Origin of the sequence: Marinobacter sp., from assembly GCF_048266785.1 — a bacterium.
Classification (GTDB): domain Bacteria; phylum Pseudomonadota; class Gammaproteobacteria; order Pseudomonadales; family Oleiphilaceae; genus Marinobacter.
In genome coordinates this window covers 57,672-149,744 of the sequence record NZ_JBLWYX010000010.1, presented here as the reverse complement: position 1 = coordinate 149,744, position 92,073 = coordinate 57,672, and the positions used below count along the sequence as shown (strand labels likewise).

Here is a 92,073-nt window from a genome sequence, read left to right as displayed (position 1 = left end):
ACATTCAATGACGGCATGCCACCTGTGGTCGCGGAAGAAAAACTTAAAATACTGTCCGGGATTAGTTGACCACTACAAGGTACCTCAACAGGCGGTGACTACAGCTTCAAACATTGTTGATATCGAGACTTATATAACGAACATCGAGGGCACCAATAACACAAAGTTCCTGACCGCGATCGACATTCCTGCAAGCGAAAGAGATACCGCGATGGCGGACCTGCGATTCATGGGAATCACAGCTGGTTCTATGTTTCCGGGGATCGAAGGAGTGTGTGAGGAAATGAGAGAGATGAACTTCTAAGAATAAAGATCTAATCAGGGAGAGCAAAGCCATGGAGAGTACAACTATAAACAGCCTACTAAATAAGGTATCGGTGGTGGAGTACTAAGCGGGCTAATCGTAGCGTGGCGGGCATGTTTGTTTAAGGACGGTCAAGATATCGATTAGATGGACTTTTGCGATAGCTGCAGGGAAGGGATAGATGGAAGAGTTGGAAGTGATTGGATTTATTGCGATGGGTGCATTCCTACTACTGGTGGTGGTACTGCACCTTAAGCGGCACACCGATCTGGGCGATCCCGAGAACATGACCACGATTTACCTGGACCAGCTTCCGGAAGTGTCGAATCTCATTCCGGAGGGGCATCATCTGGTGAAACTTTTCCGACAGAGTGGCAACCCGTATAAGGGCGATGCGGTATACACCTCAGCCGGGGAGGCACTAAAGAAGGTTATGTCTACGTTTCGGAGGGCAAAAATTGAGTTTGTCGTAATTACCAAAAATACCGAGACAGAGCTCTCCTTTCAGCGTGGCATTCATGGCCACGGCGGTAAGCAAGAAGGCAAGAAGGTTGGGCGCGCTGTTATCAAACGCGTGAACTGGAGTGGAGATAAGCAGCGGCCAGGAGCCACAAGGGAAGATGCGAAGTTATAAAAACAAATATGTGTGAGAAAGGAGCTTGAAGGCAATGCAAAAGGCAGGATTGCGGCGCGAGAATCGGGGGTTTAATGTCAGAAAATATTGAAGTACTTCACGAAAGCCGGCTGGCGAACATATACCAGGTGGTTGGAGAGGGGAAGACAGCCTCCACGCTTTTAACCTCTGTGGTATGGAATGACGGGGTAGCACGGAAGAGCTATTTTAAGCTCTTTTCTAAAAAGCTTCCGTTGGGTGTTCTCAACGAAATTACGGGATACCTGTTGGCCAAAGCCTGCAAACTGCCGCTTCCTTCGCACGCTGGTATTATTCAGGTCCCAGATGGTTTGCTGACAAACCAGGATGACTTCCTTCCAGTAGCCTTTGTAGTGAGTGAAGCGCCGGGGAAAACCCCCACGACCATTTTCCAGATTACGGACCCTATTACAGAGAAGCAGCTGGCTTCCGTAATGAAAATTCTGGAAGGGTGGCCTAAGCTCAATGATACTGTGGCGTTCGATGACTGGACGGCCAACACTGACCGTAACTTGCAGAATATTGTTGTTGATGGACCGGGGCGGTTATTTCTGATAGATCACTCCAATCTGCCTGTTAAACCTACTTGGGAGGCAGTGGATCTTCAGCCAGGGGAAGAATACCCCAATATTCTGTCGGTTATTTTGAACGTCGCTCAGAATGGCACTCTGCCGCAAAAGCGCGCGATAGCTGTGGCGGCGACAAACCACCCCGATGCCTATAATGGAGTTATAAATGAGCTTCGGAATTGGTGGGATTCGTTTCTTGCCAACGATCCGTCCAGGCGGAAAGCGCTGGAAGAATTTTTAAAGATTCGAGCCGATGAAGGTCACGATCGCATAAGCCAACATTTTTATTTGATGGCGGTATAACATGAACGGTTTAGAAGAACTTTTCGCAAAAGCAGCGCCAAAAGCTGGTATTCAGGGCAACTGGTTTACTGCGCGTTGGCAGCCGGATATGGCTACAGGAGAAGTGCTCAACATAGGCGTTGGCTTTGTGTCCTCGGAGGGCGAGCTCTCTCTGAGGTTATTAAATGAGTTCTCACGGTTGGAGTGCCTATTTGATAGCAGCAACGCTGCCTTTCATGCAGAGCTTGCCTGTCAGGTCGTTGATGAGTGCATGAGATCCAATCCGCAACGCAGGGGTAACATCCTTGCCGGGGTTACGATTGAAGAACGGGGCTTTGCGCAAGGGGCGGACAACGAAAGCATTGTAGACAGGCTCTACGCTGACGTTGTAACCCTTGGTCGCCCAAAAGCCACCAAGGGAAAGAAAAAACCGTTCGTTCCTGTCTCCAGAGATGTTGCTTACGATAAAGTAAAAAAGCGACTGAAACTGGCCTTGAAGATGGATTATGGGAAGCATGTCCCCGAAGACCCGTTCAAAGAAGTGAGCGACATATACGGCAACGAAAAACTATACCTGCCGTTTCAGCGTGACAACGGAGTCGCAACGCTCACCTCTGCGGCGTATGCCGATCCATGGCGTGTTAAGAGTCAGCTGTTCGAGGGTTTTCGAGCGGTAGAAACCGCCCTTAAAAACAAAATCAGTGAAAATGCAGCTCTATTCGTTGTGATGCCAGGGGAAGGTTTGACTAAAGAGACCTTTCAGTCTTTGGAGAAGGAATTCGAAGAGTTCTATGCTTTCGTTCAGCGCCATGAGATACAAATGGAGTCGCACGAAGACCTGGATGAGCTCGGGGTCTCTGTATCAGACTGGTGCCTCGGTAAAGCGGCTTGACTTAGGAGTCCAGTGTCTCCGCATTCAAACTGGTAACCAGTCCGCTATCACTCAAACTGTGACTGGCCCTGGTTACCACCCACTGCCGCTCATCGATCTGACGCTTGAAGCCCTCCGCCCGTAGCCGGAATTCCGGACCCACATCGGGCCGCCCGGTGGCGAGGGTAACGCTCAGTTCTGCCTCTCCACGGTTCGCCCTTGCCAGTTCCGCTTTGGCTGCAGCATTGGCCTCGCTCTGGTTTGGGTAGGTTCCGCGCAGTCGCTTTACACGCTCTTCGGTACCGGCCAGCACTTGCTCCTGTTGCCCCTCGTCCACGTTGTCCCAGAACGCCACTACACCGGTATATCCATCCCGGTCTGTTTCCCGGTAGGTGCCACTGTCACCGGACTGCGGCGTGATGGTTATCTCCGGCAGGGCATTGCCGTTGGCGGTGGTGGCGGTTCCTCGAGGAGTGAACAGCAGTCGACCTGCCTTCACCGTTGCGATCGCGCCGTGCCTCTCACCCAGGCGGGTGAGCAGGTTAAGGTCTGATTCGTCGGTTTGGTCCAGATGGACAATGGTTTCACCTGCCAGTTGGTTGCTGACTACCGGTTCCAATTCATTCTGTGCGGCAATAGTGCTGACGATATCGCCAATGGTTACCTGGTCCCAACTGCGGGTACGGCGGGTGGGCAGGCCGTTGCGCATGTTGGCGCTGCGGGCGGTGATGTTGAGGGTGTTGGGTGCCCAGCTGTAACTGGCTTCATCGACGATGAACAGGCCTTTCTCGATCAATGGGCGGCCCTTCCAGCCGATGGCCAGTTCCAGCTCGGCGCCTTTGGGCGGAATTTCCAGTGCCCTGTCGTGGTCAGTTAGGGAGATGGACATGGTGTCTGCCTCGTCGCCCGGGGTTTCCTCCAGGGTGAGATCGATCAGCCGGCCGTTCAGCTTTGGGGTGATGTTCTGGCCATTCACCACCAGGCGGTAGTCAGGTGCCCGATGCTGCATCAGGCGACTCCTTCATTGCGCCGTGGCTGGTAGAGGCCCAAGCCAATGGCGGCGTCCCGGCTGGTGGCGGCCTGGTCCCTGAATGCCTGGAAGTCGTCGTCATCCACGCGCACCAGGTTGATGCTGAAGTCGATCTTGCGGGGCACGCCATCGGAGAAGAAGGCGGTGCTGGTTTCTTCCACACCGGTGATGCTCCAGAAGCCATACACCCGCCCGGAGCCTTCAATCAGAGGCCAGGCCTTGCCTTCGTCGGCCATGATGCGCACGTCATCGAGCGTAACGCGGCCACCGGTCAGTTCCGGCAGCAGGGTACCGGTAAGGGTGATGGTGTCGTCCCCCGGGCCCACATACTGATAAGCCGGCCGTTGGCCGATGCGGCTCTGGCTCGGGTGGCGCCACTGGGTGCTGCGCTGCAGCTGCTGGTAGGGCAGGGACTTCACTTCGAACACGAACATACCAAGCGTCATCATCATGGCGGTTACTCCCGATCGTACAGGGCGCTGCGGGCCCGGGTGGCTTTGCGGCGGTCGCGTTCCTGCAGGATGCGCTCGATCTGCATGGCCAGCTCCTGTTCGCTTTGCCCTGGTGCGCCATAGACGTTGATTGTTACGCTCTCGCTGGCACCGGCCGTAGCCGGTGAGCTGGGCGCGATCGGTGGCCGGTTGTCGAACTGGACACCGGCAGCGGCGGGCAATGCACCGGCTCCAATGGCAATGCCAGCCCCTACGCTGCGTACTCGTTTGCCGAAGCCGCTGACCTGCTTAAGGGCCTCCGGCTCCTGCTTCTTGATGCCGCGCCGGTAGCCTTCAAGGGTGTCCTGGCCTGCACTCATAAATACGCGTGAGGGTGACTTGATACCCAGCACATCCTTGAACCAGCCGATGGTTTTCTGCCCGGCGTTCACGATGGTGTCCTTCACCTTTTTGAGACCGCCCAGCAGACCACCCACCAGGCCATCCATGATCATGGAGCCGAAGCCGGAGAACTTGGCAGGCAGGCTGCGGAAGAAGTCCATGATGGCGCCCCAGTTTTTGTAGATTAGGTACCCGGCACCGGCAATGGCCGCAATAATGAGGCCGATGGGGTTGGCTGTCAGTGCAACTCCGATGGCCTTGATGCCAGCGGCAACGGCAGGGAGGCCTCCGGCCAGGCCGACAATGGCGGTACCGGCGGTGAAAATGGCTTTCCCGAACGCCACTATGGTCAGGATCGGCTTCATGGCGAACACGAAGGCGAGAATCATGCCCAGGTTGTCGAAGCCGCCAACCAATCCAGCCAGGTTACTGGTGATAACGCCCAGCGTTTTTGCGGTTGAGGCGGCGCCCTTTGCTATGTCTCTCAGGATAGGAATCGCGTTCTTCAGTTTGGTACCGAAGGTGGAGGCGAAGGCGCTTACCTGGTCCCGGTTCTCTCGCATCCAGGAGGACAGATCGCCCATCATTTCGGTAATAGCGGGCATGAGCTCTGCGCCGATGGTGTTCTTCATGCCAGCCATGCCCAGCTGGGCATCGAGCAGGGCGTCTTTGAAGGTTTCCGCGTCTCGTGCAGCTCTCTCGCTGAGCACGTAACCAGTCTCTCGGGCATCTTTGCGCAGCGCTTGCAGGCCGGCACTGCCATCTCTCATCATGTTGACCATGGCCACGCCCTCGCGGCCAAACAGCTGGGCGGCGATCGCTACGCGCTGGGACTGGTTCTCCACGGAGGACAGCCGGTCTGCAACCACTTCCAGGCTCTTTTCCGGTGTCAGCTTGGACAGGTCCTCGGCTGAGAGGCCTAGTTCTTCATAGGCCTTGCGGGCCGCACCGGTGCCCTGGGTGGCTTCGCCCATCCGCTTCACGAACCGTTCCAGGCTGGAATCGAACTTCTGCGTGGATACCCCGGACCGCTCCGCGGCATATCGCAGTTCCTGGAACGGGCCCAGGGCGATGCCTATCTTGTCGCCGGTTTTGGCCACCTGGTCGCCCAGGGTGGCGGTTGAGTTGGCAATGCCGAAGATACCGGCGGCCGCACCGGCACCGACAAGGGCAGTGCGCCTGCCGAAGCGGCCCACTTCACTGGTCATGTTGCCGAACTTGCCGGAGACATCCGCTTTACCCAGCTGGGCCAGGTATTTCTTCTGGCGCTGTATGCGGGTGTTGGTGGCTGCCATCTGCTCAGCCAGTCGCTTCTCCTCTCCGGAAAGGTTGCGCACGTCCACGCCGGCATCGCTCAGGCGCTTGCGCATCTTGCCCAGCTCTTTCCGTTGGTCCTGGCCTTTCTGTGTGAACGATTCCACGTCCTTCCGGGCCCGGTTGTATTCGGCCCGGAGCTTTGCAGTGGGCTTGGCGGTGGTGCGTAACTCATGGCTCAGCCGGCGGGTGCGCTCCTGGGCTTCTGACAGGGCCTGGCTGTTTTTCTGCAGGGCGCCGTCCAGCCGCTTGAAGGAGGAGATATCCCGCTGGGATGACTGCAGCTTTTTGGTTTCCGACTGGGCCTGTTTCAGGGCCCTGGCGGTGCCGGTGGTGGTGGCGTTTACCTTTTTCAGGGGGCCGGTGATCTTATCTCGGGCGGCAAGAACAACCTTCAGGTCGAGGTTCTTGGACATCATTCCTCCGGCTGGCTTCGCGTACGGGCATGTTCCCGCCACTCCATGAGTTCGGAAAGGGGCATATCGGCCATGTCTGACGGCCGCCAGTGAAAGATGGCGGCGATGTCAGCCATGGCATCGTCAACGCGGCGTGGGATTACCCCTTCAGCCGCTTCGGCAGCAAAAAACCGGCGATCTCGGTACCGCAGGCGGCCAGATCGGCCGGGTCCATTTCTCGCACTTCCTGTTCGGTGAGGGCAGGGTTGCTGATGCGGGGCATTACCCGGGTGATGCTGTCCACGTCCATGTTGATCAGGTCAGCCAGGGAGAGGCCTCGCAGTTCGCCAGACATCGGCTTGCGCAGGGTCAGCTTGGCCACCTCTTCCTGGTTGCGCTTGATCGGGGTGTCCAGTTCGACAGTTGCGGTTACGGGCTTACTCATGGTTCAGAATTCCTTACAGGCCAATGTTGCGGCGGTGTTCGGCCAGGCGATCCTGACCGCGAATGCGCTCGACCATGCCGGGTACGTCAATCTCTACCACTTCCTCACCGCCGATGGTGAGCTTGTAGTAGCTGAGGGTGGTGGTCACAGACAGGGTGTTGTCACTGCCGGATTCCGCGTCGCCCATGGCAATCTCGCGGTGGCGGCCCCGAACAACCACTTCCACCGGGAGGGTTTCTCCGGTGTCGTCCCGCTGGTAGCTGCCAGAGAAGCGCAGCAGGTCGGCGTCCAGCTGGCTGGTACCGAAGTTGTCGAACAGGCCCGGGATGATGCCCGCCGGCGTCCACTGGAATTCCATTTTCTCCATGCCCATGTCGATATCGACCGGGGCATTCATGCCGCCGCCACGGAACTCTTCCATCTGGCGGACCATGGGCGGCAGGGTGAGGGAGGCGATCTGGCCCTGCCAGTTATCGCCGTTGCCGAACAGGTTGAAGTGCTTCAGCTTCTTGGGAAGTGCCATGGTTCAGCTCCTTATGCGTTCACGCGGGCGGCGAAGTCGGCCAGGTACTGGTCGGTGATCCGCTGACGGAACAGCAGGTTCTCCAGCGGCGGTACCGGGGTGTAGTCATAATCGATGTACAGCTTGCCGGCCTTGAGGGTGTCTTCGGTGTTGATGTTCGGATCCAGCCAGGCGTTGGCATCCACGATCAGCCCCAGCAGCTTGAGCTCCCGGAACTTGGCGTTAATGCCTTCCAGGATGTCCTTGGCCAGGGATGGGTGCAGTGGCTTATCCACGGCCCACATGTGCGCCTCGGCGATCGTGTCGGCGAGGATCTGGGCGGTACGGGTGTAGTTCTCGAACTGGAACAGCGGATCCGCGCTGCAGGTGCGGGAGCCCCAGAACCGGAAACCGTCACGCTGGATGAGCGTGGTGATTTCGTTGGCGTTCAGCAGGCCTGCATCGGTGTTCGGGTCCTGAAGGTCCCAGTGCACGTCCTTATCGATGCCGGTGACACCATTCACTGCCACGTTGGACAGTGTCTTGTGCCAGCCTACCTGCTGGTCAATCTTCGCCCGTAGGCCCAGGGCCCGGGAAACGGCGTAGGCGCGTTCGGTGGATGCGGTGTTCACGTTGAATGCGGTGAAGTCCGGCCAGATCAGCATCAGCTCACGGGCGCCAAAGCTGTCACGGTAGAGGATGGCTTCGGAAATGGTCTGGCACTCGTGCGCGTAGGCGTAGCAGAAGGCGCGTAGCTTCTGGCCAATAATGACCAGCTCTGCGGTGACGTTCTCGGTATCGAGGCCTGGTACACCAAGGATGCGGGGTTTCACACCAAGGTTCTGCTCAGCAACCAGCAGGGCCTGCAGGCCGGTTTTCTTGCCCTGAGCAGTGGTGGTGCCGATGATGTTGGCTTCGGTGTCCTGGGTGGTCTCGCCCTCAGCGACACGGACAACCACGATAACAGGGGAGGCCTGGTCGCCAATCCCATCCAGTGCGGCCGGCAGCGTGCCGGTGGTACCGGCGTTGCCGATCGCGTCACTTACGTTGGTGATCAACACTGGCTTGTTCAGCGGGAACGGTTCGTCCTCGCCACCAGCCAGGCGGGTGAAGTTCTCAGCGTTCACGATGCCTGTGCCGTCATTGCCGGCGGCGTTGTCTGCCACCACCAGGGCCGATGCCTCCGCGCTGCCGTTGACGGCCGCCACTACATCGTTCCCGGTGCTGGTGATATCGCCAAGGGCATCGGTCGCCAGGGAAACAGTGATGTCCTTGCCGCTGACGGTCACATCAAGCAGCGAATCGGCTGCGCCTGGATCTACATAACGAACACGAATCTGGTTGCCGTCGGTGCCAACGGAGGCCGCGGTGAAGTTCACATCGGCATTGTTTGCGATGGCGAGCACAACAGCTTCAGCAGCTACGCCAGGCAGGGCTTCGGGAGCTGTCGCAACCAGCCCAATGATGGCGGTTGAAACAGTGCGAATGGTACGGGTGCCTTCGTTAATCTCAAGCACCCGCACGCCGTGGTGGTATTGGTCGGGCATGACGCCTCCTGGTCTGTTTTTGCCGGGGTATAGGTGCCATGATGAACGCTCAAGCCTGAGAGGCTAGGCCTGAGATTTGTGAAGAACGAATGGACAAAAAGAGGTGTAGATCAGCTTATCGGAATGAGCATAGGGGAGAGTAAAAGGTCTCTTGGGGTTATTCTGTAGCTTCTGTCGAAACGAAGCAACGGGCAACCTGCCTCCCGGAATGCCCAGGCGATCAACTCGGAACAGAACCAGGAGTCCTGTTCCTGCCAGTTACGTCGGAACCCCCAGCCGAAGATGCCGGGCCAGTCGTAGGGCCGCCCGATCTGGCTGTTCAGAGCGTCTAAAACTTCCGCCGGCGCCGCCACCTGAAACCTAGCGAGGGCGCTGACCGGTTCCGGGTCTCGAACAGTCACACCGTAGCGCGCCGTAGCGCCCAGCAAACGCCCATCCCCCAGCACAAGGTCCACATGGCTGAAAGGCGACCAGGTGGCCCAGCGGATCACCCGGCTGCCGATGCCTTTTGTTGTGGAAAACTGCAGCGTGATCATGCCGGAGTCATTGACTGCAGCTGATCGATATAGGTTTGGGCGGTCGTCTCAATATCCCCAGCCGCTGCGGCATCCACGGCCGCCTTGCCAGCCAGACGGACCGCTCGAACCTGTGAGAGCACACCGCGCCAGTTTTGCCCGGTCGCGATGATGTCATCTGCTGCTTCAATGGCAGTAATGGAAGCAGCATCAGCCCAGCTCTGAACCTCGGGCGGCACACCTGAAGATGGGTAGCCCGCTGCCTTGAATTCCTGCGCTGCCGTCTCGGCCGCAAGATATTCTTGGTCGATCAGATCCCCCGGCGAGACGAACCGCTCGCGCGCCTTACCAGCGGCCTCATCAACCCGTGCTTTCGCGTTGGCCCGCTTGTCTTCCAGGACCTGCGCGGCGGTCTTGTGTGTCACTATACCCATTAGACTACCTCCTGGATGTACAGAGTACCCGGATCATAGCTGGCGGCGTCGATCCAATCCGATTCGCGCCAGTTTCCGCCCCTATGCTCAATCTTGTTGGTGTAGACCTCCGGCGCCTCATCGGCGGGAGAGAGTGTCACCGGCTTGCCTTCGACGATGTAGGTCACCTTGGTGACCGGCGGCATCTGCCCCAGCGTGACGTACAACTCCCCGTTGTCGCGGTAGGCATCGCGTAGCTGGATCGCCTGCGTCCCCTCGTTGGGCACGAACGCACCGCCCTCTTGGATGACCGACAGGTCGAAGCTGTCGCCGTTGGTCGTGATGATCTCGCCTGACAGGGCGTAGCCCGGGGCATCATTTACAGCAAGAAACTTAACTTTCATTAGAACCACCTCCCGTAGCCGATCGCATCTAGATTCGGTGTCGCGCCGCTAGAGCTGCCGGAGTAGCCCGCCAGTGTGCCGACAGTGTCGCCGATGCCGTTTCCGCCAAGTCCGCACCAAGAGTTAGAGCGTCCCGTGCGGGCTCCCTGAGCGACCCGGCCAAGGCCGCCAGTGAAAGCAGCAGGCCAAGTGAAGGCCACGCTATCTGAAGAATAAATACTGCCATAGGCGTAGACGATGCCGTCCGCCGACTTGACCTCGACGGCGCATATCTGCGTGCCGTCTGCGTACCGCGTCCACTGCCCATCGGTGTTCGACCCCGACTCGACCACCGGGTTATTGCCTACCGTGGGCATGGTCCCGAACTCATTGTCACCGTTGAAAACGTTGTCCCCTGAGAGGCTGACGTCGAAGGCGCGGCGCCACGTCGACGTGCCATCGCTGAACAGGGACACGCGCTCTGTCCCGTTCAGGGTGATGCTGGCCACGCTCGATATCGTGTCCGTTCCATCTGCGGCGACCGTTACCACGTTGGCGCTCGCATCGGTGCGGATGATGATGAAATGCAGCGCGCTATTCCCGCTCGCGGCCGGCAAGTTCAGCGTCACCGCCCCATTGGTGGCATCCACCAGCACCAGACCAGCCTCGGCCACGGTCAGCGCCTTCGGAGATTCCGCCGAAGTAACAACTGTTAAAGCAGCACCAAGTAGCCCAGAATCCCTCAGCGCTGCGGCAGTTAGTGCGTCGGCGGCGTTGTATTGTTTCACGCGATCTGCAGTCGCTAGACGAAGCATCCCTTTTGCAACCGTGGTACCGGAAGGGTGATTTCTGCTGGCTTCATGGGTAGTCATGAGATTGTCGGCATAACCACGAGTTGCCAGCACCACAGACGGATCCACCTTCAGCGTCACGGCCTCAGTGTCGGATACCTCCATCACGAAACGGATGGTCTGGGTTCGACTGGAGCCCTCTGCCAGAACAGGCTTGTAAGTCTCCGGGTAGTTGCCGTAACCGATCAGGTCGCCTTCGGTATCGAATACGCCGATCTCCCGAATAGTCCAACCGCCCACGTCTGGGGGAAGGACTTGTTCAACCACTACCCAGCTGGGATTCTGGGCGTCCACTTCGCTCAGGTTGATGGGTGCCCTGCGGACTTCGTTGACCAGGGCCGTGCGTGAGGTGTCCGGCACTGGCAGGGCGCCATTGCCATCGCCCACGGCCAGGTCGGTGATGTCGATGGTCTGCCCCAGGGCGATGGCGTTGGCCAGTTTGGCCTGACCAACGTCCGTGAGAATTGTGTAGAAGGATGGCATGCTTGCTCCTATTGAGGATAAACCGTTGCTGAGTCGTTGCTGTCGGTGGCCATGCCCACGTAAGTGGTACCGAAGGCTTCAATGGTGCCGGGCTGGTAGGGCCATACCGCGGTGACATCGCCGTCATAGACCGCTATGCCGGCGAAGAAGATGCCAGAACTTTCGCCTGCCAGATCCAGACCCGTTATGTGTCGGCTGACCGGCTTGGCGTCGTCCACCAAACGTTCCAGCTCCAGGTACATTTCTTCTGTGATGCCTTTGTCCAGAACGCCGATCTTCAGGGCGAAGGTGCCGGGCGTGCCCATGGGCTCGGTTTCCCACCATTCGGTTACTTCCAGAAGGTAACCAAGTGGTTCCACCACCCGACGCAAGGCGCTGATGGTTCCTTTCTTCTTGTGTACATAGAAGCTGGTCGCAATCACGTCGCGCTTGGCGGCTTCCGTCCAGGTCGGGTCCCAGCGGTCGACGCTGAAGGCCCAGGCCAGATACGGGAGCAAGGCGGCCGGGCAGGATTGCGGGTTCCAAAGCGTGCGCAGTGGCACCGGTACCCGCTGAATCTCGGCAAGAGCTTCAGCCGCTGCCCGTTCTAGTGGGGTGGCGTTGCTGGGCAGCAGTGGCGTGCGATCGTCACTCATCAGAGCCCCCGATCACTACGCTGGTGCTGGTGCAGTGTGCTGCCTCGGTGTCGCTGATCACCACGTCCGCAGCCGGCTGGGCTAGTTCCACTCGCTGGACGCCTTCAACGTGCAGGGCTGCGTAGATGGCTGACAGCCGTACATCGCGACCAATACGACGTTGGGAGCTGATGTACTCATCGAGAGAGGACTGGGCAGCCGCCAGGATGGGCTCCTGCTCTGGACCCGGGTAGACGTAAAGGGTGGCGTCCACCTGGTAGTTGACGATGGTGGCCGACTGGACGGTCAGGCGATCGCCCACTGGCCGAATATCCTCGGCGGACAGGGCAGCATCGACCTTGTCGATGATTTCCTGGCTGGCTGTGCCGTCGCCTTCGGTGGATAGCAGGGTGACCACCACTTCAGCCGGATTCGGGCTAATGGCGCGGGCGTCAGACACCCGCCCATCGGTGGACTGTGCGTGGTATTCGTAGGCCTTAGTTGGGCCGGCCACACTGAGACCTTCCCATGCTTGCTGGGATCTCAGGCGCAGGCTTTCGTTGCTTTCGTAGGTTGGCGGCACGGGCGGGATGGCGTCCGGGTCTCCCGGGTCAACCATCAGGCGTTCTGTGTCGAAATTGGCAACCAGGTTGTCGAGATCATCGTCGCTGGAGTAGGCCAGCATATTGGCCACCGCGGCTTCGTTTACCCGTTTCCGCCAGATCAGTTCGCGGTAGGCGCTCTCCTGCAGCAGGATGGTGAGCGGTTCCGATTCCAGCGCCAGGGTTTGCTCGACTTGCGCCCGGTCGCCTTCTGGTACCAGGGCCAGCAGCTTGTCTTTGCGCTGGCCAAGGATGGTCTCGAAATCGAGCTCCTCGATGACTTTTGGCTGCGGCAGTCTGGACAGATCAATAGAGCCGCTCACTGGGCACCCCCTAGCGGAATCTGGACTGTGTCGGATTCGCCGGTATCGACTCGGGAGAGGGAGATATCCAGGATGAATTCACCGTCTTTCCCGATGTTTCGGCGCACGCTGCCGACTTTCACCCTCGGCTCCCACTCCTGAATGGCGACGACGGCCGCGCTGTAAAGACGCAGGATGTTTGCCGGCTTCAGGGGCTGATCGATCAGAGCGGGGATCACAGAGCCGAAGTCCCGGCGCATAACACGGGAGCCCAGCGGGGTGCTGAGAATCGTCCCTATGCTCTGGCCGATGTGCTGAGATCCGGCAAGCCTGCGGCCGGTCGCTGCGTTCATGCCCATCATTCCACCTTGTATGTGCCTGCACTGGACCCGCTGGTGACTGGCACCTGGGCGTTGCTCTGAATTTCATCGACTACCGCGTTTGCCAGCGCTTCTGCCATTCGCTCCACCCAACTGTGTTCGCCGGTGGCAGTGGCGCCCATGGCCTCCATCTCGCTAACAATTCGTCCCTTCAGGGCGCTTTTGCTGAGTGCCATGGCTACTCTCCCGCCGTCACGGTGCTGGATCCGTCACCATGCTCATTGCCGGTGAAGTGGCAAATGTGAGCCGTGGTCACCACCGGGTTACCATCGTTCAAGTGGATCTTCTCGCCGTCTACCTTGCAGATACCGGCCACGGCGGTAGTTGCATTCCCGCCGACGTTCACGGTGGCGTCACCGGTGATGTTGATGTTCACTTTCCCGGGCAGGCTGGCGACCAGCTCTTTCTTGACGTGGTCGTAGGTGATGGTGGCGCCGTCCGGATACACCCGCTTGTGTTCGTCCGGGCTTGCTGACGGGGCGTTGCTGGTAAACAGGCCAACGATAATGACGGCCTGGGCCAGATCGCCGGCCGGAGAAATCAGCACCACCTGTTCACCCACGGTTGGTGGGTTCCATTCTTGAGTGGTGCCGGCCCGGAGAGTGATCCATTTCTGCCAGCCAGTGAGGTTATCGCCTGCCTGCACGCGCGCGCGGGCGGTCTCATGGTCCACTTCGGCGATGGTTCCAATGCGCACCAGGTTGTTGATCAGGCGAAATGCTTCAGCGAGTGTATTCATGGCACCAGTTTGTGCGCCGGGGTTCGCGTGCGGGAAGTGGTGGGGCTTGTGTCGCTGGCTCCGACAAAATCAGAGGTCGATATGATCCAGGATGCGGTCAGCGATCAGCTCAAGGTCTGAACGGCTGAAGCCCAGCAGCTCCCGTGCCGGGTAATCGTAAACGGGGCCGTTCTTGTCGACTTTTGCGCGCAGGCCGTAATGGTGGATGGCCGCGATTCGGCCAGCAAAACCGGTGAATGCCAGGCCGGCGCTGTCCGGGCTGGTCTGGAGTTTGAGGTATTTGGCGGTTCGCAACTTGGTGAACATCGCCTTTTTGCGGATGCCGCCTTTCTTACCCCGAAGCCTGCGCTTTCGCGGCTCCCACGGCTGGCCGTCCGGGTCCTCCTGCTGCTTTATTCGCTCCTGATTGGCTTTGCGCAGGTCCCGGGACACGGCTTTCATGAGTTTCCGCCGCTCTGCCGGCTCCAGTTTCCGAAGCAGTGGCTCTACCCAGCCGGCGAGGGCGTCCAGGTTATCAGTCGTCACCGTCTACGGGCTCCGTCAGTCCGTGAAGGTCCGCGATGATCTGCCACTGGGCATCGCTGTTCATCTCCAGCGGGGGCTCCGGCAGGACATGTTCAACATCAAGGCCCGCCTCGGTGGTTTTCACGATCACCCGTTCTGTGATGTTCACGGTGATGCTGATGTCGTAGCTGTTGTTATTCAGCAGCTCTGCTTCAAAACTGATCGTGTTCTGAGGATCCGATCCCGGTTCCCGCACCATAAGCCAAGACAGAATCGGAATGATGATCTCGTCGACATCCCCGGCGTAGTCGGTAACGATCAGCCGCACGGGCAGGGTGTAGTTGTGGGAGAGGTTGGTTCCCTGCCAGAACTCGATGTTGCCATCTTCAATGAACGTCAGGAGCTTATCCGGGTTCTTTTTCAGCGCTGGCACATTCGCCAGTATATGGTTTCGCAGATCGGCCAGCTTCCTCATGGCTTACCACCCGCCCGGCGGGCCTTGATGGCCCCGGCCACACTGTCGACACCTTTACCAACCTGGCGCAGTCCGGCATAGGCCCACGGCAGGGTGAGCAGGGCGCCCAGAATCATCACGTCTGGCTGATCGTTCACGAAGACATAAGCGAGGGCAGCGAAGAGCGATACCCAGCTTTGGCCAGGCCTGGTCCTGCGCACGAAGGAATCTTCAGCAACATCACCCGCCCGGATGGTTTCCTGCGTGGTGCGGTGCCTGGCCTGGGCATCTTCCAGTTTCAGCCGCTCCATTTCTTCAATATGCCGGCGGATGCTGTCTTCATTCCGGTAAGCCAGTTCCTTGAGTTTGACGAGGGCGTCCGGGTTGCCCTTCAGCTGCTGCATCGCTTTATCCGGATCATCGGTACCGGTCGCACCACTGACAAGCGATACGCCGGCGGCCACGGCTCCGGGCACGTTGCCTGTCAGCAGAGATCCGACCAGGGATGCTCCGGTACCGGCGTTTTCTTTAATCCAGCTGCCTACACTACTCCAGTCCATGCCGGTCTCCTTCAGTCGATTCGGTACTTTTTTCGGCTGGCCCACCATGCGGGGATGTCCATGTTCGGGCAGGTTTTGCGCGAATCCAGGTCACGATGGCCAACCACTTTGGCAGCCGGGTATTGCACCAGTTTCGCCTGAAGCCAGCCTTCCAGAATCCGCAGCTGGTCTTCATCCGGTGCCGTGTCGGTGATGATGCAGATGCCCAGGCTGTCGGAGTTGTCGCCTTCGCCGTTCTCGTCAAAGTCCCGGACGTGGGCGCCCTGCCAGTAGTCTGGCCGGCCCTGCTGGAGCTCGGCGGTACCGGTGATAACCGCGTTGTAGCCAATGCCGTCCCATCCGCGCTCCTGGTGCCAGCGGTGGATGTCTGCGGCGGTGTCGCCACGATCCTTTTGGCTGTCGCTGATATGGACGACCAGGTATTTGATCTCTCTCATTCTATTGGTGCTCCCAACATGGCAACGGCTGCGCTGAACAGTTCTTTGCGCATGGCAAAGGCAATGCCGCCAATTCCAAGAAGCACCCACACGGCGCCGGCAAAAAACCAGACCTTGCGGGCCAACCCGGTGACGTTCTTATCCAGCCCGCTTATTGCTCCTCGGGTGGCTTCGTCGCTTTTATCCATGCGCTGCTGGCTGTGCTCCAGGTAATCCTTCAGAGCCTGCTGGGTCTCCTTGTGGTTTTCCTTCTGGTCTTCAGCCAGGTTCTGGAGATCCTTGTGCAATCCGGCCACGGCACTTTCCAGCGCGTTCACTCGCGGGTGCAGGTCCTCCAGATGTCTGAGCCGTGCCGCCCAGTCGAGGGCGACCATCTCTTGCAGTTGCATAGATTCAGCCTTTTCTGGCGGCATGCCGTCTCCCTAATTCCACAACTGGACGGTCGCTTTGGTCGGTTGAGTGGTCACCTCTGGCACCTTGATCAGGGTTCCCGTTGGAATGATTGGCCCGATATCGGCCAGGCCCGGGTTGGCCTCGTAGACAGCCTCGGTAACCCCGGCTGTCTTTCCGTAGATCCGGTAACAGATGCGGTCTACGGTGTCGCCCTGTATCGCTCTGACTTCCCGCATCAGATCAACTCCACCGTGGTGCGGTGAACCCCTCGGATATCAGAAAGAGCCCAGGATGCGTCACGCCTAAGATCATCACTGGTCAGGTTCATGGCTTCGGCCTGTTCGTGGCCGGCGCCGGTGGCGTCGTAATCCCGGTACCGCTCGATCAGGCTGGCTTTGGCCAGGCACCAAACAGCTCTCAGGTAGAGGCGGACATTGGTTCCCATGGGTTGCCAATCGGCGTCCGGCACTTCTTCCAGTGTGTTGACCCCCTCATCCTTCTGGGCCTCCATGAACGCTGAAAGCGATCGGTTCACGTCGAACATGCCTGACTCGAGGGCATGCACAGCCCGCTCATCTGGGACGGTGCCATCCAGGCGCATGGCATCCCGGAAATCCTGCAATTGCAGATCAGGGAAGAAGGCCGCGTTGGGGATGGTTACTGGCTCGGTGGTACCACCGGCTGCGATCAGGCTCATGGTGCCTCCGGGTGAAGGCGGTGGACGGGGCCGTAGAGCTTCTGGCGTGGCCTTGGCTCAGGGCCCCGTGCCGCCTGGCGTCGGGGTGCCGACTCGGGTCCGGCTATTGGCCGGAATTCTTCAGTTCTTTTTCCAGGCGCTCGATGTCCTTTTTCACGCCGGCGCGATCGTTCAGTTCCAGGGAGCGCTGCAGTGACACCAGTGCGGTTTCCTTGTCACCAGCGTCACGCTCCAGATAACCCAGAGCTTTGAACAGCTTCGACTTCACCTGGTCGTGCATGTCGGCATCCGCGAAGTACTCCACCGTGCGGTGCAGTTGCTCCAGGATCTCTTCCTTGCCATCCGCTTCGGCGTCCAATTTCAGGGCGAAGTCGGCCACTTGCTCGGCCACCAGGTTGGCGGTTTTGCGCTGGTACCGGTCCGGGGTTTCCAGGCCGTGCTTCACTGCGTATTCGGCAATGTCGAGGCCGGTCTTCAGATCGCCCACGTCCAGGTACCAGACCATCAGGGTCATCAGCACGTCGTCCTGCTGGCCCAATCCTGCTTCCAGTACACCCTTCACGTAGCCTTCGTAGTTGGGCAGCATGTCGCGCTTGGCTTCGATCTTGCGCTCGATGCTCTGCAGATCGTGCAGGCGTCGGCTGTCCTCAATGATGGCCGCTTCATGCAGCTTGTACGCATCGCCAGTGGGGCGCGACGGCGTGGCGGCGGCGGCATCTTTCGCGGCTTTCTGGGCCTGAAACCGTTTGGCGGCCGGGCTCATGGTTCGGTTAACCGGTTTCTCTTCTGCGGAGGGAGTGGAGACAACTTTCTTTCTCCGATCTTCCTCTTTCCGCTGCCGGGCTTCGCGCTCCATGCGGGCTTTTTCCTGTGCTTCGGCCTGGGCCGCCTCGCGGGCGGCCCGGGTTTTTTCGAAACGCTTCTTGGCTGGACTGACCATTACGCCTCCCTTACACCAGTGTGATGTTCTCAACCACCGCGCCGGCACCGAAGTCTTCTACCACGTAGGCCTCGTTTGAGGATTCGTAGTTCTCGATGCGGTTGCGCTTCGGGTTGTCCATGATGTGACGGCGGCGGCCGCCGTTCTGGTAGTAGATGGACAGGTTGTCCAGCGTTGTGATCATCATGGTGCCGTCCGGAATGAACGGTACCTGGATGCCCTGCAGGCCGCCGATGCGCTTCTGGCTTACGATCGCATCCAGTGCCTGCTGTTCGGTCGGGGCGTTGTCCTGGTTGATGAGCGGGAAGTACTTGTCACTCATCAGAGTGCGGCCCAGCAGCACAACCAGGTCCGGGCTCTCGCGGAACCACGGATCCAGCATGCTGTGGACTACGTCGTACACCACGGCATCCAGATTCTTGTAGTCGCCTCCAGCGCCCACGGTTACCTCTCCGGATGCTCCAACGACTTCAGCCATGACGCGCTCGGGGGAGGTGGTGCGGTAATGCTGCAGCCAGCCGATGTTAACGTCCTGCAGAAGCGGGTTGGCAACGCGATCGGTTTCCGATGCCGCGCTGGTACCGTTAAAGCCGATCATGATCCGGTCCAGCCCCTGCTGACGCACGATGGCGTCGCGAAGCATGGCCTGGAATTGCGGGAATTTGGCCCAGGCGTCGATCTTGGCGTAGGGCACGGCGGTGTCGAATTCGGTCAGGAAGCACTCGTAACCGTTGGCGCCCATGTCGCTCAGGTCACGCGGGGTGCGATCCTTGGCGGACACATCGGTACGGCCGGCGATGGTGGATCCCACGCCCATGCCAATCTTCTCGCCTTTGATCTCGTCCACGCCGATCACGTTGATGCGGTTCAGGAAGTCGCTGGACTCCTGGATTCGTCTCTCCAGCCGCTGCTGGACGGAGGGTTCTACCGCGAAGGTTTCCGCCGCAGACTCCACACCGTTGAGCTTCGCGATCTGCTGACGAAGCTTATTGAACTGTACTCTGGATTCGTTGCGCATAGTCTGACTTCCTCAGCAGTCGGTAAGAATTGCGTCCTGACCACCAGTGGCCGGGGTGCGTGAGTGTTGGGAGCGGGGCGTGGTTTCCAGCTCCGTCTTCAGGTCGTTGAAGCTGTTTTCCAGTGCTTCATGGGCCTGTTTGAGCTGGGCGTACTCGTGCTGAACCTCGTCCATGGCGCTGCGCAGTTGCTGGCCATCGGAGACGAACAGCTCCAGTGTCTTTTCCAGATCGGCACGGAATTCGGCAAAGCGTCCGGCGTTAGCATCGCGGTGCTTGCTGAACAGTGCCTTGACCTTAATGAACAGGGTTTCGCCGTCAGGCTGTTCGCCGGATTCGCCGCCTGCTGCCTCGGTGAAGTCCAGCTCCGCTTCAATAGCGGCTGAGAACAGGTTCTCCGGGCGCTGCTTCCGGGCGTTCAGGGGGTTGGTGTCTGCCTGGCTGCTGAACTGCAGCATCTCGGTGCCCAGGGACGCGGGGGAGTCGGTCACGGCCAGCCCTACCAGGTAGGCTTCGCCGGTGTCGGCAAATTCCGGATCCACCTCGATGGAGGTGTAGATCTTCTGGCGGTCCTTGGTCATCTTGACCAGGTCCTGAGTTGGATCGATTTCCGCGTGCAGTTCCAGCTTGCCGTCGGCATTCTCTTCGGCTTTGACCGCCGTTACATCGCCGAAGGCCTTGAAGGGCCCATCCGCGAACATCCCGCGCATGTGCTCAAGCCAGACCCGGGCCCCGTATTTCTCCCGGTTGAAGTTTGCAGCCATCTGCTCGATCCATGCCCGGCTGATAGCCCGGCCATCGGTGGTGGCGCCTTCAGTTGCCACTCGGAACCATTTTTTCATCTTGCCACTCCCACGCTGTTGGGCGATGCTTGTCCAGTGATGTCATTCAGTGCCCCCAGATTCGTGGCAGAGGCACCTGAAGCCAACCTGCTGCAGTTGTCCCGCTATTTCGTACAAAACCCCGCCCGCTGAACCCACGCGCGCAGCCTTTACGCTGACGGCATGGATAAGACTGTTGAATCGGATTACCGCGAACACTTTGTGAAGGCCCGCACCCTCTACTGGATGGGATGGCGGCCGCAGCGCATTGCCGAAGAGCTGGGCATCAGCCCGCAGCTGTTTCACAACTGGAAGAAGCGGTTTGACTGGGATGAAGCAGGCCCTATCCAGCGGGTGGAGAGCTCACTGGAAGCCCGGATGGTCCAGCTGGTGTTCAAGGACGAGAAAGAAGGGAAGGACTTCAAGGAAATTGACCTGCTGGGCCGGCAGATTGAGCGGCTGGCACGGGTGCACAAATATCAGGACTCAGGCCGCGAATCGGATCTTAACCCGAACATTCAGGAGCGCAACCGGGCACCAAGGAAAGCCAAAAACGAAATAGGCGACGACGGCCTGGAAGAGCTCACCACGGCGTTTGAAGATTCGCTGTTCGACTACCAGCACAAGTGGAAGGTGGCCGGGCTTACCAACCGGATCCGCAATATCCTGAAGTCCCGGCAGATCGGTGCCACCTGGTACTTTGCCCGGGAAGCGATCGTGGACGCTTTCCACACCGGAAAGAACAAGATCTTCCTCAGTGCCTCCAAAGCCCAGGCCCATGTTTTCCGGCAGTACATCGTCCAGTTCGTGAAGGACACCACCGGCGTGGAGCTGCGCGGTGATCCCCTGGTGCTGCCAAACGGTGCAACGCTCTATTTCCTCGGCACCAACGTGCGGACCGCACAGAGTTACCATGGCGATCTGTACATGGATGAGTACTTCTGGATCCAGGGCTTCCAGCAATTCCGGAAGGTGGCATCCGGCATGGCCATGCACAAGAAGTGGAGCCAGACCTACTTTTCCACCCCATCCGCAATCACCCATGAGGCTTACCCGTTCTGGACCGGTGAGCAGTTCAACAAGCGCCGGGCCAAAGACAAGCGAGTAACCGTGGATACCTCACACGCAGCGCTTGCCAATGGCATGGCCTGCGCCGATGGCCAGTGGCGGCAGATTGTCACGGTTGAAGATGCCATGGCCGGCGGCTGCGACCTGTTCGACATCGACCAGCTGCAACTCGAGTACTCCGAAGATGAATACTCAAACCTGCTGATGTGCCAGTTCGTGGACGACACCCACGCGGTGTTCCCCCTGGCAAAACTTCAGCGCTGCATGGTGGACAGCTGGGTCGAGTGGCGGGAGCTGAAGCCCTACGCCGACCGGCCGCTGGGCGATATGGAAGTGTGGCTGGGTTATGACCCATCCGGAAGCGGTGAAGATGGGGATGGCGCCGGCCTGGTAGTGGTGCTCCCATCCAAATCAGCGAGCCAGCCGCACCGGGTGGTGGAGAAAATCCGCCTGCGCGGGCTCGACTATGAAAAGCAGGCCGAAGAGATCCGGAAACTGACCAGGCGTTACAACGTTTCATTCATCGGCATGGACACCACCGGCCTGGGTGAAGCAGTTGCCGAGCTGGTTGAGAAGTTTTTCCCTGCGGTGACCCGCTTCAATTATTCGCCAGACGTGAAGGCCCGGCTGGTAATCAAAACCCAGAACATCATCGACCGCGGCCGGCTCCAGTTCGACGCCGGATGGAGTGATATGGCCCAGAGCTTCATGGCGATCCGCCGGGCGATGACCGATTCACAACGACAGATGACTTACAAATCAGGGCGAAGCGAAGACACCGGCCACGCGGACCTGGCCTGGGCCGTGATGCACGCGCTGTCCAATGAACCACTCGAAGGCCCCACCGAACGCGGTGGCAGCATGATGGAGATTTACGGATGACCGAAGACACCCAAGCCTTCACCTTTGGTGAGCCCACGCCGGTGATGGACCGGTACGACATGCTTTATACCGGCTGCTGGATGGCAGGTCAGGACTACTATGAACCGCCGGTGGATATGGCTGCCCTGGCCAAATCCTACCGCGCCACCGCCCACCACGGCAGCGCCTTGCAGGTGAAGCGAAACATTCTGGTTAAAACCTTCCAGCCCACCCAATACCTGACCCGGCAAGACTTCGCTCGCATGGCCATGGATTACCTGGTGTTCGGCAACCTCTACGGTGAGCAGGTCAATAACCGTCTGGGAAGACTGATTCGGATCAAGCCGATCCTCGCCAAGTATTGCCGCCGCGGCGTTGAGGAAGACTCTTTCTGGTGGGTGCACGACTGGCTGAACCATACCGAGTTTGAAAAGGGCAGCGTGGTGCACCTGATGGAGCCGGATATTGACCAGGAGCTCTATGGCGTTCCGGATTACCTGGGCTCGCTGCAGTCCGCCTGGCTGAACGAATCAGCCACCCTGTTCCGGCGCAAGTACTACCAGAACGGCAGCCACGCCGGCTTCATCATGTACATGACCGATGCGGCTCAGAACCCGGAAGACATCGACAACCTGCGCAAGGCACTGCGGGAGAGTAAGGGGCCTGGCAACTTCAAGAACCTGTTCGTCTATGCCCCGAATGGAAAGAAGGATGGCATGCAGGTGATCCCGGTCAGCGAGGTGGCAGCCAAGGACGATTTCTGGAACATCAAGAACGCCACACGCGACGACCAGCTGGCAGGGCACCGGGTACCCCCTCAGCTGATGGGCATCATTCCCACCAACACATCCGGATTCGGTGATGCCGAGAAGGCAGCACGCGTGTTCGCAGCCAACGAACTGGAGCCGCTGCAGGAACGGCTGCTGGAGATGAACGACATCGTGGGCAAGGAAGTGATCAAGTTCAAACCCTACACATTGGGGGAGCTCTCCCCGAATAACTAACCGATTTCGACGACTGCGTCAGCGTTTGGCCACCTTCGGGTGGTCTTTTTTTGTGCCTGCTTCACACCCCCCAGCCAGGGGGCTCACACCCAAAGCTCGCGGTCACCCCTCCCCGCCTGCGGGCTCTTGGTACTGCGGATATTCAACGGCCAAGGATCGTCAACAGGTGCACGGCTGTAAGTCATTGATTGTTCGTTCCGGGAATCCTGAGAAGTGGAGGGGGCTTCGGAAAAGTGTAACAACGTAACAAGGCCTTAAAACGGCTCTTAGGTGACTGATATTTATATGAAAATCCTGTTACACCTAAAGTGCAACAAAACGTAACGGAAATGCTACATCGTTGATTTTATTAGGGTAGGGAGTTGCTATTTGTTACAGGTAGGAAGTGTAACAACGTTACGTTTTTAACTTCAAAAGTGTAACAAGTAATTTCTAATATATTCAGATAGATAGAATCAAATATTACACTTATTACGTTTGTTACACTTTTCCGAAGCCCCCAAGGATTCTGAGCCAGCCTGCCCAACGCGCACGCCCGCACACGCGTATATCCCTTCAAAAGATCCGCACTTTTATAAACAGAAAGACTCCAATCTTGGCTTCGTGACAATGAGGGGTCGTGATCGGGGAGAGCCTGGTAACGGACCCGGTGAGTGGCGTGACCACGTCGACAACGCTAACGCAAGTTATTGATTACTTGGGGAATGAATGTGCGCTTGTGAGCGGTAGGTTTCAGCTCAGAAAATCTGTAAGGTGCGGATAGGAAAGGGATTTAGTCGATCAGTGATGTGGCGCTGCAACTCCGCGTACGCCGGTTCGATTCCGACCCGCGCCTCCATTTTTATCCTTATATCCCAGCAACTTACACCTTTCTATTGTTCGTTCCTTTTTCAATTGGAACAACACTGGCACTGTTTTTCGTGAACCTCTGTGCGTTTTTTAGCGCCGTGTCGGCATGAAAACGGTCCTTTCTTGTGTCCGCTCTGCCACGTTCGACACTACCTCAGCGACTTGACACACGCCATATTTCGACTCAAGTTGAATAGTAAGTCGAAGTATTGCGAATAAATTCTCCGCATCTAAGCGACGCACAAACGCTCTTCTGATACAGGGCAGGCGCGATGGATCTCTACACCTACTACCGCTCCACTTCTTCCTATCGCTTACGCATTGCGCTGGAGTTGAAAGGGCTGGATTACCGTTCCATGCCGGTCAATCTGGTTGGTGGCGGTGGCGAGCACCTCAAGCCTGCATACCGGGCCATCAATCCACAAGGCCGGGTACCGGCTCTGCGGGTGGAAAACAATCAGGTACTGATTCAGTCCCCGGCGATCATCGAGTATCTGGAGGAGTGTTATCCGCAGGTGCCGCTGTTACCAAAGGACCTTCTGGAGCGTGCCAGGCAGCGTGGTGTGGCGGCGCTGATTGGGTGTGATATCCACCCATTGCACAACGTGTCGGTTCTGAATCGGTTGCGTCAGCTGCAACTCTCGGAGGCGGAGGTCGATAACTGGATCAGGCACTGGATCGGTCTCGGCTTCGATGCTGTCGAGACGCTCATTGGTGATCATGACTTTTGTTTTGGCGCGCCTGGGCTGGCGGATGTCTACCTGTTGCCGCAAGTCTATGCCGCGCGGCGCTTCGCAATTGACGTTAACCACTACCCGAGAATAGCGAGGGTTGAGCGCCTGGCTGTTGAGCATCCGGCATTCCAGCGCGCGCACCCCGATGCTCAAGCGGACAAACCCGCTTGAGAAAATGAAGGAGTCAGGCAATGACCGATCTGTTTGATAACCCCATGGGCCTGATGGGTTTTGAATTCATCGAGTTCGCGTCGCCGACTCCAAATGTTCTGGAGCCCCTCTTTGCAATGATGGGGTTCTCCAAAGTTGCCAATCATCGTTCCAAGAACGCCTCGCTTTATCGTCAGGGTGAGATCAACCTGATCCTCAACAGCGAGCCCAAGAGCGCGGCGTCCTACTTTGCTGCGGAGCACGGGCCCTCCGCATGCGGCATGGCCTTTCGGGTCAAGAACGCCCAAGCCGCTTATGCCCGCGCCCTGGAGCTGGGAGCCCAGCCGATGGACATACCGACCGGGCCGATGGAATTGCGACTGCCAGCGATTAAAGGCATCGGCGGGGCGCCGCTGTACCTGATTGATCGCTTCGGTGAAGGCACTTCTATCTACGATATCGACTTCACCTTCATTGAAGGCGTCGATCGCAATCCGAAGGGCACCGGACTCAAAGTGATCGATCACCTGACCCATAACGTGTACCGGGGACGTATGGCCTACTGGGCGAGCTTCTACGAGAAGCTGTTCAATTTTCGCGAGTTCCGGTACTTCGATATTAAAGGTGAATACACCGGTCTGACCTCCAAGGCCATGGCCGCGCCGGACGGCAAGATCCGCATTCCGCTGAATGAGGAATCCCCGCAAGGTGCCGGACAAATCGAAGAATTTCTCATGCAGTTCAACGGTGAAGGCATTCAGCATGTGGCTTTCCTCACTGACGATCTGGTGAGTACATGGGATGCATTAAAAACCCTGGGTATGAGGTTTATGACTCCACCTCCCGCCACCTACTACGAAATGCTTGATCAGCGACTGCCCGAACACGATGAGCCGGTTAATGAACTTCAGGCTCGCGGCATATTGCTGGACGGCAGTTCGACAGACGGCGATTGCCGTTTGTTGCTGCAAATTTTCTCGGAAGCCTTAATGGGGCCGGTGTTTTTCGAGTTCATCCAGCGCAAAGGCGACGAAGGTTTCGGGGAGGGGAACTTCAAGGCATTGTTCGAATCGATCGAGCGTGATCAAGTCCGCCGTGGCGTACTGAAAACGACCTAAATTTGAAGTGCTTTCAGCGCAATCGTTGCGCGTAAAGAGGTGAACATGCGATCACAGTCTTCGTCCGATGCACTTATCTACCAATCCGGTTTCGGCAACGAGTTCAGCACGGAAGCCTTGCCTGACGCGTTGCCGGTCGGGCAAAACTCACCGCAGAAAGTCGCTTACGGGCTGTACACGGAATTGCTATCGGGTACGGCGTTTACGGTCCCCCGTGCCGAATCCCGGCGCACGTGGATGTATCGCATCAAGCCCTCCGCCACCCACCCGGAATACCATCGATTAACCCAACAGATTACGGGCAGGAAATTGGGGCCCATCAACCCCAATCGCCTGCGCTGGAATCCCTTTGACGTCCCGTCAGAACCCACTGACTTCCTGGCTGGTTTGACCACCATCGCGGCGACATCTCCAGCCGAGCAGGCCGACGGTGTCAGCGTGCACCTGTATCAGGCCAACGTGTCCATGACACGGGCGTTCTTCAACGCCGACGGCGAATGGCTGATCGTGCCACAACAGGGCCGTTTGAAAATCATCACCGAGCTCGGTGTGCTGGCCATCGAACCGCGGGAAATCGCCGTGGTGCCCCGTGGTCTCAAGTTCCGCATCGAGTTACTTGACGCCACGGCCAGCGGCTATATCTGTGAGAACCACGGCTGCGCCCTGCGGTTGCCCGATCTAGGACCGATTGGCAGCAACGGGCTGGCCAACCCGCGGGATTTTCTGGCGCCGGTCGCTCACTACGAAAACCGTGATCAACCCGAGGTTCTGGTGCAGAAGTTTCTCGGCGAACTGTGGGCCACGGAGCTCGATCACTCACCCTTTGATGTCGTTGCCTGGCACGGCAATAACGTACCGTACAAGTACGATCTACGCCGCTTCAACACCCTCGGCACAGTCAGTTTCGACCACCCGGACCCTTCCATCTTCACGGTGCTGACCTCGCCCGGTGCGGCTCAGGGGCAGGCCAATGTCGATTTTGTGATCTTCCCACCGCGTTGGATGGTGGCGGAGAATACCTTCCGGCCACCCTGGTTTCACCGCAACCGGATGAACGAGTTGATGGGGCTGATCGAGGGCACGTACGACGCCAAAGCAGAGGGCTTTGTGCCCGGTGGCGTTTCTCTGCACAACTGCATGAGCGCCCACGGCCCGGACAACACCACCACCGAACGAGCCATCGCCGCCGACCTGGACCCGCTCAAGACCGATCAGAGCATGGCGTTTATGTTTGAAACCGGCAGCGTCTTGCGCGCCAGTCTCCATGCGCTCGACTGCCCACAACGACAACAGGACTACGACGCCTGTTGGGCAGGCATGAGTAAAAGGTTCGACCAAGGGAGTCTCTGAACAATGACAACGCAGCCGCACAAGAGTTGGATCGCTTCTGCCAACGGCCATTCCGACTTTCCCATCCAAAACCTGCCGCTGGGCATTTTCAGTCGTCCCGGTCAAAAGCCCCGGGGCGGCGTCGCCATCGGTGACCAGATTCTCGATTTGCAAGTCGCTCTGGAGGCGGGTTTGTTCGTAGGTGACGCCGCCGTCGCGGCGGAAGCTGCTGGCCGGGAGCAGTTAAACCATTTCTTTGGGCTCGGTGCTTCCAGCCGGAAAGCCTTGCGAACAGCGCTGTTGCAGTTGCTGGATGAGTACAGCGAGCAGCAAGCGACCATGCGGGCGCTCGGCGAGGCGTTACTGGTGCCGATGAGCCACTGTGAATTACACCTGCCGGCCCGCGTAGGCGACTACACCGACTTCTACGTAGGCATTCATCACGCCCGGAACATCGGCAGTTTTTTCCGTCCCGACAATCCATTGTTGCCTAACTACAAGCACGTGCCCATTGGTTACCACGGCCGCTCCTCGACGATCTGCATCTCCGGAACATCCGTGCGCCGGCCCAACGGCCAGACCCTGCAAGCGGGCCAGGAGACCCCCAGCTTCGGCCCCAGTAAACGACTGGATTACGAGCTGGAACTGGGTATATGGCTTGGGCCGGGCAATAATATGGGCGAGCCCATCGCTATTGGTGAGGCCAGCAACCATGTGGCGGGTTTCTGTTTGCTGAACGACTGGTCGGCCCGTGACGTCCAGGCCTGGGAATACCAGCCCCTCGGCCCTTTCCTGGCAAAGAACTTTGCCAGCAGCGTTTCCCCATGGGTAGTCACGCCAGAAGCGCTGGAGCCATTCCGCAAAGCCCAGCCTGTGCGCCCAGACGGTGATCCACAGCCACTGCCTTACCTGCTTGACGATGATGACCAGGCGGCTGGCGCCTTCGACATCGAACTTGAGGTGTTACTGCTCAGTGAAGTCATGCGCGAACAGGGCTTGCCACCCCAACGGCTCGCGTTGAGCAATACGCTGAATATGTACTGGACAGTGGCCCAGATGATCGCCCATCACAGCGTCGGCGGCTGCAAGCTGCAACCCGGCGACCTGTTCGGTTCCGGAACCCTGTCGGGTCAGAATCCCGATGCGGTTGGCAGCCTGCTGGAAAGCACGGCTGGGGGCAAGCAGCCGCTTACCCTGGAGAGCGGCGAGCAGCGCACTTTTCTGGAGGATGGCGATGAGGTCATCCTGCGGGCGCGCTGTCGGCGTGACGGCTATCCGACCATTGGGTTTGGGGAGTGCCGGGGTAGGGTGCAGCCCGGACACTAGTCAGTCTCAGAACATCATCGCTGGCAACCAGAGGGAAAGAGCGGGTACGGCGACCAGAATCGCGAGCCGGATAATATCCGCGATAATAAAAGGCAGGATGCCTCGTACGACCATGCGCTGAGTCAGGCCAGGTTGCGTGGCCTGCACGACAAACAGGTTCATGCCAATGGGCGGCGTGATCAGTCCGATTTCGGCGACGGTAACCACAAGAATGCCAAACCAGACCATGTCGAAACCCTGCGATGCGGCGACCGGCGCCAGGAAGGGCACGGTCAGAAGAATCATGGACATGGCATCCATGAAACAGCCCAGCACAATATAGAACACCAGGATCAGTATGAGAGCCATTGTCGGCCCCATACCGCTGCTCTCAATTCCGGAGATCAATGCACTGGGCAAGCCTGTTGTTTCCAGGAAATAGTTGAACAGCGACGCGCCGATCAGGATGAAAAAAATCATGCCGGTCAGCCCTGCGGTTTCTCGTACGGATTCCCAAAGCGTGCTCCAATTCAGCTCCCCGGAAATCAGCGCCAGAATGAAAGCGCCCACGGCACCCACCGCAGCGGCCTCCGTCGGTGAAAACCAGCCCAGGTATATGCCACCGATGACCAGTGAGAACAGCAGCAGCACCCCCCAAACCCGCCGGAGACTTGCCAGCCGTTTGGTCCACCCCGTTTTGGCTGCTGGTGGCGCCAGTTCCGGTTTCATGTGCACCCGGACAACAATGGCCAAACCGTACAGGACAGCACCGACGATGCCGGGCACAATGGCCCCGATGAAAAGCTGCCCAATGGATGTCTGGGTCAGAATGCCGTAGATCACCAGCAGGATAGAGGGCGGTATCAGTACACCGAGGGTGCCGCCAGCTGCGATGGACGCTGAAGACAACGACCCGTCATAACCGTGCTTTTCCATCTCGGGTATTGCGACGCGACCCATGGTGGCGACGGTTGCCAGTGACGAACCACAGATGGCCCCAAAGAGGGCACAGGCACCCACAGCGGTAACCGCGAGGCCGCCTCGGACATGGCCGAGGAAGCTGTTGACCATCTCGAACAATGAACGTGACAATCCGGCTCGCGCCGCGAACACCCCCATCATGACGAACAACGGCACGACACTGAGGGAATAGGGGAAAATGGCCTCGAAGGGGGATGAACCCAGAATGAATCCGGCACCGGCCAAACCGTTCAGCAACCAGAAGCCCACCACGCCTACGAGAGCCATGGCAACTGCAACAGGAAAACCGAAAGCAATCAGAAACAGCGTGGCTCCGAAACCGAGAAAGCCCATGGTGGCTGGTGTCATTCCGGCGTCTCCGGCCGGGGTGTCGGAATGATGGCCAACGCAGCGGCGACGATGGACAATGCAACGCCGTACAACAGCGGGATCCAGAAGTAGAAAATCGGTATGCCCAACTGCTGGGAGCGATCGCCGAACATCAGTTTTTGTTGGAAGGTGTCGTAGCAATAGTTAAACATCAATGTCAGCAGGGCGATAGCGGCAAGCCCTGCCATGGTCCGGAGCAGCGTTTCGAGCGCCCGGGGAAAGGACTCGACCAAAAGATCAACGCCAACGTGGGCGCCCGTTAAAAACGCGTAGGGGATAACAAGCCAGGCACCACCCAGAACGCATAGCTGTACAAGATCGATCACGCCGGGGATGGGCATGCCAATTTGGCGGCCGATGATATCTCCCACGGTGAACAGCGCAGCGGCGGCATAGGCCGCCACGCCAGTTCCAGCCGATATGATGATCAGCGCGCGCAGTGGCTGGAGTACATATTTCATAGGGCTATTGCCAACGCCTGGGTGGTCTTATTGTCGTTTCTCGCTGAGCAATTCAGCCATGCGTTCATAGATCTCACGAGCATTGTCGACGCCCTGCTCAGAGGTTCGTTCGATGTAGGCATCAATGGTTGGTTGCAACGTCTCGCGCCAACGCTTGCGCTCAGCATCGGTCAGTTCAGTGATGACGTGATTCGCTTCCACGGCTTCCTTGCGGCCAGCCGCATCCCACTTGTCCCACCAGTCACCGAAGTTCGCAACCAACGAAGCGCCCGAGGCATCATCTATGCAGGTCTGTACATTTGCGGGCAAGGAATCGTATTTACGCTGGTTCATAACGAAGAAGAACGGCACCGTATAGGCGCCTGCATCCAGGTGATATTTCAGTACTTCGTTCAGGCCGAAGGATTTCACGGGGTCCCAGGGAAAGACGGTGCCATCAATGACATGCTTCTGAATATTCTCGTAAACCGCACCGGGAGGTAGTCCCTGGGGCGTTGCACCCAAGGCTGTCAGCATGTCGGAAATGGCCGGGCTCGGGGTTCGCAGACGAAGCCCTGCCATATCTTCCATTGTTTCCACTTTCTTTTCAGAGGTGTGAACAAGGCCGCCATTGTGCGCGTGGAGCGCGAGTACCTTCAGGTTCTGATATTCCGGTGCCAGATACTCCGGATAAAGCTCCCATAATGTTTCACTGGCATCACCCGCGTCGCGAGTCAGAAAGGGCAGTTCTATTAAGGACGTGCGCGGAAATCGACCCCGTGGAATGCCATGCAGCCCGTGCGCAATATCAACAACGCCCGCGAGCACCTGTTCCTGCTGTTTGGCGACGTTACCGAGTTGAGTGCCGCCTGGGAAGATCTCAAACTGTACTTCTCCGTCGGTACACTGGGTAACCTGCTTCGTCCACGGCACAATAAAATCCGTATGTATACCGTGTACGGAGGGCAAAAAGTGACTGAGTTTAAGAGTAGTCTGTGCCGATGACGGGGCCGCCAAAAGCAATGAGACACTGGCAAGGGCTGAGAGCTTGAGTAAATTCTTCACAGATTCTTATCCTTATTATTTTGCTATATTAAATAGCCAGAAAGATCTTTTCTCCACGGGCTCGGGAGCAACACGTCATCATTCGACGGTTCTCTGCCCGTTCCGATGCGGTCAATACCTTATCCCGATGGTCGATATCGCCTGCAGCCACGGGCACCTCACAGGTGCCACAGATTCCTTCTTCGCAGTCACTGGGGATGTCCGCACCAACTGCCCGTAGGGCCTGAAGCACAGTTTGATCCGGAGCAACGTGAACCGTCAGCTCCGAATCAGTCAGCACCACGTCAAAACCGATTTCCTTGGCAGGATCCAGAACAGCGCCGGTGGCCGTAAAGTGCTCGATGTGAAGTTTTTCCGGGTTATTGGATGTGGCTTCCTCAAGCGCGTCCAGTAACCGCTCGGGGCCACAGGCGTAAATCTGCTCTGCGTTACTTTTACCAACCAGCGTGGATAGGGGAAGTCGTTGTTTCTCGCTGGCAGGGTATAGGTGTAACCGATCGCGGTGGTCACGCTCCAGGCGGCTCAAGAACGCCATGGTTCCCCTGGCTCGGCCGCAGTAGTGGACCGTGTAGTCTTTGCCTAAATGTTTGAGGCGGTCGGCCATCGCAATGATCGGTGTGATGCCGATTCCACCGGCGATCAGTAGATAGGAATCTGCCGTTTCATCCAGACGAAAGTGATTCTTCAGGCCTCGAATATGAATCAGTGAGCCGGCTTTCACTGTCTCGTGCAGGAAAGTGGAGCCCCCGCGTCCAGCGGCTTCTCTCAGAACTGCAACCTGCAACCGGTATGGGTCTTCAGGATCGCCACACACAGAATATTTACGTGCAAAGTCACCGGCAACGACATCGATATGAGCACCCGGAGTCCAGCGCGGCAGCTTGCGGCCGCGGGGATCTTCCAGTACTAATCGGACCACACCTTCGGCCTCGACTGCCACATCGGCTACCCGGACCGGACGCGCCGAATCGTGTGGTGTGGGTGCGCCAATGGTGAATGTGCGGATGCGCTCGAGTATCCCGGGGTCACGCTGTTCAGGGTTCTGGTTTTGATCCCAGCGAACCCATAGATGTTCCGGACCACGGAATGAGGTGTTGGGCACAAATGTGAAGGTCTGATCCGGAACCAATTCGAGCTGTGGCAGGCGACGGGTGAATGCCTCAAGGAAGATTCGCATTTCCATCCGCGCCAGATTCTTGCCCATGCATTGGTGGGCGCCATAGCCAAACGTGAGGTGATCTGTGGTGTTGTCCCGATAGATATCCAAGTCGTCGGGGTTCTCGAAGTGACGTTCGTCGTGGTTTGCCGACGCGCTGATGATCAGCAACTTGGAGCCTTCCGGAATCTCCGTATCTCCAATGCGCGTATCGGCAGTGGCAATGCGTCGCCAGGCTGCAACCGAGCCTGAATAGCGCAGGCATTCTTCCACCGCATTGGGGATCAGGATGGGGTTGTCACAAATGTCGTTCCATACTTCTCTGTTTTCCAGAAGCAGCCGGAACATATTGGCCGAGGCGTGAGCTGTTGTTTCGTGCGCAGCGACAATGCCTGCCATCATCATGGAGTGAAGATAAGAGTCGGTAACAACCTCAGGCAGTTCCTTTTGCTTGCGGATTGCGTATTTCATCCATCCATGACCTGACGGGTCCTGGCGCATTTTCTCCAGTACCTTGCCGGCATACTGCCAAAAGTTTCCGACCGCTTCCGCCACTGCAACCTGTTCTTCTGTTGACGGGCGCCCCCACGTGTTTACCGTATGGGCGATGGAATATTTGCGTAGTGTGTCCATGTCTTCTTCGGGAATGCCCAAAAAATTCAGAGCAACCGTCAAAGGAATTTCCCATAGCATCTCGTCGACGAGATCGGCTTCCCCTTTATCGATAATCCGATCCAGATATTCCTGTGTCAGGCTTTGGAGCATAGGCTCGTGGTGTTTTAGTTCATCAAGTGTGAACGATTCCATAAGCGCACGCCGACGTTCCATGTGGGCCGGTTCATCTTCGTTAACCAGCGTGCGATTCATGGCGTAATCGTAGCGCTTGAGCGTGTCCTGCGCCTCTTGTGATACCGGAGTGATTTTTTCCAGCGCGATGGCCGGTGAGAATATCTGGTTGTTGCGGAAGATCTCCTTTACATCCGCATAGCGGCTCACCACCCAATACCCCAGTTTCGGGCTATAGAACACTGGTTCCTGGTCTCGTGACCAGCGAAGGGCTTCTGGAGGATCGAGTTGGTAGGCGCTCTCGAAGGGGTCGAAATTTGCAGCTTTTGGCGAAACAGGACATCCATTCGGCGCCATCGTGAGCCCACTCATTGGGCAGTGGCCCGCAAGGTGAGAGGAGCCTGAGAAGGGATGGTCCGCCATAACAACTCCTAAGTAAGCGTCGACAGGACTTCTGAATTACCTTTAGTGAGAAAACATGTGTTTGAGTCTTAAAAATTAGGTTAAGTGCCAACATTGGTCAAGCAATGACCAGCTTCTATTTCTATACGTCAGTCAACGTTTTGGAAAATAATTGCCTTCTCTCCAGTAGGCAGAGGTACAGAGGCAATCGCCAGCTTGCCAGGCGCTGGCTTCAGTTCTCTCAGTGTTGCAGTTCTGGCGACGTTGGTCGTGGTTCACCTTATGCATCAACTGTTGAATTGCTTTCGCAGCACCCGCTTGTTGGCTGTGACATAGGGTTTAGTTGAGGGCGTCTTCGCTATCCATTCCTTCTATCGATCATTTGTTTGTTGGTAATTTCGAGAAGGGCGGTTACATCCCGGAATTAATGGGCGCGACTTCATTTACAGCTTGCAACTTTGCGTTATCATAGCGCGCCAGATGCCTACTGCATCTGGGCCCGCCACGCCTGCGACTTCTCTACGTGCCCACCGCATCATCCATTTCCTTATAACTGCAACGTGAGGTTTTCATGTTTTCTGCATTGAGCACCGTTTTTCGACCTTTAATGCGCCTTGGGCTTGTTGCTCAAATTGCCCTTGGCATAGTCGCCGGTGTGCTTCTGGTTATTATATCGCCTGATGCCGCGCGCTCGGTGGCGCTGCTGGGGCAGCTGTTCGTCAAGGCATTGAAAGCTGTGGCGCCGGTGTTGGTTTTCGTGTTGGTGGCTGCAGCCATCGCAGGCCACAAGCAGGGGCAGCCCACACACATCCGCGGCGTGCTGCTTCTTTATGTAGTGGGAACACTTGCGGCCGCTATGGTTGCGGTGATCGCCAGTTTTCTGATTCCTACCGAGTTATCGCTGGATTTGAGCGGTGTAAGCGGTAATCCGCCTTCGAATATCGGCGAAATTCTGAATAACCTGGTGCTCAGTGCTGTAAACAATCCCGTCAAAGCGCTTCTGGAAGCCAATTTCATTGCCATATTGGTATGGGCGGTTGGCCTCGGCTTTATGTTGCGCAATGCCAGCGACACGACGCGCCAGGGTCTTGATGACCTGTCAGACGCCGTCTCCGGAATCGTTCGCGGTGTTATTCGTCTTGCACCTTTAGGCATTTTCGGGCTGGTTGCCAATACATTGGCGGAGTCGGGCATTGGTGCTCTGCTCGGCTATGGCCAGCTGCTTGGCGTTATCGTCGGCTGTATGCTTTTCGTTGCGCTGGTAACCAATCCGCTCATCGTGTTCTGGCAGATTCGCCGAAACCCTTATCCACTGGTGTTTGAATGCCTGCGTGGCAGTGCCATCACAGCCTTCTTCACACGCAGCTCGGCAGCCAATATTCCCGTCAACCTTGCACTGTCTGAGCGCTTGAACCTGGATTCAGACACCTACGCAATTTCTATCCCTCTCGGCGCGACCGTAAATATGGCCGGTGCTGCTATTACAATTTCTGTGATCAGTTTGGCTACTGCCCACACTCTTGGCATTCCTGTGGATTTTGGTACCGCACTATTGCTTTGTGTGGTCTCGGCGCTGGCGGCTTGCGGTGTTTCCGGTGTCGCCGGCGGCTCTTTGCTTCTGATTCCTTTGGCAACTAGTCTGTTCGGGATACCAACGGAAGTGGCCATGCAGGCGGTGGCTATCGGTTTCGTCATCAGCGTCGTTCAGGATTCCGCCGAGACGGCCCTGAATTCCTCTACCGATGTATTGTTCACCGCTGCGGCCTGTCATCGGGGCGACGCAAAGCAGGCCTGAGAGCCGGGTCTCATAGCAGATAATGCTCCGTGCAAAAGATTGGCGTGTGCCAACCCCCAAGGAATCTCCTGATGAACAATCTTCCAATTCTCACTGATGCTCTGCTGACCCTCGAAGACCGGGTTGCGGTGCTTACTCTCAATCGACACGATCTGCGTAATGCCCTGACCGGTTCTCATTTGATCGACGAGATCGTCACCACTGCGGACTGGGTAAATCATTGCAACGACGTGTCTGTGCTGGTTATCACCGGGGCTGGGTCTGCCTTCAGCGCAGGCGGTAACGTTCGCGATATGGCCGAGCGTGGCGGAGACTTTGCCGGCGACGTGGCCGAGTGCGCCGACCGGTATCGCAAAGGCATACAGAAGATCCCGCTGGCGTTGCAAGGCGTGGAAGTTCCCGTTATTGCTGCAGTGAATGGTCCTGCCATCGGCGCCGGTTTTGACCTCGCTAACATGGCCGATATACGTATCGCCTCGGAGAAGGCCAAATTTGGTGAGACCTTCCTTAATCTGGGCATTATCCCCGGTGATGGTGGTGCCTGGCTCATGCAGCGCCTGATCGGCTATCAGAGAGCGTTTGAACTTACGCTTACCGGCCGTATTGTGGAGGCGAGTGAGGCAAAAGAGCTGGGTATTGTTCTGGAGGTGGTGCCTGCAGAGGATCTGATGCCGACAGTGATGAAGATGGCAAAACGCATCGCCAGCCAACCCCCGAAGGCGACCCGCCTGACCAAGCGCCTGATGAAGATGGCCCAGCGGATGGAACTGAAGGACTTTCTGGACCTCTGCGCTGTGTTTCAAGGCATGTGCCACAACGAGCCAGAGCATCTGGATGCGGTAAACCGGATGCTGGAATCCATGGCGAAGCGATGACGACACTGTTCGATAGCCAGGGCCCGGTGGGCAAGATTCTACAGGCTATCATCACCATGAAAATGCCCTGGGCAGAGGGCTAAGCTCAGCGACGTACCGGGGCCGCACCAAGGTGCGCGCCACCGTCGATGAGTATGGTTTCGCCGGTGGTCAGATCACCACCGATGATAAGGCCCAGGCAGACATCCGCCACGGTTTCCGGCGACGCGGTATCGTTCAGGGGTGCCGCGGCTTTGGTCTTTTCTAGTAATGCGTTGTAGTTGTCTTCACCAAGGCCTTTCTTCAACCATTCGCCCTGAACAAAGCCCGGGCAGACAGCATTGACCCGCACTTCGGGGCCCATCACGCGGGCAAGGGAGCGGGTCATGGTGATCAGCGCGCCCTTGGACGCGGCATAGGCAATGGAACTGCCGATACCCGCCAGACCTGCAATGGAAGCCATGTTTATGATGTGACCGGAGCCGTTGGCGCGCAGAGCCTTCTCCGCAGCCCGGGTCATCTGGTAGGGGCCGATAGTATTGACCTCATACAGATCAAGGAAGTCCTGCTTGTCGAGGCCGTCGAGATTGTTGTGGTTACAGAACCTGGTGGTGCCGGCGTTATTTACCAGAATGTCGACGCGGCCAAACTGTTCCAGCGTGGCATCCACCATGGCGCGGCACTCGGTGTCCTCAGCCACGTTAGCCCGATATACCAGAGCCTTAACCCCGTGCTTTTCGCAATCAGAAGCCACTGCGCGGGCACCGTCCTCGTTGTTGCTGAAGTTGATCACCACATGGCAACCGTGTTCCGCAAACCGACGGGCGATGGCGGCGCCTATGCCAGAGGATGAGCCGGTCACAATGGCAACAGAATCTTTGAGTTTCATGGCATGTCCGTTTTGTGTTTGTTGGTTTGGATAGAGGTTTAGCTGAGGTGCACTCAGCGCGTCAAGCAATATCGGGATTGACTCCGTCACCGGCATCCGAACATCAGCAAGACAAAGGGCCAACAGTTCGTCATACTCATAACTTTATGTATAATGATAAGTGTTCGCATTATCGTTTATTTGCAGAGTCTCCTGAAGAGGCCCTACCCGAGGACCAGATAGATACACCATGGCCATTCCTGCCCTTGCCCCTCTGTTTGCTGGTGATTTCGAACGCTATCGGAACGTGCTGGTATTACCGGGGCAGGATCGGCGGGCAGGAATACCTGCAATTGATCTTGTTTCCGCAGAGGGTTTGGCGAGACTGCTTTCCGAGTATCAAAAGTCGCATTCCGGTGATGATCAGCGAGCGCTCATCTCTCTTTGGTCCAAACACTATTTTGCAAAGTTGATCGTACCTGTGGCTGCAGCCAATCTCGTGGTTGGGCACGAACTACCCGTGGCTCTGGATCAGATTGAGGTAATCATGGGGGAAGGCGGCTTTCCTGAAGCGTTCCGGTTACCGCACGGAGGCCAGCCATTCCAGGTGTCTCCAGGAAATCCATTCGAGCGCTTCCGGGAACTGGTGGATAACAACCTCTCGCCGCTGATTGACGGGTGGTGTGATCACATCAAGATTTCACGTCGTGTGCTGTGGAGCAACGCGGCTACGTATTTTGAGAGGCTCATCCACACTCTGGAGACCAGCGGTGTGCCGCATCAAACTCTGGCGGATGGTCGCCAACTGATCGAGCTTGATAAACGACCGAACGGGCACTCGAATCCCATGGCGAGCCCGGTTCGTTACATAGAACGGGGCGAGGGATGTGAACCGCAACGACAGCGGCGGCACTGCTGCATACGTTATCGGCTGCCAGGTCTGGCCCTGTGCGGGAATTGCCCTCATATTGACCGCCCCCCGAAGGGTGCGCTTGTACTATCCAGTTCTTTGCCCAGTTTGCGAACAAGCGAAAGCACTTCCAGTTGATGGCCGATATACGTATCGCCTCGGAGAAGGCCAAATTTGGCGAGACTTTCCTCAATCTGGGCATTATACGCGGTGACGGTAGTGCCTGGCTCATGCAGTGGAGCAGGCAGGAAGCCAATCTGTAATCATTCGTTTACTCGCGTGTCCATGGTGTGAAAGCCACACCTTGAGACGTTGACTTAATCCACAGCAACCGGGGTATGGCAGCTACCAACCAGAAGGAACAGAATCATGAAAACGTTAACAATGATATTTGCCCTAGTTGCCTTCGCACTGAGTGGAACAGCCTTTGCGGAAGGGATAAGCGCCGAGGACATCGAATGTGGAAACAATCCAACCTGCTTCCATAACCCGGCTGACAAAGATACAGAAACCGTCAGCTAATCGATTTACCTACTTGGCAAGCTCCATGAACCCCAGGCTTCCTGGGGTTCTGCCAAGGCTAAGGCCGGGCTCTCTTTCGGGAGTCAGCGAACGCGGGGTGAGGTCTCTCGTTATCTGATGCTGAAATCACACCCTGCGGTGCTGCTCAAGATACCGCACAGCATCGCTGCGCAGTGGCAGGTTCAGCGCATCGAAAAGGTCTCTGCGCTCGTAACCCAGGTCTGAGAGAACATCGTCTTTCTCAGCCAGTAGTGACATAGCCATACGCCGAAACTGTTGGCGCCGGGAATAATTCTCCATCCAGGACAAGGCGCGTTGCCCGGTTACCTGGTCATTTCTTCTGATGCTCAGCATGGTCGCCACCCGCCTTCATACCTTCGCGAATTGAAAGAATTGGATTGTTCAAGAACGACACAATCCGCGCATTGTAATAACAGGGTGAGGCTCTCAGACCATTCAATCAAACGAAAAGAATTTAACTCTGCGTTCAAATATGCTTAAGTCAAAAGTCTGCATATTCGAGAGTGAGGCGTAATCCCGTGACAATACCGTTGCTCGATAATGAGGTCCTCAGAACCTTCGTGGCTATTTCCGAGTGCGGTACTTTTACCGGTGCAGCCAAGTTGGTACACCGAACGCCTTCAGCACTCAGCATGCAAATCAAGCAGCTAGAGCAGAATCTTGGCAAATGCCTTTTTATTCGTGAGCCACGACAGGTACGCCTGACAGCCGAAGGCGAGGCACTCCTGGACTATAGCCGTCGATTGTTGCGATTAAATGAGGAGGCGGTGCAGTATTTTCTCTCGCCGACTTTGGAGGGCAAGGTAGGTATCGGAACATCAGACGATGTTGGCACGCGAATTCTGCCCGAGGTACTTGCCCAGTTTGCGCGTTCTTATCCGGCTGTGTTGGTGAATGTTGTCGTTGGCTCGAGTAAGCAGAATCTGGCCCGGCTGGATGCTGGCGAGCTGGATTTGGCTCTGGTTACCGTTGCGGATGAAGTTCGGGATATTCGCGGTGAGATTGTGTATGAAGAGCCACTGATCTGGGTAGGGCGGGAGGATGGTTCCGCATTTCTGCGAACGCCCCTTCCAGTAGCGATGGCTCACGAAGGCTGTTCCTGGCGGCGAATGACACTGCGCGTGCTTGATAGTGCTGCAAAGCCTTACCGGATTGCTTACACCTGTGAACATTGCTCGGGCCAGGAGGCCGCTATGGTTGCGGATCTCGCCGTCGCACCTTTCCCTAAGAGTCTTGTGCGCCCGCCACTCAAGGAGATAGTCAACCAGGGTTTACCCGAGATTGGCTCCTACCAACTGGCACTCGTTCGTAAGGGCTCCAACGAGCTGACCGACGCATTGGCGCTCCATGTGAGAGGAGCGTTCAGGAGTCTGCAGAAATCTTGATGGCGCTCGGCCCAAGCGCGAAGGATGGAGCTATGCCCAGCGGCGGCAGGTATTCATCCGTGAGGGGGCGAAGCTGCCGCGGCTTTTTCAGAGCGTTTGTAGATCGGCGTGATTACGCTTTCGCGACCCAGGACTGCCACCATCCATCCGGTTCCACGCTATTTTTTGGGAACAGCTGACAACCGTTGTTGGCTTCTTGGGATAAAGTTATGGGCATTTGTTCCTTTTTTTCTACTTTAAAGCGCGATTGGTTCCGAAATCAGATAATAATCGCAGCACTTTTACGTTGCTGTACAATCAAATCATGACATTACTCATTTTGCTTTTTTTTACAGTTGCCATCGCAGTAGCGACTCTGTTGCCCTTGTGGCGTAACCCCCATTGGAGCGTTCGGAGTTTCGATTTTCCGCGTTTGCAGTTAGCGGTTTTGGCCCTGTTGTTGGTGATTATTGATCTGTTGTTTCTGGATCTGAGTCGGCCTTTGAGTTGGGTGTTGATTGTTGTGGCAGGGCTATCGCTGGCCTCACAGCTTTGGTGGATTTTGCCCTACACAGCGATCTGGCCGAAGGAAGTCAAAGATGCGCGGGCGAAAAGCCCTGATCGAACTTTGGCTATTCTGACGTCCAATGTGCTCACGTATAACCGGAACGTCGAGGCATTGCTGAAGCTCGTTGAACAGCACCAACCCGATATTCTTGTGACGCTGGAGTCCGATCAGTGGTGGGAAGACCAGTTGATGGTGTTGGAAAATGAAATGCCTTACACCATCAAGTGCCCGTTGGATAACTTGTATGGCATGCACGTATTCTCCCGGTTACCACTGCATGAGTCTGAAGTGCGCTTTTTGATTGAGGACAAGGTGCCTTCGATGCACGCTCTGGTTGAGCTTCGGTCCGGCGATAGTGTGAGAGTGCACTTCGTGCATCCTGCGCCGCCCAGCCCCACGGAAAACGACGAATCAACGGAGCGAGATGCAGAACTGGTTATTGTCGGGCGCAGCGTTGCTGACAGTGATGAGCCGGTGATTGTAACGGGTGATTTGAACGACGTGGCCTGGTCGCCAACAACTCGTTTGTTCCGAAAGGTAAGCGGTTTGCTCGATCCAAGGGTAGGGCGAGGGTTTTACAGCACGTTTCATGCGGACTACCGGTTGTTAAGATGGCCGCTGGATCATTTGTTTCACAGCCACCATTTTACGCTTGCCTCCATTACCCGTTTGCCCTCGATAGGATCAGATCATTTTCCGTTCCTCACCCGTGTGGTGCTTGCTCCAGCTCGCGGACAAGATCAGGAGCCACTGCGACCCGACGGTGATGACCGCAACCGCGAACGGGAAATCACCCAAGGGCAGAGGGCGGGCAAGCACGACGTGCCGGAGCCGGGTGAGTAATTGTTTCACCCGCCATTCCGATCACTCTGATGCGTTGGTTGGAAAAGGGTTATCTCCTCGGGCATCCAGGTAGTGCAGCCAGAGCATCCGGGCTGCAACACTGCGCCACGGTGACCAGAGTTGGGTAAGCGTTTTCTGCTCCTCGCGTGTTGCGGGTGCGCTCAGTCCTTTCACTTCCTGAAGCGCGACGGCCAGGGCCAGGTCTCCCTGAGGCCAGACGTCTGGTCGGCGAAGAGCCATCAAGTAGTAGATGTCAACGCTCCACGGTCCCAGGCCGGTCACCGCAAGCAAGGCCTTGCGACCCAGATCGTCACGAAGTGTGTCGATCTGTTCCAGGCATAGCTCGCCTGAATGAATTCTTTCGGCAAGTCCGCAGCAGTAGCGGGCTTTCTGCCTTGTGAGACCCATGCTCCTTAACCCTGCTTCACCAGCCTTGATCATAGAAGATGGCGACGTCTCGCCCAGGTACTTATGCAGGCGCTGGTACATCGTATGAGCGGCTTTCAGCGAAACTTGCTGTTCAAGGATGATCTTTATCAAGGTCGCAAAGCCTGGTTCGCGTTCCCAAAGCGGGGGCGGCCCCAGGCGTTGATGCAAACGCCCGAGGTCGGGATCAATGGTTGCGAGTCGTTCAGCGCCCAGCTTGAGGCTATCGGGTGTGAGCGGAGTTATCATTGTGGTCACCAGAGTATGGGCACTTGAACGCAACTTCGATGCCAAAGGCGTATTTATCAGGTACTTTACTGAACACGGTTTTTCTTTGCACCAAAACAGCAGCGACCCTGAAGGAGCCCTCCAATGAAAAAACACGGCCTGCTTGCGATTGCCATTGCGACCACGCCATTGATAGCACAGGCGGAGATTACAACGGCAACCTTATATTCCTCTCATGCAGAACTTACCTGGGAGGACAGTGCAAGCGTAACTTTCGGCCCGGGAACCGTTGAGGTTTGAGGCACCCATACCCGCAGGCCGATTAATGCTATACCGGGATGGCCAATGCAAAGACACCTACTTTGGATAGCCGGTAATATCCCGGATTTTCTGATACAGCGGCTGAAGTTGCGGGTACATGCGCAGGTAAACCTCGGAGTAGAGTCTTTCGTATAGCGCGCGCGCTTCAGGGTCGGGCTCGAACACATCGCCAACCCGGGTCATCGCCGCCACAGCGGTTTCGAAATCCGGATGCAGGCCCAGGCCAACGGCGGCATCAATCGCAGCACCCAGCCCGGAGGTTTCATAGGTATGGGGGCGCTCGGCCGGCAAGCCGAACACATCGGCGGTTAACTGCATGGCACCATCGCTCTGGGAGCCGCCCCCAGCCACCCGAAGTTTCCGGATTTTAACGCCGCTGCGTTTTTCGATCTTTTCTTTGCCTTCCCGCAGTGCGTAAGCCAGACCTTCAAGAATGGCTCGGTAGATATGTGAGCGGGTGTGCACATCGCCAAAGCCAATAATGGAGCCTTTGGCTTCCGGCCCGGGTTGGCGCACACCCGGTGACCAGTAAGGCTGCAGCATCAGGCCCATGGAACCCGCAGGTACAGCTTGAACCAGTTCATCAAACAGCTCTTCCGGTTCAATACCCCTTTGCTCGGCAAGTTCCCGCTCTCGCAGGCCGAACTCGCGTTTGAACCAGGTCACCATCCAGAAGCCCCGGTAAATCATCACTTCTGTGGAGTAATGCCCCGGCAGCGCTGAAGGGTAAGGCGGCATCAGACGCACCGGTTCCACATAGCGTTTGTTGGTGGCATTTATCGTGGCAGTTGTGCCATAGCTCATGCAGCCTATGTCGGGCGTCAAGCCGCCGGAGCCGAGTATTTCGCAGGCTTTGTCGGAGGCTGCTGCGATCACCGGCAGGCCTTCTGAAAGCCCCAAGTGGCTGGCGGCCTCTGTGGTGAGATGGCCCAAGGTGGAGCCAGGGCTGACCAGCTCCGGCAGCATGGACCTTTTGACCGGCATGGTTTGCCATTTGAAATTCCGGGGCGCCGCCCAGCGGTGCTTTTTGTAATCAAATGGCAGATAGCCCACCTGGCTTCCGGTGGAATCGCGGAACTCGCCGGTTAAGCGGTAATTCAGGTAGCCGGATAGCAAAACAAAATGCCGGGTTTTGTCCCAGATCTCCGGCTGGTTCTGAGCAATCCAGTTGGCCTGGGTGTTCGCCCGAAAGCGGTTAATGGTGTCTTCAAGCCGTGCCAGTTTGAATAACCAGCCCCAGGGACCTTTCACCGGGCCATCGACCCGGGCGTGCCGTTGGTCCAGCCAGATAATTGCCGGGCGAAGTGCCTTGCCGTTTTCGTCGAGGTTAATAACCGTGCCGCGCTGAGTTGTTACGGTAACGCCCACAACCCTGTCTGGTGTGACGTCTGTAGATTCCCAAAGCTGAGCGCAAGCTTTGCCGAGGTTTTCCCAGAAATATTCCGGCTGCTGTTCAGCCCAACCCGGTTGCTCGGAAAAGTACGGCTGAATCTCCTGCCTGCCTTTGGCGACAAGATTACCGCGAGTATCGAAGAGCAGGGCGCGTACGCTCTGGGTACCGTTATCAATGGCGAGAATCAGCGGGTCAGACGGCATACGTCGGCTCCGGCCGGACCGGAAGGGAATAGGCTTCGCTCCACAAGGCAAGGTACCGTAGCTCTTCGGAACGCCACTGTTCATCATCCCAGTTGAGTGTGTTCTGACAGTGTTGTTTCACTAACGGCAGTAATGCTTTGCCGCCTGCAGGTGCTATCAAGCCAAGCCGGGTGCGGCGCAACATCAGATCATCCAGGTGTTTTACGTCTTCGTGCTTGCAGGCCCAAACAACTTCGGCCCACAGAAGCTGGCCCGGTAAAGAGCCAGAGGCCGCATCATCGCTGACGGGTACGGTGGGCCCGGCCTGCAGAACCGCGCAGAGATCCGAACCGTAAAAGCCCGTAAGCCGCTGCCAGTTCTGATGGCTTATGTTCGCCGGGCGCAGTAATCGGGGGGCGGGCCGGAACACCGGGCTGCCCCCCGGTCGCAAACGCTCTTCGCCTCCCAGACCTCTGGTAAGTGCTTCCCTTGCTATCAGCCGGAAGGTGGTCAGTTTGCCACCGGCAATGCTGATTAACCCCTTATCTTCGCGGAATGCGTGTTCACGGCTTTCTTTGGATGGAGCCTTGGGGTCGGCGGTGCTGTGTTCTGCAGTGACGACTGGCCGAACGCCCGCCCAGGTGGAAAGAACGTCGCTTCGGGAAATCGCTGCGCCCGGGAACAGCCTCTTGGATATGCGCAACAAATAATCAACTTCTTCGTCGGCAATGCGCGGTTCTTTATCCAGGCTTTCTTTATGATCAAGATCCGTTGTTCCCAGCACCGTTGTGCCGGCCCAGGGAAACGCAAAAACCGGACGCTTGTCGTCAGGGTGGAGCAGGGAGACAGAGCATGAGAGCGGCAGCTTGTGCCAGGGAAGAACCAGATGGCTTCCTCGCAGTGGCCGAATTGTCATGGGTTTCTCATCACTATCTGGCTGCTGAAGCCGATCTGCCCATACACCTGTCGCGTTGATGATCAGGGGCGTGTTAACGATAAAGGCCTCGGCGTAGTCTTCCGCTTGCAGCTCAAGCCCGCTGACCTGGCCCTCAGCTCGAAGCACCTTTACGGCTTTCACGTAGTTAAGGCACCAGGCGCCGTCCTGGCGGGCCTCGGTGATGACTCGTTGCACCAGGCGGGCGTCGTCGGTTACCGCATCGGTAAAGCCGCTGGCGCCTGTCAGCTTTTCGGTGTTCAGGCCGGGCACCCATTGCATCGTCTCACCGGGCGTCAGCAGTTGACGTGAATGGGTGCGGGATATCCAGTCGTAGACTCTCAGCAGAATCTGAAACAGCCGCGGGCCGGGAAACTGGCGCTGAAAGTGCGGCATGATAAAGCGCAAGGGCTCGATAAGCCCCGGTGCCTCGTCCATCAGGCGTTGGCGTTCGGTGACGGCGTCTCTGGTCAGCCGGTACTGGCCGCTGCCGAGATAGCGCAGGCCGCCGTGCACCATTTTCGAAGATCGGCTGGAGGTTCCCCAGGCAAAATCCCGCTGTTCAACGAGCAGGGTTTTCAGGCCGCTGCCGGCAGCTTCCCGCGCTATACCGGCGCCGGTAATGCCGCCGCCCACCACCACAACATCAAACGTGCGGGGGCTGCTTTGAAGTTCTCTGAGCAATGAGTCTCGACGCTTCATCAGCCCTATTCCACCAGGGTTTTGGGGTTGAGAATGCCTTCGGGGTCGAAGGTCTGGCACAGAGAACGAATGGCCAGCATACCCAGTTCACCTTTTTCAACCGGCAGGAAAGGCGCGTGATCTTTGCCAACACCGTGTTGATGGCTGATGGTGCCGCGATTGCGCACGATCAGTTCAGAGGTTGTATTCTTCAGATGCTTCCAGCGCGCCAGCGTCTCTTCATAGCTGTCTGCAACACGGAAAACATAAGTGGTGTAAATGCTGCAGCCTTGGCCATAAAAATGAGACAGATGGGTAAACACATGTGTGCGCTCATTTTTACTTTCTTCACGGGCCTGAAGTCCGCCGCGCAGGCTGCCTTCCATCAGGCCAAGCAGGTTATCAACATTATCCCAGTCGGTTGCGGTTTCCAGAGTGTCCACGGCATAACCCATCTGCCAGAGTGCTTCCCGGAGATAGGGCATGGTAAAGCGTTTCTCGGCCCACTTTTTACCCAGTCGGGTTCCCGTATACACACCTTTGTATTCCGAACAGATGCGTTTTGCTTCGTGTTTGGCACTGTCGCACTGTCGGCCGGTGCCGGTCAGCCCGAAGGTCATCATGCACTTACCTTCGCCAGAGCCACGCAGGGAAAGACCTTTTTCGAGCATGCCAATGAGATGTGGGTGCCCGGCAAGCGCCAACTGGGTTTCTGTTTCAATCGCGTTGCTCAGCCGCAACATGGAAAGCTGGGTACGGTTTTGTACAAGTTTACGGCAAGCGGTGCGCGCGCTATCCCAGTCCGGGAAGAACACAACGTGAAAGCTTTCCTGTTCCGGCAGGCGGCTAACGCGCACTTTAACTTCGGTAATCAGGCCAATTCGGCCCTCGGAACCCAGGATCATCTCACGAATGTCCGGGCCAGCACTTGAAGCCGGAATGGTGGGCAGGTCCAGCGTACCTTTGAGTGTTTCGACCCGGCCTCCGGCAAATAACTGCTCGATCCTGCCGTAACGCAAAGACTGCTGCCCACTGGAGCGCGAGGCCACCCAGCCGCCAATGGTCGAGAGTTCAAACGATTGGGGGAAGTGCCCGAGCGTGTAACCGTGAGCCCGCAACTGGGATTCGACAAGAGGCCCCGGGGTACCTGCGCCGAATGTGGCTATCTGGCTTTCCCGGTCGAGGTCTATCAAACGGTTCATTCCGCCCATATCCACGGTGAGCACCGGTTTGTCGCTCGCCAGCGGGTTGATGTGTCCCGCGACGCTGGTGCCGCCGCCATAGGGAATCAGTTCAATGTTGCTGGCCTGCGCGTACTGAAGCAGTTTCTGCACGTCGAGGCTGCTCTCAGGGCAGGCGACGCCATCCGGAAAAACGCCGAAATTACCGCTGCGCATGGCCAGCCAGTCCGGCAAGCTTTGACCGCGAGCGTGGCGCACCCGTACTTCGGGGCCGGTATCGATCAGCGTATCAACGGTGGCGTCAGCCGGCAGGCGCGACTCCGGAACCTTGGCGCAGACAGACTTCAGCGAGGCATCGGTCAGAGGCTTGCCGGAACCCACACGCTGTGAAAGAAAGCTCTGCCCCTGTGTCGGTAGTTCCAGATTAAACTGCTCATCGCCCCAGCCATTCCAGCGTTGCATAAAAGTACACTCCAGTGTTGATTGAACCAGATAGCATTCTATCGGTTTATCCGACGTTGGCACTGTCCCATAACAACATTGACTGTGGCATTTGCCGACACAGCCCTGAATGGCAGAGAGGCAAAGAGAGCTACCTGTTATCCGTTGGTGCGCAGGCGTTCGCGGAGCTGTTCAAGGCGCTTGCGTATTTCTTCCCGGCGCTCCTGCTCGTTTGCGGGCGGGGGCGTTGAGCGGACGGGCCGGTTGGTAGTATCCGGCACCTGAACTTGCTGCGCAGGTTCTTTCTGAATGTTGTCGGCGTCTGATGAAAAGCTCATTCCGGAACTGTCATCAGACTCGGGGAAAAACAGGTTTTCCAGTTTACCGGCACGATCAACAATAACGCGATTGGGATGAACAGAGCGGAGTTTGGCGTTGCCGGGCAGTTCATCGCCCACCAGGTAGGCCTCTGTCTTGCTTTTATCGTCCTCTATCAACGCACTTCCAGGAAAGTCACCGTCGGATGCGAGAACGCCCCGGAGAAAAAGCCGAAGGTTTGTTTCCGGCAGATCTTCGGTATTTTCTGGCGCCTCAGCGCCACCGATCTGAGCGGTGCCAAAAAAATCCAGGGAAGCAAGAGGCAGAGCAGGGGGGCTGCGTTTGTCTGTGAGCGTCTGTGCGACAGGCTGGTTGCTCTGAGCCGCCTGGCGAATTTCACTCTTCCAGAAGCTGTAGGCCTGCCACGCAGTCACACTGATCATGGCCAAGCCTGCAGCGAGAGCCAGGGTGAGCGGAAGCCTTTGATTAATAGAGAGCATTGGTCGTCCAGAATGCAAGTTCGCAAGCTGCCTGGAAACCGCTGGCAAAGCAAAAACCGGCCAGGGAAACGGCGAAAGGCCCACAGGTTATCAGAATAGCGTCTTTTATTGGGAGTATAGTGTGTAGAGTTATTCAGCGGGCCTATCTCCTGTGATAGCCTTCCCCCTGATTGCCTTATAAGAACGAGGACCACCTTGAGCACAGAAACCGAACTTCAGCCGCAGGATGCTCCGCTGGGTCGTCTGCCTTTTACGTTTGCGAAACGTAACGGCGTTATTCTGACCCGCTCGCAAGAGGGTGCCCCGGTTATTCTGGTCAGGCCAGGTGCTCCGCACTCTGCATTGGCGGAAGCCAACCGGATAAGCGGTGGGCGCGCGCGATTTACCACCATTGAGCCGGACCACTTTGATCAGGCGCTGAATGCGGCCTATCAAAACGACTCTGCAGAGGCCATGCAGATGGTCGAAGGTATTGGCGATGATATGGATTTGGCCTCGCTCGCCGATTCGGTCCCGGAAACGGAAGACCTTCTGGAGCAGGAAGACGACGCCCCCATTATCCGCCTTATCAATGCGATTCTGACGGAGGCAGTAAAGAGCAGTGCCTCGGATGTGCATATCGAAACCTATGAGAAACGTCTGATCGTGCGGTTTCGAGTTGATGGCGTGTTGCGCGAAGTTGTGCAACCCAAACGTGCGTTGGCACCTTTGCTGGTTTCACGGATCAAGGTTATGGCAAAACTGGATATTGCCGAAAAGCGGGTACCTCAGGACGGCAGGATTGCGTTGAGGGTGGCCGGCCGCGAGGTGGATATCCGGGTCTCTACCATGCCATCATCCGGTGGCGAGCGGGTTGTTTTGCGCTTGCTGGATAAACAGGCGGGGGCGATACGCCTTGAATCCCTGGGTATGGCGCCAGACGATCTGAGCATTTTGCGCAGGCTTATTCACCGGCCCTACGGGATATTACTGGTCACCGGGCCTACCGGTTCGGGTAAATCCACAACCCTGTATGCCTCGTTGCAGGAGATTAACGACCGCAGCCGAAACATCCTCACGGTTGAGGATCCTATTGAGTACAACTTGCCGGGCATTGGCCAGACCCAGGTAAACCCAAAGGTTGAGATGACGTTTGCCCGGGGCTTGCGAGCGATTCTGCGGCAGGATCCCGATGTGGTGATGATTGGCGAAATCCGGGATCTCGAAACCGCCGAGATTGGCGTTCAGGCCAGTCTCACCGGCCACCTTGTGTTATCTACTCTGCACACCAATACTGCGGTGGGCGCGATTACCCGGCTAATGGATATGGGCATTGAGCCCTTCCTGATTTCATCGAGCCTGGTAGGCATTGTGGCCCAGCGTCTTGTGCGGGTTTTGTGCAAGGAGTGCCGAGAGCCTTATGCACCCACAGAAGAACACTGTGAATTTCTGCAGCAGGAATTTGTCAATCCGCCAACCATTTATCGGGCAAAAGGCTGTGAGCACTGCAACCAGTTAGGCTATCGCGGACGTATTGGTATCTATGAAGTGGTTGAAGTAACCGAGGAGATCAGCGCTTTGATCCACAAGCGTGCAGGTGAACTGGATCTGGAACGGGAAGCCCGGCTGAAAGGCCCGAGCATTCATGCAGACGGCGTACGGAAAATTCTTGATGGCGTCACCACGTTGGAAGAGGTGCTTCGCGTAACGCACCGGGGCCAGTAAGCCATGCCTGCCTATGAATACAAGGCCCTTGATGCACGGGGGAAACAGAAACAGGGGGTGGTAGAGGCCGATGCGCCCCGCGCTGTGCGCCAGCAGCTACGGGAAAAAGGTCTCACGCCACTGGCAGTGGAACCGGCGGTTCAGAAGCCGAGCCGCAGCAACCCACTTAGCGCGCGGGGTTCCCTCACAGCCGCCGATCTTGCGCTGGTTACGCGCCAGTTAGCGACGTTGATCCAGTCTGGCATTCCCATTGAGCAGGCACTTTCCGCAACCGCTCAGCAAACTACCCGGCCTCGTACTCGCAGTATGTTGATCGCCATTCGGGCAAAGGTTATGGAAGGTTACACGCTGGCCGATAGCCTCGGCGAATTCCCCAAAGCCTTCCCCCGGCTTTACCGCTCAACCGTCGCGGCGGGTGAGCATGCCGGGCATTTGGATCTGGTTCTGAATCGGCTGGCGGATTACACGGAGAGCCGACAAGAATCCCGCCAGAAGATACAGCTAGCCGCGATTTACCCCATCATTCTGAGTTTTGTGGCAATCGCCATTGTGGTCTTCCTGCTGACTTATGTTGTGCCGGATATCATTGAGGTGTTCGTGAAGCAGGGGCAGGAATTGCCTGGGCTGACCGTAGCGATGTTGACAATGTCAGAATTTCTCACCAGTTACGGTGTCTATCTCTTTATTCTGCTGGTTGGTTGCCTGATGGCATTCCGTTTTGCGCTTACCAAACCGGCTGTCCGGCTGCGGTTCCATAAACGCCTGCTGCACCTGCCCTTGTTTTCCGGAATGGTACGGGGCGTTAATACGGCCCGTTATGCCAGCACGCTGAGCATACTGACGACCAGTGGCGTTCCTCTGGTAGATGCCATGAGGATTGCAGGGGAGGTGCTCTCAAATGACTATTTGCGACAAGAGCTCAGAGACGCCGCGCGAAAAGTCAGTGAAGGAGGCTCTTTGCACCGGGCGCTGGATCAGTCCGGCTACTTTCCACCGATGATGCTGACGATGATCGCCAGTGGAGAGGCCAGCGGGGAGCTGGACAGCATGCTGGAACGTACTGCAAGGATGCAGGAAAATACGCTGCAATCGAAAATAGCCGCTATCGTCGGGCTTTTTGAGCCCATGATGCTTCTGGTAATGGGTGTGGTCGTACTGATTATTGTTATGGCCATCATGCTGCCCATACTGAACATGAGCAATCTGGTCGGCTAATATCTTGTGATGAAAGCTATTCAAGCCAACCTTTCAAGCCAACAACGAGTGACAGAATGACGATGAAAAACCTGAATATGCCGCAATCCAGCCGGGGCTTCACCCTTATCGAAATCATGGTGGTGATGGTCATTCTCGGCCTGCTGGTGGCCATTGTGGCGCCGAATATCATGGGCCGGAGCGACCAGGCAAAGGTAACTGTGGCAGAAACCCAGCTCACCAACATTTCCAAGGCGCTGGATCTATATCGGCTGGATAACAGCCATTACCCCTCCACACAGCAGGGTCTGGATGCATTGGTATCACGCCCCAGCGGCAGCCCCGAGCCGAAGAACTGGAACCCCGATGGCTACATGAAAAGCGTCCCTCTGGACCCTTGGGGTAGTGAATTTCAGTACGTGAGTCCTGGCAGAGAGGGCCCTTACGACCTCTACTCCAAGGGTTCCGATGGTCAGGATGGTGGTGACGGAGACGCGTCTGATATCAGCCTCTGGAATGTCGGCAACTGATTCGTGATTCGCGCAAGATCAGGTAACAACAGCAACGGCTTTACGCTGATTGAAATACTGGTTGTCCTGGTTTTGGTCGGGCTGCTCGCGGCCCTGGCGGTGTTCACCATGGGTGGAAACTCCCAGCAGCGGGAATTGCAGAATGAGGTGCGTGAACTGTATTTGCTGATGCAGACCGCATCGGATCAGGCGGTGCTGAACAACCTGGAAATCGGGCTGTTGCTGGAAAATAACGGGTATCGCTTTGTCGCCTTTCAGGATGAAACAGGCGATTGGAAAGGGTCGGGTGAGCGTATATTCCGAGCCAGGACGTTTCCTCAATGGCTGGTAACTACACCGTTCATTGAAAGCGATGCTCCCCGCCTGGCGTCGGCGGAAGACAAGCTCCGGCCGGATGTGGTGTTTTTCTCCAGCGGAGAAACCACACCTTTTGAGCTTGAGTTCACCGTTGGAAGCGACACGGACTACACGCACACCCTTGCATCGGATGGAATCTCGCCCATTCAATGGCGTCAGCCCGGCGATGAGGGGGGCGGCTGGTGAGGCCGGAAAAACCCACAAAGCTGGCGAAATCCGCCAGCGGTTTCACGCTCATCGAAGTGATGATTGCGCTTCTCGTCTTCGGCCTGATCGCCACCGCCGCTGCAGAAGTGGGTAGCCAGTATATCTCCAGTTATGAACGCATTCGCGATAAAACCCTGGCAGGCTGGCTTGCGGATAACCGCATCAATGAAATCCGGTTGGAGAATAGCCTGCCAGGGTTTTCCGAGAATGCGAAAGATAAAGACTACGGCCCGTTTCGCTGGCAAGTGACAACAAAAGTTCTCGCCACGGCCGAACCCAAAATGCGGCGGGTGGAAGTCGAAGTATCCCGATATCGTGAAGGCCGATCAAAGCCATACCCCGTGCACACGCTTTCTGCTTTCGTGGGTGAGAAATGAGAGAGCTGAATTGCCAGCGGGGCTTCACGCTTCTTGAAGTGCTGGTGGCGATCACTATTACCGCCGTCATCGGCATTGGCGTATGGCAGGTGCTGAACGGGGTGATTCTCTCCCGTGATCGGGTTGATGAGCTTGCCGAAGAGTTCGACAGTTTGCAGCGGGCGATGCTCCTTCTGGAGCGTGACATTACTCAGATCGTTAATCGCCCGGCCAGGGATATTTACGGGGACTTCAAGCCGGCGTTGACCAGCCGTGAAGACGATTTTGCCCTGATGGTGACGCGACAAGGTTGGCGTAATCCGCTGGGTATCCGGCGCAGCAGCCTGCAGCGCGTGGGTTGGGACTACACCGGTAGCGAACTGCGCCGCCGATACTGGCCAACCGTGGATCAGGGGCAAGATGACAACAGCCAGGATCTTTTGCTGCTGGAGGGTGTTACCGCTTTTGACCTGCGGTTCCTCAACGAACAGAACAGCTGGGAAACTGAATGGCCACCCGACGACGCCATGGCCGCACTGACGCCCGGTACGCGCCCCGACATTCCTTTTCCGAGGGGTATAGAAATCACCCTTGAGCACGAACTCTTTGGTGAGCTTGTGCGAACGTTTGTATTGCCAGACTATGATCCGGCTGGCGCACAAGGCCTTGTGAATCAGATCAACGAAGCCCGTAGCGAGGCAGACGAAGAACAGGGTGCCAGTGCCACTGAACAGGGCGCTACTCAGGCTCCGACAGGGCAGGGAGGCTAGAACAGCATGACCCCCTATCCTTATGGCGCCTGCCCAAAAAAGCAGCAGGGAGTTGCACTGATTATGGTGCTGCTCGCAATGGCGTTAGTGGTAATGCTGGCCTCCGGCATGACCCAGCAGCAAAATATTCGCGTGTTTAAAGCCGGCCATTACCTGGCGCAGCAGCAGGGCCAAAGCATTGCACTGGGTGCAGAGGCGTTTGCGCGTCAGATTCTGATGCGGGATTTTGAAGAGGATAAAGAAGACAGCCTGATGGTCGACAGCCTGGATGAATTCTGGGCGGTGAATGCGGCCGTTTTACCTCTGGATGAAAACGGTGTTGTAGAAGTACAGATAGACGATCTGGGGGGACGGATAAACCTGAATGATCTGGTTGCTGCAAGCGGACAGGTGGATCCGGTGGTCAAAGATCGTGTTGCCCGTTTGCTGATTGGGCTCGGGATCACCGGTATTTCGGTAGATGCTTTGGTGGACTGGATTGATCCCGACGATCAGACAATCAGCGCCTACGGTGCAGAAGATGGCCAGTACCTTATGGCTGAGCCGGGGTTTCGGGCGGCGAACCAGCCGTTTATGAGCGTTTCGGAGCTGCGGCTGATCGAAGGTATGACTGAAGAAATATACGTGGCTTTGAGGCCCCATGTTGCGACCTTGCCCGTCAGCGGGCTGGGAATTAATGTGAATACGGCGACTGCTCAAGTACTGATATCGCTGCATGAGGAACTGACGGAAGCTCAGGCTGCGTCTATTCTTGAAAGGCGCGAGGAAGACCGATTCGAGAACCTCCAGGACTTTCTGGCATTGCCAGAGTTCGCAGGGCTTGGCCTGAAGCCACAAGGCTTAGGGCTGCAGACCCGCTTCTTTGAGGTTGTTTCACGGATTACCTACGATAACCGTGTTGTTAATATGGTGAGCACGGTTTTTCGTAATCAGGAAGGTAATGTCCGGACGGTGCACAGGGATACCGGACAAAAGAATCGTATTACCAAAGAGCCCTATACCATCTCGGAAGGATAACCATGTCTTATCGCCTTTACGTGCGACCATTGCCTCTCATTGCCGAGAGCACCGATGATCCGGAAGCCCGTTTATTCAACTGGGTGCTTTACGACGCAGGAGGTGATGCCCAGGCTCAGGGCAGCGGCGATCTTCGCAGTACGATTGAGCAAACACTGAGCCAGAATGGCCTTGATGACGTGTTGCTGGTGGGCCTGATCCCGGGCGATGAGGCGTTGTTCTGCATGGCGGATATTCCCGCGAAGCAGAGCCGCTTTATAAACCAGGCTTTGCCCTATGCTGTTGAAGAGCAGATCGCCCAGGATATAGACAGCGTTCATCTGGCGCTCGGCTTGCACACCCAGGAGGGCTATCGGGTAGCCGCAGTTGATCGTGGCAGAATGGCGCAATGGCTTGAGTTGTTCAACGGCTGGCAAAACACCAAGCTGGATGCCATCTATCCCGATGCGGCGCTGCTGCCGACGACAGAAGGTGGGTGGTCGATTTGCCTGGAGGGCGAATCCGCAATGATGGGTAGCGACCGGGGCGAATGGCTTAGCATGCAATCCGCCAACCTGGGGATGTTTGCGCATACACTGGCCGCGCCACCCTCAGAGGATGTTGTGGCTGAAGTGCCCATCGTGATTTACGGTACCGACACTGAATTTGAAGAACAAGCGGCGCTGCTTGCCGAGCTCATGGTACCTGGCCGGCTTTCTGTTCGCCGTGAGTCGCTTGAGCTGATGCCGCTGGAGTTGCTGGCCCATGCTCATCATCATCATCTTTGCCGTCCGATTAATCTGTGCCAACGGGATTTTTCCGTCAAGGATGGTAAGGCAAGCCCACTGAAACCCTGGAAACCGTTGATTGCCGTGGCTGCCGTTTGGTTTGTGGTGCAGGTGGCGGTAGAAGCCGGAACGGGTTTCTACTATCAGCAACAGGCAGAGGATTTACGGCAACAGGCAATGGCGGTTTACCGCGAATCTTTCCCGGGTGACAGCCGGACCCATGCCGGCAACGTGAGACGCGTTGTGGAAGGACAGTTACGCATGGCCGGCTCAAACGGCGCTGATGCGGATTTTGTCACATTGATGAAATACACAGGGCAGCAGTATTCAAATGTAGCGAATTCTGGTTCGGTAACGTTCAACTCCATTAATTACAGCCAGTCCCGTGGCGAATTGGTGGTTGACGTGCGCGCAGAAAGCTACGATCGCCTGAGTGCTCTACGCAATGGTCTGGCTGGCCAGGGACTTGATGCCAAAATCGGCTCGGTGGTAAATGAACCCAGTGGCGCCCGTGGCCGCCTCACGGTATCCGGAGGATAAGCTCATGTTGACGAAACTGAAAGAGCAGCCGCCGGTTGGCAAACTGATTGCTCAGTATGATCAGCTTCCCAGGCGAGACCAGCAAGCGCTTACGGTGTTGGCTATTGCCGTGCTTCTCGGGATCCTCTATTTTGCGGTCTGGAACCCGGTCACTGATTTCCACGACAAGGCCGCCGCGAGCAAGGACAATGCGGCAGAGCTTGTGGCCTGGGTGCAATCAAATGCGCCGGTTATCCGGCGACTGGGAAGTAGCGGCGCTGGGCTGGCGTTGGCATCCGCTGATGTTCCCGCTGATGGTCGGGCACTGATGGGGCTGGTTACCCGCTCAGCAAGGGAGTCCGGCCTTACCCTGCAGCGCTTTGAACCAAGCGGTGAGGGAGCTATCCGTGTGTGGCTTGAAGCCGTCCCCTATTCAGAGGTTGCAGCCTGGTTGGAAATGCTCAATGGTAAGCACGGCGTAGTGATTGACCAGGCCGCGCTTGATCGTGCAGGGGAACCTGGCAGGGTGTCTGTTCGTTTAACGTTGGCAATCTGATTCCGAATAACGGAGTTCCGGGGTGGTCTCTCCGGACAGAGGCAGGAGAGAAAGCATGAGTAGCGACAGCGATAACAAGCCGGAACCGGTTATTGTCCGGCTGGATATCAGTGCCCTGAATGAAGCAAGATCGATACTGTATGACGCATACCGTGACGAACCAACGTTTCAGTACCTGTTCAACCATCGTAAGCCCGGTTATAAACAGCGAGTCCGGGCAACCCTGCGTGAACTGGTTGATCTGTACATTGATCTGGGCCAGGAGGCAGTCGGCGTGATGGTCAACGATACGCTGGTTGCTGTGGCGTTCATCGGCGACCCGGATCTGCGCTTGAACCTGGCGGATCAGTTCAGCTGGAGAATCCGCATGGTATTGACGGCTGGTTTTGCCTCTACACGTCGCTATCTGGATTATCATGAAAAAATCCGCGCGATGTTACCGCAGCCCCTGGCGCACCAATTACCGCTGATGGGGGTTAATCCCAAATATCAGAATCGCGGTTACGGTCGGCTATTGCTCAAAGCTGTTCAACGGCTATGCGCTGACAATCCACGTGGTAGTGGGCTGGTTCTCGATACCGGTAACAACCGTTATCTGCCATTTTATGAGTCGGAAGGCTTCCGCAGCCTTGGTAAAATTCGTCTTGGTGGTTTCGAGGATCACATACTGTTCCGTGAAATCCACCCCGACGCCAAGGCCACGGCCAATCAAAACTAACGTTGTTACAAACAACAGGAGACACTGTGTCTGACAGCCAGGATTATGATCTGATCGTTATTGGTGCCGGTTCCGGTGGCGTGCGCCTTGCGCGCACGTCCGCCGACCGCGGTGCCCGGGTTGCGGTAGTGGAATCCCGCTATCTTGGTGGTACCTGCGTTAACGTTGGCTGCGTACCCAAGAAACTGTTCGTCTACGGGGCTCATGTCAAAGATGAGCTGGAAGACGCAGCAGGTTATGGCTGGAACCTACCTTTGGACGGTGTCAGCTTCGACTGGCCAACGCTTGTTGCGAACAAGAATACAGAAATAGAAAGGCTTAACGGTATTTACGGCCGATTGCTTGAGAATGCCGGCGTGACGATCATCGAAGGCACGGCGTCGATAAAAGATCCGAATACGGTTGTGGTGGGTGAGAAGGAATACACAACGGCGCACATAACCGTGGCGACCGGAAGCTGGCCGGTGGTTCCGGACATTCCGGGCAAGGAATGTATTGTCACTTCCAATGAGATGTTTTTTCTGCCGCAACTGCCAAAACAAGCTGTGGTTTGGGGTGGCGGTTATATCGCCGTGGAGTTCGCCGGCATTCTGGCCGGGCTCGGTGTAGAGACGACGCTGCTTTACCGTGGCGATCTGTTTCTTCGTGGCTTTGATAGCGATGTTCGCAAGTTCACCGAGCAGGAAATGCGTAAGAAAGGCGTTCACCTTGAGTTCGGCGTGACGATTGAGTCAGTTGAAGCTGAAAACTCTCACTATCGAGTCCAGCTCAGTAACGGCAGCGTAATGGAGACCGGGCTTGTTATGGCGGCAACGGGCAGAAGGGCATTGGTAGACGGCCTGGGCCTGACTGAGCTGGGTATTGAACTTAATGCCTCCGGACATGTCGTCGTGGATGATCATTTCCAGACCTCGGTACCTTCGGTAACCGCTCTGGGCGATGTCATCGGCACGCCGCAGCTGACGCCGGTGGCGCTGGCGCAAGGGATGGTACTTTCCCGCAGGATGTTCGGGGATGGTGAAGGTGAGATGGATTACACCGCGATACCTACAGCCGTTTTCTGTCAGCCTAATATTGGTACTGTCGGGCTAACGGAAGAAGAGGCGCGGGAAGCCGGGCATACCCTGAGAATCTACCGCTCTGAATTCCGGCCCATGAAGTACGTGCTCAGTGGCCGCGATGAGCGTTGTCTGATGAAGCTTGTGGTTGATGACGCAACCGACCGGGTGCTGGGCGCGCACATGGTCGGGCCGGATGCCGGCGAAATCACTCAGGGACTTGCCGTGGCCATCAAGGCTGGGGCAACCAAGGCCCAGTTTGATTCCACCATGGGTATACACCCGACATCGGCAGAAGAGTTTGTCACCATGCGTGAGCCTGTCGCCTGATCTGAACAGGAGCCCACGGAAGGGCTTTGCCTTAAGCTTGACCTAAACGTACCAAAATCTTCCGCAGACGCCAACTCAAGAGGCATCTCAGGCCAGTTGCCGTAAAAATCCAGTGTCAGGAGCTTGCGGGAAAGCGGCGTGCCGGCGTTATTATGCTCACTCATCGCCTTGGCCCCTTTTATTATTCAACAGCAATTCAACGGCTCTGGTGATCTCTTCACTTGAGCCCAGAGGAATATTGAGGGATCGGGCGACTTGTTGATTGATCTCGACCTGAAAACTGGCGGGGTAATCCGGTTCAGGGAAGTTTCCGGTTTTAAAAAACTCCTGTAGATACCCGGCCGCCATCTCGGCCATCTCCGGGAAGGATGCATAACCGGATGCCAGAGATCCGGCTTTGACATAAGCCTGGCTTGGGCCGATGACGATCCTGTTTCTGCGATAAGCGGTCAGTAGAATGTGTTTTATGGTCCTGGGGTTGTAGATGGCGCTGTCTGGTGCTGCCAGCAAAAAGTCGCCGTAACTCAGGGCACGGGTGAGTGTCGGGATGAGCTGCTTTTCATCGTCCACGACGAAGAGGCGGGCCTCAAGGCCATACTGTGGAAGCTGATCAATCAGAGTGTCGTACAGTTCGGCGGAATTGGTGGTTGAAATCAATGCAATCCGGGTGGCCTGTGGAAGAATGGCTTTTCCGATCAGGGCTTGCCGGAGCAGGGGAACGTCGTAATATATTCCGGAAACCTGCCCGGGTGACCGGGTTGCGAACTCTTTGAGAAAATCCTGCGCTGCCAGCATCGCAAGCACAGGGGCGTTTCGATTCGCTTGGCGAACGCGGGAAAATGCGCGAGGGCCGATGGTTACAATGGGCGCGTTGCCTGTAAGAGCTGCTCGCTCATCTGAAACGAAAACCAGGTCCTGTTGGTTGCCCAGGTAGTTTTCCAGAAGGTTCTGTATATGCTGATCCAGCGTAATATTACCCGAACCCGCCAGGTAAACAACTGAGCGATCATTGTCCTGAGCCTGAACAGACGCTGAACCGAAAAGTATCGCCGCTACTATAAGCGTGTGAAAAGCTCGAAGGAGCCTGGTAATAGCCAGCCTCCAAAACAAAACGACGTTTTCTGTCATACCATCCCGGGCCAGACGCACTCCCTGGTTAACTATCAGAAGCGGATACCTGCTTCCAGAAAGAGCTGGTTCTGATCCTCGATATTATTATCAATACTCATATCCGGATCTGTATTCATGTAGTGTTGAACAGTCATAGCAACCTCCGCAGTATACCGAGGCTGAAAAATCGATTTTGCCAGGCGAAGGTCGAGGCGCTCAAATCGGGACTCCTTGAGTTGATCTGCCCAATAATAGGCGGCTGAGCCTTTCAGACCAAATGGCAAGTTCTGAATTAAAGCGATACTGCCGGAGTGTCTTGCCGAGAGTCGTCCCAGAAGGTCTACCTTGTACTGCTTTTCCTTCTTGTTGATACTATCGTCAGAAGAAATTTCCGCGCCGTTGTACCAGTCATCCTGGTCAAGATAGCCGTAGCTGACTCTGAATGTTGTTCCGGGGTACTCCATGGCAGCTTCAACTTCAAAACCTTTCTGATCAATATCTACGTTGTTGTCGATCGTCCAGTCTTCAAACCCGATGATGCCGCTTATCATATCCCGCATTTTGTCTTTGAATACCCTGACTTCCAGAGAGAAGTGACCTCGGTCCATAGGAAACTGCCCGAAGTAGCTGATCTCTCTCGAAATAATGCTCTCTTCCTCAAGTTTTCCGCCCCGAGTAGCGAGAGTATTTTCTACCCGATAGCCCTCGTACAAGGAGTATTTTGCCGGCTGGACATCTCTCAACGTAAACCCGTAATCAGGATTTTGCTCAAAACCATCAGGGGTGCGCACGGCTTTCGAATACACGAACCTTAGCGCGTGGTTGTTGCCAAGCGTAAAGTTTGCTGCAAGCCGTGGCGAGAAATAGCCTTCATCGGTGGTTGTCGTGCGTTCCCAGTTACCGCCACCGTTCAAGGTGAGCCAGTTGACAGGGGTGTACTCCAGGTTGCCGAATACCCGCGACTGATAGTTGTTTCCCCGCCCGTTGAAAAGGGTCTCAGAACGATAGGTGTCTTTGCGGTAGCCCAAGCCGGTAACGAGCTTCAGGTCATCACTGAATAACAGTGTGTCCTGAAGCTCGAACTCCAGCCTGGAGTCTTCGGAGTCTGAGTTCACATCGGCGATCAGTGGCGTTCCGCCCGGCTGAAAGCAATTATTGGCGTCGTCAAATATCTGGGCGCCGGTGGCGAGGCAGTTTACGACTGATTCGGGTACTTCTATGGGCCAGCGTTGTCTGCGATTGTAGTTCTCGAAGCTCATCTGAACGTGGAAAAAATGGGTTCTTGATGTCGTGAAGTTAAGCTGTGTCTGAAGATAGTAATCCCGAACGTCAATGTCCGGGTTGTCAGTAGCACCGAGTTCGCCATTTTTATAAACATCTTCTTCGTTTATTCCATCAACGACGCCCACGCGAATATCGGCATTAAAGCCTGAATTCACCTTCAGGCGGGAGTCATAGTTAAAAACGTTGATATCATGGCCGTCGTTAAAAGGTGCACGGTCGCCATCCTCAAGCTGATAATCAAAACCGCCGAATTTGCGCTTTTCGTACGCGAACCGCCAGTCGTAGCTTTCGCTGACATCGCCAACGGAAGCAAAAGTGCGGACATAGTCTCTGGAACCTCCAACAACGCGAACCTCTGTACCGGCGGTGTCAGCCGGGTTGCGGGTAATGATGTTGATGGTGCCCAGAAAGGCATTAATGCCATAAGCGGCTGAATTCGGCCCACGGCTTATCTCGACTCTTTCAATGAGTTCGAGCGGAACCGGCATGGTTTGCCAGTCCATATCAGACAGGGTGGAGCGGTGCGCGGTCCGGCCATCGACGAGCACCTGCATCCGGCGTTGTTCATAGTGCACGGTGCCGTGATAGGTTGTGACCGGTGTGCTGCTGCCAACATCGCCCACAACCATGCCGGGAACAAGGCGAAATATCTCCACCAGGCTCATAATGCCGAGATCCCGAATCATCTCACCATTGATAACCGTGGTCGTTCCAGGAACCCGTGTTTTTGGCTGGCGTAGCCGGGTGGTCGTCAGAACTTCCGGTATCTCATCGTTAAATCCGTAGAAATCAATCTGTTCAGTTTCATCGGAGGGCTGCTGGGCTGCGGCTGGGGGTGAGCTTATTAATATGAAACCCAGAAGGCCCGTCGCAACAAAACCAGGGGGGCAAAAAGCCGGGTGCCACAGCGTGTAGTTGTTGAAGTTCGTAACGGGCATGGATGTCGTTCTATAATTACGGAATTAAAAGCGGAGCGCTGTTTTTGTATGTTGTCGCTATCGTATTTGACTACACGTCATTTGTCTCTCAAAAATGTAATGAATCACAAGGGTGGAGTAAGCCTGATATGAATGGCAGGGAAATTGATCGCGAGCTGGATGCATCGGAGAGCCAGGTTGTCCGCGAGGTAATGATTCAGATCAAGGCACTTCTGAACGATCCCGGCAGAACCCGGGATGCGGGTATATGGAAAGCGATACTCTGCGAGCCGCCGGCTGATCAATTGCCCCTACGCCGGGAAATCGGCAGACAGCTGGAACCACAGCTACGCCCGATGGCCGAAAACGGCAGCTTTGCAACGCCGGTTGTGCGCTTTTTGGCGGAATGGTTCGACTGGCACAGTCTTCAGGACGTCGTGGCTCCGGAGGATGAGCGCAATTATCTGGAGCCGGATACGGCGGAGGAGGGTGTAGATTCAGATGCGCCGCAAATGGTTAATTTCTGGCCGGCTGTTATCGGCTGGGTTATCGGGCTTGTAATACTCGCCATTCTTTTTGGTGGCATGAGCGGCGGCTGATACCGCCGCTTGATTACTTCGCGTTCGCTTCTGCTTGGCCTGATCTGGACTCGGCGATTTTGTCCCGGTATTTCTGGGCCAGAATGGCGCCGAGAATCACCTGAACCTGGTTGTAGCACATAATCGGCAGCACGATCATGCCGAACCCGGGGTGCCCTGAAAACAGTACTTTTGCCATGGGCAAACCGGAAGCCAGACTCTTCTTGGAGCCGCAGAAAACAACGGCTGCTTCGTCTTCCAGGCTGAATCCGAACCGCCGCACCAGAAACCTCGCAAAGAACATGAATAATGCCAGAAGCCCGATGCACAGCAACACTGTGAGAACAATGGCTTTTACGGGCAGATTCTGCCAGAGCCCGCTTTCTACCGAGTGTGAGAAAGCGGAATACACGATCAACCAGATAACGCATTTATCGTAGCGCGCCATCAGGCTCTCATTGCGCGCCAGATAACCTCCCAGAATCGGCCGCATGGCATGGCCGACGGCAAACGGTAATAACAGCTGCAACACGATATCTTTCAGGGCTTCGCCCACTGCAAAATCGCCGCTACCGGATGAACTGACAAGCAATAACAGCAAGAAGGGTGTCAGCATCATGCCAAACACATTGGATGCAGCGGCACTGCAGATAGCCGCGGGTACGTTTCCCCGGGCCATGGCCGTATAGGCAATGGATGAAGAAACAGCAGACGGCAATACACCCAGGTACAAAAAGCCAAGCCCCAGGTCTGCAGGCATCCAGGACGGTGCAAAACCGCTCATGCCGTTAATGGGAAGCACAGCCAGAGGGAAGAACACGAACGTGAGCATGGTAATCAGGATGTGCAGTCGCCAATGTGAAGCACCCGCAACGATCTGTTCCCGCGATAACGCCGCACCGTGAAAGAAGAAGAGCAGGGCGACGGCTACGGTTCCGGCACTGGCCAGAAAATCCCCGGCACTGCCTGTAGCAGGCAGAAATGAAGCCAGGACAATAGCGCCGAGTAGAAGGATGGTAAACATATCTGGCTTGAACTTCATAATCAGGGGCCTCTCTTTCGAAGCGCTTTAAGGCTGGGAGCAAGAAGGTCCCCGGCAAGCTTTTCAGCCTTTACCGAATCCTGACGGCGAACGGCGGCCAGAAGCAGTTCATGATCTTCCTGCGAAGGCTCCGGCAAGTCCGCGTCGTTTTCCGTGCGTTCGATGGTCTGGGTGATAGCGTGGGAGAAGTAGTCGTAAAGCTCTGCCAGTGCCGAGTTATGGGATGCGGCCACCAGCGCGTGGTGAAAAGCCTCGTCGTGGCGAATACGAGCCGCGAGGTCGGCCTCGGCCTTGCCTCTGGCATCAAGCGCCATGGTCATGGTTCGGAGATCCTGCTCGGTACGACGTTGCGCCGCCAGCTTTGCCGCTTCCGTTTCCAGCATGATCCGAACTTCCAGTTGATCTGTGAGCTGGGTGCGGGCGATGCGTTTGAGAGTTTCACCGGCATCCCGGGTTGCCCTTACATAGGTGCCGTCTCCTTGACGGGTTTCGAGCATTCCCACATGGGCCAGTACGCGCACGGCTTCGCGTACGGTGTTTCTGCTCACGCCCAGGGCTTCTGAAAGCTCCGACTCCACGGGCAGCTTGCCGCCTACTGGCCACTGTTCAGTTTCGATGGCGTGTCTCAGGCTTTCTATGGCAGTTTCTACGAGCGAACCTTTCTGGATTCTTTTTAGCATCAACCTATCATCCGTTTATCTGATCATCCAATCATCCTATGTATTTGTGCGCCATGCAAACTCTGTGTTTTTGTTAAACCAGAGAACTCAGGAACAAACTATGGATAAGCTGAGGAGTGCGCCTGCACGTGAGTGCCTTTGTGCAGGCTTGGAGCCGGGCATTAACCGGCCGGATCAAGCAGTTGGTAGTCTGTTGTGTCCACGCGGCGTGTGGAAAAACGGTAAGAGAAAGTGAAACCAGGCCAGTTCAGGGTGTTTTTGCCGTTGGCATCGAGGTACCAGGAGTCGCATCCTGAGCTCCAAACGCTGCCTTCAAGGCCTTCCTGAATGACATTTGAATAGCGTTTCATGCGGTCTTTCCGTACATCCATAGCGGCGCCAGGGTACTTTTTCAGGACTTTCAGGCAGCCGAGTACGTAATTGAATTGGGATTCCAGCATGTACAGAATCGAGTTGTGCGCCAGGTTGGTGTTCGGCCCGTAGAGCATGAACAGATTCGGGAATCCCGAGACAGTAATCCCTTTGAAGGCAACAGCGCCATCTTGCCAGGCTTCGTTCAGCGTTCTTCCGCCACGCCCGGTTACACGAATCGGAGACAGGAATTCTGAAGCCCGAAAGCCGGTACCAAAGATAATGGCGTCAACAGCGTAATGCTTGCCGGATTGTGTCTGAATGCCGGCATGGTCAATTTTTTCAATCGGATCGGTAACAAGGTCCAGGTTGGTTCGGTTAATGGCCGGATACCAGTCATTGGATATCAGAATTCGTTTACAGCCAATCTGATAGTCCGGAATGATGTGCTTGAGCTTTTCCGGATCCATGACGTGTTTGCGGGCTTCTTTTTTGGCCTGCCGCGCAAAGATATTGAGCAGTCGGCTGAAACCTGTAAATGCCAGACCGCGGCTTTCGTTCTTCCAGTAGATCAGGTAGCGGTAGAGCCTGTCCCATGCGGGAATGGTTTTGAAAAGGACTTGTTCCCAGCGTTTGAAGGGGCGGTCCGGTTTTGGCAAAACCCATGCGGCCGAGCGTTGAAACAGGGCCAGGGATTTAGCTTTGCCGGCAATCTCGGGCACAAACTGGATGGCGCTCGCTCCGGTGCCGATAACCGCAACGCGTTTGTCCTTGAGATCGTAATTATGATCCCAGTGGGCTGAATGGAAGCAGGCACCTTCAAAATCGCCCATGCCATCGATTTTAGGCCATGCGGGCTGGTTCAGTTGGCCTGTTGCCGTGATGACCACTTGCGCTTCCAGCGTTTCGCCGTCGGTAAGCCTCAGCGTCCAGAGGTTGCGGGCATCGTCAAATACTGCCTCCGCCACTTCGCAGCTAAAACGGATCTGCTCCCGGAGGCCGTATTTTTCAACGCAGTGTTCCATGTAGCCAAGAAGTTCGTGCTGAAGCCCGAATTTGCGAGACCAATCGTGTTTTGGCTCGAAAGAGTAGGAGTAAAAGTGCGACTGCACATCGCAGGCGGCGCCGGGGTAGGTGTTGTCGCGCCAGGTGCCGCCCACGCGGTTGTCTTTTTCCAGCAGTGTGACCTGTCCATAGCCGGCTTTTTTTAGTTGAATCGCCATGCCAAGGCCGCCAAATCCCGTTCCTATGATGATGATCGAGGGCTGCGTACTGTTTTTTTGTCGAGTCATACCGGATGATCAGACCTTTATTATATTAATGACGACTTGTTCATTATACGTATCTGGCGCCATATGGGTCATGGCTGTTTACGCCAGAGTAGGTGGTCAGAATGATCACCTCAGGGGCGCATCATAAAGTCTTCTACCGGCTGTGAAAGTAGCTCCCGCAGGGCCGGGCTTTCAAACTGGCGCCGGATACTATGGCATAGAACTCCTCATAGACGCCTGGCAGAGCTCCGTGATCAAAAAGATCTCCGTTCCTGAGCTCATCCCGTACCACCACCGGAGGCAGTACGGCGAAGTGCCCCGAATCACGGGCAAGCAGTTGCATCATGGCCATGTCATCCACTTCTGCAACGAGCCTTGGGCGTACTTTGTGGTATTCGCAAAGCTGATCAAAGGCTTGCTGGCGGTGCCTGGTCGCTGGCTAGGACTTTTCCCCACAGGAGTGGCTGCCTGGATGGCGGTAATGGTCGGATTTGTGGGCTGGGTGATCCTGCGTTTTTCCGAGCGTTATCTGCGGGGTGATCCTGGTCGTGGGCGCTTCCTGCCTTGGTTTCTGCTGACGACAGCCTGTGTGCTGTAACCGGTTTACAAGCATCCTGTGGCGTCACTTCAGCAAGGGGCTTTACCTTGAGCTGATGTTTGACCGGATTACCCGCCGCCTGGCTTCTGAAGCGCTGAACGCCCCGGGTATGCTCAAAAGAATTCCACATCATCCGTTCACCATGGAGAAGAGATCATGAGGGATTCCAGCGCTGTGGAGCAGTGGCGTCGACTGGCGGGCAGGTCTTGCAGGAGAGGACTCGGAAGCGAGGGAATCTCTGCTTTCAGCTTTGCTGGTGTGGGAAGCTGTTGCTCTTGAGTGTGCCTCTGACCAGCAGCGAGCTCATGCGCATAATGAGTGAGAGCTCTGAGAACACCACTGACGTCAAAACGGCAGAGGCTGGGCCCGATGTTCAGGCGGTTTTCTGTATCAATGTGCGCTCTGATGTGATAATAGGCCACCTGGAAAATGACCACCCGCGTGTGCAAACGCTGGGTTTTGCCGGCTTCTTCGGTTTGCCGATTTCACACCAGAGCCACGGGCCCTTAAGCCGGGCGCTATGACCGGCACTCTGGTACACCATCTCGGGGGCGACCCCCTGGCAAAAAACGAGAAGGTCAAGCTGGTCGCGGGCTTTCTGCGGGGGATGTCGTTGACGAGCAATTTTGCTCCCTTGCTTGTGTTCGTTGGCCACGGCACGCAAACCGATAACAACCCTAATTATGCGGCTATGGCCTGCGGTGCTTGTGGTGGTCTGAGTGGTGGCGTGAACGCACGGCTGGCAGCGGCACTTTTTAACGACCTGCAGGTTCGTGAGCGCCAGCCCGATGTTGCACGGATTGGTTAATAACCAATGGCTGTGGCTGCACAGAATACTGCCCGGGGGCGGGCAGGAGCGGTTTGATAAGGGGGTGTGGCACTGCTGCTCAGGTTAATCCTGAGCAGCGTTCAGAACGTCCGGCTTTTTCAGAGCTTTCTGAAAGAGATCCTTGTCTTCGGCGATGGCCATGGCGCACTTTTCGGCCATGTCATCGCCCAGGCCTTCAACTTTCCGCGCCAGGAACACCTGAATTTCCTCCGCCAGTTCCAGTATTTTATCCCGGGCATCGGCGTCAGCTTTTGATGTGAAAAGCATGGTCTCAGGATTTTTTAATGCCATATCCAGGCCGTCCCTATCGGAAAAATAGACTGCTTGTACCGCCATGGTCATTCCTCGCAGTGAATGTCTGCTTTACTGTATAAAAACACAGTGTATCTGACTGTCACAGAGAAATATACCCAGGAACGGTAAAAGCAATCAGTCCGCCGGGAAAGCTGCAAAAACTCCAATCAATAGCGCAAAAGTGCTGAACCCCAGGTAAAACCGCCGCCAAACGCTTCAAGCAAAACAACCTCATTACGCTGGATGCGTCCGTCTCTTACTGCAACATCCAGGGCAAGGGGAATGGAAGCAGCCGAGGTGTTGCCGTGCTTGTTGACGGTAACGACCACCTGGTCCATGGGCATGTTCAGTTTTTTTGCGGTGGCGGAAATAATCCGAAGGTTGGCTTGGTGGGGAACGAGCCAGTTGATATCAGACTTTTTCATCTGGTTGGCAGCAAGGGTCTCGTCGACAATCTTGCCCAAGGTATTCACGGCAACCTTGAAGACTTCATTGCCTTTCATTTCCACGAAGGCCAGCCCGGCTTTTACCTGATCGTAGCCATCAGCGATACCGCAGGGAACGTGGAGGAGTTTTTCGTATCGACCGTCGGCATGAATGTGGGTGGAGAGAATGCCGGTCTCTTCATGCGCTTCAAGAATCACAGCGCCGGCGCCATCCCCGAACAGCACGCAGGTGCCGCGGTCCGACCAGTCTATGATGCGGGAAAAAACTTCTGCGCCGATAACCAGAGCCTTTTTACTGCTCCCGGTTTTTATGAACTTGTCGGCAACCGAGAGAGCGTAGACAAAACCACTGCATACAGCCTGAATATCGAAAGCCGGGCAGCCACGGATGCCCAATCGGGCTTGCAGAATGCAGGCAGAACTCGGAAAAATTTTGTCTGGAGTAGAGGTGGCAAAAACGATCAGATCGATATCACTGGCATCGATTCCAGCCGCTTCTATGGCATTGAGGGCGGCCTGCTCGGCAAGGTCAACGGTTGTTTGCCCATCAACGGCAACATGCCGTTGCTCAATACCGGTGCGTTCACGGATCCACTTGTCTGTGGTATCGACCATCTTTTCGAGGTCTTTGTTGGTAACAATGTTCTCTGGCAGGTAAGAGCCAGTACCGGCAATGCGTGCAAAGGTCATTCGCGAAAATCCCACGGTGTATCCGATTAGGGAGCAGACGCATTTACAGTTGCCTCTTTGTTGGCAGAGGAACTGAACGCGTTTCAAATGCTCCTTGGCTTTGGAACATGCTATACCTCTGAACCTTTGCCTGTTATTAGCGGTTTGTCAAAGACGTCCTTGGGGATCGCACTCGGGTTTCATGAGATTTGCTCGCTCAAACTTGTCATTTAACAATGTTTAACTATATTTGATAAGCATCATAACTGTCTGTTTGTTTGGTGCAATATTCATATTGTTCAAGCTGCATCGTTTTTTGAAAAGTCATATAAAAACTTTTGAAAGGATGTCAGATCATGCAAACCACAACACCGAGTCACGAGGAGTTGGCTAAAGATTTTCTGCGGCTTACCCCGGATGACCTGAAAGCCAAATATCCCGACGATCAGGAAGTACAGGGTGCGCTGGCGCAAATAACCATTGCCCGAAAGATTTTTGAAACCAACAGCTCCGCTTCAACCAGTTCGGATCATGTCGAAGCCGAGATAATGAGGCGAATAGCCTTGAATCTCGCTCAGGGTCTCCCCGTTATTCTGCCAGATCTCGATAGCATCTGCCGGCACGCAGCAGGTCCGGAATAATTCAAATACACCTTCATACCCAACCGTCAGTATCTGAGGTTGGGTATTTTCGGTGATTCCAAAATTTTTACGGATCTGGCCCGGGGCGTCGTTTTTTCCCGGAGATAAATCGTCTAGGGTGCATATAGCCAGATAATTATGGGGCTGGATAAATGATAGTACTCTCAATTATTTTACTGGTACTCGGCCTGATTCTGTTTGTCGACGGTGTTTGGCTTGTTTCGCTGGGGTTAGGGTTTATTCCTGCTGTTAGCAATTCCGCTCTTGTTTCCCGGCCCAGCTTCTCAGAAGAAAGGGGTTATGGTCCTTTTCTCGGTATGGATAGTGGTTGGTTTAATCACGGTATCCAGCATTGCCTTCGATCAGCATCGAGTCGATGGACAGCTCAATGAGGAGATTGTGATCGCAGACCCGAACATGGGCAATGTTTCAGATGAGAGCTGGCATGCGTACGGCAGAAGTAATCTGGGACAGCGTTATTCTCCCCTGGATCAGATTACGGCGGAGAACGTCGGGACTCTTGAGAAAGCCTGGGAATATCAGACAGGCGATCTGCAGGGGCCTGACGACGTTGGCGAAATTACCTATGAAGCAACACCTCTGAAAGTTGGTAATAGCCTGTTTCTGTGCACACCGCATAACTGGCTGGTGGCTCTTGATGCGGATACGGGCGAAGAGCAATGGGTTTACGATGCAAAGGTGCCGATGGAAAGCCAGCGGCAACATCAGACCTGCCGGGGAGTATCGTATCTTCCTCCGTCGGGGAGTGATGCAAAAAGTAAGGCCAATGCTATAAGCGTCAAGACTGCCAGTGAGCCTGCCGAAATGCTCGCAAGCGTTCAGTGCGATGCTCAGCTTTTCATGCCGACATCCGATGCAAGATTATTGGCGATCGACCCTGAAACCGGGGCGCGTTGCAGTGGCTTTGCCGATGATGGCTCACTCGACCTGATGCATAACATGCCGTTCAAACAGGATGGTTATTATTACTCAACCTCGCCTCCCGTGGTTGCCAATGGAGTGATCGTTGTTGCAGGAGCGGTTAACGACAATTACGACATTAACTCGCCTTCCGGTGTTATCCGCGCTTACGACGTCAAAACCGGAGAGCTTAAATGGAACTGGGATCCGGATAACCCGGAAAATACGGAGCCCATTGCAGAACGCGAAACCTACAGCGCTAGCTCCCCCAACAGTTGGGCAGTGGCCAGTGCTGATGAAGACCTCGGGTTAGTCTATTTTCCTATGGGTAACCGGACGCCAGACCAGCTGGGTATGTACCGGTCTGAAAACGAAGAAAAGTATGCCTCATCTGTCGTGGCTTTGAGCCTGGAAACCGGGCAGGTAGCCTGGGTGCAGCAGTTTGTGCATCACGATCTGTGGGATATGGATACGCCGGCACAACCGAGCCTGGTAGACCTGAACACCGAGAAGGGCACTGAGCCAGCTCTGGTGGTTCCAACAAAACAGGGGGATGTCTACGTACTGAACCGGAAGACGGGGGAACCCATCATCCCGGTTTCTGAGCAAAAGGCACCGCGAGGCACTATCGAGGGCGATTACGCCTCCGCTACACAACCGGTTTCCGGTCTTGATTTTCGGCCTCCGGCACTGACAGAGGCGGATATGTGGGGCGCAACCGCCGTAGACCAGATGATCTGCCGCATCAAATTCCGTTCCCTTCGCTATGAGGGGCAATACACGCCGCCGTCAGAGCAGGGCACCATTGTTTACCCCGGTAACTTTGGGGTTTTCAACTGGGGTGGAATTGCTGTTGATCCTGAACGCCAGGTGATGTTTGGTATGCCGCTTTATCTGGCGTTTACTTCCAGACTTGTTCCCAAGGAAGGCGCGGAACTTGGCAAAACCAATCAGGGCGAGCAGGGCGTTAACGAAAATGCCGGTGCCCCTTATGCGGTCGACATGAAGCCCTTCCTGTCACCCTTGGGCATTCCTTGCCAACAACCTCCCTGGGGTTATGTAGCCGGTGCAGATCTGCGTACTGGCGAAGTTGTCTGGAAGCAGAAAAATGGAACTGTCTACGATATGACTCCGCTGCCGCTACCCATAGAAATGGGTGTGCCAGGCATAGGTGGCCCGATCATTACGCGAGGTGGTGTTGCGTTTTTGGCGGCTACGGTTGATAACTATCTGCGAGCATACAACCTGACAACGGGTAAGCAGATTTGGGAAACACGCCTGCCTGCAGGGGGACAGGCAACACCTATGACTTATCTGAACAGCAAGGGCGAGCAAATGGTGGTTCTTGTCGCTGGCGGTCACGGTTCAATTGGAACGACATTCGGCGACTACGTTATTGCCTACAAACTGCCGTAAGCGATCGCAGTTGAATAAATAAAGGGCTCGGACTTCAGAAAATGAACCCGAGCCCTGCAGCATTATCACCGGCGTTTACAAACCCACGGACGGGCGCGTGCTCCGGAAAGGCATTACTGAAGGCGCTCCTGAATTCATTCGCACCAACCCGGATGTGATTGAAGCCTATTTGGGCAATGTTTTGTTGACTCCGCTACTCGATAAAGTTCGCCTGGCTGGCGATTAATGGCGAGAGCTTGATGTTCCAGTGCTCCATACCACTTTTGCTGTATACATAATGCCCGCTAAGAGATTTAATCTGCGGTATACGATCGGGCTTTATTCCATTGAGGATCAACGAAGCTAATCGGGCACCCGTAATACCTTCCTGATGCGCGGAGATTGTAAACCCGCCCAAAGCTTCCTGCGCCCCGATAGAGATGTCCCAGAATGAAAAGATCGGGATTGGTGAGCTGGTGTACGCCTGATTTATAAGCTCTTTTGGCTGTATATAGTTATCTTCAGTGTCCCGAATTGTATGGTGAGTACCTATAATCACGGCATCGTACTTGGTGTACGCATTTTCTGCAGTGCTTAACCAGGTGTCTTTGTCGTTGGTCAGTACGATATCGATCTGAGAGCCGTAAAGCTCCGATTGGCGCTTGTCCCCAAAGTAGTCATTGACCGCATTGCGCATGGTAATAGAGTCATCCATCAGAATTAAAAAATGTTCCCTCTGGCGGAGAACTTTGCGTAAATGGCGGATGCTTTGTTCGAAAAACGGACGTTCCAAAACCCCGGTAACCAACGGGTGTTCGAGGGCAGGGTGTTGCACGGGAGTGCCGTTCACACCGAAAAAGACAACCGGAATTTCCTGATCAACCAGATGCTGTGCCATCAATGAAAAGGCATTATCATCACCCAGAATGGCAACATCCGGTTTGATTTCAGCCACCGATTTTTGGATGCTTTCTACCTTCTGGGCCCACTCAGATTTCGGCAGGCGCTTGGTGTCCAGAGCCAGAACGTGGATATCATGTTCTGCGCCCAGTACAGATTCGATGGCAACGAGATAGTCAGCATCCCATTTATATTCTTTGTGATAGCTTTCGATAACGACCACGGTCTTGCTGAAACACAACGGGCTTACCAGTAGTAAGGCTAGAATGAGCAGACGCATGTACTGTCCTTATTTTTTTTGAGTATAGAAAGGGCTGATGACCCCCAAAGGCGAATAGCAAAAATCACACCAGCCCTTTATATGCTTGTTAGTTACGACTTTTTGCTTTAGTGATAAATTGGATTGTCCGGAATACAAGACGCTGCTGTTTGCTTTCCCGGACAACCCTGCATAAGTGGCCTGTTTTCCGGACAGTGTGGGGTTTTCGGCCAGCATCCGGTCAGGTCTCTAGCCAGTAAGGAGCGCTTCATGAATTCGCGGGAAAAACTATTAGAGCAACTGGGCATTGCTCATCCGATTGTCCAGGCACCGATGGCGGGCGTATCGACGCCTCAACTGGCTGCGGCCGTTACCAACTCCGGGGCCCTGGGTTCCCTGGGGATTGGCGCGAGCACAGCCGCCCAAGCCCGGGAAATGATTAAGCAAACCCAGGCCCTGACTCCCGGGCCCTTCAATGTGAATGTGTTCTGTCACCAGCCTGCGCGGCGTGATGCAGAGATGGAGGCTGACTGGGTGAAGCATCTGGCGCCTTTGTTCGCTGAAGCGGGAATAGAACCGCCGGACTCGCTCAGTGAAATTTACACATCGTTTGTTGAAGACGACGAAACGCTCCGAGTGCTGCTTGAACTGAAACCTGCGGTTGTCAGTTTTCACTTTGGTATTCCAACGGCTGATCGCATTGCAGCGTTAAAGGGGGTAGGGGTCTATACCATGACGACGGCGACGAGCCCGCGCGAAGCAAAAGAGATTGAAGCCGCGGGTATTGATGCCATCGTAGCTCAGGGAATTGAAGCGGGCGGCCACAGAGGTATTTTCGACCCTGAAGCGGCAGATGAAGGCCTGAGCACTCTGACGCTCGTGCGGCTGTTAGCCCGCCAGACAACCCTGCCAATCATCGCAGCCGGTGGAATAATGGACGGTTTCGGGATGAAAGCGGCGTTGGCATCCGGTGCGGCTGCGGTTCAGCTTGGCACCGCTTTTGTTCTGTGCCCGGAGTCTGCAGCGAACGAAGCATACCGAGCGGCACTGAAAAGCGAGAGAGCATCGGAAACACGATTAACCAAAGTGCTTTCCGGCCGACCGGCTCGGGGCATCGTCAATCGCCTCATTTCGTTCGGTGAAACGAAACAGAGCCCGCCGCCGGCAGATTACCCGATAGCCTACGATGCAACCAAGCGTCTCAATGCGGCGGCCTCCAAGCATGGAAACCACGAGTTTGCTGCGCAATGGGCAGGGCAAGGAGCACCTTTGGCGCGGGAGTTACCGGCGGCAGATTTGATTGCAGTGATTCTGGAGGAGAGTGCTTAAGGTGGAGCGTTCTTAAGGTGGAGAGTGCTTAAGGAGGCTGTTCAAAGTCGCTCCGAAACTCTTCGGCATACCTCCCGGGGTATATGGTGATGCGGCTAACAGATGTTTAGCCTCAATGCATCGACCCATCTGCCATGTGAGCGCCCCATGAAGACAAAAGCCGAGTGGCAAACACTCAGTGAAAACATCACTCTCAGAAATCAGGCTTACATCGGGGGGCGCTTCCAGTCAGCGGTCTCCGGAGAAACCTTTAAAACGATTAACCCTGCAACCGAACGGGTGCTGGCTGAGGTTACTAGCTGTGATCAGGCAGACGCCGATCTGGCGGTAGCTGCGGCTAAAGCGGCATTTGCTTCAGGCAATTGGTCACGCAAGGCACCGGGTGAGCGCAAAAAGGTGCTATTGCGACTGGCAGATTTGATGCAGAAACACCGTGATGAACTGGCGCTGACAGACACGCTCGACATGGGTAAATCGATATCGGAAATGCTCAGCGTTGACCTGCCGGATTCCATTGACTGTTTTCGCTGGACAGCGGAGTCCATCGACAAGGTCTACGGTGAAATTGCACCGACGGGTGGCGATACTCTTGGCTTGATAAGCCATGAGCCAGTAGGCGTTGTTGCGGTGATTACGCCTTGGAACTACCCGTTAATGATGGCTGCATGGAAACTAGCACCGGCACTGGCAGCGGGCAACTCCGTTGTGCTCAAACCCTCGGAGAAGAGCCCTCTCAGCGTTTTGCGGCTGGCCGAGCTGGCGACGGAGGCAGGTCTTCCTGATGGCGTGCTGAATGTTCTTCCAGGGTATGGCCACACCGCAGGCAAAGCTCTTGCTCTGCATCGTGATGTGAACGTACTCGCGTTTACCGGCTCCAGTCGGGTTGGGGGTATGTTGATGGAGTATGCCGGCCAATCGAACCTGAAAAGGGTCTGGCTGGAAGCGGGCGGGAAGTCGCCGATGGTGGTCTTCGAAGACTGCGCGAATATCGAGCGCGCCGCGGAAACAGCCGCCGCTGCGATTTTCTCCAATCAGGGCGAGGTCTGCATTGCCTGCTCCCGCTTATATCTCCACAAGTCGATCAAGGACCGTTTCCTGAAGGCTTTGCTCGCCGCCACTGCAAGTTACAAGGGCGGCGATCCTTTGGATCCGGAAACAAGGATGGGCCCGCTGGTCGACAAGGCACAACTGGACACCGTTTCGCGGTACATCAAATCTGCCATGGATGATGGTGCAAACCTGGTAACCGGCGGAATTCCGGAATACATGGAAGGCCAGGGCTACTACATTGAGCCCACCATTTTTGACGGTGCACGTAATGACATGCGCTTCGTGCAAGAGGAAATCTTTGGGCCGGTTCTGGCAGTGTGCGAGTTTGATGATGAGGACGAAGCAGTGCGGCTTGCCAATGACAACCGTTACGGGCTTGGCGCGTCTGTATGGACAGACAATCTGTCGCGAGCCCATCGCGTTAGCAAACAGATTCAAAGTGGTATGGTCTGGGTAAATGGCTGGGGTGGCGGTGATTCAACCATGCCGTTCGGTGGCGTGAAGGCTTCCGGCAACGGTCGCGATAAATCGCTGCACTCCATCGAGAAGTATACCGACCTTAAAACGGTATGGATCAGCCTCTGATCGGGCGATTTGTACGGAGGGCGGTCAGTGATCGTCCAGGCTGTTCAGGTGCGCGATAAACTGGGTGAATATCTCGGCCTGGGTCGAGGTATTCAGCCGGTTATGGATGTTTTTACGATGGACCTTCACGGTTCCTGCACTGATTTTTAGCAGGTCGGCAATGGCTTGCGACGAATGGCCCCGCAGTATCAGATCGGTTATTTCCCTTTCCCGTTGGGTTAACACACCGCTGGCAAAGGTTTTAAGGGCACGTTTCATCGGGCCGTCAGATCGCCCGTATTGCAAAAATTCCCCCGACTGTGCCAGCCAGAACTGCCGCACAAGCGCACTCAGAATCGGATAGAAATCGTTAAGAGCCTTGAGTTCGTTACGTGAAATGCTATCCAGGCTAGCCTTGCGCCCAAGCGTCAGAGTGCAGGTTACTTTTTCGTCAAGATGGATGATCAGATTGATTTCATCCACCAGCCCGAAATCTTTATAGCAGGTGTTGAAATATTCCGTTTCCTTGAAAGAGTCCGGCATGATATCTACCAGTCGTACAACGCCTGGCGCGATCCCCGATTTGATCGAATGGGATAGCGGATCCAGGACAAAAGCATGGTTGAGGTATTTCCGCAGGGTGCTGCTTTGTTCTTCAGGGCTTGTTGGGTAGATCAGGATTGGGCGCAATGATTTTTTGTAAGTAACCATTATGAAAGTATCGTAAAAACATAGCGTTGAGAGAAACTCTTGAAGTAAAACGGGAAAGCTTCGCAGGCGTTGATGTTCGATCAGAACCGCAATTTTCTTTTGCCAGCTGTCACCGGCATTAATCTGACTGATGCGCTCTTTCATTGGCTACTCATGCCCGGGTTTTTGTAGAGCTTATGCAAAATGCCTGGCCTGGGCCAGGCTGTCTTGCTGCGAACGTAACCAGGCATGGCTCAAAAGAGCTTTCCGGTTTTTACATCTGCGTAGGTCAGATCAAAACATTTACGGGCTTTATCTATTATTTCGTCCACTTGTGCAGGGGTAATCACCAGCGGCGGGGAAAGCACCATCCGATTGCCGCAGGCGCGCATTATCAGGCCATTACGGAAACAGTGGTCCCGGCACACGGTACCAACATCCGTATCCGGCCCAAAGAAGGTTTTTGAATCCCGGTCCTTGACCAGTGCAATCCCTGCGAGCAAGCCAACGCCTTCAATGTGGCCGCACAAAGGGTGGCTTCCAAGACGGTCTCGCAGTTGGGCCTGAAAGTAGGGCCCAATGGTAGTGGCTACGTAGCTCACGACATTCTCTTCGCGAAGCAGACGGATATTTTCCAATGCTACAGCTGCGGCAACCGGGTGGCCGGAATAGGTGAAGCCATGATTGAAGTCGCCACCTTCCTTGATGAGGGTATTCGCAATCCGATCGCCAACGGCAACGGCCGAAATTGGCAGGTAGCCTGACGAAAGTCCCTTGGCCATTGATACGATATCTGGCTGAAAACCGAAAGACTCGCAGCCAAACCAGCTTCCTGTGCGGCCAAAGCCGCAGATGACTTCGTCTGACGCGATCAAAACGTCGTATTTACGACAGATGCGCTGGATTTCGGGCCAGTAATTTTCTGGCGGTACGATAACCCCGCCTGCGCCCTGCACGGGTTCACCTATAAAGGCTGCGACGTTGTCCGGGCCCACCTCGAGAATTTTATCTTCCAGCGCTTTGGCACAGGCAACCCCGAACGCTTCCTCACTCATCGAATCGCCTTCTCCGTACCAGTAAGGCTGTCGGATGCGATGGATATCGGACAGGAGGGGACCACCCTGTTTGTGCATGCCAGCCATACCACCAAGACTGGCGCCTGCTATGGTACTGCCATGGTAGGCATTCTCACGACCGATCAGAATCTTGCGGTATGGCTTGCCTTCCAGCGCCCAGTAATGGCGAACCATGCGAATGATGGTATCAATCGCTTCCGAGCCAGAGCTGGCAAAAAAAATGTGGTTCAGATCCCGTGGCGTGACTTCGGCGATTGCTTGTGCCAGCCGCGTCGCCGGTTCATGGGTGGTCTGAAAAAACGTATTGTAGTAAGGAAGCGTTTGCAGCTGGTGATGGGCTGCGTCGATAAGTTCCTGGCGTCCATAACCGAGGTTTACACACCAGAGGCCAGCCATGCCGTCGATCAGGCGTTCGCCGTCGCTGTCCCAGAGATAAACTCCCTTGGCCCTTTCTATAACCCGGGCACCCTTGATGTTCAGGTTATGGCTGTTAGTGAAAGGATGTAAATGGTGTGCTGCGTCAGCAGCGCGAATAGTGTCAGCGGTCGCTTCTGGATGAGCGATTATTGTATTTAGCATTCTGGCCTCCCTTGGATGTGCGTCTGTAGCACGTTTAAACCATAGGAAAATTCGACCGATGATAGATATACCCCCCCGGGTATAGTTACAGGGCGTTTCCGATCGGATAGCGTATCAGCATCGATAGACACGCCAGCAATCTTACGAGATGTATATGACAGCTAATAAAAAGACTGAGTTCGACTTCTTTATTACCGACCTGAACGGTAATTTACGTGGCAAGCGGATACCCGCCTCTGCAATGAAAAAAGTCATGAAGGAAGGCGTAAAGCTGCCCAGATCCGTTGTCGGTTTTGATTTCTGGGGCGCTGACGTTCTTGATAATGGATTGGTTTTTGAAACCGGGGACAGCGATGGTATTTGCCTGCCGGTGAGCGATAAAGCTGTTTTTGTGCCCTGGGCGGAAAGTCCCCGAGAGCAGGTACTGGCGATGATGCATAACCCGGACGGCGCTGCGTTTGAAGCGGATCCGCGGCAGGTGCTCAAGCGCGTGGTTGATCGCTTCAAGGCGAAGGGGCTTCGCCCGGTAATGGCTACCGAGCTGGAGTTTTACCTGATGGATGGCGAATCGGAGACGACACAGCGACCGATTCCGCCGCTTTTGGCCGATGGAGGTCGGCGTCTGGCCAACACCGAGGGCTATGGCGTAGAGGAAATGGACGGGTTTTCTGCTTTCTTTGCAGATATCCGCCAGGCCTGCGAAATTCAGGGGGTAGAGGCAGATACCATTATTGCGGAGATGGGCCCCGGCCAGTTCGAGATAAATCTCAACCACGTGGACGATCCCTTGTCGGCTGCCGATCAGGCAATCCTGTTCAAACGCCTGGTCCGTGGGGTTTCCCGGGGGCATGGTTATGCCGCAACGTTCATGGCCAAGCCCTATGCTGACCAGAGTGGCAACGGATTTCACGTTCATTTCAGTCTGCTGAACGAAGCGGGTGAAAACGTATTTGATGACGGCACGGAGCAGGGTAGTGCCATGATGAAGCAAGCTGTTGCCGGTATGATGGAAACAATGCCTGACACCATGCTGACCCTCGCGCCGAACCAGAATTCCTATCGTCGGTTCATGCCGGGCGCTCACGCTCCAACGTTTGCGAGCTGGGGCTATGAGAACCGGACGGTTGCACTGCGGATACCCGAAAGCCCAGGTGTCGCTCGAAGGATTGAGCATCGGGTAGCTGGCGCAGACGCTAACCCCTACCTGGTTCTTGCATCGGTGCTTGCGGGTGCTCTTTGTGGCATTGAAAACCAACTTGAGCCCATCGAGCCCGTTGAAGGTGATGCCTACGGCGAGAGTGATGAGTCCCTGGTATTGCCGAACAGATGGGAAGATGCAACGGATGCTTTCGAAAACAGCGAGGTACTGCGTGAGTACCTCGGCGAAGACTTCCAGCGAGTCTACACGGCCGTGAAACGCCAGGAGCAGCGTCTGCTGAACGAGCGCATTACTGACGTAGAATATGAAGCTTACTTGGGGCTGCTATAAGCCTGGAGAACCCGGATGAGTTTAAAAATTGGTATTCTGGCTGCCGGCATTACGCCGGACGACCTGCTTCCTGAATTCGGCTCTTACGCCGATATGTGCAAACGGCTGTTCAGACAAGCAGGTTTTACTTTTGACTATGTCACCTTCGACGTTCGCGACGATGTTTTTCCAGCCTCGGCCAAGGATTGCGATGCCTGGATCGTGACGGGATCAAAAGCCAACGTGTACGAGGATCTCCCCTGGATGCGGCGGCTGAAAGCGCTGATTCTTGAGATCTACGACGCCGATCTACCCACGGTGGGTATCTGTTTCGGTCATCAGATCATTGCGGAGGCTTTTGGTGGTGACGTCAACAAATACCCCGATGGCTGGGGAGTGGGGCTGCACCGTTACGAAATGGTCCCGGGTGCAGAAGGACTTGACGCGGGTATGGGCGGTTTCACCCTCAGTGCAATGCATCAGGATCAGGTTTTGGTAAAACCTGATTCAGCGAAGGTGTTGGCCTCTTCGCCGTTCTGTCCATTCGCAGCACTGCAGTACGATGACCGTATCCTGACCTTTCAGGCACACCCGGAATTTGATGTCACCTTTGAAACCCGTCTTGTTGAATACCTGCGGGGTAAGTCTGTTCCGGAAGGTAAGGCGGATCAGGCATTGGAAGGCCTGACGGTGCCAGCGGCTGCGACGGATTCAATCGCCATTGCACACTGGATGGCGAGCTTTCTGCAGCGCGGGGAATCGACCCAGCACGGTGCTACCGGTGCTGATGTGCAAGAGACATCGAAAAGCTGAGCGTAAGAATAGAGACTGCTTGTACTGAGAGCAGAAATAAAAAAGGGACAGAACTCAGGGTCTGCCCCTTTTTTGTTCCCACAAAGCAGCTCAGGTTACAGCGTATCCCATGATGATAAAGGAAACGAACGCCAGGGCCGCGCCGATCATGGCGTAGGGAAACTGGGTCAGTGCATGTTGCATAGGTGTGCAGCCAGATCCTGTAGACGACAATACAGTCGAGTCACTGAAGAAACAGGCATGGCTTCCAAACGCCGATGCAGAAAGCAGGGCGCCCACCGTCAACGGCATGGACATATCCATGGATTGCGCCATCGGAATCACAATCGGGATGGATACGACGAACACACCCCAGCTTGAACCCGTAGCAAAAACAACCGCAGCCATGGTGACAAAAACGAATGCCGGTAAAAGCTCTTTTGACAGGTACGGTGCCACAGACTCGATAATGTAGGAGGTCATGCCGAGCTGATCATTGATCTCTTTAATCATGAAGCCAGCGGCAACCACCGCAATTGGATGGAGCATCACTTTGAAACCATCCAGCATGGCATCGGTGAGTTGACCGAAGGTCATCAGGCGCTGGATAAAATACAGCACCATGGTGAAGCCGGAAGCAACCAGAGCCCCAAGCAGCAGATCAATGTCGTAGTAGACGCTGGCTGCAATCAGCACCGCCATCGGCAGGATAAAGTTCATCAATCCCACCATCATAGGCGGACGTTGGATGTGCGATGTATCAAAACCGATTGCTTCGACACCCTCTGGAATTGGCTGACCATTTTTGGCGCGCTGCTCTGCAGCCTTCATGGGCCCAAAATCCTTCAGAATGCCGGTTGCAACCAGCATGACAACGATCAGAGCAGCCCAGCCATACGCCATATAAGGAATGGACTCAATGTATAGGGACATGCCCTGGCCATCAGGCACCGCACCATTTTCTTCAAGCAAGGCACCAAAATAAACGGCCCAGGTAGACAGTGGCACAAGAATACAGACAGGTGCGGCCGTGGAATCCACGAGAAATGCCAGTTTTTCGCGGGAAATCCTGAAGCGATCAGTCAGGTTCTTCATAGAGGCGGAAACCGCCAGTGAGTTCAGGTAGTCGTCTATGAAAACAGCCAGACCGAGAAACGAGGTTGTAAGCATCGTCCCGCGCCTGGTTTTGATGCGCTTGGCGAGAAGCTCACCAAAGCTCAGGACACTGCCGCCGCGTTCCAGTATGTTGATTAGCCCGCCCATCATTCCGCAAACCAGAACGATCCAGGCGATGGTCTCATTCTGCACAACGCCCATGGAAATGTCGCCAAGGCTGGTGATGAGGGCGGTAGGTTCAAGCAATAGAAGCCCGGCAATAACACCCGCGAAAAGAGACTCCAGCGGTTTTTTGGTTTTAATCGCTGCGAATATGATCAATAAAGAAGGGAGAAGGCTGACGAAGCCGTAGGATTCTCCATCAGCATACTGCGTGGACAGGTAAGCGAAACCCGCCATGATCGAGCCGTAGAAGAATAATGAGTAGATTGGCCCACGCCTCGGGCTCTCAATGGCTTCTTGTTCCAAAGGCGAAAACGCACCTGCTGTTTCTATGGTGTTCTGAGACATTTTGATACCCGTATTTTGTTGTTTTGGGAAAACGCGGTGTTGGCTTCACCGCAGGCATTTAGGAGTACTTCTTATTGGTTGTGTCAGTGACGTCGCGACTTATTACACGCCAAGCTGGTCGCGTAAGTTGTAATACCATGCCCCCAGAGCGGTCAGTGGAATGCGGAAAAGACGACCACCCGGGAAGTTGTATTGGGGCAAGCCTGCAAATACGTCAAAGCGTTCTGCCTGGCCACGGATGGCATCACTAAGAACTTTCCCGGCAAGGTGGGAGCAGGTCACGCCGTGACCGCTGTAACCCTGAGCATAAAAAATGTTACCGCCGATGCGGCCCAGCTGGGGTAAGCGCATCAAAGTGAGCAGGAAGTTGCCTGTCCATGCGTAATCAATTTTCACGCCTTTCAGTTCCGGGTAGGTCTTGAGCATGTTCGGCATTATCAAGGATTCGATTTTCTCCGGTTCACGCGCGCCATAGGTCACGCCGCCGCCATAGATGAGGCGGCCATCGCCGGACAGTCGGTAATAATCAAGCAGGTAGTTGCAGTCTTCTATGCAGTTGTCTTTCGGCAGTAAACGTTTCTGAACCTCTTCGGACAGTGGCTCAGTAGTAACCACCTGGGTTCCGCAGGGTATTGCCCTGGATTCGAGTTTGGGGATAAGGCCATTAAGGTAAGCGTTGCCCGCTACCACAACGTAATCCGCAGTCACGCTGCCAAATTCCGTTTTTACAACGGCCATTGCGCCTTCCTGAACGTTGATAGCCGGTGAACCTTCGTAAATGGTACCTCCGAGCGATTCGAATGCTGCGGCTTCACCGAGTACCAGGTTCAGAGGGTGAAAATGACCGCCCGTATTGTCCAGCAAAGCACCAGAATAACGATCCGACCCCACGTAGGATTTAAGCTGTTCTTTATCGAGAAGCTCCAGGCCCGTGTGGCCATGGGATTCCCACAGTGCTTTCTTTGCTTCAAGCTCCGAGAGCTGGCGCTTGTTACACGCTGCGAAGATACCGCCTGGCTTCAGGTCGCATTTAATATCGTACTGTTTAACAAATCGGCGAATGATACGGCCGCCCTCAAAGGCCATCTCGCCCATCTCGGCGCCGGCGTGTTTGCCGTAGTGTTTCTCTATGAAATCAACATCACGGCTGTAGCTGTTAACGATCTGCCCGCCATTACGGCCAGATGCGCCAAAGCCTATTCTGCTGCCTTCCAGGACGATAACCTTGTAGCCATTTTCCGCGAGGTGCAGGGCGGTCGACATACCGGTATAACCGGCGCCGATAACGCAAATATCTGCTTTAACATTTTCTTGAAGCGGCGGTCGCATCCGTGTGTCATTAGCGGAAGCTGCATAGTAGGAATTGGGGTGAGGTGGTGTCAGCAAGGTGTCGCTCCCGGAATGGCTTTGAGTTATTGGGCTGTTACGACAACATTACGAGCTCGCTATGAGCGCCTATATACCCCCCAAGGTATATTTTGCAAAAAAAAAGGCGCCCGAAGGCGCCAAAGGTACTTCAGATCGTTTAGTCACTGTTTCCGCTAAGAGCGGAAAAACACGAGTCGAGAATGTCCATACTTTCATCAATCAACGCGTCACTGATCGTCAACGCTGGCAGGAAGCGAATCACGTTGCCGCGGATACCGCAGGACAGAAGAATCACACCCGCTTTGGCGGCCTCTGTAACAACGGCTTTGGTCAGCTCTGGGTCGGGCCGGTTAACATCACCGTCAACCACCAGCTCCATAGCGATCATGGCACCCAGGTTGCGTACGTCTCCGATGCGCTGCGGGAAGCGTGATTGCAGCTGCCTGAGACGCCCGGTGAGCCGCTCGCCAATCTGCAGCGCACGTTCACACAGTTGTTCTTCCTCGATAATATCCAGTACCGCAAGCGCAGCTACGCAGCCGATCGGAGAGCCACCGTAGGTGCCGCCAAGGCCGCCGGGTGCTGGCTGGTCCATAATCTCAGCCTTGCCCACAACGGCTGCGATCGGGAAGCCCCCGGCAATGCCCTTGGCCATGGTCATCAGGTCTGGCTCAACGTTGGCGTATTCGATTGCAAACATCCGGCCGGTGCGAGCAAAGCCGGTCTGGATTTCATCGGCAATCAGCAGGATACCGTGATCATCGCAGCGTTGGCGCAAGGCCTGCAGGAATTCTGCGGGGGCATGGTAGAAACCACCTTCACCCTGAACAGGCTCGATAATAATAGCTGCGACCCGATTCGGCTCGATATCGCACACAAACAGATCATCAAGGGCTTGCAGTGACTCTTCAACCGAGACGCCGTGATAAGCATTGGGGAAGGGCGCATGGTAGATCTCGCCCGGGAACGGGCCGAAACCCACCTTGTAAGGCTTAACCTTGCCCGTTAGTCCCATTGTCAGGTTGGTACGGCCATGAAAACCGCCCTTGAAGGCAATAACGCCGGGGCGCCCGGTGTATGAACGGGCAATTTTCACACAGTTTTCAACCGCTTCTGCGCCGGTGGTTACAAAGATACTTTTCTTTGGCGTGTCTCCTGGTGCGATGGCATTGAGTTTTTCGGCCAGATCGACGGCTGACTCATAAGGCGTGACCATCAGGCAGGTATGGCTGAAGCGCTCTACCTGCGCCTGGACGGCTGCCTGAATGCGCGGGTGGCTGTGGCCGGTGTTGTTGACGGCAATACCCGCACCCAAATCGATAAAACGATTGCCTTCGACATCCCATATTTCAGCATTAAGCGCTTTGTCTACGTATACCGGGTGCAATGCGCCCTGGCCCTGAGCCATGGCTGCGGCGCGACGGTGATGCAGAGATTCATTGGACATGAGTGTGTTCTCCATAATTTGTAAGGCAGTTCAGCGGATGCCGCCCATGCACAGGTATTTGATTTCAACGAAGTCATCGATGCCATAACGAGAGCCTTCACGGCCAATGCCTGACTCCTTGATGCCGCCAAAAGGCGCCACTTCTGTGGAAATGATGCCTTCATTGATTCCGACCATGCCGTACTCAAGTGCTTCGGCCACACGCCAGACCCGGCCGATGTCGCGGCTGTAGAAATAAGCGGCAAGGCCAAAAGGCGTATCATTTGCCAGCGCTACGGCTTCTGATTCCTCGCTAAACCGGAACACCGTCGCCACAGGGCCAAAAATCTCTTCCGTTGCGATCGACATGCTTGCGGTTACGCCGGTCAACACGGTGGGCGGGTAGAAGTTCGGGTTGTCCGGAATGGCGGTATTCTGCTGAGTAATCTTCGCACCGTTAGCAAGCGCGTCCTCAACCAGCCCGTGTACTTTGCTCACGGCTTTATCGTTGATCAGCGGGCCAATCGTAACGGCCTCACCGAAGCCATCGCCGACGTTAAGGTTCTGCACGGCGGCATTAAGCTTTTCGACAAACAGGTCGTGAACGCCGTCCTGAACCAGAATTCGGTTGGTGCACACGCAGGTCTGACCTGCGTTGCGGAACTTGGAAGCCATCAGTCCAGCGATGGCTGCGTCTACGTCGGCATCATCAAAAACAATAAATGGCGCGTTGCCGCCCAGCTCCAGCGAGACTTTCTTCACCGTATCCGCGCACTGGCGCATCAGCAGTTTGCCTACCGGTGTAGAGCCCGTGAAGGACAGCTTGCGCACGCGGGAATCTTCACACAGTGCGCGGCCAACTTCTGGAGCCTGCAGTGTGGTAACAACGTTCAGAACGCCTGCTGGAATACCGGCCTGAACGCTCAGCTCTGCCAACGCCAGCGCACACAGCGGGGTATCTTCACCTGGCTTGATTACAACGGTGCATCCCGCTGCCAAAGCTGGAGCGACTTTCCGGGTGATCATGGCAATAGGGAAGTTCCAGGGCGTGATTGCCGCCACCACACCTATGGGCTGCTTGATGGTCACCAGCCGCTTGTCCGGGCCATGGGCAGGAATAACGTCGCCATAAATGCGCTTGGCTTCTTCTGCAAACCATTCAACAAAGGACGCGCCGTAGGCGACTTCACCCTTGGCTTCAGCAAACGGTTTTCCCTGTTCGCTGGTCATGATGGTGGCAAGATCATCCTGGTGCGCAAGGATAAGATTGAACCAGTTGCGCAGCAGGATGGAGCGTTCTTTTGCGGTCAGGGCCTGCCAGGGTTTCAGTGCTTTTTCGGCAGCGTCGATCGCGGTACGGGTTTCCTCTGCCCCCAGGTCTGGTACGGAGCCAAGCGTAGCGCCGGTGCTGGGGTTAAAAACGGGAAACGAGCGTAATTTAGCAGCCTGGACCCACTGTCCATCGATAAAAGCGCGATCGCGGAACAAGTCGGGTTGGTTCAGTTTTAACGTCATACAGGGCTCCAAAAACGTGCCAAAAAATGGGACTCATACAGGTGCATGATGGTAAGGCCAAGTGTTTGTGTGATAAACATGATTGATCAGGCGTATACGTTGAGAGTGGTCAAACAATGAAGAAAGATCTGAAAGTAAGGCTGGGGCAGGTGGGCGATTACGAGATACGTCTGCTCAAAGTATTCAAAGCCGTTGTAGAGAGTGGCGGATTTGCCGCAGCAGAAGGGGAGCTGAATATTGGCCGCTCGACAATCAGTACTCACATCGCAAATCTGGAAGACCGCCTGAACCTCAAACTCTGTTTTCGCGGCCGAAGCGGCTTCTCTCTTACAGAAGAGGGGGCCGATGTCTATGAGCTAATGAAGACGCTGCTCTCGGCCCTTGAAGGTTTTCGCTCAGGTGTGAACGCTCTGCATGTAAGCCTCACCGGTGAACTGCGTGTTATCGCCAGCGATACCATCTGTATGGACCCGCAATCCGGACTTTCGCAGGCAATTGCCCGATTCTCCAAAGCCGCGCCCGATGTCAATGTACTGTTGGACGTTAAGTCGCTCAGCGACATCGAACGAATGGTTCTGAACGATGAGGCGGATATTGGCCTTATTCCTCAGCATCGCCAGCTTTCCGGGCTGGATTATCGCCCTCTGTACGTGGATGACTGCCACCTGTACTGCAGTCGCACGCATCCGCTTTACAACGCAACGTCATCGCCCCAACTGCTGGACCAGATCCTCTCCAGTAAGGTTGTTCATGCAGGCATTCACACCAGCCCGGAGGTTGGTGCCCAACTGGCCGATATGAACAAGGCGGCGATCTCTTATTTCTACGAAGCGCGACTCGCGATGATCCTGTCTGGCGCCTACATCGGGTTCATGCCCGACGCTTACGTTCAGCGCTACGTAGATGAAGGGGACTTGCGCGCTCTGGTCCCTGAAGCCAAACACTATTCATTAGAGATCTGCACCATTACCCGTACCTATGGCAGGACAAAGAGGGCGCGGGAACTTTTTCTTGAATATTGGGCAAATGGCACCTGAATATCGCTGTCGACGCAGGCCATGTATACATATGAACAAAATGTGCTATATTGTTCATAGTTGAACATCGAGTAGTGGGAGGTAAACCATGACGGCTGTCGTTGAACGTAAAAACATTGACGGTGATCGCGAAGCTGAAAAAGGGCGGGTTGCGTTGAAGGGCTTCTTTCGGGTAACCGAAGAGTGGGGGTGTAATGTTGAAGAACGAAGCAAGCTTCTGGGCGGCCCGTCCAGAACAACACTCTACAACTACGCAAAGCTGAACCCGACCAAACTCTCCAATGACACAATGGAGCGTATCAGTTATATCCTGGGCATCTACAAGGCCCTCCAGCTCCTGTACCCGACCCATGAGCGAGCCAACCGCAGAATTCGCTTGAAGTCATCTGAGGTGCCGTTTTGCGGCAAGTCTGCAATGGAGTTCATGACGCAAGGCTCAATGATGAACCTTATGCTGACCCGTCAATATTTTGATGCCAAACGGGGGTGGTGATGTTCTCCACCCCTCCACTGCACCTTCCTGAGTGGCAAACTTACCGGATTATCCCCAGCCATTACCCGCCCATAGATCTCTTCGAGCGCATCTACGAGCCCGACGAATTTGAGCTGGCGTATGAGATTGAAGGCATGACCAACCCACGGCTGCTTGATGAAGCAGGCGATATCGAATTGGTAAGTCCCGGCGATCGCATTAGTGGCCCTGGCAGTACGCCCGTGATGGCGTCGTTTACGCACATTGGCTTTGGAAGCCGTTTCGCTAACAGGCATTTCGGGGTCTATTACGCCGCGAATACTCTTGAAGCTGCGATCCAGGAGACGGTATTTCACAAAGCACGTGAGATGGCGGCCGCCAATGAAGAATCCATAGAGCTCACCATGAGAGCCTACATTGGTTGCGTGGCCTTGGAGATGCACGACATCCGGGGGCCAGAGTTTGCCGACCTGCACAATCCGGATGCTGATGATTACGGCTTGAGCCAGCAATTTGCGCGGCGCTGGCGGTCCAAAGGATCAAATGGGTTTCTGTACAACAGCGTTCGGCACCCAGGTAGTGAGTGCATTGCGGCGTTCAAACCGAAAGCTGTCACTGTCCCTGTGCAAGGGCCGCACTTGAAATACTTCTGGGATGGCGACAAACGAAGCATCACGCACTGGGCGAAAATAGGGGAGGCGCATTCCCTGAATGGCCGGTGAACCCTTTTTTTTACGGCGTACTTCTGCCACGTCTACTTTATGGTTCCGGATTCGCCCGATAGTGCCAAGACCTAGCTGACGTTGCTGTTTCTTGCCAGCCGCAAGATAACCGCGGGACTTGAATCAGGCCTCGCTCTGCAAAATTACTGCTATTCTTATCAAGCAAAGTTGGTAAACGTGTTGTCCCAGCTACCGTAGTTTTACCATGTTAAGGAGGAGCACCGATGAATATTCATTCTGGCTTGACCCTTCGCCCCAGCCTTTTTGTACGGATCATTTCCGCAGCTTTCGGAACGGCGCTGGCACTTATGATTTCATCATTCGCATTGGCGGCAGACAAGGCCCCGGAAGTGAAGACTGCCGCCGTACATGCGGGGCTGGCAGCCTCGGTGGGTGAGATTAAAGGGGTACATGCGCATTTGCATCATACTCTGAACTGTCTTGTCGGGCCGGATGGTGAAGGCTTTGACGCCAATGAGATAAATCCCTGCCAGGGCATGGGTAAGGGTGCCATTCCCGACACCACGGATGCCGCTCGGAAACAGGCGCTGAAGGACGCCGTCGATATGGTACAGAGCGGGCTCGACAGTGACGATCTCGCCACGGCTCAAAAAGCCGCAGCGGATACTAAAGAGATGCTGGAAGCGCACGAAATGTAGTTCACGGCTTTGGTACGCGGAACCCCTGAGCTCAGACCTGAAAAGCCGCACGGAAATCCGTGCGGCTTTTCAGGTTTCTTCATCCCGGTTTCATTCTTTTATTCACCGTCCACTTTTTTATGGAGCTGGTTGAGTAACCGTGTTCTGGTCTAAAGTTACTGCCGTTTGTGATAGCAGTCTGCCATTAACCGTGGCACCGGTATTGACTGTAATGCCTTTTACTGCGAGGACTATGCCTGCGAAGGCTGCATTTGTGTTAAGTGCCACACCTGTGCCGCCGCCGACCTGCCAAAATACGTTTTTGGCTAGCGCTCCGCCCGTTAAGAAAACATGTGTGCCACTCGCCTGAATAATGTCGCCAGATATCTGAAAAACCCAAACATCGTTCGCGCCACCAGTAAGTGTTACATCAGTGTTAATCAAAACATCGGTACCCCACTTATAAAGACCAGGTACCAGCGTCTGACCACTGACATCACCTGCGTGCAGTTCGGTAAAGTCAGGGGTTGTTCTGCCCGCCGCATCGGTGTAGGCCGTTCCCATGTCGAGTACCGCGTTGGCAACCAGCGTGTTGTCCGGTGCTGCCCCGGCAAAACATGGTGTGGCACCACTACCGGTATAAGCGGCATCAGAGCCGTAGATGATGCCGGTGATTTCCGTGCAAAAAACATTATCCATGGCCGCCGCAGTAATTGGGCTTGCACCGATATCCCCAGTGATAGCGGATGTATGCACATTGGTAATACCGGTTTTTGTCAGTATCACAAAATCCCCGGCTGTTCTGAGATTGACGGGTTTCGGGCCTGCCGCGATTGCCGTACCGGTCGTAAATGTCCAGACGACGTTGGCTGCGAGCGCGTTGGCTGCGAGATCGGTAACACCTGTTGTCAACGTAGCGGTATAGAGTGTGCTGGCAGCAAGATTACTGTCAGGGTTAAAAGTTGCCAGTCTGTTCGAATAACTCACGGCACCTGATACTGATGTTGCGCCCGAGTCTGCAGTCAGAGTGAAGCTGGCCGGATTAACGCTGGCAGGATCCAGTGTTTCACTAAACACAGCCGTGATGCTTCGGTTGAGTGCAAAATCCGTGGCATTATTGGCTGGGTCAGTGGAGCTTACCGTGGGAGCCTTCGTGTCAGCTGTGGTGCCGCTGGTAAACGTCCAGACATAGTTGGCTGCCAGTGATTTACCCGATACGCTTGTTGCCGCCGTGGTAATGGTGGCGGTGTATAGCGTGCTCGCGGTGAAATTACTACCAGGCGTAAACGTTGCACTACTGCTGTTGGCATCAATACTGATCGTGCCGGTGAGTGCGGGTCCAGATGCCCCGGCAACGGTAAAACTTAAGCTGTCAATGGTTGTGGCGTCCATTGGCTCGCTAAAGTTGGCAACGACTTTGCTGTTCAGTGGTACAGATGTGGCGGTATCGGCCGGGTCGGTAGATGTCACCGTAACCGTGGGTATAATTGGGCTGGTGCTACTTTTATTGCTATCACTATTACACCCTGCCACAAAAGCGGTGAGCATGATTGCACTGAGCCATAAGGTCCGATTTGCATATCTTCTTAGCGTGGTCATGAAGTTTATCCATTAAATATTTTGATCGCAGATCAATATTCACTGCGATTACTGACGGTAAGAGGGATTGCTCTTATCGGAGGGTTTCCTGATTTTCACCTGGCATGCGTTTATGCCACAAGATAGATGTTGTCTAAATTACGAGTAAGGTGTTGATCTTGAGAATTTTCCGCCTAGAACTGGACCTTAGACGGTAGGAGGGATTGGTACTATGCGCTTAAAAAATGTAAATAGGTGAATTATTTTTTCAATTGGTGGTGGGACGCTAAATAATTGGGTGAAAACTAAAATTTAACCCCACCTTTATCCAGCTAATTTAATGAAAATTTGAAAAAGGAGAGGCCAGGACAAAAATAACTGGGATACTCAGGTTTGGTGATTAAAAAATTAACGGTTGGATTTTTGTCGATAGATAATATTAAATTATTAAATTCTTATAAAATTTTTATTTAAATGGGCATGTGATGTTTTATAGTTTTCAGAATAAATAAAGTTAATTTTTTATGTAAACATAAAATCAACCGATTTTCTTTATTATTTGGTAACAAGATGTTGTCTTCGTGCATTCCTGGCTGCGCCGAGGTGCTCAGGGGCTTTGATGCAAAGGATGGCAGGTGGTGATTTGCGCGTTTTTCAGAGGATTCTAGGCAGCCATGGCTTCTGATCAAAGTTTCAGTCATATTTGAGCGAGTAAGCCGGAGAAAAAACTGTATAAATGGTGGTCATAATGTACCGTAATCGAGATATTATCGCGCGACTTCGCGAGCGTATTCCAACGTTCGAATGTGTGCCGGGTTGTCACGATTGCTGCGGCCCAGTGACGACTTCTTCAGAAGAGATGTCGCGCTTGCCGGTTAAATCTGACGCCGAACATGAAGCCGCATTAGGCGATCTCAGTTGCGTGCACCTTGGCCCGGATGGTTGCACTGTGTACGAGCAGCGCCCTTTGATTTGTCGGTTGTTTGGCACAACACCACGCATGCCTTGCCCAAATGGTCGCCGCCCGGAAAACATGGTTGATTCCGAGACCGAGCGTCAAGTTCACCATTTCATCGCTAGTACGCGGCAAGTGTTGGTGTAGCGGTATTCCCAGTTTCCCGTTTGGACGAACGCATGGGACGATTTTAAACAGAGATCTCGATTCTTATCTTCAAGCCGCCTTTTGACCCATTTGAAAAAGAGGTTTCACCTCCATACCGAGCGATTATTTCGCGGACGATAGCAAGACCCAGCCCATGTCCGGGAGTTTGTTCATCCAGCCGTCGCCCTCTCTGGCCCAAATGCATTCGCTCATCCTCTGCAACCCCGGAGCCGTCATCCGTTACGGTGATCTGCGCTAAACTGTTATTTTGTTCCAAAGAGAGTTCAACACATTCTGAAGACCATTTTCCGGCATTATCGAGTAAATTCCCCAGTATTTCGTTCAGATCGTGCTCCTCAATCGGCCAGCGAGACTCGTCCGTGAGTGACGTTGATAATTCGAATGACTTTTCCGGGTAAAGCCGGCCCAACATCCACAGAAGGTCGCGGGCTTGCTTTACCGGGTAGGCACTTTTGCCCACCTGCGGCCCGGCAAACTGGCTGCGTCGCATCTCCGCTTCCAGTTGTCTGTCAATATCACTCAGACGCGCGCCCATCTCATGCCTCAAATCATTATCCAGCGGGCGGCTGGTATCATCGAGAACCTGCCTGACGGCCGCGATCGGCGTTTTGACACTGTGAGAGAGATTTGCGAGTGCTTCCCTGGAGCGCGCAAGCCGTTGATCCAGAGAATCCAGCAGTTGATTGAGTTGTTGCACAAGTGGCCGGAACTCTTCCGGAGCCTCTACGTTTATTCGCGATATTTCGCCGCTTTGTAATCTTTTCAAAGCGGCCTGAAGCGAGACAACGGGGCGCATCGACAAGTTAATACCAAACCAGATAACCCCGACCAGTAAAAAGATCAGCACAATTGATACAACCGCTGTCCAGGCATGCAGTTCCGCCTGGCCGTTTTGCAGTGCCCCCATGTCTTCTGAAACGATAACCGTGATAGGGGT

At 55.5% G+C, this 92,073-nt stretch carries 95 protein-coding genes and 4 pseudogenes (1 of these 99 cut by a window edge); 45 read left to right on the top strand and 54 right to left on the bottom strand.

Annotated features, from left to right (window positions below; translation table 11 throughout):
* The 4 genes and pseudogenes from ACN0V1_RS14645 to ACN0V1_RS14630 all read left to right on the top strand — a co-directional run.
* Window positions 1–304: pseudogene (locus tag ACN0V1_RS14645) on the top strand (hypothetical protein); the annotation flags it as partial.
* A 181-nt stretch (window positions 305–485) separates the two neighbouring features.
* Window positions 486–938 (top strand): hypothetical protein, encoded by a 453-nt coding sequence (locus ACN0V1_RS14640; protein ID WP_417545698.1) that lies wholly within the window; start codon window positions 486–488, stop codon window positions 936–938.
* Window positions 939–1,012: 74 nt separating this feature from the next.
* Window positions 1,013–1,828, top strand: a complete 816-nt coding sequence (locus ACN0V1_RS14635; protein WP_417545697.1) for a hypothetical protein — start codon at window positions 1,013–1,015, stop codon at window positions 1,826–1,828.
* A 1-nt stretch (window position 1,829) separates the two neighbouring features.
* Window positions 1,830–2,699: a hypothetical protein gene (locus ACN0V1_RS14630; RefSeq protein ID WP_417545696.1), complete on the top strand. Its 870-nt coding sequence runs from the start codon at window positions 1,830–1,832 to the stop codon at window positions 2,697–2,699.
* 1 nt (window position 2,700) lies between these two features.
* On the opposite strand, the gene ACN0V1_RS14625 is transcribed toward ACN0V1_RS14630, so the two are convergent.
* The 26 genes from ACN0V1_RS14625 to ACN0V1_RS14500 all read right to left on the bottom strand — a co-directional run bounded on the left by ACN0V1_RS14625 (window position 2,701) and on the right by ACN0V1_RS14500 (window position 19,869).
* Window positions 2,701–3,687, bottom strand: coding sequence for a contractile injection system protein, VgrG/Pvc8 family (locus tag ACN0V1_RS14625; RefSeq protein WP_417545695.1), 987 nt, complete (start codon window positions 3,685–3,687; stop codon window positions 2,701–2,703).
* Window positions 3,687–4,160 (bottom strand): phage tail protein, encoded by a 474-nt coding sequence (locus ACN0V1_RS14620; protein ID WP_417545694.1) that lies wholly within the window; start codon window positions 4,158–4,160, stop codon window positions 3,687–3,689. The genes ACN0V1_RS14625 and ACN0V1_RS14620 overlap by 1 nt, the downstream gene beginning before the upstream one ends.
* Before the next feature lie 5 nt (window positions 4,161–4,165).
* Window positions 4,166–6,271 carry a hypothetical protein gene (locus ACN0V1_RS14615; protein WP_417545693.1) on the bottom strand — a complete coding sequence of 702 codons (2,106 nt, stop codon included), beginning with the start codon at window positions 6,269–6,271 and terminating at the stop codon, window positions 4,166–4,168.
* On the bottom strand, window positions 6,271–6,387 hold the full coding sequence (locus ACN0V1_RS14610) for a GpE family phage tail protein (RefSeq protein WP_417545692.1): 117 nt from the start codon (window positions 6,385–6,387) through the stop codon (window positions 6,271–6,273). Before ACN0V1_RS14610 ends, ACN0V1_RS14615 begins: the two co-directional genes overlap by 1 nt.
* Before the next feature lie 23 nt (window positions 6,388–6,410).
* Window positions 6,411–6,695 (bottom strand): phage tail assembly protein, encoded by a 285-nt coding sequence (locus tag ACN0V1_RS14605; protein WP_417545691.1) that lies wholly within the window; start codon window positions 6,693–6,695, stop codon window positions 6,411–6,413.
* A 13-nt stretch (window positions 6,696–6,708) separates the two neighbouring features.
* Complete coding sequence (locus tag ACN0V1_RS14600) at window positions 6,709–7,218, bottom strand: phage major tail tube protein (protein WP_417545690.1); 510 nt, start codon at window positions 7,216–7,218, stop codon at window positions 6,709–6,711.
* An 11-nt stretch (window positions 7,219–7,229) separates the two neighbouring features.
* Window positions 7,230–8,369 (bottom strand): phage tail sheath protein, encoded by a 1,140-nt coding sequence (locus tag ACN0V1_RS14595; protein WP_417545701.1) that lies wholly within the window; start codon window positions 8,367–8,369, stop codon window positions 7,230–7,232.
* 485 nt (window positions 8,370–8,854) lie between these two features.
* Entirely contained in the window at window positions 8,855–9,280 is a 426-nt protein-coding gene (locus tag ACN0V1_RS14590) for a hypothetical protein (protein WP_417545689.1), read from the bottom strand.
* A complete protein-coding gene (locus tag ACN0V1_RS14585) occupies window positions 9,277–9,693 on the bottom strand; it encodes a hypothetical protein (RefSeq protein ID WP_417545688.1) in 417 nt (138 codons plus the stop codon). Before ACN0V1_RS14585 ends, ACN0V1_RS14590 begins: the two co-directional genes overlap by 4 nt.
* Window positions 9,693–10,076, bottom strand: coding sequence for a hypothetical protein (locus tag ACN0V1_RS14580; RefSeq protein ID WP_417545687.1), 384 nt, complete (start codon window positions 10,074–10,076; stop codon window positions 9,693–9,695). Before ACN0V1_RS14580 ends, ACN0V1_RS14585 begins: the two co-directional genes overlap by 1 nt.
* Window positions 10,076–11,389, bottom strand: a complete 1,314-nt coding sequence (locus ACN0V1_RS14575; RefSeq protein WP_417545686.1) for a phage tail protein — start codon at window positions 11,387–11,389, stop codon at window positions 10,076–10,078. Before ACN0V1_RS14575 ends, ACN0V1_RS14580 begins: the two co-directional genes overlap by 1 nt.
* An 8-nt stretch (window positions 11,390–11,397) precedes the next feature.
* On the bottom strand, window positions 11,398–12,024 hold the full coding sequence (locus tag ACN0V1_RS14570; RefSeq protein WP_417545685.1) for a phage tail protein I: 627 nt from the start codon (window positions 12,022–12,024) through the stop codon (window positions 11,398–11,400).
* Window positions 12,017–12,928: a baseplate assembly protein gene (locus tag ACN0V1_RS14565; RefSeq protein ID WP_417545684.1), complete on the bottom strand. Its 912-nt coding sequence runs from the start codon at window positions 12,926–12,928 to the stop codon at window positions 12,017–12,019. Before ACN0V1_RS14565 ends, ACN0V1_RS14570 begins: the two co-directional genes overlap by 8 nt.
* Window positions 12,925–13,260: a GPW/gp25 family protein gene (locus ACN0V1_RS14560; RefSeq protein WP_417545683.1), complete on the bottom strand. Its 336-nt coding sequence runs from the start codon at window positions 13,258–13,260 to the stop codon at window positions 12,925–12,927. Before ACN0V1_RS14560 ends, ACN0V1_RS14565 begins: the two co-directional genes overlap by 4 nt.
* Before the next feature lie 5 nt (window positions 13,261–13,265).
* Window positions 13,266–13,463, bottom strand: coding sequence for a hypothetical protein (locus tag ACN0V1_RS14555; RefSeq protein ID WP_417545682.1), 198 nt, complete (start codon window positions 13,461–13,463; stop codon window positions 13,266–13,268).
* A gap of 2 nt (window positions 13,464–13,465) precedes the next feature.
* Window positions 13,466–14,026, bottom strand: a complete 561-nt coding sequence (locus ACN0V1_RS14550) for a phage baseplate assembly protein V (RefSeq protein ID WP_417545681.1) — start codon at window positions 14,024–14,026, stop codon at window positions 13,466–13,468.
* A gap of 69 nt (window positions 14,027–14,095) precedes the next feature.
* Window positions 14,096–14,551 (bottom strand): phage virion morphogenesis protein, encoded by a 456-nt coding sequence (locus ACN0V1_RS14545; RefSeq protein WP_417545680.1) that lies wholly within the window; start codon window positions 14,549–14,551, stop codon window positions 14,096–14,098.
* On the bottom strand, window positions 14,541–15,005 hold the full coding sequence (locus ACN0V1_RS14540) for a phage tail protein (protein ID WP_417545679.1): 465 nt from the start codon (window positions 15,003–15,005) through the stop codon (window positions 14,541–14,543). The genes ACN0V1_RS14545 and ACN0V1_RS14540 overlap by 11 nt, the downstream gene beginning before the upstream one ends.
* Window positions 15,002–15,544, bottom strand: a complete 543-nt coding sequence (locus ACN0V1_RS14535) for a hypothetical protein (protein ID WP_417545678.1) — start codon at window positions 15,542–15,544, stop codon at window positions 15,002–15,004. The genes ACN0V1_RS14540 and ACN0V1_RS14535 overlap by 4 nt, the downstream gene beginning before the upstream one ends.
* Window positions 15,545–15,555: 11 nt before the next feature.
* On the bottom strand, window positions 15,556–15,981 hold the full coding sequence (locus ACN0V1_RS14530) for an N-acetylmuramoyl-L-alanine amidase (RefSeq protein WP_417545677.1): 426 nt from the start codon (window positions 15,979–15,981) through the stop codon (window positions 15,556–15,558).
* Window positions 15,978–16,370 (bottom strand): hypothetical protein, encoded by a 393-nt coding sequence (locus ACN0V1_RS14525; RefSeq protein ID WP_417545676.1) that lies wholly within the window; start codon window positions 16,368–16,370, stop codon window positions 15,978–15,980. Before ACN0V1_RS14525 ends, ACN0V1_RS14530 begins: the two co-directional genes overlap by 4 nt.
* A 33-nt stretch (window positions 16,371–16,403) precedes the next feature.
* Window positions 16,404–16,610, bottom strand: coding sequence for a tail protein X (locus ACN0V1_RS14520; RefSeq protein ID WP_417545675.1), 207 nt, complete (start codon window positions 16,608–16,610; stop codon window positions 16,404–16,406).
* Window positions 16,610–17,071 carry a head completion/stabilization protein gene (locus ACN0V1_RS14515; RefSeq protein ID WP_417545674.1) on the bottom strand — a complete coding sequence of 154 codons (462 nt, stop codon included), beginning with the start codon at window positions 17,069–17,071 and terminating at the stop codon, window positions 16,610–16,612. The genes ACN0V1_RS14520 and ACN0V1_RS14515 overlap by 1 nt, the downstream gene beginning before the upstream one ends.
* A 103-nt stretch (window positions 17,072–17,174) precedes the next feature.
* The gene (gpM, locus tag ACN0V1_RS14510; protein WP_417545673.1) at window positions 17,175–18,011 is read right to left on the bottom strand and encodes a phage terminase small subunit; all 837 of its coding nucleotides are present in this window, start codon (window positions 18,009–18,011) and stop codon (window positions 17,175–17,177) included.
* 10 nt (window positions 18,012–18,021) lie between these two features.
* Window positions 18,022–19,029 (bottom strand): phage major capsid protein, P2 family, encoded by a 1,008-nt coding sequence (locus ACN0V1_RS14505; RefSeq protein ID WP_417545672.1) that lies wholly within the window; start codon window positions 19,027–19,029, stop codon window positions 18,022–18,024.
* Between the two features lie 12 nt (window positions 19,030–19,041).
* Window positions 19,042–19,869, bottom strand: coding sequence for a GPO family capsid scaffolding protein (locus ACN0V1_RS14500; protein WP_417545671.1), 828 nt, complete (start codon window positions 19,867–19,869; stop codon window positions 19,042–19,044).
* Between the two features lie 162 nt (window positions 19,870–20,031).
* Between ACN0V1_RS14500 and ACN0V1_RS14495 the strand changes: the two genes are divergently transcribed.
* From ACN0V1_RS14495 to fahA, 6 genes are all read left to right on the top strand, one after another.
* Complete coding sequence (locus ACN0V1_RS14495; protein WP_417545670.1) at window positions 20,032–21,798, top strand: terminase large subunit domain-containing protein; 1,767 nt, start codon at window positions 20,032–20,034, stop codon at window positions 21,796–21,798.
* Window positions 21,795–22,781 carry a phage portal protein gene (locus tag ACN0V1_RS14490; RefSeq protein ID WP_417545669.1) on the top strand — a complete coding sequence of 329 codons (987 nt, stop codon included), beginning with the start codon at window positions 21,795–21,797 and terminating at the stop codon, window positions 22,779–22,781. Before ACN0V1_RS14495 ends, ACN0V1_RS14490 begins: the two co-directional genes overlap by 4 nt.
* A gap of 1,121 nt (window positions 22,782–23,902) precedes the next feature.
* Window positions 23,903–24,535: a maleylacetoacetate isomerase gene (gene maiA, locus ACN0V1_RS14485; protein WP_417545668.1), complete on the top strand. Its 633-nt coding sequence runs from the start codon at window positions 23,903–23,905 to the stop codon at window positions 24,533–24,535.
* Window positions 24,536–24,555: 20 nt separating this feature from the next.
* Complete coding sequence (gene hppD, locus ACN0V1_RS14480) at window positions 24,556–25,632, top strand: 4-hydroxyphenylpyruvate dioxygenase (protein WP_417545667.1); 1,077 nt, start codon at window positions 24,556–24,558, stop codon at window positions 25,630–25,632.
* A gap of 45 nt (window positions 25,633–25,677) precedes the next feature.
* Window positions 25,678–26,982: a homogentisate 1,2-dioxygenase gene (hmgA, locus tag ACN0V1_RS14475; RefSeq protein ID WP_417545666.1), complete on the top strand. Its 1,305-nt coding sequence runs from the start codon at window positions 25,678–25,680 to the stop codon at window positions 26,980–26,982.
* Between the two features lie 3 nt (window positions 26,983–26,985).
* Window positions 26,986–28,287 (top strand): fumarylacetoacetase, encoded by a 1,302-nt coding sequence (gene fahA, locus ACN0V1_RS14470; RefSeq protein WP_417545665.1) that lies wholly within the window; start codon window positions 26,986–26,988, stop codon window positions 28,285–28,287.
* Between the two features lie 6 nt (window positions 28,288–28,293).
* Here fahA and ACN0V1_RS14465 read toward each other — a convergent pair whose 3' ends face one another.
* From ACN0V1_RS14465 to ACN0V1_RS14450, 4 genes are read right to left on the bottom strand one after another with little or no spacing between them, the layout of a single operon-like run.
* Window positions 28,294–29,595 carry a TRAP transporter large permease gene (locus ACN0V1_RS14465; protein ID WP_417545664.1) on the bottom strand — a complete coding sequence of 434 codons (1,302 nt, stop codon included), beginning with the start codon at window positions 29,593–29,595 and terminating at the stop codon, window positions 28,294–28,296.
* Window positions 29,592–30,077: a TRAP transporter small permease gene (locus ACN0V1_RS14460; protein ID WP_417545663.1), complete on the bottom strand. Its 486-nt coding sequence runs from the start codon at window positions 30,075–30,077 to the stop codon at window positions 29,592–29,594. Before ACN0V1_RS14460 ends, ACN0V1_RS14465 begins: the two co-directional genes overlap by 4 nt.
* A 27-nt stretch (window positions 30,078–30,104) precedes the next feature.
* Window positions 30,105–31,121, bottom strand: a complete 1,017-nt coding sequence (locus tag ACN0V1_RS14455) for a TRAP transporter substrate-binding protein (protein ID WP_417545662.1) — start codon at window positions 31,119–31,121, stop codon at window positions 30,105–30,107.
* Window positions 31,122–31,149: 28 nt separating this feature from the next.
* A complete protein-coding gene (locus ACN0V1_RS14450) occupies window positions 31,150–33,486 on the bottom strand; it encodes a cytochrome P450/oxidoreductase (protein WP_417545661.1) in 2,337 nt (778 codons plus the stop codon).
* Between the two features lie 550 nt (window positions 33,487–34,036).
* On the opposite strand from ACN0V1_RS14450, the gene sstT reads away from it, so the two are divergent.
* Window positions 34,037–35,260: a serine/threonine transporter SstT gene (sstT, locus tag ACN0V1_RS14445; RefSeq protein ID WP_417545660.1), complete on the top strand. Its 1,224-nt coding sequence runs from the start codon at window positions 34,037–34,039 to the stop codon at window positions 35,258–35,260.
* 71 nt (window positions 35,261–35,331) lie between these two features.
* Window positions 35,332–36,135, top strand: a complete 804-nt coding sequence (locus ACN0V1_RS14440) for an enoyl-CoA hydratase-related protein (RefSeq protein ID WP_417545659.1) — start codon at window positions 35,332–35,334, stop codon at window positions 36,133–36,135.
* Window positions 36,136–36,220: 85 nt separating this feature from the next.
* On the opposite strand, the gene ACN0V1_RS14435 is transcribed toward ACN0V1_RS14440, so the two are convergent.
* Entirely contained in the window at window positions 36,221–37,003 is a 783-nt protein-coding gene (locus tag ACN0V1_RS14435) for an SDR family NAD(P)-dependent oxidoreductase (RefSeq protein WP_417545658.1), read from the bottom strand.
* A gap of 229 nt (window positions 37,004–37,232) precedes the next feature.
* Between ACN0V1_RS14435 and fhuF the strand changes: the two genes are divergently transcribed.
* From fhuF to ACN0V1_RS14420, 3 genes and pseudogenes are all read left to right on the top strand, one after another.
* Window positions 37,233–38,030, top strand: a complete 798-nt coding sequence (gene fhuF, locus ACN0V1_RS14430; protein WP_417545657.1) for a siderophore-iron reductase FhuF — start codon at window positions 37,233–37,235, stop codon at window positions 38,028–38,030.
* Window positions 38,030–38,128 (top strand): annotated as a pseudogene (locus tag ACN0V1_RS14425) (enoyl-CoA hydratase); the annotation flags it as partial. The gene fhuF and the pseudogene ACN0V1_RS14425, both read left to right, overlap by 1 nt.
* A gap of 133 nt (window positions 38,129–38,261) precedes the next feature.
* Window positions 38,262–38,414 (top strand): hypothetical protein, encoded by a 153-nt coding sequence (locus ACN0V1_RS14420; RefSeq protein ID WP_417545656.1) that lies wholly within the window; start codon window positions 38,262–38,264, stop codon window positions 38,412–38,414.
* Window positions 38,415–38,540: 126 nt separating this feature from the next.
* Here the strand turns inward: ACN0V1_RS14420 and ACN0V1_RS14415 are convergent, their stop codons facing one another.
* Window positions 38,541–38,768, bottom strand: coding sequence for a hypothetical protein (locus ACN0V1_RS14415; RefSeq protein WP_417545655.1), 228 nt, complete (start codon window positions 38,766–38,768; stop codon window positions 38,541–38,543).
* Window positions 38,769–38,953: 185 nt separating this feature from the next.
* Between ACN0V1_RS14415 and ACN0V1_RS14410 the strand changes: the two genes are divergently transcribed.
* Together ACN0V1_RS14410 and ACN0V1_RS14405 are read left to right on the top strand one after the other, a co-directional pair.
* Window positions 38,954–39,820, top strand: coding sequence for a LysR substrate-binding domain-containing protein (locus tag ACN0V1_RS14410; protein ID WP_417545654.1), 867 nt, complete (start codon window positions 38,954–38,956; stop codon window positions 39,818–39,820).
* Window positions 39,821–40,124: 304 nt separating this feature from the next.
* The gene (locus ACN0V1_RS14405; protein WP_417545653.1) at window positions 40,125–41,210 is read left to right on the top strand and encodes an endonuclease/exonuclease/phosphatase family protein; all 1,086 of its coding nucleotides are present in this window, start codon (window positions 40,125–40,127) and stop codon (window positions 41,208–41,210) included.
* A 21-nt stretch (window positions 41,211–41,231) separates the two neighbouring features.
* On the opposite strand, the gene ACN0V1_RS14400 is transcribed toward ACN0V1_RS14405, so the two are convergent.
* On the bottom strand, window positions 41,232–41,885 hold the full coding sequence (locus tag ACN0V1_RS14400; protein ID WP_417545652.1) for a DNA-3-methyladenine glycosylase family protein: 654 nt from the start codon (window positions 41,883–41,885) through the stop codon (window positions 41,232–41,234).
* 123 nt (window positions 41,886–42,008) lie between these two features.
* On the opposite strand from ACN0V1_RS14400, the gene ACN0V1_RS14395 reads away from it, so the two are divergent.
* Window positions 42,009–42,164: a hypothetical protein gene (locus tag ACN0V1_RS14395; RefSeq protein WP_417545651.1), complete on the top strand. Its 156-nt coding sequence runs from the start codon at window positions 42,009–42,011 to the stop codon at window positions 42,162–42,164.
* Between the two features lie 57 nt (window positions 42,165–42,221).
* Here the strand turns inward: ACN0V1_RS14395 and ACN0V1_RS14390 are convergent, their stop codons facing one another.
* The 4 genes from ACN0V1_RS14390 to ACN0V1_RS14375 form a co-directional block, all read right to left on the bottom strand.
* Complete coding sequence (locus ACN0V1_RS14390) at window positions 42,222–43,781, bottom strand: FGGY-family carbohydrate kinase (RefSeq protein ID WP_417545650.1); 1,560 nt, start codon at window positions 43,779–43,781, stop codon at window positions 42,222–42,224.
* Window positions 43,771–45,396, bottom strand: coding sequence for a glycerol-3-phosphate dehydrogenase/oxidase (locus tag ACN0V1_RS14385; protein WP_417545649.1), 1,626 nt, complete (start codon window positions 45,394–45,396; stop codon window positions 43,771–43,773). Before ACN0V1_RS14385 ends, ACN0V1_RS14390 begins: the two co-directional genes overlap by 11 nt.
* Window positions 45,397–45,401: 5 nt before the next feature.
* Entirely contained in the window at window positions 45,402–47,018 is a 1,617-nt protein-coding gene (locus ACN0V1_RS14380; protein WP_417545648.1) for an FAD-binding oxidoreductase, read from the bottom strand.
* Window positions 47,019–47,155: 137 nt separating this feature from the next.
* Complete coding sequence (locus ACN0V1_RS14375) at window positions 47,156–47,815, bottom strand: type II secretion system protein N (RefSeq protein ID WP_417545647.1); 660 nt, start codon at window positions 47,813–47,815, stop codon at window positions 47,156–47,158.
* 195 nt (window positions 47,816–48,010) lie between these two features.
* On the opposite strand from ACN0V1_RS14375, the gene gspE reads away from it, so the two are divergent.
* The 11 genes from gspE to gorA are packed head-to-tail and all read left to right on the top strand — an operon-like array spanning window position 48,011 to window position 57,898.
* Complete coding sequence (gene gspE, locus ACN0V1_RS14370) at window positions 48,011–49,519, top strand: type II secretion system ATPase GspE (RefSeq protein WP_417545646.1); 1,509 nt, start codon at window positions 48,011–48,013, stop codon at window positions 49,517–49,519.
* 3 nt (window positions 49,520–49,522) lie between these two features.
* Entirely contained in the window at window positions 49,523–50,734 is a 1,212-nt protein-coding gene (gspF, locus tag ACN0V1_RS14365) for a type II secretion system inner membrane protein GspF (protein WP_417545645.1), read from the top strand.
* A 56-nt stretch (window positions 50,735–50,790) separates the two neighbouring features.
* Window positions 50,791–51,243, top strand: coding sequence for a type II secretion system major pseudopilin GspG (gene gspG / locus ACN0V1_RS14360; RefSeq protein WP_417545644.1), 453 nt, complete (start codon window positions 50,791–50,793; stop codon window positions 51,241–51,243).
* A 3-nt stretch (window positions 51,244–51,246) separates the two neighbouring features.
* Window positions 51,247–51,786, top strand: coding sequence for a type II secretion system minor pseudopilin GspH (gspH, locus tag ACN0V1_RS14355; protein ID WP_417545643.1), 540 nt, complete (start codon window positions 51,247–51,249; stop codon window positions 51,784–51,786).
* Window positions 51,783–52,184, top strand: coding sequence for a type II secretion system minor pseudopilin GspI (gene gspI / locus ACN0V1_RS14350; protein ID WP_417545642.1), 402 nt, complete (start codon window positions 51,783–51,785; stop codon window positions 52,182–52,184). Before gspH ends, gspI begins: the two co-directional genes overlap by 4 nt.
* Window positions 52,181–52,933: a type II secretion system minor pseudopilin GspJ gene (gspJ, locus tag ACN0V1_RS14345; RefSeq protein WP_417545641.1), complete on the top strand. Its 753-nt coding sequence runs from the start codon at window positions 52,181–52,183 to the stop codon at window positions 52,931–52,933. Before gspI ends, gspJ begins: the two co-directional genes overlap by 4 nt.
* Before the next feature lie 6 nt (window positions 52,934–52,939).
* Complete coding sequence (gspK, locus tag ACN0V1_RS14340; protein WP_417545640.1) at window positions 52,940–53,950, top strand: type II secretion system minor pseudopilin GspK; 1,011 nt, start codon at window positions 52,940–52,942, stop codon at window positions 53,948–53,950.
* Between the two features lie 2 nt (window positions 53,951–53,952).
* On the top strand, window positions 53,953–55,257 hold the full coding sequence (gene gspL, locus ACN0V1_RS14335) for a type II secretion system protein GspL (protein ID WP_417545639.1): 1,305 nt from the start codon (window positions 53,953–53,955) through the stop codon (window positions 55,255–55,257).
* A 4-nt stretch (window positions 55,258–55,261) separates the two neighbouring features.
* Window positions 55,262–55,792: a type II secretion system protein GspM gene (gene gspM, locus ACN0V1_RS14330; protein ID WP_417545638.1), complete on the top strand. Its 531-nt coding sequence runs from the start codon at window positions 55,262–55,264 to the stop codon at window positions 55,790–55,792.
* Window positions 55,793–55,847: 55 nt separating this feature from the next.
* Complete coding sequence (locus tag ACN0V1_RS14325) at window positions 55,848–56,510, top strand: GNAT family N-acetyltransferase (protein ID WP_291950603.1); 663 nt, start codon at window positions 55,848–55,850, stop codon at window positions 56,508–56,510.
* A 26-nt stretch (window positions 56,511–56,536) separates the two neighbouring features.
* Window positions 56,537–57,898 carry a glutathione-disulfide reductase gene (gorA, locus tag ACN0V1_RS14320; RefSeq protein ID WP_417545637.1) on the top strand — a complete coding sequence of 454 codons (1,362 nt, stop codon included), beginning with the start codon at window positions 56,537–56,539 and terminating at the stop codon, window positions 57,896–57,898.
* A gap of 156 nt (window positions 57,899–58,054) precedes the next feature.
* Here the strand turns inward: gorA and ACN0V1_RS14315 are convergent, their stop codons facing one another.
* Together ACN0V1_RS14315 and ACN0V1_RS14310 are read right to left on the bottom strand one after the other, a co-directional pair.
* Window positions 58,055–59,026: an ABC transporter substrate-binding protein gene (locus tag ACN0V1_RS14315; protein WP_417545636.1), complete on the bottom strand. Its 972-nt coding sequence runs from the start codon at window positions 59,024–59,026 to the stop codon at window positions 58,055–58,057.
* Between the two features lie 35 nt (window positions 59,027–59,061).
* Complete coding sequence (locus ACN0V1_RS14310; RefSeq protein ID WP_417545635.1) at window positions 59,062–61,230, bottom strand: TonB-dependent receptor plug domain-containing protein; 2,169 nt, start codon at window positions 61,228–61,230, stop codon at window positions 59,062–59,064.
* A gap of 128 nt (window positions 61,231–61,358) precedes the next feature.
* Between ACN0V1_RS14310 and ACN0V1_RS14305 the strand changes: the two genes are divergently transcribed.
* Window positions 61,359–61,808, top strand: a complete 450-nt coding sequence (locus ACN0V1_RS14305) for a hypothetical protein (protein WP_417545634.1) — start codon at window positions 61,359–61,361, stop codon at window positions 61,806–61,808.
* Window positions 61,809–61,821: 13 nt separating this feature from the next.
* On the opposite strand, the gene ACN0V1_RS14300 is transcribed toward ACN0V1_RS14305, so the two are convergent.
* The 4 genes and pseudogenes from ACN0V1_RS14300 to ACN0V1_RS14285 form a co-directional block, all read right to left on the bottom strand.
* On the bottom strand, window positions 61,822–62,829 hold the full coding sequence (locus ACN0V1_RS14300; RefSeq protein ID WP_417545633.1) for a bile acid:sodium symporter family protein: 1,008 nt from the start codon (window positions 62,827–62,829) through the stop codon (window positions 61,822–61,824).
* 2 nt (window positions 62,830–62,831) lie between these two features.
* A complete protein-coding gene (locus tag ACN0V1_RS14295) occupies window positions 62,832–63,509 on the bottom strand; it encodes a FadR/GntR family transcriptional regulator (RefSeq protein ID WP_417545632.1) in 678 nt (225 codons plus the stop codon).
* A gap of 161 nt (window positions 63,510–63,670) precedes the next feature.
* Window positions 63,671–65,152, bottom strand: coding sequence for a flavin-containing monooxygenase (locus ACN0V1_RS14290; RefSeq protein ID WP_417545631.1), 1,482 nt, complete (start codon window positions 65,150–65,152; stop codon window positions 63,671–63,673).
* Window positions 65,153–65,262: 110 nt separating this feature from the next.
* Window positions 65,263–65,549 (bottom strand): annotated as a pseudogene (locus ACN0V1_RS14285) (LysR substrate-binding domain-containing protein); the annotation flags it as partial.
* Here ACN0V1_RS14285 and ACN0V1_RS14280 point away from each other — a divergent pair.
* The 3 genes from ACN0V1_RS14280 (at window position 65,445) to ACN0V1_RS14270 (ending at window position 66,537) form a co-directional block, all read left to right on the top strand.
* Window positions 65,445–65,729: a hypothetical protein gene (locus ACN0V1_RS14280; RefSeq protein WP_417545700.1), complete on the top strand. Its 285-nt coding sequence runs from the start codon at window positions 65,445–65,447 to the stop codon at window positions 65,727–65,729. The pseudogene ACN0V1_RS14285 and the gene ACN0V1_RS14280 overlap by 105 nt on opposite strands.
* 305 nt (window positions 65,730–66,034) lie before the next feature.
* Window positions 66,035–66,253, top strand: coding sequence for a putative inorganic carbon transporter subunit DabA (locus tag ACN0V1_RS14275; protein ID WP_417545630.1), 219 nt, complete (start codon window positions 66,035–66,037; stop codon window positions 66,251–66,253).
* Entirely contained in the window at window positions 66,250–66,537 is a 288-nt protein-coding gene (locus ACN0V1_RS14270; RefSeq protein ID WP_417545629.1) for a putative inorganic carbon transporter subunit DabA, read from the top strand. Before ACN0V1_RS14275 ends, ACN0V1_RS14270 begins: the two co-directional genes overlap by 4 nt.
* A gap of 84 nt (window positions 66,538–66,621) precedes the next feature.
* Here ACN0V1_RS14270 and ACN0V1_RS14265 read toward each other — a convergent pair whose 3' ends face one another.
* Window positions 66,622–66,894, bottom strand: coding sequence for a YebG family protein (locus ACN0V1_RS14265; RefSeq protein WP_291944354.1), 273 nt, complete (start codon window positions 66,892–66,894; stop codon window positions 66,622–66,624).
* 125 nt (window positions 66,895–67,019) lie between these two features.
* Entirely contained in the window at window positions 67,020–67,988 is a 969-nt protein-coding gene (locus tag ACN0V1_RS14260; RefSeq protein WP_417545628.1) for a beta-ketoacyl-ACP synthase III, read from the bottom strand.
* Window positions 67,989–68,323: 335 nt separating this feature from the next.
* On the opposite strand from ACN0V1_RS14260, the gene ACN0V1_RS14255 reads away from it, so the two are divergent.
* The 3 genes and pseudogenes from ACN0V1_RS14255 (at window position 68,324) to ACN0V1_RS14245 (ending at window position 71,171) form a co-directional block, all read left to right on the top strand.
* Window positions 68,324–68,608, top strand: coding sequence for a hypothetical protein (locus ACN0V1_RS14255; protein WP_417545627.1), 285 nt, complete (start codon window positions 68,324–68,326; stop codon window positions 68,606–68,608).
* A 234-nt stretch (window positions 68,609–68,842) separates the two neighbouring features.
* Window positions 68,843–70,945: pseudogene (locus ACN0V1_RS14250) on the top strand (membrane-bound PQQ-dependent dehydrogenase, glucose/quinate/shikimate family); the annotation flags it as partial.
* Between the two features lie 97 nt (window positions 70,946–71,042).
* Entirely contained in the window at window positions 71,043–71,171 is a 129-nt protein-coding gene (locus ACN0V1_RS14245) for a hypothetical protein (protein WP_417545626.1), read from the top strand.
* Here ACN0V1_RS14245 and ACN0V1_RS14240 read toward each other — a convergent pair.
* A complete protein-coding gene (locus ACN0V1_RS14240) occupies window positions 71,139–72,104 on the bottom strand; it encodes an ABC transporter substrate-binding protein (RefSeq protein ID WP_417545625.1) in 966 nt (321 codons plus the stop codon). The genes ACN0V1_RS14245 and ACN0V1_RS14240 overlap by 33 nt on opposite strands.
* Window positions 72,105–72,353: 249 nt before the next feature.
* Between ACN0V1_RS14240 and ACN0V1_RS14235 the strand changes: the two genes are divergently transcribed.
* Window positions 72,354–73,412: an NAD(P)H-dependent flavin oxidoreductase gene (locus tag ACN0V1_RS14235; protein ID WP_417545624.1), complete on the top strand. Its 1,059-nt coding sequence runs from the start codon at window positions 72,354–72,356 to the stop codon at window positions 73,410–73,412.
* Between the two features lie 147 nt (window positions 73,413–73,559).
* Complete coding sequence (locus ACN0V1_RS14230) at window positions 73,560–75,047, top strand: aldehyde dehydrogenase (RefSeq protein WP_417545623.1); 1,488 nt, start codon at window positions 73,560–73,562, stop codon at window positions 75,045–75,047.
* A 24-nt stretch (window positions 75,048–75,071) separates the two neighbouring features.
* Here ACN0V1_RS14230 and ACN0V1_RS14225 read toward each other — a convergent pair whose 3' ends face one another.
* Together ACN0V1_RS14225 and ACN0V1_RS14220 are read right to left on the bottom strand one after the other, a co-directional pair.
* Window positions 75,072–75,881 (bottom strand): response regulator transcription factor, encoded by an 810-nt coding sequence (locus ACN0V1_RS14225; protein WP_417545622.1) that lies wholly within the window; start codon window positions 75,879–75,881, stop codon window positions 75,072–75,074.
* A gap of 89 nt (window positions 75,882–75,970) precedes the next feature.
* Window positions 75,971–77,371, bottom strand: a complete 1,401-nt coding sequence (locus ACN0V1_RS14220) for an aspartate aminotransferase family protein (RefSeq protein WP_417545621.1) — start codon at window positions 77,369–77,371, stop codon at window positions 75,971–75,973.
* Window positions 77,372–77,525: 154 nt separating this feature from the next.
* On the opposite strand from ACN0V1_RS14220, the gene ACN0V1_RS14215 reads away from it, so the two are divergent.
* Both ACN0V1_RS14215 and ACN0V1_RS14210 read left to right on the top strand, forming a co-directional pair.
* Entirely contained in the window at window positions 77,526–78,860 is a 1,335-nt protein-coding gene (locus ACN0V1_RS14215; RefSeq protein WP_417545620.1) for a glutamine synthetase family protein, read from the top strand.
* Between the two features lie 15 nt (window positions 78,861–78,875).
* A complete protein-coding gene (locus ACN0V1_RS14210) occupies window positions 78,876–79,652 on the top strand; it encodes a glutamine amidotransferase-related protein (RefSeq protein ID WP_417545619.1) in 777 nt (258 codons plus the stop codon).
* Between the two features lie 90 nt (window positions 79,653–79,742).
* Here the strand turns inward: ACN0V1_RS14210 and ACN0V1_RS14205 are convergent, their stop codons facing one another.
* The 4 genes from ACN0V1_RS14205 to ACN0V1_RS14190 all read right to left on the bottom strand — a co-directional run bounded on the left by ACN0V1_RS14205 (window position 79,743) and on the right by ACN0V1_RS14190 (window position 85,566).
* Window positions 79,743–81,257 (bottom strand): Na+/H+ antiporter NhaC family protein, encoded by a 1,515-nt coding sequence (locus tag ACN0V1_RS14205; RefSeq protein ID WP_417545618.1) that lies wholly within the window; start codon window positions 81,255–81,257, stop codon window positions 79,743–79,745.
* Window positions 81,258–81,359: 102 nt separating this feature from the next.
* Window positions 81,360–82,586, bottom strand: coding sequence for an NAD(P)/FAD-dependent oxidoreductase (locus ACN0V1_RS14200; protein ID WP_417545617.1), 1,227 nt, complete (start codon window positions 82,584–82,586; stop codon window positions 81,360–81,362).
* A 196-nt stretch (window positions 82,587–82,782) separates the two neighbouring features.
* On the bottom strand, window positions 82,783–84,072 hold the full coding sequence (gene gabT / locus ACN0V1_RS14195; protein WP_417545616.1) for a 4-aminobutyrate--2-oxoglutarate transaminase: 1,290 nt from the start codon (window positions 84,070–84,072) through the stop codon (window positions 82,783–82,785).
* A 30-nt stretch (window positions 84,073–84,102) separates the two neighbouring features.
* Complete coding sequence (locus ACN0V1_RS14190; RefSeq protein ID WP_417545615.1) at window positions 84,103–85,566, bottom strand: NAD-dependent succinate-semialdehyde dehydrogenase; 1,464 nt, start codon at window positions 85,564–85,566, stop codon at window positions 84,103–84,105.
* A gap of 116 nt (window positions 85,567–85,682) precedes the next feature.
* Between ACN0V1_RS14190 and ACN0V1_RS14185 the strand changes: the two genes are divergently transcribed.
* The 4 genes from ACN0V1_RS14185 (at window position 85,683) to ACN0V1_RS14170 (ending at window position 88,456) form a co-directional block, all read left to right on the top strand.
* A complete protein-coding gene (locus ACN0V1_RS14185) occupies window positions 85,683–86,603 on the top strand; it encodes a LysR family transcriptional regulator (protein WP_417545614.1) in 921 nt (306 codons plus the stop codon).
* Window positions 86,604–86,691: 88 nt separating this feature from the next.
* Window positions 86,692–87,096 (top strand): antitoxin Xre-like helix-turn-helix domain-containing protein, encoded by a 405-nt coding sequence (locus ACN0V1_RS14180; protein ID WP_339780085.1) that lies wholly within the window; start codon window positions 86,692–86,694, stop codon window positions 87,094–87,096.
* Window positions 87,096–87,797 (top strand): RES family NAD+ phosphorylase, encoded by a 702-nt coding sequence (locus ACN0V1_RS14175; RefSeq protein ID WP_417545613.1) that lies wholly within the window; start codon window positions 87,096–87,098, stop codon window positions 87,795–87,797. Before ACN0V1_RS14180 ends, ACN0V1_RS14175 begins: the two co-directional genes overlap by 1 nt.
* 224 nt (window positions 87,798–88,021) lie before the next feature.
* Window positions 88,022–88,456: a hypothetical protein gene (locus ACN0V1_RS14170; protein ID WP_417545612.1), complete on the top strand. Its 435-nt coding sequence runs from the start codon at window positions 88,022–88,024 to the stop codon at window positions 88,454–88,456.
* Window positions 88,457–88,573: 117 nt separating this feature from the next.
* Here ACN0V1_RS14170 and ACN0V1_RS14165 read toward each other — a convergent pair whose 3' ends face one another.
* Window positions 88,574–90,034 carry an ice-binding family protein gene (locus ACN0V1_RS14165; RefSeq protein ID WP_417545611.1) on the bottom strand — a complete coding sequence of 487 codons (1,461 nt, stop codon included), beginning with the start codon at window positions 90,032–90,034 and terminating at the stop codon, window positions 88,574–88,576.
* Window positions 90,035–90,761: 727 nt separating this feature from the next.
* On the opposite strand from ACN0V1_RS14165, the gene ACN0V1_RS14160 reads away from it, so the two are divergent.
* Window positions 90,762–91,115 (top strand): YkgJ family cysteine cluster protein, encoded by a 354-nt coding sequence (locus tag ACN0V1_RS14160; RefSeq protein WP_417545610.1) that lies wholly within the window; start codon window positions 90,762–90,764, stop codon window positions 91,113–91,115.
* A gap of 43 nt (window positions 91,116–91,158) precedes the next feature.
* On the opposite strand, the gene ACN0V1_RS14155 is transcribed toward ACN0V1_RS14160, so the two are convergent.
* Window positions 91,159–92,073, bottom strand: partial view of an ATP-binding protein gene (locus ACN0V1_RS14155; protein WP_417545609.1) — the 3' portion only. Its footprint extends 420 nt past the window's final position; 915 of the gene's 1,335 nt are visible here — the last part of the coding sequence; its start codon lies off the right edge, out of view; it ends in the stop codon at window positions 91,159–91,161.

What these genes read in the sequence shown, in the direction of transcription:
- ACN0V1_RS14640 (WP_417545698.1), top strand. Translation starts at nt 486, where the DNA reads ATGGAAGAGTTGGAAGTGATTGGATTTATTGCGATGGGTGCATTCCTA.
- ACN0V1_RS14635 (WP_417545697.1), top strand. Translation starts at nt 1,013, where the DNA reads ATGTCAGAAAATATTGAAGTACTTCACGAAAGCCGGCTGGCGAACATA.
- ACN0V1_RS14630 (WP_417545696.1), top strand. Translation starts at nt 1,830, where the DNA reads ATGAACGGTTTAGAAGAACTTTTCGCAAAAGCAGCGCCAAAAGCTGGT.
- ACN0V1_RS14625 (WP_417545695.1), bottom strand. Translation starts at nt 3,687, where the DNA reads ATGCAGCATCGGGCACCTGACTACCGCCTGGTGGTGAATGGCCAGAAC.
- ACN0V1_RS14620 (WP_417545694.1), bottom strand. Translation starts at nt 4,160, where the DNA reads ATGATGATGACGCTTGGTATGTTCGTGTTCGAAGTGAAGTCCCTGCCC.
- ACN0V1_RS14615 (WP_417545693.1), bottom strand. Translation starts at nt 6,271, where the DNA reads ATGTCCAAGAACCTCGACCTGAAGGTTGTTCTTGCCGCCCGAGATAAG.
- ACN0V1_RS14610 (WP_417545692.1), bottom strand. Translation starts at nt 6,387, where the DNA reads ATGGCTGACATCGCCGCCATCTTTCACTGGCGGCCGTCAGACATGGCC.
- ACN0V1_RS14605 (WP_417545691.1), bottom strand. Translation starts at nt 6,695, where the DNA reads ATGAGTAAGCCCGTAACCGCAACTGTCGAACTGGACACCCCGATCAAG.
- ACN0V1_RS14600 (WP_417545690.1), bottom strand. Translation starts at nt 7,218, where the DNA reads ATGGCACTTCCCAAGAAGCTGAAGCACTTCAACCTGTTCGGCAACGGC.
- ACN0V1_RS14590 (WP_417545689.1), bottom strand. Translation starts at nt 9,280, where the DNA reads ATGATCACGCTGCAGTTTTCCACAACAAAAGGCATCGGCAGCCGGGTG.
- ACN0V1_RS14585 (WP_417545688.1), bottom strand. Translation starts at nt 9,693, where the DNA reads ATGGGTATAGTGACACACAAGACCGCCGCGCAGGTCCTGGAAGACAAG.
- ACN0V1_RS14580 (WP_417545687.1), bottom strand. Translation starts at nt 10,076, where the DNA reads ATGAAAGTTAAGTTTCTTGCTGTAAATGATGCCCCGGGCTACGCCCTG.
- ACN0V1_RS14575 (WP_417545686.1), bottom strand. Translation starts at nt 11,389, where the DNA reads ATGCCATCCTTCTACACAATTCTCACGGACGTTGGTCAGGCCAAACTG.
- ACN0V1_RS14570 (WP_417545685.1), bottom strand. Translation starts at nt 12,024, where the DNA reads ATGAGTGACGATCGCACGCCACTGCTGCCCAGCAACGCCACCCCACTA.
- ACN0V1_RS14560 (WP_417545683.1), bottom strand. Translation starts at nt 13,260, where the DNA reads ATGAACGCAGCGACCGGCCGCAGGCTTGCCGGATCTCAGCACATCGGC.
- ACN0V1_RS14555 (WP_417545682.1), bottom strand. Translation starts at nt 13,463, where the DNA reads ATGGCACTCAGCAAAAGCGCCCTGAAGGGACGAATTGTTAGCGAGATG.
- ACN0V1_RS14550 (WP_417545681.1), bottom strand. Translation starts at nt 14,026, where the DNA reads ATGAATACACTCGCTGAAGCATTTCGCCTGATCAACAACCTGGTGCGC.
- ACN0V1_RS14540 (WP_417545679.1), bottom strand. Translation starts at nt 15,005, where the DNA reads ATGAGGAAGCTGGCCGATCTGCGAAACCATATACTGGCGAATGTGCCA.
- ACN0V1_RS14535 (WP_417545678.1), bottom strand. Translation starts at nt 15,544, where the DNA reads ATGGACTGGAGTAGTGTAGGCAGCTGGATTAAAGAAAACGCCGGTACC.
- ACN0V1_RS14530 (WP_417545677.1), bottom strand. Translation starts at nt 15,981, where the DNA reads ATGAGAGAGATCAAATACCTGGTCGTCCATATCAGCGACAGCCAAAAG.
- ACN0V1_RS14525 (WP_417545676.1), bottom strand. Translation starts at nt 16,370, where the DNA reads ATGCAACTGCAAGAGATGGTCGCCCTCGACTGGGCGGCACGGCTCAGA.
- ACN0V1_RS14520 (WP_417545675.1), bottom strand. Translation starts at nt 16,610, where the DNA reads ATGCGGGAAGTCAGAGCGATACAGGGCGACACCGTAGACCGCATCTGT.
- ACN0V1_RS14515 (WP_417545674.1), bottom strand. Translation starts at nt 17,071, where the DNA reads ATGAGCCTGATCGCAGCCGGTGGTACCACCGAGCCAGTAACCATCCCC.
- gpM (WP_417545673.1), bottom strand. Translation starts at nt 18,011, where the DNA reads ATGGTCAGTCCAGCCAAGAAGCGTTTCGAAAAAACCCGGGCCGCCCGC.
- ACN0V1_RS14505 (WP_417545672.1), bottom strand. Translation starts at nt 19,029, where the DNA reads ATGCGCAACGAATCCAGAGTACAGTTCAATAAGCTTCGTCAGCAGATC.
- ACN0V1_RS14500 (WP_417545671.1), bottom strand. Translation starts at nt 19,869, where the DNA reads ATGAAAAAATGGTTCCGAGTGGCAACTGAAGGCGCCACCACCGATGGC.
- ACN0V1_RS14495 (WP_417545670.1), top strand. Translation starts at nt 20,032, where the DNA reads ATGGATAAGACTGTTGAATCGGATTACCGCGAACACTTTGTGAAGGCC.
- ACN0V1_RS14490 (WP_417545669.1), top strand. Translation starts at nt 21,795, where the DNA reads ATGACCGAAGACACCCAAGCCTTCACCTTTGGTGAGCCCACGCCGGTG.
- maiA (WP_417545668.1), top strand. Translation starts at nt 23,903, where the DNA reads ATGGATCTCTACACCTACTACCGCTCCACTTCTTCCTATCGCTTACGC.
- hppD (WP_417545667.1), top strand. Translation starts at nt 24,556, where the DNA reads ATGACCGATCTGTTTGATAACCCCATGGGCCTGATGGGTTTTGAATTC.
- hmgA (WP_417545666.1), top strand. Translation starts at nt 25,678, where the DNA reads ATGCGATCACAGTCTTCGTCCGATGCACTTATCTACCAATCCGGTTTC.
- fahA (WP_417545665.1), top strand. Translation starts at nt 26,986, where the DNA reads ATGACAACGCAGCCGCACAAGAGTTGGATCGCTTCTGCCAACGGCCAT.
- ACN0V1_RS14465 (WP_417545664.1), bottom strand. Translation starts at nt 29,595, where the DNA reads ATGACACCAGCCACCATGGGCTTTCTCGGTTTCGGAGCCACGCTGTTT.
- ACN0V1_RS14460 (WP_417545663.1), bottom strand. Translation starts at nt 30,077, where the DNA reads ATGAAATATGTACTCCAGCCACTGCGCGCGCTGATCATCATATCGGCT.
- ACN0V1_RS14450 (WP_417545661.1), bottom strand. Translation starts at nt 33,486, where the DNA reads ATGGCGGACCATCCCTTCTCAGGCTCCTCTCACCTTGCGGGCCACTGC.
- sstT (WP_417545660.1), top strand. Translation starts at nt 34,037, where the DNA reads ATGTTTTCTGCATTGAGCACCGTTTTTCGACCTTTAATGCGCCTTGGG.
- ACN0V1_RS14440 (WP_417545659.1), top strand. Translation starts at nt 35,332, where the DNA reads ATGAACAATCTTCCAATTCTCACTGATGCTCTGCTGACCCTCGAAGAC.
- ACN0V1_RS14435 (WP_417545658.1), bottom strand. Translation starts at nt 37,003, where the DNA reads ATGAAACTCAAAGATTCTGTTGCCATTGTGACCGGCTCATCCTCTGGC.
- fhuF (WP_417545657.1), top strand. Translation starts at nt 37,233, where the DNA reads ATGGCCATTCCTGCCCTTGCCCCTCTGTTTGCTGGTGATTTCGAACGC.
- ACN0V1_RS14420 (WP_417545656.1), top strand. Translation starts at nt 38,262, where the DNA reads ATGAAAACGTTAACAATGATATTTGCCCTAGTTGCCTTCGCACTGAGT.
- ACN0V1_RS14415 (WP_417545655.1), bottom strand. Translation starts at nt 38,768, where the DNA reads ATGCTGAGCATCAGAAGAAATGACCAGGTAACCGGGCAACGCGCCTTG.
- ACN0V1_RS14405 (WP_417545653.1), top strand. Translation starts at nt 40,125, where the DNA reads ATGACATTACTCATTTTGCTTTTTTTTACAGTTGCCATCGCAGTAGCG.
- ACN0V1_RS14400 (WP_417545652.1), bottom strand. Translation starts at nt 41,885, where the DNA reads ATGATAACTCCGCTCACACCCGATAGCCTCAAGCTGGGCGCTGAACGA.
- ACN0V1_RS14395 (WP_417545651.1), top strand. Translation starts at nt 42,009, where the DNA reads ATGAAAAAACACGGCCTGCTTGCGATTGCCATTGCGACCACGCCATTG.
- ACN0V1_RS14390 (WP_417545650.1), bottom strand. Translation starts at nt 43,781, where the DNA reads ATGCCGTCTGACCCGCTGATTCTCGCCATTGATAACGGTACCCAGAGC.
- ACN0V1_RS14385 (WP_417545649.1), bottom strand. Translation starts at nt 45,396, where the DNA reads ATGAAGCGTCGAGACTCATTGCTCAGAGAACTTCAAAGCAGCCCCCGC.
- ACN0V1_RS14380 (WP_417545648.1), bottom strand. Translation starts at nt 47,018, where the DNA reads ATGCAACGCTGGAATGGCTGGGGCGATGAGCAGTTTAATCTGGAACTA.
- ACN0V1_RS14375 (WP_417545647.1), bottom strand. Translation starts at nt 47,815, where the DNA reads ATGCTCTCTATTAATCAAAGGCTTCCGCTCACCCTGGCTCTCGCTGCA.
- gspF (WP_417545645.1), top strand. Translation starts at nt 49,523, where the DNA reads ATGCCTGCCTATGAATACAAGGCCCTTGATGCACGGGGGAAACAGAAA.
- gspG (WP_417545644.1), top strand. Translation starts at nt 50,791, where the DNA reads ATGACGATGAAAAACCTGAATATGCCGCAATCCAGCCGGGGCTTCACC.
- gspJ (WP_417545641.1), top strand. Translation starts at nt 52,181, where the DNA reads ATGAGAGAGCTGAATTGCCAGCGGGGCTTCACGCTTCTTGAAGTGCTG.
- gspK (WP_417545640.1), top strand. Translation starts at nt 52,940, where the DNA reads ATGACCCCCTATCCTTATGGCGCCTGCCCAAAAAAGCAGCAGGGAGTT.
- gspL (WP_417545639.1), top strand. Translation starts at nt 53,953, where the DNA reads ATGTCTTATCGCCTTTACGTGCGACCATTGCCTCTCATTGCCGAGAGC.
- gspM (WP_417545638.1), top strand. Translation starts at nt 55,262, where the DNA reads ATGTTGACGAAACTGAAAGAGCAGCCGCCGGTTGGCAAACTGATTGCT.
- ACN0V1_RS14325 (WP_291950603.1), top strand. Translation starts at nt 55,848, where the DNA reads ATGAGTAGCGACAGCGATAACAAGCCGGAACCGGTTATTGTCCGGCTG.
- ACN0V1_RS14315 (WP_417545636.1), bottom strand. Translation starts at nt 59,026, where the DNA reads ATGACAGAAAACGTCGTTTTGTTTTGGAGGCTGGCTATTACCAGGCTC.
- ACN0V1_RS14310 (WP_417545635.1), bottom strand. Translation starts at nt 61,230, where the DNA reads ATGCCCGTTACGAACTTCAACAACTACACGCTGTGGCACCCGGCTTTT.
- ACN0V1_RS14305 (WP_417545634.1), top strand. Translation starts at nt 61,359, where the DNA reads ATGAATGGCAGGGAAATTGATCGCGAGCTGGATGCATCGGAGAGCCAG.
- ACN0V1_RS14300 (WP_417545633.1), bottom strand. Translation starts at nt 62,829, where the DNA reads ATGAAGTTCAAGCCAGATATGTTTACCATCCTTCTACTCGGCGCTATT.
- ACN0V1_RS14295 (WP_417545632.1), bottom strand. Translation starts at nt 63,509, where the DNA reads ATGCTAAAAAGAATCCAGAAAGGTTCGCTCGTAGAAACTGCCATAGAA.
- ACN0V1_RS14290 (WP_417545631.1), bottom strand. Translation starts at nt 65,152, where the DNA reads ATGACTCGACAAAAAAACAGTACGCAGCCCTCGATCATCATCATAGGA.
- ACN0V1_RS14275 (WP_417545630.1), top strand. Translation starts at nt 66,035, where the DNA reads ATGCGCATAATGAGTGAGAGCTCTGAGAACACCACTGACGTCAAAACG.
- ACN0V1_RS14270 (WP_417545629.1), top strand. Translation starts at nt 66,250, where the DNA reads ATGACCGGCACTCTGGTACACCATCTCGGGGGCGACCCCCTGGCAAAA.
- ACN0V1_RS14265 (WP_291944354.1), bottom strand. Translation starts at nt 66,894, where the DNA reads ATGGCGGTACAAGCAGTCTATTTTTCCGATAGGGACGGCCTGGATATG.
- ACN0V1_RS14260 (WP_417545628.1), bottom strand. Translation starts at nt 67,988, where the DNA reads ATGACCTTTGCACGCATTGCCGGTACTGGCTCTTACCTGCCAGAGAAC.
- ACN0V1_RS14255 (WP_417545627.1), top strand. Translation starts at nt 68,324, where the DNA reads ATGCAAACCACAACACCGAGTCACGAGGAGTTGGCTAAAGATTTTCTG.
- ACN0V1_RS14240 (WP_417545625.1), bottom strand. Translation starts at nt 72,104, where the DNA reads ATGCGTCTGCTCATTCTAGCCTTACTACTGGTAAGCCCGTTGTGTTTC.
- ACN0V1_RS14235 (WP_417545624.1), top strand. Translation starts at nt 72,354, where the DNA reads ATGAATTCGCGGGAAAAACTATTAGAGCAACTGGGCATTGCTCATCCG.
- ACN0V1_RS14230 (WP_417545623.1), top strand. Translation starts at nt 73,560, where the DNA reads ATGAAGACAAAAGCCGAGTGGCAAACACTCAGTGAAAACATCACTCTC.
- ACN0V1_RS14225 (WP_417545622.1), bottom strand. Translation starts at nt 75,881, where the DNA reads ATGAAAGAGCGCATCAGTCAGATTAATGCCGGTGACAGCTGGCAAAAG.
- ACN0V1_RS14220 (WP_417545621.1), bottom strand. Translation starts at nt 77,371, where the DNA reads ATGCTAAATACAATAATCGCTCATCCAGAAGCGACCGCTGACACTATT.
- ACN0V1_RS14215 (WP_417545620.1), top strand. Translation starts at nt 77,526, where the DNA reads ATGACAGCTAATAAAAAGACTGAGTTCGACTTCTTTATTACCGACCTG.
- ACN0V1_RS14210 (WP_417545619.1), top strand. Translation starts at nt 78,876, where the DNA reads ATGAGTTTAAAAATTGGTATTCTGGCTGCCGGCATTACGCCGGACGAC.
- ACN0V1_RS14205 (WP_417545618.1), bottom strand. Translation starts at nt 81,257, where the DNA reads ATGTCTCAGAACACCATAGAAACAGCAGGTGCGTTTTCGCCTTTGGAA.
- ACN0V1_RS14200 (WP_417545617.1), bottom strand. Translation starts at nt 82,586, where the DNA reads ATGCGACCGCCGCTTCAAGAAAATGTTAAAGCAGATATTTGCGTTATC.
- gabT (WP_417545616.1), bottom strand. Translation starts at nt 84,072, where the DNA reads ATGTCCAATGAATCTCTGCATCACCGTCGCGCCGCAGCCATGGCTCAG.
- ACN0V1_RS14190 (WP_417545615.1), bottom strand. Translation starts at nt 85,566, where the DNA reads ATGACGTTAAAACTGAACCAACCCGACTTGTTCCGCGATCGCGCTTTT.
- ACN0V1_RS14185 (WP_417545614.1), top strand. Translation starts at nt 85,683, where the DNA reads ATGAAGAAAGATCTGAAAGTAAGGCTGGGGCAGGTGGGCGATTACGAG.
- ACN0V1_RS14180 (WP_339780085.1), top strand. Translation starts at nt 86,692, where the DNA reads ATGACGGCTGTCGTTGAACGTAAAAACATTGACGGTGATCGCGAAGCT.
- ACN0V1_RS14175 (WP_417545613.1), top strand. Translation starts at nt 87,096, where the DNA reads ATGTTCTCCACCCCTCCACTGCACCTTCCTGAGTGGCAAACTTACCGG.
- ACN0V1_RS14170 (WP_417545612.1), top strand. Translation starts at nt 88,022, where the DNA reads ATGAATATTCATTCTGGCTTGACCCTTCGCCCCAGCCTTTTTGTACGG.
- ACN0V1_RS14165 (WP_417545611.1), bottom strand. Translation starts at nt 90,034, where the DNA reads ATGACCACGCTAAGAAGATATGCAAATCGGACCTTATGGCTCAGTGCA.
- ACN0V1_RS14160 (WP_417545610.1), top strand. Translation starts at nt 90,762, where the DNA reads ATGTACCGTAATCGAGATATTATCGCGCGACTTCGCGAGCGTATTCCA.